Genomic DNA, 115,343 nt, shown 5'->3' with positions numbered 1-115,343 from the left:
CTGGGAAATGGGGCAGGCTTCAAATTCATCATGCCCATATCCAATAAGAATCCGTCATAGTTTTTCACGTTTGCAGACAGAGGGCTGATGGTATCGGCAGATACTTCATTCTGTGCATGGACAGTGGAGATGCCTGCAAGCAGGGCGATGACGCAGAAGAAGACTCGTTTCATGTTCTTTTTTTACTTTTGGATTTATGCCCGTTTTGCGGGCTGTGTACTGAACAAAGATACCCTTTTTCTTTTTACTGCAGAAGATTTCTTTGCATTATTTCAGTTTACTATTAGTTTATACCCTATTCCGCGCACGTTCACAATGCGGATGCGTTCGTCTTGTGACAATCTGTGACGCAGTTTAGTGATGAATACGTGCAAGCTACGTGTGTTGAAAAAGCTATCGTTGCCCCAGAGGTCAAGCAGTACATTCTGAGTATTGACCACCTGGTTGCGGTTTTCGCAAAGACGCTTCAGTATCTCGCTTTCCCGATGAGAGAGTTCTGTTTCCAATCTGTCATCATGTGGAAGTAGATCCATGCCTATGTACGAGAGGCGTTGGGTGATGGAGTTGAAGCGGTAGTTCCCAATTTCAAAGACAGTGACTGTGTTCTGTTGTTCTGTTTCGGAAAAACAGAAAGCCTTGCCTGCCAATGCCTTGATGCGGATAATCAGTTCCTGCATACCGAAAGGCTTCTTCAGATAGTCATTGGCTCCGAGTTCAAATCCTTCCACCACATCGTTAATGGCAGAACGGGCAGTGAGGAACAGTACCGGTGTGTGTTTGTCCGTCTGGCGGATGCGGCGCACCATTTCAAAGCCGTCCATGCGGGGCATCATCACGTCCGCTACCAGTACGTCGGGGCGTAAATCAAAGAATCTGCGCAAGCCTTCTTCACCGTCTCCTGCAATGTGTATCGCAAAGCCTTGACTGTTCAGTGTGTCTTTGATAATCATGGCGAGGGTTTCTTCATCCTCCACTAATAGTATGTTAATCTTTTCCATATCTGTGATTGTTGAGTTCTAAATCTTTATAGTGAACACACTTCCTTTATTTGATTCGCTTTCCACACTCACGCTTCCACCATGTTTCTCTGTCAGAGTCTTCACGTAGAACAGTCCCAGACCATAGCCTTTCATATTGTGTAGGTTGCCTGTGGGTATGCGGTAGAACTTGTCGAACACGTGCTGCAGCTTATCGGCGGTAATACCTGTTCCGTGGTCGCGGACAGAGATTTCCGTCTGCCTCCCATATTCCGGTGAGGTCACCGGGCGGCAACGAATGTCTATCACTGCTTTCCCCGGTGAATACTTAATGGCATTGTCAATCAGATTGCTGACAATGTTGCCCATGTGCATGCGATCCGCATTGACGGTGAGGTCATCGGGCTTAATATCGAGGGAGATTTCCACGGATTTGTCTGCTTTCAGCTTATGCTGCTCCACAAGTTTTTCGAGTAGTCCCCGCACTTCTATGTCTTCCCTATGTAGGCGGAACGTCTTTCGGCGCTCCATGCTCATGCTCAGTATTTGTTCTACCAGTCCGCTGAGTCGTTGCAGTTGTTCTTGGCAGATGCGCAGATACTTGTCACGCTGTATTTTTTCTTCCGCCTGATTGAAGTTCAGCAAAGCATCATTGGCGGCGTAGGCCACGGCTATGGGAGTTTTCAGTTCGTGGGTGATGTTGTTGGTAAAGTCGCTTTTCATTTCTTCCAGAGTCTTTTGTCGCAAGATGGTGCGTATCAGGAATCCGAAAGAAAAACCAAGAATGATGAGGATGACGAAGGACGTGGCAAGGATGCCGGTCATCTGTTTCAGTACCAATAGAGTGACGGGTTCCATCGTGAGGCGGTAGAGGTGATGGGAGTACAAGTCGAAAGAGTACTCATAGTTTTTGGCTTTGGAGGTAGGCATGTATCCGGGCGTACCCAGTACGGCAAGCGTATCGGTGAAGGTACAAGAAGAATCTTCTTTCGATCCCGTGTACAGATACTCCAAGCGGTGGGGTAAGGTGATGCCCGCTTCGTGCAGACGCAGAGTGAGCAGGCTGTCAAAAACTTGCGTGTCGGGATCGGTAAGAATGTCAATCCCTGAATGTAAACCGCGTTGAAAGTAGTAAGACAGTTCTGTGATATTGTTCTTATTTTCCAGAATCATGGACAGCCCGGCATTAGTGTGCAAGCTCGACTGCGGCTTGTCAGATTTGAAAGTGTCTGTCTTGCTGATGCTGTCTTGTTTTGGTTTATGAAGTTTTATGAGTATTGTGTCTTCAGACATTTGGGCACTGTCCTTGTCGGTATGCGAAAAGACAGTGCTGCTGCTTACATACGTATGCGTGCGTCTGCCGTCATCACTGAATCCGGCAGACACGTTTACTTCTCCGTGGTCTGTGCTGTTTTTCCGCAAGGTTTTTATACGGAGTATCATTTCGTTGAAGTCGCATATACGCAAGGCTTCGAGGATACTTTGTTCCATACCTCGTTTCTGCGTGTGGTAGAGGTTAGTCAGCCAGTAGGCTTGATATGTGAATATCCCGGTCAGCGAGAGGATGACGAGGATGACGATATATTTTGAAGGTAGTTTCATAACCGTTTTCTGATTGCTTATGTAAGCAAAGATAAAGAGTTATCCCATGTCTTGCTGCTTTTGGTAAGACTAAATAACACTTCCGGTAACAGTAGATAAGACTAAGTAAGTTTATAATAACATAAAGTTGCGTTGCTAATACCGTACTTTGCAGAAGTCAGCAAATATAAAAATATATATGAAACGGTTTTATCTATTATCAATCATCTGCCTTTTAAGTATTGGCATTTCCGCTCAAGAAAGCACCGACAAAGAGTGTACTCTTGGTGCAGACAGTATTATAACCTCGGATGCATGTCTGGACAGTCTTTATCAAAGCCTGCCCGAAGTAATGATAACCGGTGAGCGCCCGGTAGTAAAAGCATCGCCGGGCAAACTGGTTTATGACTTGCCGCGGCTTATCCGCGACCTGCCTGTGGACAATGCTTATGATGCCATAAAGGAACTTCCCGGAGTGACCGAAATGAATGGGACTTTGCAACTGGCAGGGCAGGGTGTTACCGTTATTCTGAATGGAAAAGTAACTACTCTCAGTGTCGGACAGTTTTACTCATTACTGCGGAGCATTCCTGCAAGCCGGATAGAAAAGGCTGAAGTAATGTATAATGCACCTGCCCGCTATCAAGTGCGCGGTGCTCTTATCAACATACAATTGAAGCAAACCGCAGACAGCACTTCTTCCTGGCAAGGCGAGCTTTATTCCCAATATAAACAGAAGTATTATGAGGCCTTTGAAGAACGTGCAAGCTTGCTTTACAATAGAAACAAATTCTCGGCAGATTTTCTTTACTCGCACAAACATGGCCGTACTTACAATACGACAGACAAAGATGCTATGCACATTTTAGCGGACGGATCGGTACATCCGATGTCAACCGATGAGGTGAGCCGGGGCCGTTCGCACGTGCATAGTTTCCGAGTGGGAACCGATTATAATATAGCTAAAGAGCATCAGTTGAGTTTTGTCTATAACGGTAGCTATACAACGTCTCACAGACGGACGAACATCAACGGTTCGCAACAATCCGCCACATTGAGCAACAGTACCGATTGGCTTCACAGCGGCCGTCTGGACTATTGCACTCCTTTCGGCCTGAAGGCAGGTGTCGAGCTGACTTATTATCGTTCTCCGTCCGACCAATTGCTGCATAGCCACCTGCTGGAGAGCGATGAACTTTACTTCTTTACGCAAGATTGCCAGCGCATCAACCGTTGGAAAATATTCTTGACGCAAGAACACAACTTGAGCAAAGGCTGGGCACTGAGTTATGGTATTGTCTATACCACCGGCATCGACAACAGTTATCAATATTACTATGATCCGGAGACAGGAAAACCGTTGAGAGATGAAAGTGCGACTTCATTGGCCAAAGGTGATAATACCACTGATAACCTTAGAAATATGGAGTCCCGCAAACGTGAAGAAACGCTGAATATCTATACAGGTTTCAATAAGAGTTTCGGTGATAAGCTTTCGCTGGATGCTTCCTTAGCTATAGAACGATATAAAACGTCTGTCTGGAATCAGTGGGACTGGTATCCTACCATCAATCTGAACTATATGCCTGCCCCCGGACATATCCTGCAACTTGCTTTGAGCAGCGACAAAGATTACCCCGGTTATTGGGCTGTGCAAGATGCTGTTTCTTATATCGGCGGTGGATATTCCGAAGTCCGCGGCAATCCTTTGTTGAAACCTGCACAGGACTATAAGGTCAAGACGAACTATATTTTAAAGAGCAAATATATCTTCAGTGCTTGGTTTAATCATACTAAAAACTACTCTACACAGACGCTTTATCAATCTTCACAACAGCTGGTGGAAATTTATAAATATCTCAACTTCGATTATCAGCAACAGGCCGGAATACAAGCATCAATACCATTCGGTATAAAGAATTGGTTGAAATCACGCCTGACGCTTATCGGAATATGGCATCACGAGAAAGACAAAGATTTTTGGGATATTCCCTTCAATCGTAAGCAGTGTTACGGTATAGCTCAAATGAGTAATACCTTCGCCGTTTCCACCAAACCGGATTTTAAACTGACTGTTACCGGATTTGTACATAGCAAAGCCATTCAAGGAATTTATGATTTGCCTACTTCCGGTAATGTAAATGTTGCCTTGCGTTATGCCCTTGCCGGAAACAAAGCTATTCTCAACTTCTATTGCAATGATATTTTTGAGACAGGGCAGATTTCTCCACGCATCCGCTTTAAGACGCAGAACGTGACGAACCATTACTCCTGTTTCCGCGAGTTTGGCGTGTCGTTTACTTATAAATTCGGAGGTTATAAAGAAAAACAACGGGAAGCTGTGGATACGTCACGATTTAAATAATTAACTGGGGCTTATTCTTTTCTTTCAAAAATCATAAATTTCAAACTTAATCATAATTTCAATGAATCGAATTTTTATCCGTTCTTTCACCCTGCGGATAGACTATGGAAAACAATGCATCAAAATACTACTTCTGATGATCCGGATGATGGATACATACTGATGAAAGGCCATAGTTAAATAACAATAAAAGGGATTACGAAGGCATCGTAATTCCTTTTATTGTTAGTATCATTGCTTATTGTTAATCAAAATCATAAATCGGACATGAATTGCAAAGAGGTAATCAGCGTGGTGTGCCTATTGTTGGTAAGTGCCTGCATGCAGGCACAAGGCACTTATGTCATCGAAGGCAAGGTGAAGAATGTGAAACAAGGTGTTTGCCTGAATCTGTTTCGGATGGAAGGTGATGTAGGGAGTAGTATTGCGATAGATACCCTCCGGGGAGATAGTTTCCGTTTTGAAATTCCCGTATCGGAAGCTGGTACGGATCGTTTGACTTTGGCGATTCGTGACGGCAACCTATACAGTATGGGATTGTATCTTTGGGCTAATTCCGATTCTTATATCCGCCTGACAGGTGAGGATATGAACATCTATACTTGGCGGGTAGAAAGTGAAGTTCCCCAACAGAAGATATGGCAACTTTTTGTGGATGATTCGCGTGACTTGTGGAATCTCAAGCAAGAGAATCGTATGGAACAGATGCGGCTTATGCGTAAATACCCCCGGAAACCGGATGATGCAGATGTATTGGCAAGGGTCGTTGCTTTGCGTGACAGTTTGGAGAAAGTGGGTGATAATTTGGATTTCCGCATAGATTCCAATGTAATAGTTCGTATGAGGCAATTACCGATAGAAGAAATATGGATGGTAAAATTGGAAAGTCTGGCTATAGCTTTGAAATATAAAAAAGGCTTTCCTTTTCGCAAGGAGGTGGAAGAACTGTATGCCAGACTTTCTGACAAGCAACGGCAGACACCTGAAGCTTTGGATATCCGGTCTTATTTAGCACCTTCGGATACGGTTTCCATTAGAGAGAAAGCTGCGGATGGAGATTTGTTTGACTTGCAAGGAAATGTACACCATTTATCTGACTTTAGGGGAAAAGCAGTTTTAATTGATTTCTGGAGCCGTGGATGTGGTCCTTGTGTATTGGCCTTGCCGGAAATGAAAGAAATCAGCAAGCTGTACGCAGATCGGTTGACGGTGGTTAGCTTGAGTATTGACGATAAAACGAATTGGGAAATAGCTTCACGCCACCATGACATCAGTTGGTGGAATCTGAATGACCTGAAAGGAAAGCATGGATTGTATGCCAAATATGATGCAGGTGCTATTCCTCGTTATGTGTTTTTGTCTCCGGAGGGAGAGGTTGTGGAGATGTGGACTGGCTATGGCAAAGGCAGTTTGAAAAAGAAGATGGAAGAGTTCTTTGACAAGAAGTGATCTGAACGTAACAGAATATGGAGCTTTTTTTATACTTTTGCAACTTCCCAAACAGAAGATTGTTATAGTATAAAAAATCACGTATGAAATCAGATATTGAAATAGCACGCAGCATAGAGCTGAAGAAGATAAAGCAGGTTGCCGAAAGTATAGGTATTCCTCGCGATGAAGTAGAGAATTACGGCCGTTACATAGCTAAGATTCCCGAACATTTGATTGATGAAGAAAAAGTAAAGCAAAGTAACCTGATTTTGGTAACGGCTATTACAGCTACGAAGGCTGGTATTGGCAAAACTACCGTTTCCATCGGACTGGCATTGGGATTGAATAAGATTGGTAAAAAAGCCATTGTCGCCTTGCGCGAACCCTCATTGGGACCCTGTTTCGGTATGAAGGGCGGAGCTGCCGGTGGCGGTTATGCTCAAGTGCTTCCGATGGAGAAAATAAATCTACATTTTACCGGAGATTTTCATGCCATCACTTCGGCACACAATATGATTTCTGCTTTGCTGGATAATTATATTTATCAGCATCAAGCAGAGGGCTTTGGATTGAAAGAGATTATTTGGCGTCGTGTGCTCGATGTAAACGACCGTTCTTTGCGTAGCATTGTTACGGGACTTGGGCCTCGTGCCAACGGTGTAACTCAAGAGTCAGGATTCGATATCACTCCTGCATCGGAGATCATGGCCATCTTGTGCCTTGCAAAAGATACGGAAGACTTACACAGACGTATTGAAAACATAATTCTTGGATTTACGTATGATGATAAACCATTCACTGTGAAAGATTTAGGTGTATCTGGCGCAATCACTGTATTACTGAAAGAAGCCATTCATCCCAATCTTGTGCAGACCGCCGAAGGGACAGCGGCTTTCGTGCATGGCGGTCCGTTCGCCAATATCGCACATGGTTGTAACTCCATTCTTGCTACCAAAATGGCAATGACTTTTGGGGATTATGTAGTAACAGAAGCCGGTTTCGGAGCTGATTTAGGAGCTGAGAAGTTCTATAACATAAAGTGCCGGAGAAGTGGTTTGCAGCCAAAATTGACAGTGATTGTCGCCACTGCGCAAGGATTGAAAATGCATGGAGGCGTCAGCCTCGACCGCATCAATGAACCTGACATGGAAGGGCTTTGTGAAGGATTTGGTAATCTGGATAAGCATATTCGGAACCTCCGTTCCTTCGGCCAGAGCATTGTGGTCGCTTTCAACCGTTTTGCCAATGATACGGATGAGGAGGTGGAAGCTATCCGTCGCCATTGCGAAGAAAATTTAAAAGTAGGATTCGCTATCAATAATGCCTTTGCCCAAGGCGGGGCTGGAGCTACAGATTTGGCAAAACTGGTGGTGGAAACCATTGAAAAGAATCCTTCCGTTCCATTGCAATATACTTATGAGGAAAATGATCCGGTGCAGCAGAAAATAGAAAAAGTGGCATGCAATCTTTACGGCGCCAGCGTGGTGACTTACAGTAGCGCTTCGCGTAAGGTGATGAAACTTATCGGACAGATGGGCATTACACATTATCCTGTCTGCATAGCCAAGACACAGTATTCTTTCTCTGCTGATCCGAAGATATATGGTGCAGTCAATAATTTCGAGTTTCATATTAAGGATATTGTCATCAATAACGGTGCTGAAATGATTGTAGCCATCGCCGGTGAAATACTCCGTATGCCTGGTTTGCCCAAATCCCCACAGGCGGAACGGATAGATATTGTGGATGGGAAGATTGAAGGACTTTCTTAAATCAGAAATTGTGAATAATTGATAATAAAGGCTGCACATGATTTGAACATCAATGTGCAGCCTTATTTTGTAAGAATCGATGTTGTCTGATTCTTATTAATATGCGAACAGAGGATAATCTTTCATGATCTCATTCACATGTGCGCGAACTTTGGCAATTACCTCTCCGTTATCCACGTTAGAAAGTACGGTTTCAATCATCTCTGCGATTTCCAGCATCAGACCTTCTTTTGCCCCACGGGTTGTGATGGCAGGAGTGCCCAAACGGATGCCGGAAGTCTGGAAAGCGGAACGGCTATCGAAAGGAACCATATTCTTATTTACAGTGATGTCGGCGGATACCAATGCTTTTTCAGCTACTTTACCGGTCAAATCAGGATATTTGCTGCGCAGGTCAACCAACATGGAATGATTGTCCGTACCACCGGAAACGATGGTAAAGCCACGATCTGTCAAAGCCTGTGCTAATGTGGCGGCATTTTTCTTTACCTGTTTGGCGTATTCTTTCCATTCCGGTTGTAGAATTTCACCGAAAGCTACTGCCTTGGCAGCAATGACATGTTCCAATGGGCCACCCTGGATACCGGGGAATACGGCAGAGTCAAGCAACTGTGACATCATTTTGATTTCACCTTTCGGAGTTTTCTTACCCCATGGATTTGGGAAATCCTTACCCATCATGATGACACCGCCACGAGGACCACGCAAGGTTTTATGAGTGGTGGAAGTCACGATATGAGCATATTTTACAGGATTATCTAATTCTCCGGCAGCAATCAGGCCGGCGGGGTGAGCCATGTCAATCATCAGGATCGCACCTACCTTGTCTGCGATTTCGCGCATACGTTTATAGTTCCATTCGCGGGAATAAGCAGAACCGCCGCCGATAATCATTTTAGGTTTTTCGCGTAAGGCGATTTCTTCCATCTGGTCATAATCTACACGGCCGGTTTCCTTGTCCAGGTTGTACTCACAAGGTGTGTAGATAATGCCTGAAGTATTGACCAGAGAACCGTGAGAGAGATGACCGCCGTGTGCAAGGTTCAGTCCCATGAATTTGTCACCGGGATTCAGAACAGCAAGGAATACGGCTGCATTGGCCTGCGCACCTGAGTGTGGTTGTACATTGGCCCATTCTGCACCAAAAATTTGTTTCAGACGGTCAATGGCAATTTGTTCGCTCTGATCCACTACTTCGCAACCGCCGTAGTAACGCTTGCCGGGATAGCCTTCAGCATACTTGTTGGTGAGGCAGGAGCCCATTGCCTGCATAACCTGGTCACTTACAAAATTCTCCGATGCAATCAGTTCAATGCCTTTGAGCTGGCGTTGATGTTCTTTTTCGATAATCTCGAAAATTAAATCGTCTCTTTTCATTGTTGCTTATTAGATAAGTTTGGTAAATCAGTATTCTCTTATTAAGCGTACAAATTTAAAAGAAATAAATGATAAATTGAGAGAAAAAGAAGAATTTATTGTCAAAAGAATATGCCCAATGAAAAACTGAGAACATTGTCACGACGGTGGAAACGGATTTCGTGGTTGGAAGCATTTTTATTCACCGTGCCATTGTCTGCAGGAACTTTGTAGCTCACTCGTTTGGAAATGTTGTGCAGTCCTATATCGTAGCGGAAGTCGAAGAAGATACGTGAGATGGTGACAGCAACACCAGCGGTAAAACTCAGGTTCAGCGGGCGCAATTCTTCTTTTATATTTTGTTGTTCAAAGTTTTCAAAAGTTACTTTACTTTTTTTGTCCCAGATGTAGCGTACTTTCGGTCCGGCAAATACAGCAAGGCTGTAGGGCCCTTCCTTGATAATATTGTACCCGTAGATCACAGGGATGTCGATACTGTGGATAGATGAGGTGATGGATGCTTCGACGGGCGTGGTTCCGGCAGATGCGTTTTCTGGTAAAGGCTGATCGAAGGTAATGTTGCAGCGATTGACGTTATAGGATATTTCCGGTTGCAGGAAGTGCCGGTTGAAGTTTATTCGTATGAAAACGGAACCGAAATTACCGATTTTGTAATTGTTCTGCACTTCGTCAATTGCCACACCGTTGATACTGAAGTTGGAAACAAGAAAGAGGGAAGAAGTAAAGCCACCTTTGATACCCAAGTTTATGGGACGGTCATGATGAGTTTTTGAATGTTCTTCATCGGATGTACCCGGCACGACGGGTGTTTGCCCCCATATCGCGGTAGAAAAAGCTGCCAGGCATAAGCAAATATAGAATCGATTCAGTCTCATGATTTTATCATTTTATTGTTTTTTTCTCCACCGACCAACCGAATTTACCGATTTTCTCACCTAATCCGTAGTATCCGCCATGCACATATACCAGCGGATTTGTTTCCGCCAGTTCCAGCTTGCCGGTTTCAGGATTCAGATGATCTGTGTTCGCTCTGACGTTTACGACATCGGCTATGAACATGTCATGCGAACCTAAGGCTACAATTTCCTTTACCCGGCACTCAATGCAAAGGGGTGACTCCTCGATGGCAGGTGCACTGACTACAGTGCTTTTGCCGGGTGTGAGATGCATTTCCTTAAATTTATTGTAATCTTTGCCCGAACGTACTCCACACCAGTCTGTGGCTCGTGCCATATCTTTTGTGGTGAGATTGATGACAAATTCCATATTCCTTTTAATGATGTCATAGGAATGGCGTTCGGGACGAACGGAAATATAGCACATGGGCGGGTTTGTGCAAATCGTTCCCGTCCATGCCACCGTCAGTATGTTGTATTCTTCGGGGACGCTTCCGCAGCTTACCAAAACGGCGGGCAACGGATAAATCATTGTTCCCGGTTTCCAGTCTTCTTTCATTTCGGCTAAATAATTTCAATATCTTCTCGTCTCTGTTCTTTTTCGCAATAGTGGCATTTGATTACACAGTTTTCTTTATCCACCACATGAAACAATGTAGGCATCGGTTCATTGTTCGTAATGCATTTGGGATTGGCACATTTTACGATGCCCCGTAATTCTTCGGGAAGGCTTACCTCACGTTTTTCCACTACCTCGTAGTCGCGGATGATATTTAATTTTACGTTGGGAGCCACTACGGCGATGCGGTTTATTTCTTCATCGCAGAAAAACTTATCAGCTATTTTAATGATACCTTTCTTTCCCAGTTTTTTGCTTTTGAGGTTGAAACCGATGGTAATATTGTTGCTCATGCGTTCCAGCCCAAGCAAGGAAACTACGGTAAATAAGTTTTCGGAGGGGATATGATCGATGACAGTGCCGTTCTCCAGGGCGGCTACCTGTAATTCTTGTTTCTTTTCGCTCATGTTTCGATTCTTTTCAAATAAATCCGTTAAACTCTTACTTCATCCAGCGTGATGCCCAGCACATCGCAAAGGATGGCTTCACGGGCATAAAGCCCGTTTTGTGCTTGCTGGAAATAATATGCTTTGGGACTGTCGTCCACGTCGTAGGCTATTTCGTTGACACGGGGCAGAGGGTGCAGGATGCGCAGGTTGGGGCGGGTATGTTCCAACATCTTGTTGCGCAGGATATATACATTCTTTACCCGTTCGTATTCCATAAGGTCGGTGAATCGTTCACGCTGCACGCGGGTCATATAGAGAATGTCGGCATCAGCAATTGTTTCTTCAGTAAAGTCTGTATGCTCTACGTATTTGATGTGTTGCTCGCGGCAGTAAATTTTATATTCCTCCGGCATTTTCAACTCATCCGGAGCAATGAAATGGAAAGTGGGGTTAAAGTGCCGCATAGCCATCAGTAACGAATGGACTGTACGGCCATATTTCAAGTCGCCCACCAGGAATATGTCCAGATTTTCCAGAGTTCCCTGTGTCTTGTAGATGGAATAAAGGTCAAGCATGGTCTGCGAAGGATGTTGGTTGGCTCCGTCTCCGGCATTGACGATGGGGATGGCAGTTACCTCACTGGCATAACGTGCAGCCCCTTCGAGATGGTGGCGCATCACGATAATGTCCGCATAATTGCTCACCATCTTGATGGTGTCTTTCAGTGTTTCGCCCTTGGATGAGCTGGTAGCTTTAGGATCACTGAAACCTATGACACGTGCGCCAAGACGGTTGGCTGCTGTCTCAAAACTGAGGCGGGTGCGGGTAGAGGGCTCGAAAAATAAAGTGGCGACAACTTTTCCGTCCAATAGACGCCGATTGGGATGAGCTTCAAACTCTTTCGCCATTTCGAGCATATAGAGGATTTTTTCCTTACTGTGCTCGGCTATGGTAACTAAACTTCTGTTTTCCATATCATTGATATTCATTTATACTTTTCGAGAGTGTAAAGTTAGAGAAAAAACTTGGTTTCCGGAAATCTGCAGGAAGAAAAAATTTTAGCCTGTAACGTTTTTCATTCTCTTGAGTTTCGCACCTCCTTTTTGTGTCTGACAAAGAAGATACTGTCTCAGAAAAGAAAAAGGAGAAGACCTCCTTTCTGAAGAAATTGCTTCTTTAAGAGCAAAATAATCTCTATATTCGCAATCGCAACATTCATTTTAGTACATAATTTTATGGATCTGAAAAAGTTTAATCAATTATTTTCTGAATACCAGGGACGCTTTATCCGCTTTGCCCAAACGTATGTGCGCGACATGGCAGTGGCTGAAGATTTTGTTACTGAAGCATTGATGTACTATTGGGAGAAGCAGGACAGTTTGCCCGGAGATGTGAATGTACCTGCATACATACTTGTCATTATAAAGCATAAGTGCTTGAACTATCTTCAGCACTTGGAGGTGCGCGAAGCTGCTTCCGAACGAATGAAAAAATATGCCGAGTGGGAATTGAAAACAAGGCTTGCTACTCTGCAGGCCTGTGATCCCGATGAATTATTCTCTGCTGAAGCTCAGGCAATTGTTGACCGTACTTTGGCTGGAATGCCGAAACAGACCCGTGAAATTTTTATTATGAGCCGCTACCAGAACAAATCCTACAAAGAGATAGCGGCCTTGACCGGAATGACTCCCAAAGGAGTTCAATTTCATATCAATAAAGTTCTTCAAGAACTTCGTGTCAATTTGAAAGATTACTTGCCTTTATTTATCTACTTGTATAATTCCGGCTTTTAAAGGTCTGACTTTGAGCTGCTTTAAAAATACATTTCATTTTTTCACTTTTTCTACTATCCATTGTTATTCCTGAACTGCTATATATTATAGAAAGCAATGCTGAACAATATGGATAAAGAAATACTATACCGCTTTTTCGAGGGAAATGCTTCCTTGGAAGAAGGAGAACAAATATGGGCCTGGGTAGAGGAATCTCCACAAAATGAAAAAGAATTCTTCAAAGAACGTAAGCTGTTTGATGCCATGATACTGCTTACCCGGAAGAAAAAGGGAATGCTTCATATCCAGTGGAACTCTGTGAAAAATGAGTTGCTTAAAATAGCGGGAGTGGTTTTACTTACATTAAGTGTAAGCTACCTGTATCAGCAATACGAGCTGTCAACAGAAACTCCGGCTATGCAAACCATTTATGTTCCGGCTGGTCAGCGGATGAATATAACTTTACCTGATGGAACAAACGTATGGCTCAATGCCCGTACCACCATTCAATATCCACTTGCTTTCAACCGGAAGTCCCGGCAGGTGAAACTCGACGGACAAGCCTATTTCGATGTAACCAAGAATCCTGAGAAACCTTTCATCGTTCGAACCCGGAAGTATGATGTGGAAGTTGTGGGAACCAAGTTCGATGTAGAAGCATATTCGGATAAGAATCAGTTTGAAACGGCCTTGATGCAAGGTAGCGTGAAGCTGGTGTCAGTAGAAAATCCGAAAGAGACTTTGATGTTGGAGCCCGATTGTAAGGCGGTTCTGGAAAACGGTGAACTGAAGGTGAAACCTCTGGATAACTATAATGTCTATCGCTGGAAGGAGGGATTACTCTGCTTCACCAATGAAACCTTTGATGTGATCGTGAGAGATTTTGAGAAGTACTTTGAAGTAAAGATTGAAGTCAGTAACAAGGAAGTGTCAAAATACTATTATACCGGCAAATTCAGGCAGGCGGACGGCATTGATTATGCCCTGCGGGTTTTGCAGAGGGATATACGGTTTACATATACGCGGGACGATGAGAACCGGATTATATATATAAAATAAGAACTGAGTAATAATTTAAAATCGAGTAGCCTATGAAGTAAATCTGTTAACCTGAAATGTTGTCGATTGTTTCCGGATTATATGAATATCCGTTCGGCAAAGCAATCAATACTATTTAATAACCTATCAATATAAAGAAATGAAAAACTGCTTTGTGCTCAAGAAAGAGCTGTTTATAGCTTTACAGAATAACCAAATCTATAAAATTATGCGAATCACCACGTTTCTACTTATGGTGTGTGCTTTTTGTTCGTATGCGAAGAATACGCATTCGCAAAATGCAAGAGTTAACCTTAATAAGAGTAATGTCAGACTGAATGAAATTCTTACTGACATAGAGAGTCAGACCGATTATTTGTTTATTTACAATAATCAAGTGAATGTTAATCAAGTGGCTTCAGTGAAAGCCAGACAAAAACCGGTTTCGGAAGTACTCGACAAGCTTCTGGGCAATACAGATATTGTCTATGTGATGGAAGGCATGCATATTGTGCTGTCCAGAAGAACTTCTACCACCGGACAGGCAGTGCAGCAACAGGCCCGCACCATTAAAGGTACTGTGCTGGATGGCAGTGGCGTTCCTGTTATCGGTGCTAATATCCTTATCAAAGGGACTGCCAGAGGTGTCATATCCGACATTGACGGTAACTTCGTTTTGGAGGCCGACGGGAATGCTGTTCTGGAAGTATCTTATATCGGCTATCTGAAAAAGGAAGTACCAGTGAACAATCGGCAGGATATACGCATAGTGTTGCAGGAGGATTCCAAGGCACTGGACGAAGTAGTGGTTATCGGTTACGGCACGCAGAAGAAGGCCGATCTGACCGGCGCTGTGGCAAACATCAGTACAGACAAGCTGAATACTCAAAGCAATGTGAATATCGGACAGGCTTTGCAGGGTAAAATAGCCGGTGTGGATATCGTGTCGCAGGGAGGTGCACCGGGACAGAGCAGCCGCATCATGGTGCGCGGTATCGGTACACTGAATAACGCAAGTCCGCTTTACATCGTAGATGGCATGTATATGAGCAGCATGGATCACCTCAATCCCAATGACATTGAAAGCATTGATGTGCTGAAGGACGCTTCTTCGGCTGCCATTTACGGATCGCGTGCGGCCAACGGCGTCATCATCGTCACTACCAAGTCGGGCTCCAATACGGAAGGCAAGCCCATTATCGACGCCTCTGTCAATATAGGCGTGCAAACTCCCTCCAAATATCTGGAAATGCTGGATGCCGATGAGTGGGCGAAACTGACCGCTGTTTCACGCCGGGCCATAGGTTCCAATCCGCTGGAAATGGCACAGAACATTACGGAGAGCAATGACTGGCAGGATATCATGATGGGGCCGGCTCTGATGCAGAATTATAATCTCACTGTTCGCGGAGGTACGAAATACTTTACCTATTATACCGGTTTGGGATATGTGAACCAGAATGGTACGATAAAAGGAACTAACTATCAGCGCTTCAACATACAGTTCAAATCGGAATACAAGAGGGGCTGGTTTACATTCGGCAATAATATAGTGTTCAGCTCCCGGCAGAACAATCCGCTTTATGGTTTTGCCCGTGGCGGTTACATCGGTATTATTCTGCAATCCATTCCTACTTTGCATAAGTTCGACCCTGAGAATGACAAAGGAGGTTATGGCAAGGTTTACGGGGATGCCACGGATATTCCCAATCCTCTGGGCATTCTGGATACCAACCTGACGGATAGAACCTGGAATACATACAATGCCTATATCAACCTGTATGCCGAAATCAAACTGCCTTTAGGTTTTAAGTATCGTTTGAATGCCACTCCCGATTTTTCATTCGAGCGTAGTACTGCTTATGAGAATGTCTTTGACTTCGGGTTGCGCAACAATGCAGTTTCTAACATGAGGGAAGATCGTTATAATCGCAATAACTATTTGATAGAGAATTTACTGTCTTTCGACCGTACTTTTGGCAAGCATAAGGTTAATGTTTTGTTGGGCTACTCATTCCAGAGATACCGCAACCGTTATATTATGGCTTCAGGAAGAGGACTTCCCGACGGCATCCATGAAGTGGGAGCTGCTACCAAAGACCGCCTGAATGATACGTGGATGAAGGAGAGTGCACTGACCTCCGTGATTTCACGTGTATTCTACTCTTATGACAACCGTTACCTGATTACAGCCACATATCGTCGTGACGGTTCGTCTAAATTTGCGAAAGGCAACCGTTACGGTCATTTCCCTTCGGTGTCTGTGGGATGGAATGTAGCTGAGGAACATTTTATGAGGAATACCCGCAGTTGGCTCGACCAATTCAAACTGAGAGGCGGTTACGGTGTATTGGGAAATCAGGAAATCGAAGATTACATGTACACCAGTGTGATAACGTCGAACATTAATTATCCCGATGGTAACGGCGGTTTGATTAGCGGTGCTTTCCCGAAAGATTTTGCCAATCCGGCTATTAAGTGGGAATCCACGGCAATGACCAATGTAGGTGTGGATCTTGCTTTCATGAACTCACGACTGATGGTGACAGCCGACTGGTATCGTAAGGATACGAAGGATATTCTGTTGACTGTGCCCATTCCGGTTTCTACAGGTGGGGCCAACGATCCGGTGCGTAATGCAGGTAAGATAAAGAATATAGGTATGGAATGGACCGTAAACTGGAATGATGCTCCGAGCCGGGATTTCTCTTACGGTGTGACCTTTACCGGCAATGCCATGAAGAATGAAGTAGTAGAGATGGGTGATGCCAATCAAGTGATTGAAGGTGGAAAGAATCGTCTGAATGTAGCTACTACCCGTACTTTGGCAGGTTATCCTATCGGTGGTTTCTGGCTGATTCCTACTGACGGACTCTTTCGGAACGATGCCGAGGTGGCAAGCTATGTAAAGGACGGTACATTGATCCAGCCCAATGCCAAGCCCGGTGACATCCGTTTCAAAGACAGTAACAATGATGGAAAGATTACCGATGCCGACCGTGTATATTGCGGCAGCCCTTTCCCCTCGGTTACTCTTGGGCTGAATTTCAACGCAGCTTATAAAGGTTTCGATATCCTGTTGGGCATGCAGGCTGTAGTGGGCAACAAAGTATATAATGCTACCCGCCTTGAACTGGAAGGTGTAAATAAAGGAACCAACTTCCTTGCCACTACCAAGGACTATTGGACACCGGAAAATCCGAATGCTTCTCATCCCCGTCTGGTATGGGATGATCCTAACCAGAACTCTCGTCCGCAAAGCGACCGTTATCTTGAAAACGGTTCATTTTTCCGTCTGCGCAATTTGCAGGTAGGTTACACTTTCCCCAACCGGTGGTTCCATGACAGGTTACAGAAGCTTCGCGTGTATATGAGTGCCGAAAACCTGTTTACTTTCACCGGATATAGCGGCTATACGCCGGACGTTAATAGCGGCGACGCCACCTCCCGTGGCTTTGACAACTTTACATATCCTACAAACAGGGTATTTATGTTAGGACTTAATCTTACATTCTAAATACAGCACCAATTATGAAGACATTTTATAAATACATCGTATTAGCCTTTTTGGCAATAGCATTGGCAGGTTGCGAGGGAATGCTTGATGTGACAAATCCCAATAAGCCTACTGATAAAACTTTTTGGAAGACAGAAGCAGACTTCAGACAGGCTCTGGCTTCTTGTTACACACCTCTTAAAAACTGGAACGGCGGTTATTATGGCACTCGCGGTTTGATGGCCCGTATCAGCAGGGCCGATGACATTGAGTTCCGCAATGACATTCAGGACATCTACTCCATGCACCGTTTTACGAACGACCCCAACAACTCGGTCGCACAAAATATATTCTACCAGTTTTACAATGCGATTTATCGTTCCAACTCCATTCTGAAAGAAATCGAAGGGAAAACTTTCTCGAAAGACTTCATTGATAATGTGCGTGGTGAGGCTTTGTTTATCCGTGGCATGTACTATTTTCAGTTGGCCAAAGAGTTCGGCGGTGTGCCGTTGCGCCTGGAAGCCTCTCAAGATCCTGCCACTTTCCAGAAGGCCAAGTCTTCTCAGGCTGAAATCTATGATCAGGCTGCCGGAGACTTCATGGAAGCTGCGGGGCTGCTGCCTGTTGAGAATGCGAAAGGCAAGCCCACCAAGGGGACAGCGAATGCTTATTTGGGTAAGCTCTATGTTTACCGGGAGAAGTGGCAGGAAGCCAAGAATGTATTGGAGCCCTTGACTAAAGCGCCTTACAAGTATCGGTTGATGGAAGATTTTACTTGGAACTTTGATGAAGCTCACGAGAATAATGCCGAAAGTATCTTTGAGATACTTTACGAGCCGGTCGGAGGTTCCGACCAATGGGATAACGGTGAGACGGCCAATTCGGCCCAATCCACTACGATTGCGGTGGAGTATGCTGCCGGTGAGGTAGGCGGTTGGTTTGAAGCCAAGCCCACCCCAAAGATTATGGATATTTTCCTGAAAGAGAAAGCCGCCAATGGAAAGCCCGATTACCGTGTCCTTACTTCGGTTGCATGGAATTATGAGGGATGTATGTATTACATGAAGCCCTTTCAGGAAGTATTTGCGAGAAATCCCGATGCCTTGAATTCCTATTGGATTCTGAAATATCAGAACTCGGCTACCCGTGACCAGGAAGTAGAGACACTGCCGTCGTACATCAACGAGCGTGCTATGCGTTTTGCTGATGTAATCCTGCTGCTGGCCGAATGTGAACTCAACCTGAATCCTGCTGATACGAAGCCTGCCATCGACTATATCAACAAGATCCGTACGCGTGGTGGCAATCTGCTGCCTTATTCCGGAGCTACCGATGCGATATCGGTAAAGGAAGAACTGATTCATCAGCGTGCCATCGAGTTCTTCAAGGAAGGTGAACGCTTCTACGACCTCCGTCGTTGGGGGTTGCTCGAAAAAGAGTTGAAAGCTCAAGATCCACTTCGTTTTGAGAACTTTGCAAAACGCTATTATTATCTGCCTATTCCGGCAAAAGAAATTCAGACTAATCTGTTGTGCAAACAGAATGAGGGCTGGTAACTGTAAAATCAATATGAAACTTTATGCTGAATTATAGAAAAAAACTTTTGTTGCTTTTGCTCGGGATTATGTGTTCCGTAAACGGGTGGGCACAGACAGAATCGGGCATTACCCATTCCGGTCTGTCCACCGGACAGCCGCGTTTTCCGGTGGGCTCTTATGAAGAACTTCCTGATCCGGCAGCCACCAATCCCGTGTTATGGCAAAATGTACAGGGCGTCAACCTTAGTTGGGGCTCTACCGACGTCCGCTATAAAAAAGAAGAACCGGCGCCATTGCCTTCTCTTTGCAAGCGTATGGAACTGACTGCTTGGCGTGGTGAGCGTGTAGCGGCCCAATGGCTTGTGTGGGGAAACCGTCCTTTGCGGGCGCTCTCTTTTTCTGTGAAAGGGCTGACTCACGCCAATAAGAAAGACCGCATTACGGAAGATTGTATTCTTACCGGTTTTGTACGTTACGTCATGACCGATGAATTGAACAAAGACGGTAAAGGGGCATGCGGTAGCCGTCCCTATGCGGCCGCTTTCGATTCTTCACTGGTTGCTGACCCCATCGACCCTGCCACAAAGGAGTTATTGGTCCCTGCACAGAACACACAAGGAGGGTGGGTGCGTGTATGGGTGTCCCGGAATGCTACACCGGGAGTATATAACGGGACAGTGGTGGTAAAAGACGGAACAACGGAATTGGGTACGCTCAACCTCACCGTCAAGGTGAAGGATCGTACCTTGCCGGCTCCTTCGGACTGGAAATTCCACCTCGATTTGTGGCAAAATCCGTTTGCCATTGCCCGCTACCATCAGGTAGAGCCATGGAGTGAGGAGCATTTCAGAATAATGCGTCCTTATATGGAATTGTATAGGGATGCAGGTGGTAAGGTAATCACCGTTTCCATCATGCATAAGCCATGGAACGGGCAGACTTACGATTATTTTGAAACCATGGTTACCTGGATGAAGAAAGCTGACGGAACATGGAGCTTCGACTATACCGTTTTCGACAGTTGGATTGAGTTTATGCTCGGGCTGGGAATAAACAAGGAGATAAACTGCTACTCGATGATTCCATGGCGACTTTCCTTCCAATATTTCGACCAGGCAAGCAATCGGCTTCGTGAAGTTCACACAAAACCAGGAGAGCCTGCTTACAATGAGATGTGGAGCACCATGTTGAAGTCATTTGCCGCCCATCTTAAGGAAAAAGGCTGGTTCGGCATTACTCACATCTCTATGGACGAACGTCCGATGGAAGTAATGCGGGAGGCACTCAAAGTTATCCGTCAGGCCGATCCCGACTTTAAGGTTTCTCTGGCAGGAGCTTTGCACGAAGAATTGTCTGATGAACTGAATGACTACTGTGTGCCCCTCCGTATGAAATACCCGGAAAGAATGATACGGAAACGGAGGTCGGAAGGCAAGGTTACCACATTTTATACCAGTTGTGAAGAACCGCGTCCCAATACTTTCACATTCAGTCCTCCCGCCGAGTGCGAATGGTTTGGTTGGTATGCCGCCAAAGCCGGGTTGGATGGTTATTTGCGTTGGGCTTATAACAGTTGGGTGATCGAACCTCTGGTGGACAGCCGCTTTTATACATGGGCGGCCGGTGACACCTACTTTGTTTATCCGGGTGCTCGTACCTCGCTCCGTTTTGAACGGTTGATCTCCGGGGTGCAGGCATTCGAAAAGGTGAGGATATTGCGTGAAGAGTTTACCCGTACAAATAACCGTTCTGCTTTAAAGAAGATCGGGAAAGCTTTGGAGGCATTCGACGAAACTGCCTTGAACCACATACCGGCTTCGGAAGTCGTCAGCCGTGCTAACCGGACGATAAATTCATTTTAACTGAAAGGATATACTGAAAGTACAAAGGCTGTCTCAAAATTTTCTTTTGAGACAGCCTTTGTACTTTCGTTACATATTCATTGCGTTGTTTCCCCAATGTTCCTAATGTGATGGGGCTTTATCCCAACGGATTTTCATTCTCGTCCCCTGATCCGCCTTCCGAACCGCCGGTTCCTGCCTCACCGTCCTTGTTCAGCAGTAATTCCAGATCATAGAAATCAATCTTCTGTCCTGCGCGCGTAGCAGTAATGTCCGGCCTTACAGTGCTCGAAGGTCGAAAATTGATTTTTACGGCCTTAATGTTTTTGGCTGTGCACTCCTTCAGTTCCGTCACTCCGGCCGTACGCGCCGACAGGCTGAATACTCCGAAGTTCTTGATGTTCACTGACTGCCCGTTGTAGAGTGTTGCGAGCATCGCCTCCACAAAGTTGGTCAGCACACTTTGTATGTCTCCTAATGTCAGCGAGCTCTTTTCCTTCATCATGTAGGCGATGTCGTCCAGCGATGCGTTATCTCCCAATGTCACCAATTGCGGGTAGAATTTTGCTGTGGCATCCGTTTTCCGTGGATCTTTTCTGGCAATCTTTTTAAATGGTACTCCCATAATTGTAAATAATTTAAATGAATAATTGAATACACTTTGCACTTCTTCTTTGAAGCGCATGCCAAAGGTAAACTCTCCTCTCAATCCACAGCACGAGTTACAAAGGTTTTGAAGGGTTATCTCCATTTGCCTCACGTTTCAATATAAATTAATAAAATTATTTACTTTTTCTGTCTGAAATATTAGTTCATGTCATTGCAAACAGCTATCTTTATGTCATAGTTAAACAATAAAAATTAGGATGATGAAAACAGAGAAATCAATGAACGAAATGAAAGACGAAGACCTTCGCCCATTCCATTTACGTACCTACTCCAAAGAAGAACTTGCCATGCTCTACAATCCCGCTACTCCCGTGACCAATGCCATCGGAACCCTTGCGAAGTGGATTCGCGGCAACAAAGCTTTGGCGGCAGAATTGGCCGCTGTAGGCTACAATCGCTACCGCCGCAGCTTCACACCCCTCGAAGTGTCTTTGTTGGTAAAGTATTTAGGAGAACCTTGATTCATTGATAGATGATAGTTGTAAAGAAAATGCCTATACAGGTAAAGTCCCGTAACATATATTGTCAGCTTGCATAACATATATTGTTACGGGGCTTTCCGTTTTCTTATCTTTTATTTCTTTCTCTTTAGCTTTTCTTTTCTACCTCGTCCAGTTGCAGATCCGTCACTTCATACTCTGTGGTGTCCTGTTCGTTTGTCCTTGTCTTGAAGCCGTATTTGTCCAGCACCTGTACCAATATGGCCTGTGACCGCCCGTTCACTTGCACTTTGCCGTATATGCTTAGTTTCGTCAACATGGCGCTTGCCGGCAGCCACTTCACGTTCAGGTCTTCGGGCAGAGGCTTACGATAAAACACAAACAGGTTCTCCTCCACGGGGTCCTTCATGCGGTGCAGCTCGTTATGTCTGTTCAGCCGTTCTATCTCCTCGCCTTCGTACCAATACCTGAAGCCGTTTTTCAGTAAAGCCATTGCCTGTGCATATACCCCCTGATAGTTCACTGGCTTGTGATAGTCTATTTCCTTTACGGTGACGGGCATGAATCTCCTGTTTCCCCCTATGTCTTGCAAGCACCGGCGGCTGTTGGTGCTTCCTATGAAAGAGCAGTGGCGGGGCAGGCTGAATGCTTCCACGTCGTATGCCTTCCTTTGAGTCACGTTGTTTTGGGCGACAATCCTTTTCAGTGCTGCCAGTTCTCCAGGCTTCACTCCCTCAAATTCCTCCATGTTGATGATGAGCCGTGTGGCAAGCAGTCTTAGGTCGTCTTTGTTCGAGGGATCTATGATTCCGCTATAGAAGTATTCTTTCCATTCGGGCGGCAGCAGGCGGCGTATCCAACTGCTTTTTCCTTTTCCCTGTCCTCCGTACAGGATGATGACTAACTGATTCATCTTTTCGTCATCCAATGCACAGTCCACGAGCCCCACCAACCATCTGCGAAACCCCTCTCTCCACAAATCTCCGTTTTCGGTTCGTACGGTGTCCGCCAGTTCTCCGATATAGTCCGTTCCGTTCCAGGGCGGCAGCTTGTCCAAGTAGTCCTTGTATGGGTCGAACTCTTTGGCATAGTTGGAGTCTATCACCGCCTTTAGGAAATTTTGGAAACAAGATATTCCTGCCATCTGCATGTCAACGAATATGGTGTTGTAGTCCTTTCCGCGCATGGGCAGGTATCCTTTCTCCACCTTTTCGGGTGAGTTATAGACAATGCACTCCAAACGGTCCAGTATGGTGTTTCGGCGTATGCTGTAATGCTCTTGCAAGAAGTCCATCACCTGATTGATAACAGGCTTTTTGTTTTCTTTTGCGGCGGTTGCTTCGGTGGTCTTGCTGGTATAGACATAAGAGTTGCGCAGGGGAGGCTCCACATCGAATCCTTCTTTTCCGAATTGTTCTTTGGCGAGCCTCACGGCCGTTTCTTCGTCCAGCCCTTTCGCATAGCACTTGTTTCCGAGGGCAAAGAGGAAGTTATCACGGCTTCCTTCCCTGAATCTCATGATGCGCTTCACAGCGGCCACTGCCTGTGAAAACATCATTGTTTCCCAAGGCTCTGCGGTGTGTCCCTTTCCGGGCGATGTGGATTCGTGCTTTTTCTTGCCGATCAGTGCGGGGATGATGTGTACTTCCAACGAGTCCATTTCTTGTTGCAGAACATCATTGAAGTAGGCTTTCGGGTCGAAAGAAACGAAATATCCTCTGGAAAGGTCCTTCCCGCTTCCGTCTATTTCTGTTCCGAGCAGTTTTTCATAATGCTCCTTAGCCGCATTGTACAGCTTCAGGTGTATTTTTTCGAGTTCGGCACAAGTTATTTCTCCTTGGGTCAATCGTTCCCGTAGTTTCCGTGCGTATATGGTGCGCAGGCAAGTGAAGAACTTGTATCCGTGCTGTTTGGGTGAGAGGAAGGACGCAAGCGTGTCCGGATCGCCGTTGATGAGTGTCCTGAGTTCTTCCAGTCTTTCTTCGGGCTGCCCATCGAGGTCCAGAGTGAGTACCGGATTGTAACGGATGATGCCGGGAGGCAGTCTGCGGTCTTTGTAGTTTGCCGTTACGGTGCGGAAGGGGAGTTGTCTCTTTACGTTGTTGGCTTCTTCTGTCTTGCCTTGCGCCACAAGGCTCGCAATCTTGATGACCGACTTGGCATATTTGCCGTTTCTGATGTCCTCCAGGTCGGCGGCGAGGGTTATCTCTCCGTTGACGGTACTGAAACCACGGTAGGTGGTTACCGGAATATTTTCCATATTTGCTGTTTTAGTCTGCCTTATTGGCGGCGCAAAGTAGGGGAGAATCTCTGGGAAAAACAAAAACGGCCTTTTGCTGGAAAAGACCGTTTTTTACGAATTTGGCATTTGCCGTCCCGATGTCTCTGTGCTATTCGGGATACATCTCATGATATAGGGCATTCAGTTCTGCTGCAATACATTCCACCCCCACAGGCTTTTTCCCTCCGTCGGCATCCATGAAGTCTATGGCCTGATGTAGTGCCTTTGCTGTCTGTCTGACGCCAATCAGTCCTTTTCCCTTTTTCTTGTTTATCAGTTGGTGTACAAGCACTCCGAGCACCGTCTTTCTATCCTTGTAATCCACTTTGGGCTTCATCTTGGGGCGTGTCAGAAATTCCAGCACCTCGTTGGCTCTCTCGCTACCTTCTTTGTAGAATAACATTACATCTTGCTCTTTGTAAAGCATCATCTCAATTTGTCTTTTTTTGTACTTTTCATACGAATTGCGTTTTGAATAATTAATATTTACTTTTAAAAAAGTTGCAAAATTAACAATTCAAGTTGAGACATCACTCTTTTTCCTTCTGTAATCTTCAATTTTTATTCCTATAGTGTGTGCTATGAATATTTTTAGAGGGGGGGGATATACCCGGTATATATTTGTATAACACACACCCTTTAGAAAAAAGTAGAGAATAACGCGCCTGCGTGTATCTAATTAGACTGTAAATATGATTTGTTGCTTATTGAGGGTGTCCATTAAACGTTCGTTTAATGGACGCAAATTTAACTTCAAGAAATGATATTACAAAATATTTTTATGAATAATGCGATACTTTTTTTGGGAAAGTATCATATCTATTTATATATCAATCTTTTAAATAACGATCTGAGTTTATGGATTTGCGTGTGTTTTTAGAAAAATTGCATGATATGAGAAAGAGGGAAGAGGGGTGTCCATTAAACGAACGTCTATTGGACGATTTTCGTTTATAACATATTGATACATAGTTGTTTTTACAATTAGAGATGAAGACTTGTAAAAAGTCTGTTGGCAAGATGGGCATAAGGCTTGCCGTATTTCACATAAAATGCTCGCAATTGATTGAATTCCAGTATAATGTACGGGGTTTAAAGCCCCGGAGGAATGCCCTTTTCTGAACACAATCGAAGATGGATAGGGAGAAAGAAACCGAAATCTGGTACGCCATGCGTGCCACATACCGGCGGGAGCCGGATGCCATGCGCCTTCTCGAAAAGGAACAGATAGGCTGTTTCGTCCCCATGCAATACAAGGTGAGCCTGCGCAGAGGCAGGAAGGTCCGTGCCCTTGTGCCCGTTGTCCACAACCTTCTTTTTGTCCATGCCCTTCCTTCCGCATTGAAGCGTGTCAAGTCTCAGGTATCCTACCTGCAATACATCACCGATACCCGTAGCGGGCGTAAGATAATCATTCCCGACCATGAGATGCAGCGCTTCATTGCCGTTGCCGGAACTTACAACGACCATCTCCTTTATTTTCGTCCCGAAGATCTGAACCTCTCCAAAGGCACTAAGGTTCGTGTCACGGGCGGCGACTTCGAGGGTCAGGAGGGGATTTTCCTGAAAGTGAAGGGTGCTCGCGACCGCCGTGTGGTTGTTCAGATACAGGGTGTCATTGCTGTTGCGATGGCCACCATCCATCCCGATTTGATAGAAGTAATCGGCTGACCTTTCATATTAAATATTCTGCTCTTTAATTTTTAATTTATAATTCATTATTCATCATGTCTCTTTCCGAAGAAGCAATCTCCCTTCAGCGTGCTGCGCACGACCTGATGTATTTGGGTACGGACGGCAGTCCTGTTTATAGCGATGAATTGTCCCGTCGCAACGGTCAGGTGTACTGCTTGGCCACGGCCTTGTATGATTCTATTTCCGGTGGCTCTACTATCGAAGAACAGGGCAACGTCTGCCTTGCTCTCTTGATGGGCTACAGCGCCTCTTTCATCGACCACGGTGAGAAACAGGATCATATTCAGGAAGTGCTGAACCGTTGTTGGGACGTCCTCGATTCCCTTCCTGCCTCGCTGCTCAAGCTCCGTCTGCTCACGGCTTGCTATGGTGAGGTTTTTGACGAGCCTTTGGCCGACGAAGCCCGTGCCATTATCACCTCTTGGGAGGGACAGCCGCTTACCGCCGAGCAGCAGGAAGCCATTGCCGAGTTCCGGAATGTGGTGGACAATCCCTATCCGTGGGAAGAAGTGGAAGAATAGAAGTAGAAATTTATTCTAACTATAATCCTTACATGGGTGAATATGACCGGTTGGAACAGGCACGCAAGATTCACCGTGAGGCAGCGGACGCTTCCGCCAGTTGGGAAGTGTGGAAAGCTTTGTTGACGCCATGCATGAGGGCGAACTCATGCAACTGGTACTTTTCGCTATCAGTTTTTAGAAATATATGCAATAAATAATAAGTGAAATGAAAGCATGTTTTATGGGGTTGGGCTATATCGGCTTGCCCACAGCAATTATTGCCGCTAAACACGGCATTCAAATAACCGGTGTTGATATCAATCCAAAAGTGGTTGAGATGACTAATCAAGGTAAATTACATATCATTGAGCCCGGTATGCAAGAATTGCTTCAAGAGGTAATTTCGGCCGGTCAATTAAAGGCTTCAACTACCCCTGAGGTTAGTGACGCCTATTTTATGGTTGTACCAACTCCTTTCAAGGGTGACCATGAACCGGATATTTCTTATGTAGAAGCTGCTACTCGTACAGTGATTCCCTTTTTGAAAGAAGGAGACTTATATGTGATTGAGTCAACTTCTCCAGTTGGCACTACTGATAAGATGACCAATCTGATATTTGAATTACGCCCGGAACTGAAAGATAAAATTTATATTGCTTATTGTCCGGAACGAGTGCTGCCGGGAAATGTTATCTACGAATTAGTTCATAATGACCGCGTGATTGGTGGTATGAATGAGGCATCCACTGATAAAGCCATTGAATTTTACAGTCAGTTTGTACAAGGTACGCTTCATCGTACTAATTGTAAAACGGCGGAAATGTGTAAATTGACGGAAAACTCTTCCCGTGACGTGCAAATAGCTTTTGCCAATGAGTTATCTTTGATTTGTGATAAGGCTGGTATAAATGTTTGGGAGTTGATAAAATTGGCAAACAAGCATCCTCGTGTCAATATTCTCCAACCGGGTTGTGGTGTGGGCGGTCATTGTATTGCGGTGGACCCTTATTTCATTACTGCAGATTTTCCTATGGAGTCTAAGATTATTTCTACTGCTCGTGAGATAAATAATTATAAGGCTTTTTGGTGTGCAGAGAAAGTACAGAATGCCATGTTGAAGTTTGAGTTGGAGCATCATCGTAAGCCCGCTATTGCTATGATGGGGTTGGCATTTAAGCCGGATATTGATGATTTGCGGGAGGCTCCTGCAAAATATATTACAACCAAAGTGATGCAAAGTTGTAATAATGCCAATATTTATGTGGTAGAGCCCAATGTACAAGAACACAATGTATTTAAATTGACTGACTATCAGGAAGCGTATGCCAATGCTGATATAGTGGTTTTCCTTGTAGCTCATACCCCTTTCAAGTCTCTCCCTTATGATGACAAGAAAATTATTCTTGATTTTTGTGGCATTTACAAACGATAATAAATCCCCGTCTGTTTTATGAAGAAAATAATGTTGGTTTTCGGGACTCGTCCCGAAGCCATAAAAATGGCTCCTCTGGTGAAAGAATTTCAAAAATATCCGGAAGAGTTCAAGACCATCGTATGCGTTACCGGTCAGCATCGTGAAATGCTTGACCAAGTATTACATATATTTGAAATCACGCCTGATTATGATTTGAATATCATGAAACAAGGGCAGGATTTATATGATGTGACGGCTCGTGTTTTGACGGGTATGCGTGATGTATTGAAAGAGGTACAGCCGGATGTCGTTTTGGTTCATGGCGATACAACCACTTCCACGGCTTCCGCTTTGGCTGCGTTTTATCAACAAATTCCGGTAGGTCATGTGGAGGCGGGGCTTCGCACGCATAATATTTATAGTCCGTGGCCCGAAGAGATGAACCGTCTGATAACGGGTCGTATCGCTACCTACCATTTTTCACCTACACCGTTGAGTCGGCAAAATCTGCTGGACGAAGGCGTGAGAGAATCTGTCATAACAGTGACCGGCAACACGGTGATTGATGCGTTGTACATGGTAGTGAATAAGATAAAAAGTGACAAGAAACTGGATAAAGAATTGGAGGATATTCTCGAACTGGCAGGTTATGATGTAAATCGTTTATCTACTGGCAAGAAGCTTGTTTTAATAACCGGTCATCGTCGAGAAAACTTTGGTGATGGTTTTATATCCATGTGCAAGGCAATTAAATATTTGACTCAAAAATATCCTGAAGTGGACTTTATTTATCCGATGCATTTGAATCCTAATGTTCGTAAACCTATCCATGAGGTTTTTGGTGAAGACTTAACTACCTTAAATAATATGTTTTTCATAGAGCCTTTAGAATATCTCTCATTTGTTTATTTGATGGAAAAATCAACGATTGTTTTGACGGATAGTGGAGGTATTCAGGAGGAAGCGCCGGGACTTGGAAAACCAGTGTTGGTGATGCGAGATACTACCGAACGCCCTGAAGCATTGGAGGCGGGAACTGTGAAACTCGTAGGTACTGATTATGATAAGATAGTTAATGAAGTATCTGCTTTATTGAATAATCAGGATTATTATGAACAGATGAGTAAAGCTGTCAATCCTTATGGAGATGGATTGGCTTGTGATAGAATAACTCGCTTTGTTATGAATTATGTATCTAAAAAAAGAATATCGTAGAGTTCTTGAAAATTTTTGTTCATTATCTGTTTTAAATATAGCAAACTATATTTTTCCAATTATCTTGATACCTTATTTAACGAGGGTATTAGGAGTCGAAAAATATGGAACATATATTTATGCTTATGCAATAATGAGTTATTTTACTCTTTTTGTGTCATATGGTTTTGAATATTCAGCAACTAAAAAAGTATCCCTTATACGAGATAATCATAAAATGTTAGAGGAAATATATTCTTCTATCATGCTATTGCGTTTCGTTTTTAATATTTTGGTTTCGTTGATAGTTACTTTTCTTGTATTATTCATTCCATTTTTTAAAGATGAAGCAGCTCTATATTCATGTGGATTATTATTAGTTTGGGGACAGACTATAATACCATTATGGTTGTATCAAGGACTTGAGAGAATGAAATTTATAACTTTAATTTCCTTTTTGTCTCGATTAATATCTGTATTGCTAATTTTTGTATTAGTCCGTAGAGCTGATGATTATAATGATGTCTTGCTCTTGCAGGGATTAGGATATGTTATAGGAGCTATTATTTCATTGTATATTGTTTCCTTTCATTTGCATATAAAATTTATATTTCCTCAAAAAAGGATGTTATATACGGAGTTAAAAGATGGTTGGTATCTTTTTCTTTCTACAATTGGTATGAATTTCTATCGTGAGTCTAATATTATTTTATTGGGCTTTTTTACAAACTATTCTGTGGTAGGTATGTATGCTCCAGCAGAGAAAGTAATTAAAGCATTTCAGTCGTTGACATCTCCTTTTGTGAACGCAATATATCCTTTTTTTTCAAGAAAAATGTGTAATAATGGAGGATTAGAATCTTATTATAAGATAGGTCGTTTATATTCTTTAGTACTATTTATTTTATCACTAATAATAGTATTCTTCTCTCCAATTTTGGTAGAAACATTTTTAAATGAAAACTATTATAAATCTATATTAGATATACAAATAATGGCTTTTGTTATATTATTTGGTGGTATGAATTTTTACTATGGTATAATAGGTTTAGTCAATATGGGATATTCTAAAAAATTTGTAGCTTGTGTTTGGAAAGCAGGATTCTTTAGTTTGCTGTTATGCTCTTTATTATCAATGGTTTTGCAAGATAGAGGTGCTGCAGTTTCTATGATTATATCAGAGATATTTTTACTTATTCTAATACGGAAAGAATTAAAAAAAATAAAGGAATAATTTCATGGTAGAAAAACTTTATATCATTATATTAAATTGGAATGGCTATAATTATACTAAAGATTGCCTCATCTCCTTGAAAAAAGAGACGGATATGGATTATACCATTGTTTTAGTTGATAATCATTCAGAACAAGATGAATATGAATTATTGAAATCTTATTGTCAAAACAACTATTCTACGTGTGTATGTTATAATGAACAGCAGGCAAGAAATGGTGGGGAGATAGATACAGAAAGAGAGCTGTTGAGTATTGGCTGTCAAGATAAAATAGTACTTATAAGAAACTCGGATAATTTAGGATTTGCGGCTGGAAATAATGTAGCATTAGAGTATGTTGAAAAACTTGGCTATAAGTATGTGCTATTATTGAATAATGATACTGAAATTGCAGAGAATGCAATTTCTAAATTGTTCTCTTTTGCGTTAGAACATTCTCAATTTGTGGCATTTGTTCCTCAGATTCGTTTATTTAATCCATCAAATCGTATATGGAATTGTGGGGGAAAAATAAGTTGGTATGGTGCTCGTTTCTATTACTATCCTAATGAACATATACAAAATGTACCTCAGACAGGTTATAAAGAAATTGATTATGCAACAGGTTGTGCTCTTCTTTTTGATATGAGTCGTACTGGGAAACTAACAGAACGTTTCTTTTTTGGAGAAGAAGATTTTGAGTTTTCTTTGAGATTAAAGAAGAAATCTTTAAAAAAAGTCTGTTTATTTTCTTCTGTGATTTATCATAAAGTAAGTTTGTCTCAAAATAGGATATCAAATAATAATATAGGAAAGGCTTGTTATCATTATGCTATAAGATTGGCTGATTTGAAAGAATATCAAAATAGATTTTTGTGGATTATTTCTGTATGTATATATATAATCTTTTCTTTTTTTACATTAAAATGTAATTATGGAGCATCATTAATGCAATGTATTGTTGTTCAAAGAGAGATATTTAAACTATTGAAAAGGAATGATTTTAGTAAATACATCTTCTTGCAAACTTTAAAATTATGTAAATGATGAAACATATATTTATGTTGTTTTTTGTTTGGTTGCATATAGATGTATTTTTTCGTTTTTGGAACCGTAAAAAAGTGACAATTATTTCTTATCATAATCCTACTGTGGAGGTGTTTTCGTCACATATAGAATTCTTAATGAAGAAATATGTTATAATCTCAATGAATGATTTTTTATCCAAAGTAAATCTTCCTGATAATTCTTTAATTATAACATTTGATGATGGGCATAAGAATAATGTAGAATTGTTGCCAATAATAAAAATATATAGCTTGATGCCAGTAATATACTTGTGTTCTCAAGTTGTAGCTACAAATCATCCCTTTTGGTGGAAATGCTTAAATGGAAATTCGGCAGAACCTTATAAAAAATGTACAAATATAGGGAGATTGCAGTTATTAAAAGAGAAAAAACTTTATTATCCTAAGATGGTATTAAGTTCACCTCATGGGTTGACTAAAGATGATATTAATACTTTGAAAAATTATGTAATTTTTGGGTCTCATACCCGTATACATCCTATATTACCCCAATGCACTCAAGAAGAACAATGGGACGAAATTGCTAATTCTAAAAAAGAATTAGAGGCATTGTGTGACTGCCCCATTGAACATTTCGCTTATCCAAATGGAGATTATAATAATTATTCAATTGAATGTGTTAAGTTGGCGGGTTATAAGACAGCTAGAACAACGGATGTAGGCTGGAATGATGGAAATACGAACCGATATAAATTGAGAGTAATAGGTATTAGTGATGATGCTGATATGCTTAAATTGAGGTTTCAACTATCAGGATTATCATTGTGGATACAATATTTATTGAAGGGATCATTTAGAGGTAGGAAATAATGGCTTTAATCTTATTTATTATTGAATCCTGTAGTATTATTTATTTTGATAGAAAATTTTACGGTACATATTATACGCCTGCAATAGCATTAAGCTTACCAATGATATTGATTTCAATATTGGCTGTTGCTTTTGCACAACAGATAGGATTCTACTCTATATATTTGCCTATCTTTTATCTATGGAGTATTGGACTTTTATTCTTTTGGTTAGGTGGTATAATGTTATCCATGATTATATGTCGTAGAGGGAATAAACGATTTCCAGCGGAGCACTATTTAAAATTATTGCTAAGGAGCAGAAAGAAGATACTGTACGTTGGAATTGCTATGGCAATATACATAGATATTTATATATATATTAATTTATTGAGGTTTAACTTCGTGTTTGATGATGATTGGGAAAATGTAATTTCTACAGGAATGTTTGCTCATATAAGTCTGTTTTTTAAATTGATTAGTATCTTTGCTTTTAGTTGCATATCTTCTAGAAATAAAAAAATATTTAATATTGGTTATGTATATATTTTCTTATCAGCTCTTCTTCTAGCAACGTTGTATACTGTAAAAAGCGGTATACTAATATTATTGTTAAGTGCGATTTTGCTACGAATATATATATATAACGTGAAATTTAAGATAAAATATTTTGCTTATTTATTGTTGCTGGCATTTATTATCTTCTTTTTATCATATAGTCTCGTTTTTGGCTATTGGGCACCTTTTGATTTTATTATTAATCATACAATTTTCTATTTTACTTCTAGCATAGCTAGCTTTTCTCAATATTTGTACCACGAAAATCCGATGGGAGTTAGTTTTCAGTTTTTATTTATGCCATTTTTTAATTTATATAATAAAATTATGGGGTTACCAATGCAGGAAGTTATTAGTGATTTGTGGACTCAAATAGGAGCTGATGCTTCCTCCAATGTTAAAACATTTTTTGGAACAGTTTTTATCTATGGTGGATATCTTGGAGGTATTTTTACTTCATTTATTTGGGGAATTGTTGCCTATTTTTCATTCATTATGTCTGTTAAAGGATATTGGATCTTTTCAGCTAATACATGTTTGATTATAACTGCTTTATTTTTTGGTTGGTTTGATTTATATTTTAATACATTTGCTTACTATGAGTACTTCTTTTATACAGTAATGTTATTTTTATGCAATTTATGTTTTGTAAGAAAAAAATAAAAAGCCAAATACTAATAATAGGTAAACGACCTCTTCCTATTGGTGGGGTAACAATACATGTAGATAGATTAGTTAAATTGCTTGATAAATTGCAATATGACTATACTTTTTATGATTTGAATAAATTTACTATATATTCTTTTATTAAGGCAATTAGTGCAAGTAATATTGTTCATTTACATACTTCTTCACCAATATTGAGAGTTTTTTTTGCTATATGTTGTTTAGCACAACGAAAGACTTCCTTGATAACGTATCATGGGGATTTGGGACGCTTTGGCTTTGTAATGAATTTTTTTGATTTTTGTTCTGTAAGGCTATGTACTTATCCTATTGTGATAAATAATCATAGTCTTAATATGGCAATCAAATATAATTTTAGGTCCACATTGTTATCAGCTTATATACCATCTATTGAGGAACCTGATTTAGAAGATAGGATAAAGTCTGAACTAATAAAATTGCGAACGAAGTTCTCTTTCGTTTGTATAACAAATGCTTATAATTATTCTTTAGATAAGTATGGGCAGGAGATTTATGGAATATCCGATTTAATAGCATTTTTTGCTAAAAGATTAAACTGGGGATTAGTAATCTCAGACCCTTCAGGCATGTATAAAAAGAAAAATCATTCATTGCCGAGAAATATTATAATATTAAATAGACCTCATTCGTTTCAAAAAGTATTTGATTATGCAGACTGTTTCATTCGCTATACTTCAACAGATGGAGACAGTTTATCTATACATGAAGCTTTAGATTTTGGATTAAGCGTAGTAGCTACTGATGTAGTGGATAGACCACGTGGAGTGTGTGCAGTAAAGCGAAGTGACATGGAAGGACTGTTCGTTGTGCTGGATAATATTTCAAATTTGAAGAATAAAAGGAAATTTGTAAAACATAATATTTCAGATTTGGCATTAATTCGATTTTATGATAAAATTATAGCAGAATTAAAATAGAGATAAAAACATTATTGGTGTACAATTGATTATGAAACAAATCATTCAAGATATGAAATCGGGCAAGACGGTACTTGAAGAAGTTCCGGTTCCCCAAGTAAAATCAGGCTATGTTTTGGTTAAAACATCCTGTTCTTTAGTATCTTTAGGAACAGAACGTATGCTTGTTGAGTTTGGAAAAGCAAATCTGATAGAAAAAGCTCGCCAGCAGCCGGATAAAGTGAAGCAGGTACTTGACAAGATAAAAACAGACGGGTTGCAGCCTACGTTGGAAGCTGTCTTTAATAAGTTGGGACAGCCATTACCTTTAGGATATTGTAATTCTGGGGTAGTGGTTGCTGTGGGAAACGGAGTGACAGAATTTAAGGTGGGTGACAGAGTTGCTTCTAACGGTCAACATGCTGAATATGTATGTGTTCCAAAGAATTTGGTAGCTAAGATACCTGAAAATGTATCGGATGAAGAAGCTGCTTTTACAGTAATTGGTTCTATAGGTTTACAAGGTATTCGTTTGTTGAAACCACAGTTGGGAGAAACTGTGGTGGTGATTGGATTAGGTTTGATAGGATTGATAGCAGCACAGTTGTTGAAGGCAAATGGTTGTAAAGTTATAGGCGTTGATTTTGATGAAGAGAAGGTAGCATTGGCACGTACTAAGGGAATAATAGGTATAAATCCGGCAAAAGGAACAGATTCTGTAAAATATGTCCTTGAAGAAACTTCCTCCTACGGAGCTGATGCAGTATTGATTACAGCTTCTGCCAAAACAGATGAAGTGATTCATCAAGCTGCTGAGATGTCAAGAAAAAGGGGGCGTATCGTGCTGGTTGGTGTGATAGGATTGGATATTCGCAGAGATGATTTTTATAAAAAGGAACTGTCGTTCCAAGTTTCTTGTTCTTATGGACCGGGACGTTATGATGAAGATTATGAAAACAAGGGGATAGATTATCCGTTGCCTTTTGTACGCTGGACAGAAAAAAGAAACTTTGACACTATTTTGCAAGCAATATCTATGGAGAATATTGATGTGAAATCATTGATTACTGAAGAAGTGGATTTGGATGATTATGAAAAGATATATGGGGATATGCGCAAGCATGGCTCTATCGCTTCTATCTTGAAATATCCTGTTGATGCAAAGCGGAATACAATAGTTGAGGTTGCATCTGCTAACTTTTCAGCAACAAAAGGTCAAATAGGGATTATTGGCGCCGGAAATTTTACATCGGCAACGATGCTGCCTGCCTTGATGAAAGCGGGGGCACATATTCGGTACATTGCGAGTGCGCAAGGACTATCCGCAAAAGTTTTGGCTCAAAAGGCCGGAGCCATGAAAGCAACTTCTGACTACAAGGAGATTTTAAAAGATGAAGCCGTTGATTTAGTAATGATTACCACCCGTCATAATCTTCATGCTTCAATGGTGCTGGATGCATTACGAGCGGAGAAACATGTGTTTGTGGAGAAGCCATTGTGCTTGAACCAAGCAGAATTGAATGAGATAACTGAAACTTATCGGGAGGCACAAAAGAAAGGAGTAACATTGACTGTGGGGTATAACCGACGTTTTTCTCCTTTTGCGGTAAAAATGAAACAACTTGCCGGAAACGGAGTAAAGAATATTGTAGCAACCATGAATGCCGGATTTATACCGCCTGAAGTATGGGTGCATGATTTGAAAGTGGGAGGAGGACGTATCATTGGCGAGGCTTGCCACTTTATTGATTTGTGTTCGTTCTTTGCAGATAGCAAAGTTATTGCCGTATGTATGAATGCAATGGGTGAAAATCCGGAAGAGAATACGGATAATGCAAGCATTTTGTTAAGATATGAGAATGGAACGAATGCTGTGATAAATTATTTTGCTAATGGTAGTAAGTCTTATTCGAAAGAAAGAGTAGAAATCTATACACAAGAAAAGATACTGGTTCTTGATAATTGGAGAGAATTGAAGGGATATGGTTGCAAAGGGTTCTCTAAAATGAAAAAAGGCATGGATAAAGGGCATACTGCTCAATTTGCGTTATTGAATGATAGAATACGGAAAGGGGGAGAGGCTTTAATCCCATTTGACTCCATTGTAAATACGACTAAAGCGTCATTTGCTTGCATTGATAGCTTGAAGCAGAACAAGTGGATTGAGGTAGAATAATTCAGCGTTCCTTATGAATAAACTTCTTCTTTATTCTCAGCTATTTCGTAACATGGGAATGAAGTACTTCTTGTTTCGTATTCAGTATGAGATATGCCGTAAAGGGGGAATATTGAAAAAATCATATCCGGTTTCTTGGGAGAATAAAGAATATTTGTCATTGGCGGATTGGAGAAAGCATGCAATGCCCTTTTTCTTCTCGAATAGAAAAAATATAGAATTGACAGATACCGATAGTACAGTTCTTTCAGAGAGAGTTAATCGCATGAAGCGCGGTGAGTATTGTTTCTTTTCAGCCACTTGGTATAATCTTGGGACGGATTATGACTGGATGACAAATCCTGATACGAATTATAAATATAATGCTAACGTACATTGGACGGAAGTAGAGGATATTGTGCCTGAAGCGGGAGATATAAAATATGTATGGGAGAAGTCCCGCTTTTCTTTTCTCTACGATATTATCCGCTATGACCAGAAGTCCGGTGAAAATCATGCTTCTTTCGTGTTTTCTCAAATAGAGGACTGGATTCTGAAAAATCCTCTTAATTGTGGACCTAACTATAAGTGCAGTCAGGAAATATCTTTGCGTGTGTTGAATTGGATATTCGCCCTTTATTATTATAAAGACTCGGTTGAATTGACGGAGGATGTTTTCAAGTTAATCATTCAGTCTGTTTATGGGCAGATGAAGCATGTACGTGCAAACATAAACTTTTCTCGGATTGCTGTACGCAATAATCATGCAATAACGGAAACATTGGCATTATATATAGTCGGTATGTTGTTCCCTCAATTTCAAGAAGCTGTAGAATGGAAGAAAAAGGGGAAGAAATGGTTTGAGGAAGAGATAAAATACCAGGTGGCAGAAGATGGTACTTATTTGCAATTCAGTATGAATTATCATCGGGTAGTGGTTCAGCTTTTGACATGGGCCATTACTCTTGCTGACAGAAATGAAGAGCTGTTTTGTAAGGAAGTATATGAACGTGCTTATCAGTCTGTGAATTTCTTGTATCAATGTCAGGATGATTCGACTGGTTGGTTGCCCAATTATGGTTCAAATGATGGAGCTTTGTTTTTTAAACTTAATGATTGCGATTATCGTGATTATCGTCCTCAACTTGATGTGTTGCACTATTTGCTTACTTCCGAACATCTGTATGGTCGAAAATATGAGGATAGGGAATGGCTCCTGTGCGGGTGGAAAGTAAATCGACAGATGTATCCACCAATAAAAAAACAGTTTGGTTGCATCTCTTTTGACAAGGGAGGGTATTATTGCATTCGTGAAAAAGATACTTTTTCTTTTATCAGATGTGGAAGATATAAGAACCGACCTGCACATGCGGATAACTTGCATTTGGATATTTGGCATCGGGGAGCGAATTTGCTGTTTGATGGAGGCAGTTATAAATACAATACAACGGAGAAGTTGCTCCGTTATTTTATGGGTACGGAATCTCATAATACAATAATGCTTGAAGGATATGACCAGATGTTGAAAGGAGCTCGATTTATTTGGTATAATTGGTCGCAAGCCGAATGGAGTTCATTGAAAGAAACAGAGGACGCTTATATATTTGAAGGAAAGGTGTCCTGCTTTACTTATCTGAATAAGACTATGAAACATTGTAGAAGGATTGTGAAATGGAAAAATATATGTAAATGGGAGATAGAAGATTGTATAAATGGTAAACCTAAAAATATGAATATGCGTCAACTATGGCATACCAATAAGGATAATCTTAGTTTGGATTCAAATGGTAAAGCTGTTGATACGAAACAATTATGCTCTAATTATTATGGACAAACGACTGAGTGCAGACAAGTCGAATTTCAGACTAAAAATAATTCAATAAAAACAATCCTTCAAGTTATATAAAATGAAAGTGCTTTATTTTCATCAACATTTTACTATTCCTACCCAAGCGGGAGGGACGCGCTCTTATGAATTGGCAAAGCACTTGATTGCTAAAGGCCATTCTGTTTGTATGGTTTGTGGTGAAACGGCAAAACTGGATTTGCCGCAAACTAAGATGAAAAATGTTCATAGAGGAATGGTAGATGGTATAGATGTGATTCAAATAGCCCTGCCGTATTCTAATAAAGATAGCATTGCAAAAAGGGCATGGACTTTCGTGAAATTTGGATGGAAAGGAATCCAAATCGCATTAAAAGAAGATTATGATTTGCTGTTTGCAACTTCTACTCCTTTGACCGCAGGCATTCCCGGTATAATAATGAAGCTTTTCAGGAAAAAGAAATTTGTATTTGAAGTTCGTGATTTATGGCCTGAATTACCTAAGGCTTTAGGTATGAAGAACCCTTTCTTGCTATGGGGAATGAGTATTTTGGAGTGGCTGAGTTATCATTGTGCGGATGCATGTGTTGGCCTCTCTCCCGGAATTTGTAAAGGAATTGAAAGAAGAAGCCAATCAGGTAAACGGATTGCAATGATTCCGAACGGATGTGATTTGGAGATATTCAAGCCATCTTCACGTGATAATCTTTCGTTGGATGGAGTCTCTGCAACAGATAAGGTGGCTGTATTTACAGGTGCGCATGGCATTGCTAATGGCTTGGATACGGTGTTGGATGCTGCTGCGGTGTTGAAAGCAAAGCAACGGACAGATATTGTATTGGCGTTTATAGGAGACGGTAAAATGAAACCGCATTTGATGGAACGAGCTCGAAAAGAGCAATTGGATAATTGTCGTTTTTACAATCCGGTTCCTAAGAAAGAGCTAAACAAAATTGTGGCTTCTGCCGACTTGGGCCTGATGGTATTATCTGATGTGCCGGCATTTTACTATGGAACTTCACCTAATAAATTTTTTGATTATATATCCTCAGGACTGGCTGTACTGAATAATTATCCGGGCTGGCTTGCCGATATGATTCAAGAAAATAAGCTGGGGATTGTTGTTCCTCCTAAAGATGCAAACGCTTTTGCTGAAGGTTTGATTTCTTTATTGGACGATGATACATACAGAGCAGAGTGCGGGCAAAGAGCAAGGGCATTTGCAGAAGCTAATTTCTCAAGAAAATCATTAGCAGATAAGTTTGTCTCATTCTTGGAGGAGATAAATTCTTTGAAGTAGGTTAGCTGTGTGTGAATTTATAGGAAAACCGAACTTGAGGTGGCTTTCCCTAAGTGACACGACAGAATTGAACCTTAACTTGAATAGCCATGTATGCACGTTGTTTTAAAAGATTAATAGACATTGTTTTTGTGTTTTGTGTGTTGGCAATCATTTGGCCGATACTGCTTTTTGTTACTTTATGGCTGCAATTTGCCAATAAAGGTGCTGGAGCATTTTTTACCCAAGAGCGACCAGGGAGGAATGGGAAAAAATTCCGAGTGATAAAGTTCAAGACAATGACGGACGAACGGGATTCGGACGGCAAGTTGTTGCCGGATGCTGAACGTCTGACCAAAGTGGGAAGCTTTGTCCGTTCTACTTCGATTGATGAACTTCCACAACTGATAAACGTGCTGAAGGGTGATATGGCATTGATAGGCCCTCGACCTTTATTGCCTCAGTATTTGCCGTTATATAGCAAAGAACAGGCGAGGAGGCATGAAGTACGTCCGGGAATAACAGGGTGGGCACAAGTGAACGGACGTAACGCCATCAGTTGGGCGAAAAAGTTTGAGTTGGATGTATGGTATGTGGATCATTGCTCGTTTCTGCTTGATTTGAAAATCGTTTTAATGACAATAAAAAAGGTTTTTGTTCGTGAAGGCATCAGTTCAGAAACTTCGGCTACCATGGAAGCCTTTACAGGAAATAATTAATATCAGAAAATGTATTTATATGGTGCAAGTGGTCATGCAAAAGTGATCATCGATATTCTTTATGCCAATCATGAGCGTGTTGAAGCGCTGTTTGATGATAATGAAAATCTGCATACGCTTTTAGGTTATCCCGTACTCCATTCAATGGAAGTGAAAGGCCCATTGATTATCAGTATCGGCAATAATAGCATCAGAAAAAGAATTTCAGAATCTCTTGATGTGGAATTTGGCAGAGCTATTCACCCTTCGGCTATAGTGTCTGAGACAGTAAGGATAGAATGTGGTTCTGTTGTGATGCAGGGTGCAATAATACAGAGTGATACTCACATAGGCAGGCATTGTATCATAAATACCGGTGCTTCCGTAGATCATGAGTGTGTGATCGGTGATTATGTTCATATTTCTCCCCATTGTACTCTTTGTGGTAATGTGCAGGTAGGGGAGGGTACATGGATTGGAGCAGGTACTACTATTATTCCAGGTGTGATAATCGGTAAATGGAGTGTAATTGGTGCTGGTTCAGTTGTCACCAAAGATATACCGAATGGTGTATTGGCTGTGGGAAATAGATGTAGGGAGATAAAGAAACTCCAATTTCCATAATTTAGGCATGACATCAAAATCATCATTTACACCATACTTGGCAAAGATTTATAAGCTTCTTTCCTTTCTTTTCATTCCCCACTACGTGAGGAAACCGCATCATTAGAACAATCACATATATTTTATGGATAAGAGAATTTATCTTTGCCTTGCTCACATGAGCGGCAAGGAAATGGGCTTCATACAGGAAGCCTTCGATACGAACTGGGTGGTTCCACTCGGTCCGAACGTGAATGCCTTCGAGCAGGATCTGGAACATTTTGTAGGCCGGAACAAGAAAGTGGTCGCATTGAGTGCCGGTACGGCAGCGGTGCACCTGGCTTTGTTGGCCTGTGGAGTGGGTCAGGGCGATGAGGTGATAGTGCAGAGTTTTACGTTTTGTGCCTCAAGCCATCCGGTAACGTACCTCGGTGCTACCCCCGTATTTGTGGATAGCGAGGAGGATACCTGGAACATGGATCCTGTGCTTCTGGAAACAGCGATTCAAGACCGTATCGGGAAGACGGGCCGGAAGCCAAAAGCGATTGTCCCTGTCTATCTTTATGGCATGCCCGGCAAGATTGACGAGATCCTGGCTGTAGCTGCCAGGTATGACATTCCTGTAATCGAGGATGCCGCCGAGGGCTTTGGCAGTAGGTTTGACGGGCAAGTGTGCGGCACGTTCGGTACATATGGTGTCCTGAGCTTCAACGGTAATAAGATGATAACCACCAGCGGCGGCGGTGCGCTGATTTGTTCCGGTGAGGATGCCAAGAAAGAGATCATGTTCTATGCCACCCAGGCGCGTGAGGCTTACCCCTATTATCAGCATGAACAGATAGGTTATAACTACCGGATGAGTAACATTTGTGCGGGTATCGGTCGTGGCCAGATGACGGTGGCTGATGAGCACATTGCCCATCACAGGCATGTCTGTGGTTTGTACAGGGATTTACTGCAGGATATAGAGGGTATCACCCTGCATGAGAATCCTTCGGAGCGTTATGACAGCAATTACTGGCTGAATACGGTTCTTTTAGATGAGAACCTGCCTGTGAAAGGTGAGGAGGATGCTTACCGCGAGACAGTTCAGGGTGCTGTAGGTGGTGCTGCAGGTGTTACCCACGAGGCACAAAGTGTGCATACCTCTTGCGAACCTAACCGTAATGTGGAAGCCATGCGCCTATGGCTGGATAAGGCGGGTATCGAGAGCCGTCCTTTATGGAAGCCTATGCACTTGCAGCCGGTTTATGCCGATAGTCCAGCCTATGTGAACGGTGTGAGTGAAGCCTTGTTTAAGCGTGGTTTGTGCCTGCCCAGCGGTCCGTGGGTGACGGATGAGGACGTACACTATATTGTGGAAAAGATAAAAGAGTGCATGGCATAGAAAATGCATAGTATCGGCATTATAGCCGTGCAGTGAATGCCTACGCTGAAACTACTTATTATTTGTAAGTGGTTTCAGCGTTTTTTTTATGGCAGATAAAATATAATTCCATACCTTTGCCACATTATTGATTCTTGATTAAAGCTGGAATATGATTAGAAAAATCGTCAAAATCCTTTGGATTTTCATTGCGCTGGTGGCGTTGGTAGGTGTTATTATATTCTTTTCGATAGCCAAAGGCTGGATAGGCTATATGCCCCCGGTAGAAGATTTGGAAAATCCGCATTATAAATTTGCCACAGAGGTGCTGTCTGAAGACGGACAGGTGCTGGGCACGTACTCTTACAGCAAGGAGAATCGTGTGTTCGTGGGATATAATGACTTGTCTGAAAATGCAATAAATGCTTTGATTGCTACGGAGGATGTGCGTTTTGCCGAACATTCGGGAATTGATGTCAAAGCGTTGTTCCGCGCAGTGGTAAAGCGTGGTGTGTTTATGCAGAAAAATGCAGGGGGAGGCAGCACCATTACACAGCAACTCTCCAAACAGCTTTATTCTCCCAGTGCGGACAATGCGGTAGAGCGTCTTTTCCAAAAGCCTATTGAATGGGTAATTGCCGTAAAGCTGGAGCGCTACTACACGAAAGAGGAAATACTTACGATGTACCTCAATAAATTTGATTTTCTGAACAATGCCGTAGGTATCAAGACTGCGGCTTTTACATACTTCGGCTGTGAACCGAGGAATTTAAAGATTGAGGAGGCTGCCACACTGATAGGAATGTGCAAAAATCCTTCACTATATAATCCTGTTCGCTATAATGAACGCTCACGCGGAAGACGCAATGTGGTGCTTGACCAGATGAGGAAAGCCGGATATATCACAGAAGAAGAGTGTGATTCGTTGCAAAAATTACCTCTGAAATTGAAGTATAACCGTGTAGATCATAATGAAGGGTTGGCAACATACTTCCGTGAATATTTGCGTGGTGTGCTGACTGCCAAGAAGCCGGATAAAAGTGATTATCGCGGCTGGCAAATGCAGAAATATTACGAAGATTCACTTGACTGGGAAAATAATCCACTGTATGGATGGTGCGAAAAAAATCACAAGAAAGACGGCAGTAAATACAATCTATATACGGATGGATTGAAAATTTATACGACAATTGATTCTCGTATGCAGAAATATGCGGAAGATGCCGTTACAGAGCATCTGAAGGAGCTACAAGGTTACTTTTTCAATGAAAAGAAAGGGGCCAGAAAGGCGCCTTATTCCAACGCGATAACTCTGGAGCAGGTGAATGGCATTTTGGATCGTGCCATGAAGCAGTCCGATCGCTATCGCTCGATGAAAAATGGTGGAGCTTCCGAGTCAGAAATCAGAAAGGCATTCAATACGCCCGAAGAAATGTCAGTGTTCAGTTGGAATGGTGAAAAGGACACGGTGATGACACCCATGGATTCCATCAGATATTATAAGTTTTATCTGCGTGCCGGATTCATGTCGATGGATCCGCGCAACGGACACGTAAAAGCTTATGTGGGGGGACCTAATCATAACTACTTTAAGTATGACATGGCAATGGTGGGACGTCGGCAAATTGGTTCTACTATGAAGCCTTATGTGTATTCGCTGGCTATGGAGAATGGCTTTTCTCCTTGCGACGAGATGCGGCATGTAGAGTTCCAGGACTTTGATGAAAACGGTACACCTTGGAATCCGCGTAACGATAATAAGAAACGATATGGAGAAATGGTAACACTGAAGTGGGCTTTGGCATATTCGGATAACTGGATTACTGCCCGTTTGATGAGTAAACTGAATCCTTATGAACTGAAACGTTTGGTGCACAACTTCGGTGTCCGTAATCGTGCGATAGTACCTTCCATTTCTCTCTGCCTGGGCCCTTGTGAGGTGTCGGTGGGTGAGATGGTCAGTGCTTATACGGCATTCCCGAATAAGGGAATTCGTACTGCCCCGCTGTTTGTTACTCGTATAGAAGATAACGAAGGTAATGTCTTGGCGACTTTTTCACCCGAAATGCAAGAGGTTATCAGTGTATCCAGTGCTTATAAGATGTTGGTGATGCTGCGTGCAGTCATTAATGAAGGTACAGGTGGACGCGTTCGTCGCTTGGGTGTTAAAGCTGATATGGGAGGTAAGACGGGGACTACCAATGAAAATGCCGACGGCTGGTTCATGGGTTTCACTCCCTCGTTGGTTTCGGGATGTTGGGTCGGTGGTGAAGACCGTGATATTCATTTTGACAGGATGGTTCATGGGCAAGGGGCTTCTATGGCGCTTCCGATCTGGGCTAAATATATGGTGAAAGTTCTTGGAGACAAATCTTTGGGTTATGATGAAAAAGAGACGTTTCAGTTGCCTGAGGGCTTTGACCCGTGCAAGGACAATCCAGAAGGTAGCGACAGCTCAACAGAGGAGTCGCCGGAAGGGCTGGATGATTTATTTAATTAATGAATTATAATTGTGCAAATCACCACCTGTTATTATTTAAGAAATGATTTATACCATCAGCATAGGCAGCAACAAGCATCGGAAAGACAATTTGGCTTTGGCGCGCAGACGATTGTCGGAGTTGTTTCCGGATATTTGTTTTTCGGTGGAAGAAGAAACGGAGCCTTTGTTTCTTCATCATTCATATCTGTTTTCCAATCAGGTGGCGCGTTTTGTTTCCGATTGTCAGGCAAAAGAGATTATTTCTCTGCTGAAAGCTATCGAACGAGAAGCCGGAAGAACTGCCGAAGAAAAAAAACAGGAAATCGTCCGCTTGGATATTGATTTACTTTCATGTGATTCTGTAATATACAAGCCGGAGGATTTGAAGCGTGATTATATAGTACGTGGTCTGAAGCAACTCTCGCCGGACAATTGTGGTTAGACAAATAAATATCTTCCCTCAGGAAACGGGGGCTAAAACAATATTTGAAATGAAGTTTTTAGGAATTATACCTGCCCGTTACGCATCAACGCGTTTTCCGGCCAAACCGTTGGCTGTGTTGGGTGGAAAGACTGTGATACAACGGGTTTATGAGCAAGTGTCTGGCATTTTGGACGACGCTTATGTCGCTACGGACGATGAACGCATTGAGGCTGCGGTAAAGGCTTTCGGCGGAAAAGTGGTGATGACTTCCATAAATCACAAAAGTGGAACTGACCGCTGCTATGAAGCCTATTTAAAAATAGGCGGTCGGTTTGATGTCGTGCTAAATATACAGGGAGATGAACCTTTTATCCGGTTTTCACAGTTACAGGCAATCATGGCTTGTTTTGATGATCCTGCCACTGATATAGCTACATTGGTGAAGCCTTTTGAAGCCGGAGCCGATTTTGATGTTCTGGAAAATATGAATTCTCCGAAAGTGGTGCTGAATAAAAACATGAATGCATTATATTTCAGCCGTTCCATTATTCCTTATCAGCGTAATGCCGAAAAAAGGGATTGGTTGAAGAATCATGTTTATTATAAACATATAGGCTTGTATGCTTATCGTGTAGAGGTGCTGCGAGAAATCACATCTCTTCCTCAGTCTTCACTTGAACTGGCGGAGTCATTGGAACAATTGCGTTGGCTGGAAAACGGCTATACAATCAAAGCCGGAATTACAGAGGTGGAAACTATAGGCATTGATACTCCGCAAGATTTGGAACGTGCGGAAATATTTCTGAAGAGTCAAAGTTCTGAATGATAATTAATCAGATACTTCTTAGAGGATGTTAAATAGAACCATTCAACCCAAAATTCTTGAACCGGAGCAATTGAGCATACAGATGCCTGAACGCATAGTGCTACCCAATGGAATACTCCTGAATATACTCAATGTAGGAGACAGTGAAGTAGTACGTATTGATTTTTTGATAGAAGGAGGAAGATGGCAGCAAACCCAGCCATTGCAGGCTTTGTTTACAAACCGTATGTTGCGCGAAGGTACTCGCCGTTATACGGCTGCTGAAATAGCGGAGAAGCTGGATTATTATGGAGCCTGGCTGGAATTGTCCAGTGCATCGGAACACGCTTATGTCACACTTTACTCACTGAACAAATATTTGCCTGAAACGTTGGAGGTGCTGGAATCTATAATAAAGGAACCGCTATTTCCGGAAAAAGAATTGGGAGTGCTTATTGATAATAATATCCAGCAGTTCACCGTTAATACTTCCAAAGTGGATTTCCTGGCACATCGCGGATTAGTAAAGGCTGTATATGGCGATCAACATCCCTGTGGGCGTCTGGTGCAGGAAGAAGACTATCGCCGTATCAATCCTTCGGTATTGCATGATTTTTATACCCGATACTACCATTCGGATGATTGTACCATTTATTTGTCGGGTAAGGTGACGGATGGATGCATTCGCATGATTGAGACTCTTTTTGGAGACATACCTTTTGGTACGGACTTTCGCAGGCCTGAAAAGAAAAAGCACTTTTCAGTCACTTCTATGGAAAAAAGGATTTTCATAGAGCGTCCCGATACTTTGCAAAGTGCGGTTCGCATGGGAATACTTTCTCTTGGAAACAATCACCCTGATTATTTGAAAGTACGCGTGCTGGTTACTCTGTTCGGAGGCTATTTCGGAAGTCGTCTGATGTCTAATATCCGTGAAGATAAAGGATATACCTATGGCATTTCTGCAGGAATCATACCTTATCCCGGAGAAGGTTTGCTGACAGTCAGTGCTGAAACCACCAATGAGTTTGTAGAACCTCTGATCAGTGAGGTTTATCATGAGATAGACCGTCTGCAGAATGAGTTGGTTTCTGACGCAGAGCTTTCTATGGTGAAGAATTATATGTTAGGGGAGATGTGTCGAAGTTATGAATCGGCATTTTCATTGGCGGATGCATGGATTTTTGCCCAAGCGTCAGGACTGGCGGACTCTTACTTTGCGGATGCTCTGAATGCCATAAAAGAAATTATGCCGGAGGATATCCGGGAACTTGCCGGGCGGCATTTATGCAAAGAGAAATTAAAAGAAGTCGTGTCCGGCAAAAAAATGTCATAAAAAGCGTAAACTACCGTGTTGTTTTAATAGATAAATTGTATCTTTGTGCATACGACGTTGAGAGCAGTGTAACATTTTGCATTGTTTTTATTTAATAATGTAAACTTTAATACCTAATGAAATATCTATATACTGCACTTGTTTTCGCTTTTATCTGTGAAAGCGGAACTGTTGCTCAGGAAAAAAAAAGCGGCTTTTTTGACAAGGTTAAAAGTACATTCTCTTCAGAGATAAACATAGGAACATATACATTTAAAGACGGTAGTGTATATACCGGTGAAATGAGAGGGCGTAAACCTTATGGAAGGGGAAAAACGGTCTTTAAAAATGGTGATGTATATGAGGGGGAGTATGTAAAAGGAAAGCGTGAAGGCTATGGTACTTATATGTTTACTGATGGTGAGAAGTATGAAGGGCAATGGTATCAGGATCAGCAGCATGGCAAAGGCATTTATTACTTCATGAATAATAATCGCTATGACGGTATGTGGTTTCAGGATTACCAACATGGTAAGGGCATAATGTACTATTATAACGGTGATAGCTACGAGGGCGATTGGGAAAATGACAAACGTGAAGGTCAAGGGACATATACTTGGAAAAACGGTTCCAAATACGTAGGCTTTTGGAAAAATGACAAGAAGAATGGTAAAGGGAAGCTGACTTGGAATGACGGAAGTAAGTATGAAGGACAATGGAAAAATGATGTTCGTGATGGCAAAGGCACTTTCGAATATGCCAACGGTGATAAGTATGTAGGAGATTGGGTGGATGATATGCAGCATGGAAAGGGGATTTACTTCTTTCATACAGGCGACCGTTATGAGGGTTCCTATGTACAGGGTGAACGCACCGGAGAAGGCATATACTATCATGCAAGCGGTAATAAATACGTTGGCCAGTTTAGAGATGGCAAACAAGAAGGACATGGTATCTTTACATGGGCAAGCGGCGCCGTATATGATGGTGAGTGGAAAGATAATCAGCGCGACGGACAAGGTGTTTATAAATGGAATGTCGGTGATTCTTATGATGGTGAATGGAAAGATAATAAGTTCAGCGGTCAGGGTACTTTAATATTGACTGACGGAACTAAATATAAAGGCGGATTTGTAAATGGTATGGAAGAAGGCAGTGGAATTCAGGAGGATAAAAATGGTAACCGCTATGAAGGATTCTTTAAACAGGGTAAGAGACACGGTCCTTTTGTAGAAACTGATAAGAATGGGAAAGTGATCCGGAAAGGGACATACAAAATGGGAAAACTTGAAGCCAACTAAAAATAAAAAATAAAATGAAAGGCTGCGCAATCCAAAAATTGCGCAGCCTTCTTTTATTCTTAAATTATATATTGTGAACTGATTGATTCATTATTCATAACTCGCTTGATTGTCTCTGCAAACATATCGGCTATGCTTAGTTGTTTAACTTTGGCACATTTCTTAGAGTAGGGGATGCTGTCGGTGAATACCATCTCCGTTAAACCGGATTCTTGAACACGGAAAGAAGCGGGATCAGACATAACACAATGGCTGGCAATAGCGCGAACAGATTTTGCTCCTGCTTCCAGCATGATGTTTGCTGCTTTGGTAATTGTTCCGGCTGTATCTACAATATCATCAACCAATACAACATTTTTGTCTTGCACGTCACCGATAATCTGCATGGTGGCAACGACATTGGCTTTTTCACGTGTCTTGTTGCATAATACCAATGGTACGCCGAGATATTTGGAGAAAGTGCTGGCACGCTTTGAACCACCAACGTCCGGAGTGGCTATTACCAGGTTTTCTAATTTTAAAGATTCAATATAGGGGAGGAACACTGCTGATGCATAAAGGTGATCCACCGGAATATCGAAGAAGCCCTGAATTTGGTCGGCATGGAGATCCATTGTAATTAAACGGTCGATGCCTGCCACGGAAAGCAAATCGGCAACCAACTTGGCGCCGATGGATACACGAGGCTTGTCTTTTCTGTCCTGACGTGCCCAGCCAAAATACGGGATAACGGCCACGATACTTTTTGCTGACGCTCTTTTGGCTGCATCAATCATTAGCAACAGTTCCATTAAATTGTCAGAATTAGGAAAGGTTGATTGAACCAGGAATACATGCGCGCCACGGATTGATTCCTCATAAGAAACCGCGAACTCACCATCGGCAAAATGGGTGATGTTCATTTTTCCCAGAGGGCAATCAAGGCTGGCGCAGATTTTTTCTGCCAGGTATCTCGAGTTTGTTCCGGAGAATACCATAAAGGGTGCTTTTTCGCTCATTTGTGTAATAGATGTTACCTATTTGTTAATTTGCATGCAAAGGTATGAATTTCCCATTACATAACACAAGACTTATTGTAGAAAAAACATTTTTAGTTCCCGGATTTATTTGTAGCTTTGCTTTGTGAAACCGTATTCTTCAATATTGTCAGCAAGTTTGTTGTGGCTTTGTACAGCAATGATTTCGTGTGTGGGCACAGCTCCCATAAAAGAAGTACGTCTCATTGATTCCTTAAATCAGGTGGCATATACATATCGTTACAAGAATCTGGATTCATCCTATCATGCTGCCTCACGTGCCTATAATGAAGCAGGTCTGTATAAGTCGGGAAAAGCGGAAGCCTGCAATAATTTGGGCTTTTGCGCTTTTATGCACATGGATTTTGAAGGGGCGGTAAAATATCATCAGGAAGTATATGATCTGACTAAAAATGAACTTGAACTCTTTGTTGCCGATATAGGATTGATGAAGATATACCAGCGTACTGCTTCAAACAAAGAGTTTTATGATTTCCGTAACAGTGCATTGCGGCGTATGAAGCGGATAGACGAAGACAATAATCTCTTTGTGGACAAACATGAGCGCTTGCGGCTAAATTATGCCCGGTCGGAGTTTTATATTGTTTCGGCCGTTTACTACTATTATTTGCAACAGCGTCCGGAAGCGGTGGCAAATATCAATAAAGTGCTCGAAAATGAAGCGCTGTCGGCAGATACCAATCAATTGCTATATTATCATTATATAAAGGGGTCTGCAGCCTTGTGTGATGGAGAGACAACAGATGAGCAGCGGTTATGTGAGTTTGATGAGCTTTATACTACCTGGCATCTGGCTTCACGGAAAGGATATCCTTATTTTGAAGGAAACGGGGTACAGGGACTTGCCAATTTAATGGTTTCATCGGATGGTTATGAATTCTTTTTGAATCGGCGTCCGCACGCATTGAAACAGTTGGGAGTTCCGGTTGATTCTCTATTACCGATGCGACTGGGACAATTGGCTTTGCAGAAATTTCGGAAATATAATGATTTGTACCAGATTGCGGGAGCTTATGTTTCTATCGGCAAGTATCTGAATGCGCATGGAAAATACGAAGAGGCTTTGGACACATTGAGAACTGCATTGGAATGTGTGAATGAGCATCATCGTCGTTATTATAATTGTAGTGACAGTATAGACTGGCTGAAAGCTTATGACAGAAAGGATACCATTTGTGCCGAAAAGGCATGGATAGAGCATAAATTGAAAACTGTGCCAGAGTGGATCTCCCGTGTTCGTGAGCAGTTGAGCGTTTCTTATGCCGGATTGGGGATGAAGGAAAAGTCGGATTACAATCGTAATATTTATCTGGACATATTGGAAGACACTCGGCAAGACAAGGAGTTGGAAAGCCGCTATCTGGCATTGGAGAAGGAGGCGACCCAATTGAATGCACTGCTTTTTTTGGTTATCACAGGTCTTATGATGGTAGTTCTGTTCTTTTGGATTTTTAATAAACGCTCTAAAGTGAAGAATAGATTGCACCTGCACCGTCTGCAAGAAATGCTGGACATCTGCCAACAGATAATGTCATCCATTCCGTCGGATGCGGAGATGGAGGAGGAGGTCGTTGATGCCATTCAGACTGCTGTCGCTCCAAAAATGGAAGAATTGTTCGGGATGAAGAATGTGCGTATCGTAAATCGGCAGTTAGTGCTTCCGCAACGGATGAGGAAGGATGAACTGGCAATGATGAAGATTGTAAATCCTTATATACAATGGGCGTTGGATAATGGAATGACTTCCATTTCTTTGGGAGATGAGCGTCGAAGGCTGGAAAAACAACGTTATGTTCATGAACGGCATATTGCCGAAAATAAACGGCAGAATCTGATCAAGAAGTCATGTATGTCCATAGTCAATGGCATTTATCCGTATATAGATCGCATTATAAATGAGGTGCATAAATTGAATGAGAAAGGTTTTATTAACGATGAAAGCATCAAGGAGGGAAAATATCAATATATCGATGAGCTGGTGACGACCATAAATGAGTATAATGATATTTTGGCTTTGTGGATTAAAATGAAACAAGGGGTCTTGAGTCTGAATATTGAAACCTTTGAATTGAACGACCTTTTTGACTTGCTACGTAAGGGTAACCGTGCTTTTGAAATGAAACAGCAGCATTTGGAAATCATTCCAACAGATGCTTGGGTGAAAGCAGATAAAGCCTTGACATTGTTTATGATTAATACCTTGGCAGAAAATGCACGAAAATATACAGGGTGGGGAGGTGTGGTAAAAGTGTATGCCCGTTCGTTTGAGGATTATGTAGAGATTTCCGTAGAAGATAACGGATACGGTCTGTCAGTGGAAGATGTGAGTCGTATTGTCGGTGAAAAAGTGTATGACTCGAAAGATATAGGCATGGATAGTGCCATAGATCAAGAAGAATTGCGTAAAAATAAGGGAAGTGGTTTCGGACTGATGAATTGCAGAGGAATCATAGAAAAGTATCGGAAAACGAGCGATTTGTTTAAAATATGTCTTTTCGATGTGGAAAGTGTATTGGGGAAGGGAAGTCGTTTTTACTTCCGTTTGCCGAAAGGAGTTCGTAATGTGCTGACTGTTTTGTGTCTGGTATTGTCTTTGGGGCTGTCATCTTGTGGTAAAACGGTAGAAAACACTACCGGTGTGATGGCTTCTGACTCTGTGGTATCGGCCGAACGAAATGAGTATGAAACTCTGTTGGATATCGCTTCAGACTTTGCCAATAATGCTTATTATAGCAATATAGAGGGAAATTATGAACAGGCTTTGCTATTTGCGGATTCTGCTATATACTATCTGAATGCACATTATGAAAAATATGCTCTTTCTCCTCATCGTTTTATGACGCTGACAGGTGACGGGCCTTCTGCCGAACTGGATTGGTGGAATGAGATGTTTAACTCTGATTTTCACGTTATTCTCGACATCCGAAATGAGGCTGCTGTCGCATTTTTGGCTTTGAAGCAATGGAATGATTATAGTTATAACAATGCTGCTTATACTACTTTGTACAAGCTGCTGGGGGAAGATCAATCGTTGGAAGAGTATTGCCGTTTATTGGAGCGCTCCACTAATAACAAGCTGGTGGGGATTCTGTTGGGTATCATTCTGCTTTTTGTGCTTTTGCTGGGGTATTATATTCTTTATATTCGGAAACGGTTAGTGAACAGGTGGAATCTGGAGCAGGTTTTGGAAATCAACAAGCAGGTGTCCGGTGCTTCTTTGCCGCCGGTTTCCGACACGGATGAAGCGTGTCAACGTGAGGAGGATATTTTGAAATATATTCCACAACAGATAGTAAATTCTGCTTTTGATGCGGTGAATGAACTGCTGAGCATAGATCGGCTGGGTATTGCTGTATATAATGAGGATATGTGTCGGTTGGAGTACGCATCCAACCCTCCTGAGGAACAATTGGAGGCAGAACCGTATAGGAAAGGATTTGTGCAATGTTGTTTTGAAAAACAGGCGTATTTGGCAGAAAACGGAAGGCAGGCTCTACCTCTTGTGGTGGAGGCGGGCAGCGCCTCGTTTTGTGTAGGCGTTTTGTATTTGGAACGCAGGGAAGGTACGGAGCAGGAGAGTGACCGTCTGCTTTTGGAATTGACAGCACGTTACGTGGCTGCCGTCATATTCAATTCAGTAGTGAGACTGGCCACTAAATATAGGGACATCGAAGCGGCACAAGATGAAGTGCGGCGTGCTTCCAGAGGGGACAGCCTGCTACATGTGCAAAATATGGTTCTTGACAATTGTCTTTCCACCATAAAGCATGAGACTGCCTATTATCCGAACAAAATAAAACAATTGATTGGTAAATTGCGTTCGGGGCAGTTTGCGGCAGTTGAAGAACAGGAAACTGTGGCGGCTATCGGTGAATTGATAGAGTATTACAAAGGCATATTTACAATACTCAGTTCCTGTGCATCCCGCCAGTTGGAAGAAGTGACTTTCAGGCGTACCATTGTTCCGGTATCGGAACTGATGAATGCTGCAGAAAAGTATTTCCGTAAAAGGAATAAGGATAACAGGCAGAGGGTTTTGCTCCGGACTGAAGGATTGGATGAATCGGTCATCGGTGATTTGAACCAGTTGAATTTCCTATTGGAGAATTTGATAGACGAAGCGCTTTCTGTTTCTGCCGAAGGAGAGATATCACTTAGTGCTGCAGTAGATGGGGCATATATACGCTTTTTATTCACAGACACGCGGAGGGAAAAGACACGTGAAGAATTAAATCAACTGTTCTATCCCAATCTTGCGCGTATGATAACCAGTGAAAAGGGAGAGCTGCATGGAACAGAATATCTGGTTTGCAAGCAAATCATTCGCGAACATGATGAATTTGCCGGTTGCCGGGGTTGTCGCATAAATGCAGAGCCTGACGAGAATGGGGGATATACCGTATATTTTACTATTCCGAGAAAAAGAAAGTAGTGAGGTGATTCATTTCTTATTTTTTTAGTTCGTTATTTATAATAGTATAATATGGAAAGAAAGAAATTTAAAGTAATCATTGTCGAAGATGTCAAACTTGAATTGAAAGGTACGGAAGAAATTTTTCGCCATGAAATACCGGCTGCTGAAGTTATCGGTACAGCCATGACAGAACAGGAGTTCTGGCCGCTGATAGAGACCGAGGTTCCCGATCTTGTATTGCTTGATTTGGGCTTAGGAGGCTCTACTACAGTCGGAGTGGACATTTGTCATAATATATGCAAGCGCTATCCCGGTGTACACGTACTAATATTTACCGGTGAGATATTGAACGAGAAATTGTGGGTGGATATACTTGATGCCGGTGCTGACGGAATTATTCTGAAGACAGGCGAATTACTGACTAAAACAGATGTACAAGCGGTGATGGATGGAAAAAAACTTGTATTCAATTATCCTATTCTCGAAAAAATTGTGGAGCGTTTCCGGAAATCTGTATTGAATGACGCCAAACGCCAAGAAGCCATAATCTGCTATGATATAGATGAATATGATGAGCGTTTTCTGCGTCACCTTGCTTTGGGATATACCAAGGATATGATTGCTAATCTCAAGGGGATGCCTTTTGGAGTAAAGTCATTGGAAAAGCGCCAGAATGATTTGGTGGGACGTCTCTTTTCCGTGGGTGAACGGGTAGGGGTGAATGCCACGCGTTTGGTGGTACGTGCTCTGGAACTGCGTATTCTGGATATTGACCGTTTGGAAGCTGATGAGGAATAACTATTGGAATCCTATGAAGAATAAATGGTTTATGCCTCACCCGGCTACAATGTTCTGCCTGTTCACTTTGGCAGTAATCTTTTTGTCATGGATATTCGATGTTTATGGTCTGAGTGTGTTGCGGCCTGAAACGGGAGAAGAAATACGTGTCCAAAGTTTGCTGAGTCCTGAAGGTATTCGTTGGCTGCTAAGACATGCAATAACGAATTTCACAGGTTTTGCTCCATTGGGGATGGTCATTGTAGCGATGTTCGGTATCGGCATAGCACAACATTCGGGCTTTATCGATGCTTGCATCCGTTGTAGAGTACGTGAAAACAGGCATCCGCAGCGTATTATACTATGGGTAATCACTTTGGGGCTACTATCCAATATAGTGGGAGATGCGGGGTACATCATTTTGCTGCCTATCGCTGCAACATTGTTTCATTCGGTCGGATTGCACCCCGTCGGCGGAATAATAACAGCCTACGTTTCTGTATCATGCGGATATAGTGCCAACATTCTTCTGAGCACTTTAGATCCGATGATTGCAGCGACGACACAGGAAGCTGCCGATATGGCAAATATTGCTCCAGGCCAGACAGGACCTTTGTGCAACTATTATTTCTTTTGTGTATCTACTTTTTTATTGGGTTATATCATTTACCATATCACTCGTAGAAGTTTGTTGCCATTATTGGGTGAATATGAAGGAGATGTCCGTTTTATCGGTTATAAGCAGTTATCCCGTAAAGAACGAAGGTCTATGATGAACGCACTTCTGATTGGTTTGTTGTATATGGTGATAATATTGTGGGCTACTTTTTCTTCTTGGGGAATATTGAAAGGGGTTAATGGCGGATTGATTCGTTCTCCGTTTATGGTCGGGATTCTTTTCTTACTTTCTTTTGGCATCGGATTGATGGGAATGGTGTATGGTTTTGCATCCGGGCGCTATAGGACTGATGGAGATGTAATAGAAGGGTTGACTCAACCAATGAAATTGTTGAGTGTTTATTTTGTCATAGCCTTTTTTGCTTCACAGATGTTTGCTTGTTTTGAATACTCCCATTTGGATAAGTGCATAGCAATTATCGGGGCAGATTTGCTTTCTTCTGTCCGCTTGGATAGCTTGTGGATATTGATTCTATTTATATTATTTACAGCTCTTGTAAATCTTATTATGGTTTCTGCAACCTCCAAATGGGCTTTTATGTCTTTTATCTTTGTTCCTGTATTAGCTGGTATGGGCATTTCTCCGGAAATGACACAGTGTGCTTTCCGTATTGGTGACAGTGCAACGAATGCCATCACTCCTTTTATGTTTTATATGCCTCTTGTGCTGACTTATATGCAACAGTATGATAAAAAATCCACCTACGGGTCTTTGCTTAAATATACTTGGAGATATTCTGTATCAATTCTTTTGTCATGGACTCTCTTATTGTTTTTTTGGTATATTAGTGATTTTCCATTAGGATTATAATGATAAGCGGTAATTCATTTTACTCCTCCTCATTGCTTTCAGGCCATTTTTACTGATAACAAATTATTACTTTTATTATATTAACGTCATTTTTTATTTAGAAGTAATCTACTTTTTTAGATACAAAAATTTGGAGATTTCATAAAAATACGTACCTTTGCACCGCAATTAAGGATGGTTCCGTAGCTCAGCTGGATAGAGCAACGCCCTTCTAAGGCGTGGGTCTTGCGTTCGAATCGCAACGGAATCACAACGAAAAGGCAAGTAGTCGATAAAAAGACTGCTTGCCTTTCGTTGTTTAGCTGTATATCAATAATTTACTACCTTACCTTTTTCAGAAGAATTTGTGCAAAAAGTAGGTAACATAGCAGAAACACAGCTTTCTGTGACCTTATTTTTCCAATGGGTAGAAATAATTTAGAAAACAAAAATGAGTACGGTAAGAGTCATTCAAAACAAGCAGAGATTGACCAAAGAAGGCAATGCTCCGCTATATATAACCTTTTATATCGGCAAGGAAAAGTTGATGCTCCCCTGCAAAGTATCTGTACCCGTTACTAAGTTTGATGAGAAAAGCGGGCTTCTCAAAGGGAACAGCAAAGAGGCAAAGGATATAAACCTCATTGTGAACAATCAAAAGGCACGTGTCAACGACATATTAGTAAAGTTCCGGTTGAGGAACCAGGCTCTGACGAAAGATATTTTCATGAGAGAGTATAACAATCCGAGCGATTACAAAACCTTCCATGATTTCGTGAAGGAGTATATGAAGAGCTACAGCCGACGCATAGAAATGGGGACATTCAAGCATCATTTGAGTTGCATGAAAAAGTTCAAGGCGTATAATGAATTGTTACAGTTCCGGGAGCTTACTCCGGATTACTTGTCCGACTACCTGATTTATATGAAAAAAGAGCTCGGAAACACGGAGATAACCGCACAACGCAATATGTCCACAATCAAGATATACGTCACCGCAGCCTACAGAAAGGGTTATATAGAAGAAAATCCCTTTCAGGAGTTTCATATCAAAAGGATAAAGAGCGATGTAGATTATTTGACGGAAGAAGAATTGATGCAATTTGTGCATTTATACTATCAGAGAACATTACCGGAAAAGCTTCAGCTAACTTTGGCTTTCTTTCTTTTCATGTGTTTCACGAGCATGCATATTACGGATGCACGTATGCTCTGTATCGAGCAAGTGAACAATAACGTATTAACCTATTATCGTGTCAAGAACCGGAATTGCAAACCGGAACCCATTAAAATACCAATGCCGATACCAGCCTTAAAACTTCTGGAAGAGTGGGCTGAAGATAGAGAAGAAGGACGTCTCTTTAGGAATGTACAATGCGATCAAGTTGTCAACCGACAACTGAAAGCTATCGCCAAAGAGCTGGGAATTAACAAAAAAATATCGGCCAAAACGGGAAGACATACGTTTGCGACAATTTATCTCCGAAAAACGAAAGATTTGTCCAGCCTGCAAAAATTGCTTGGACACAGTAATATCCGGGAAACGATGATTTATGCGCACGTTATGGATGAGAGTAAGCGAGAAGGTATGCAATGTTTCAATAGCTTCACCCTATAATAGAGACTAAAAATCGTGCAATCGTGCGGATAATTCATAATGTGTTAGCTATCAAAGAAACGCGGTTGCACCGATTTGTACAAGTTCGTACAAAAGAAGGTGCAGCCGCACGAATTTATGATTTCTCGTACATCACCCAGTAAGGCTGTCCTGCCAGATATTCCACATGATACCGCGCATCTGTCAGTTGCCTGGCCAGCTCCATCGGAGCGACATTGACGATGTTCGACAGTTCATATACCAGTTCAGTAGTAGTCTTATAACATTTCTGAGAAGTAGCGCCAATAGGTGAATAGTTATGACCTATAAATTCGGCTATGGCTTTTTGCCGTTCGGCTTGCTGCTTCTTCAATTCGTCCTGCTTGTTCGGATCTTCCTCGCCCTGATAAGAACGGAATCCTATGGGCTTTCTCATTGTTCACCTCCTTCCTCTTCTGGAATCAAACTTTTTATCATGGATGACACTATGCGCAAATCACTTATTACGGATATAACCTCATCAGCACTAACTTCATTGTCAACCTTTAAATCCAGGATTAATCCGGTAGCCCTATCTATGGAATTGCAAAAAGCACAAGCACCGCCATTCTGCAAGATCGAGATAGTTTGGCTGATGGGGGGCGTTAATACGATATTGGTGATTTCAGTATTCATTCCTCACCTCCTTTCCGGCATTTCTTTGCTTTGTAAATGCACAATGCAGTAACCGCAAACAAAGGCGGGAATACCAAGCTGGCGCACGTCCAGCCGATGGCACGGAAATACCATCTGTCTGCTTCGGTCTTGATATCGCAGTCGGAAGTCAGAGCGCGATAATACTTGCGCTGGAGGTTGTTCACTTGCCCGGTGAGGGCATTGACGGTCTCGAATACATTGACCTCTGTGGGTTGTGGTGCATACAATGCACTTTGTTCTTGTTTTGTCATAATGAAACGCTATTTAAATAAAACAATATATTGAATAATGCAATAATCCTATGAAAGACGGGAAGGAAACTTTCTCCAAAAATCAGAAAACTTATCAAAAAAGAAAGTTCCGCTTTCCCGTTGCGTTTCACCTTGACAAGGCAGTGGGTGCATTAACACTCCACACGGGGGTCGGAACTATATGATACCATTAGACATAAAAAATGCCAACGGCGAAAGTTGGCGAACAGTCTCGCCTTGTCAAAATGAAACGCACCACAAAGATGAGGGTTTATTTTGAAATGGCAAAAGAAAAGCGGAGATTTTTTGTTTCTCCGCTTCAACTTTTATCATCCTTTCAAATATTTATCTATTGTCTCAAAATCAAGGGGCACATCGACCAGATTTAGCATTTTTTGCACTTATTCGAAAATAGCTTAATAGCATTTTGTAAGCAACAAAGTTATGTAAACTATACCACTATGATATTATTCAGAACCAAAAACAAAGTCAGCGATAGCCTGTGATTCAGAAATATCTAAATTATCTATCATTTTTTTTTCCAATGGCATATCTACTATATAAAATGTTGCATTATCTAATGAGTATTTAATTGAACCTTCATATTTTAACATGTTGCGATAATCGGAACCATCATGCTTTAATTTTGCGGCATCCTTTAAATCTGTTTTAAAATAATCGAATAATGCCATTTTTATGTCATAATCAGATATTTTTGCTGGAATTAAAAGTTCTCCTTCAAAAAACATTTCATACAAAGAGTCATTGTGATAGCTACAATCTATCACAAATTTGAATGTGTTATCTTTATACATGTGTGTTAAATACCAATTCTCCGTATCGTATTTGATTAATTCATTTTCAACTGCAACAAATAGTTTATTAGTCACCATTTCCTTTGAATCTCCAAAACGTATATCTAAGAAGATTTTTTTATTTGATGTGCTTTCTAAACAAGCCAAACTGTCATTATAGTGTTGATAAGTTAGGAACTCATCTATATTCATAAAAGAGTTTTTATCTGAAATCTTTTCTCCTTTTTTATTTGTATTACATGAGGTGATACAAATAAATATTAAAAGTAGGTGTAAAATTTTATTTCCCATAATATTAATATTTTGATAAATGAACATTATACATTAACAATGCAATAATTAAAAATAAAACTCGTTTCATATTCAATTATTTATAGTATTTTTGCCAAAAATAAAGTTGTCATGAAATATACTGATAAAGATATACAGAAGGCTATAGAGCTTTCACAATATGCAGCCGATAAATGCTCTGAATTAGAGGACTACTCTATAGAGATGGAAGAACAGTTGTCTCGTTTGCAACGGAAATGCAGTTTAATCAGAACATTGCAGATAACCACTCCCATAAGTTTGCTAATCGGCCTTTTGTTAGGACTCCTAATATAAAACCCACCGCTCCCCAAACAGCGTTGGCAATATTGATATAGTTTCCCCACAATGTCGTTTTCTTTATCCTACTATCCAGTTCGTTTTCTTTTTCCTTCATTTCCAAATATTTGGCAAATCCCATTTTTGCAGCTTTCTTACCTTCGCGGGTCAAACAAATAGATTCAGTTTTTCCTCGTGCAGTAGAAATTAATCCTTCTGAATCTATTTCCGTTATAGCTTGCGTTATACGTTCCATATTATAACCTTTTTTTCGAAAGTTGTCTTTAATATCCTTAGGATGAATAATGGTTTGTTCTGATATATATGTTAAAATGAAATCTTCCAATGAATTCATATCTAAAAAATCAATTCCTTATGCCGCGCGCCCACCGGAACCACCCGGAACCCGATTGAGTACGGGTTGCACGGCATAAGGAATTGAAACGTTTGGTTTATATTGGGCATTGCAAAGGTCGGAATAAGTTACCAAATGACAAAAAGAAAGGTGGAACTTTTTTAGAGTTCCACCCCAAAATTATAAGTCTTTGAAAAGTGCTAAATCAATACAGAGACTATTCTTAATTCGTAAAAAGGGCGGAGTACCGGAATCCGCTCTTAGTGTGTTAATGATTCACTTGATGCTTAATATAGTGTCCGATAACTTGTTCTTTATATCCGTAAGTGTCAATTTAAGTATTTCCAATTCATCCTCAGAAAAGGCACATGTTTTCCCATTCACTTGATTGCCATTGATACGTTGGGCTAACCAGCTACGATCTTTCTGAAAATACTGTTTCGATATGTAAGATAAAGACAACACATCATATAAATCTCCCAACTGGTTACGAACATCCACATCCATACGTTTTTTGCGTTCTCGTGCTTGTCTCATCTCCTGGAGTAAGAACTGTCCGGCCTCCTTACGTTGTTCTGCCGGAATATCTGCATTCAACTGACGCCAAATGTTATCAAATTCCTCACTTCCTTCCTTGGTTCGAAGCAGATGAAACTTGCCTACCAATTCTTTGATTCTTCCTTCAATCTGTTTGTCCATATATCTGTTTTTTTAAGAAGATGCTGATAAGGTTGATAAATGGGAACCTCTAAAGAGGCTCCCAAATTTTCATTCTTCTCTGAGTTCGTCAGCTATCATCAAGATAGTACTGAATAACTCGTCGTAGAATTCCGATTCTGAAAAAATAATTCCATCTTCGAGAATTTCTTTTTCGTATCGGATGAGGAATCTTAAGTAATCATATCTTTATGATTTTAAAAATTATCAAATAAACTTTGGAATTTCAATGGATTTTCTAATCTATTTTTTATTATTATTCATTAGTTACTTTTTACTTGTAATTTTTATTTTGAACCATAATGTTTTGTCATTTGGATTTTTAGGATGTAATTTATGATCAGTACTACATAAATATTGTCCAGTACTTACATGTTTCAGCATATAAGTATCTTTTTGATTTACCACACTTTCTATATCCCATAATTGATCACTTGCGCCATCATTAAAAAAAGGTAATGTTGCTTGTCCAATGGCCAAAGCCATATCTCTACCATCATTTACTTTTATTCCTATTCGATAATACTCCCCATAGGGATAAAAAGTCCAGCGTACACGCCATGCTCCTGAAGTGTTTATTTCCCAAGGATTACGATTATCTATCGGTAGCCTATTTAAATAAGCTGGATGGGAAGAATGTGCTTCCCAACTATAATCAATATCATAAGCTACAAGTAAATAGTTCTTGCTATCTGTCGCTAAATTATAATATATGACTCCTTCCTCATAATCGAATGTTGGTGTAGAAAGCATATTTACCTTTTGTTTTTCACAATATCTTATGATTGCATCTTCTATCTCTTTTTTCTTTGTTGTGTTCCCAATAAAATCACTAAGGAGGCAGATCTCTGTAGTATTATTGCCAATACCTATAATTTGCTCTGCTGATTGAGTAACACTATTCATCCAATCAGTATAATTAAAAGAAATGTTTCCTAACTGCCCTGTAAATGGATCAAAAGAGATCTTTTGATCTATTGCAGACGTTCCACCATAAGTCTTTATCGATATTTTTACATCCTTAAAGTTATTAAACCGTTTCTGCGCTTCGGTAGTCCCTGTCCCAGCAGACAATTGATTTATGAACAAATCTGCCTCATTTTTAAAGGCTTTTTGATTTGATATTGATGTCATTTTAGCATTAAAAATAGTACTACTCACACCCCCCAATAAGATATCAGTTAGTACATGTGTACCATATTTGGCTACCATTTGATCACCCGTATAAGTTGCTAAATTATCCAAAAATTCATCTGTTAAGAAATATTTCAAATATGATGGAGAAACTTCTGACATAGTCAATTTACGTGTTGCTTTTTGTATATTGGCTCTATAGAAACAATATGCGTTACTGAATCTGGAAGAATCGCTATAGTAACTTTTTAGATCTGCTGTGAATAATTTTAAGCCAAATGCATTGATATTAGATTTCACATTATACCTATTATGCTGACCTTGACTATATTCATTTAAATCAGCTCCCCATTCAGCTTCAACTTCACCACCTCCATGAAGCAATGCAATATTAATATTGCCTGGTGACATTATTTTCTCCACTCTGGTAATAGGATCTCTTCCCTGTCCCGATAAAAAGCGATCAATATCAATTATTCTTGCTTTTCCATAGCGAGATCCCTTAAAAACACTAAATGTACAATCGTAACCATACCCTAATAAGTCGTATTTTCCATCTCCTGCCGATCTGGTAGAAATAAGACCAAGATTAGAGTTAATTATTTCATCATTGCAACTACTAAATAAAAATAACGATAAAAAAACGCATGATAAAAAATAAATTGTTTTCATAATGATAATTTTAAAGTTAATAAAATTAATTACAGTATCTAATAATAGCATCTTCAATCTCTTTCTTTTTTGAGACATCCATAATGAAGTCACTTAATAATAAGATTTTTTTTATACTACCTATATCTACAATTTGTTCGTTATTAAGGTTTATGTTTTGAAGCCATTTCTGAAATCCAACTATTTGATTATCTTTAATTTCTATATCTGATTGATTGCCTCCTGTCATGTGAATATTGCAAATAATGCTATCACAATTGGGGAAGTATCTATTTCCATTAGCCGAATAGGAAGAGTTATAAAAATGGTTATAATATAAATTCATACTTTTCACCATTTCTTTTTCGTCGCCCTTAGAAGATAATTTGGCGATTGCTGATACTGAAATCCAACCACCTAACGTTATATCCGTGAGTACATGGGTTCCGTAAATTCTCACAATATCATCAGCAGACTTGCTATATAGATCTTTAATAAAACTATCAGAAAGGAAATAGCATAGATATTCAGGATATACTTCAGGGAGGGTGAGAATGCAGGTAGGCCTAAAATATTCATATGTAAAAAAAATATTTCCTGTGCTTTTATTATTAAAACTATTGGTGACAGTTCTAAAAAGTTTTAGTTGTATATTTCCAATAGATGTTTTTACTCCGCTAATTTCCATAAGATCCTTGACATGTTTATCAAGTGTTGCACTGATAAGAGAATGAGAGTAGCCACTTTGATGTAATATTGCTTTATTTATTTCCAATAGAGGAAAGCTCATAGAGAGATGTTTTATATAATCATATCCTTCTCCATTCAATAGCCGCTTCACATCAATTATCCTATTTCTTATGTAGTCATTTCCTTTTATAAGGCTGAATTTGCAGTCATAGCCACATCCAAGCAGGGAGGATGATGAATCCATTTTTTTTGTTAATGTGGTATCAATTCTAAAATACATGTCTGGGTAGTGATTATATTCAGGAGGAATAACCGGGGGATAATCCTTATTATGACTACATCCGAATATAAGGAAACAAGTTATGAATATATGATAAAATCTGTGTTTCATAATTAGGTAATTATGATAAAAAAATCAATTCTTTATGCCGTGCGCCAACCGGAACCACCCAGAATCCAATTTCCTACGGGTTGCACGACATAAGGAATTGAAATATTTGGCAATACAAAAATCAACATAATTTGCTAAATAACAAAAGAAAAGCAGAAGTTTTGAGAAAAAAATCTCGCTTTCTCCATAAATAAAGAAAGCGAGATTGAAATTGCACCCGAAGGCTGGCGGGTGACTTTTTGTTCAAATCGGGGGATATGTGTCCCGCAGCCTTAAATATTGTCAGCAGCACGGCGCAAGCGGTCTGCCAAATCACACAAAGCTCCACGCATTTGTTCTTTTTCCTTTTCTGAGAATTCTCCTTTGCCACCGTTTCCGTCTATGCCATCCAGTTTATGGTAAAGCCATGAACTGGACTTTCCAAAATAGTTGCGGGCTATTTCCCGCCATGACACTATCATCAGGACATCTTGAAGCTTTTGCTTCATTGTCATCTCAGCCTGAGGCGTTACAATCATTGTTTCCATATCTTCTATATTTTTATGGGTAATTGTGCCCACCCCCGAAAGGGTAGGCTTTCTTTTTAATCTCTTGGTAAATCCACCAGTTTGTCAAATAGTTCTTGACAATACCAAAGCAACTGCGGATAGCCATTGGGGAAAGAATTCTGATAATTTCTTATACACCGTATCAATTCCTCTTCCTCTTTGGTCAGCTTCAGTCTTTGTTGTGAAGCTCTCAATCTCTTTTTTCTCATATCACTTATTTTTTGAACATGACAAAGATACTACGAAAAAACGTATTAGACAAACTTTACTACGAAAATTTGTAGTTAAATATTCTGTAAAATTATTCTAATGGAAGAATACTCTTTCAGCATACCAAGGAAAGTCTATTTATTCTATCCGATAGAATGTGCCTTCTAAAATCGGATCCATCCCGTCCATTGTTACTTTTGCCTTGATTTTCCTGCATATGTATTTTTTGTTCCTGATAATATATATGTGCGTGGCTTTGGGAATATAGGATTTATGAAAGTCAATATGATACTCAAGATTCGAACGCATGGTGTCACCAATACCCAACCTGCTTCCTATACAGTCAACTGACGAGAGCCTTAATGACAATGATTTGGTCAATCCCGTAATCAAATGGCTGTCTTTTTGGGCACAATCCGTGTACATGTAATTCATCAGGTATTCATAGACTCCCCATTTACCTTTATTGGTATGTACCTGTTTATAGCCGTCATTATATGCAAGATTGATGTGCTTTATGACATTTTTCTCATTCCTGGTATCTTCTTGCAAGCAAGTCTGGAGGTTAATTTCCTTATCTTCATTTTCTCTTTTTTCCTCAGTGATATAAGGTAAATTCATCAATATCTTGTAATTCTCTGTCGTGTAAGTGGCCTCCGGTGACCATTCCGAGACATGATACAGATATTTCTTCATCTTCACCGGACAAATGGACAGTCTCAATTCACTTTGAGAATCCTCCGTTTTATCCTTGCCATTCCACAGGTTTACCTCTTTGAGTTCATACCTGCCATATTTCCCATATCCCGGATACGGGTCATATCCATCCCCGTTATCCCATGCTATATAATTGCGTCCATCGTCCGTTTTGTACAATTCATTATATTTTTTGGCATCCCCCAGTCCCTGAAAGGTGTATTCCAGATCCTCTTTAGAAGCGAAGAACTTTTTATCTGCCGCCTTGACAAGTTCCTCATCGAGCATGTCTAAATTGTCCGCATTTTCCATATCATACTTAACAATTGCCGCTTTAATATCATTTTCCTCTGCTTCTTCATTAACATCCACATCGTATTTACGGACAATGTCATCTATGTATTCAGACTGTCCATTTTTATAATAGTCTGACAGACTTACAAATCTGATTTCCTTTTTACTCTCATCAATTACGGCATAGGCCACAAAGAATATCTCAAGCTGCTTGATCAATTCCGTGTAAGTCCAATGAGGCAGATAATGCTTGAGATTAACCTGTTTTTGGGATGTTTTATTATCCATGACATAGGCACGGCATACATATAATCCCTGATATACCGCATTGTCATTGAAAATATCTTCATTCAGCACATAACCAATATTTCTAAAAACCTCACTCATCAAAAAGCGGAAATAAGGCATGGGAGAACATTCGTCATATTTGATCCGAATGCTGTTCCTGGATGAATCACCTCTGTCTGAACGGTTGTAATATACCTGATTTTTCAAATTGTTATCCTTATCAAGATAAGGTAAATAAACGAAATGCGTTTGGCTTTCGTCCCCAAGGTATTTGTCCCTGTCCGCTTCGGGTATTTCCGTATATGTTTTTGATTTGACCGGTACATCAACCGTACATATCATATCTTCAGCATCTATGTACTTGTTGCTATATACCATGTTCAGATGTGCATTGCCCGATGCCATCTGAACCTTTACCGACCTTTCGGTTACAGAAATGACGACTGCGCTGCCTCGCATGACTACACGTCCATTTATTCTGATCTCCATCTTATAAAATGTACGGGTCTTTTTAACATCCACCATATTTATATGCCCGAAAATCCCAAAGTTAGCCGGTAATGGCAGTTCTATATCATAGGAATAATCCGATACCCCCTTAAAATAAGGATTCTCGAAAACAAGATCTATGTCAAAGCCTTCCATTAATCGTGCGGCTTTGTCATTTATATAAATTTCTGTCATCTGGAAACATTTTTTATTAATTTATCATACTCTTTCTGGGCCCGGTTGATGCCTCCCTTTCCTGTAATATATGTTTCTGCCAGAAGCGGATCATCCAAACGGACCTTGAGTTTACGTAAAACGTGTATGCATTCAATAAGCACTGCCATCATCGCAGGATCATTGGTGGTAGTTGTGGCATTGACATTGCCCGTTTTGACAGGAACATTATGCATAACCTTTCCGGATCCTGCCACGGCTGCTATATCATCCGCCGTCAGATTACCTACGTTGCCAGAACGCTGAGCCACATCAATTACATCAAAAATAGGGCGCAAATTAGGATTTCCCACAGCAAAACGGTTTGCCACGAATTCATTGCTATGCACAATACCTTGCGGCTGGTCCCAATTGCCGGGACCGGTATAACCACCCGCATAGAAGTTACCTATGGCAGACTTAATTCCTGCAAATGCCGCTTTGATAGCAAGTATCTTTCCTATGCTTGCAAATATCCCCAGTGGGTTGAGAATAAACTCAGCGATTGTCACACTGCCGACCGCTGCTATCATCTCTTTCTCAATAAAGTCCAAGAACATGTTAAGAGTATTGCGCAGTGCATCACGCATACCCTCCTGGTCACCGGTCAACAGTTCACCCATAGCCGTACCAAGCTCTATTGATATATCCTCCAGCATTAGTTTTAGAGCCTCAAGTTTCTCTTTAAGTGCTTTTTGTAATCCATCAACATACTTGCACATCGAAGAATATTCAGGATCTTTCTCATCCATCTTTGCCAATTCTGCCTCTGCTGCGGATAGGGAAGTCATCATCTCCCGGAAAAAACTTTTCTGATCAAGTGGATTACCCTTTTTGGCCTTGTAAGCATTCAAGAGTGTATCGGATAATTTCTGATCATATTTATCTTTGATTTCTTTTTTATCTACCCTCAGCAGTTTCTCTCTTTTCTTGGCGTATTTATTTTGAATCTCCAATAGTCTTTGTTGATATTCCACCTCATTGATCAGTTTTTGTTCTAAACCGAACTTGAGAGTCTCAATCTCTTCGGTTTCTTTTTCTTTCAAAGCCTGAACCTCTTTATCATAAGCCTTTTTTGCAAATTCATCCGTATCAGCAAATATTTCACGCAATTTCTGTGAAAGTTTTAACCGTATATCCAATATCCTATTCTCAATCTGTTGACGTTTGGATTCTTCAATCCCTATCACTGCCAATTTTTCATTGAGGCACTTGATCTCGGCATCAAGCATTTTCTTATCATATTCCGATTGAGTCATCCGTTCATCATTCAAATATTCCTTCTTTATGGAAGCAATCCTTTCTCCGTGTCTGATTTCGATATTTTCCAACTCTTTATTCACGCGTTTTTTCTTCTCAGACTCTTTTTCAATATCCCCATTTCCGTTTGTGTCATTTTTCTTAGGAGCTATTCCTGTCACAACCACTTCCGGCAATTTATTTGTTTGTCCCACTCCCGGAACGAATACAGCCAGTTCTTCTTTCACCTTATTAATGCGTGCAACCTCTTTAATAACTGTATCTGCATATGCTGTGATTCCCTTGCGAAGATTATCTTCAAAGTCCTTGTTACCACCGTATAACTGACGAATTTTCTGTGCCAAAGCTATTGAAATCTGTTGAGCAGTCTGCCCTTTATTAATTGCCAGATTTACCGCCTTTTCAATTTTCTGCGTAATATCGTTGGTCAAATTAGAAGGAAACAAATTGGAGAGCGTGCTTCGAACCTTGTTCATTTTGTCTATTTTCTTGTCCAGCATATCACGACTGATCTCTTCTGTTTTTTCATCCAAAACTTTTTGTGCAATATTGGCTTGCATGGCAATATTAATTTCTTGATAAGCTTGTTTAATATCTTCGAGTGTAGAATACTCGTTCAGTAGGTTTGTCAGATATTTGCCATATTTCATATTGATTTCGTCAATCAGTTCCCTACGGCGTTTTGTCCCATCTCCGGCACGCTGTGCTGCATCAATCAACTTGTTTAGTTCTGAACGTTCGGTAACAAGCTGCTTTTGATAATCACTTACGGCTTTCTCTGCTTCAGTCGTCTGCATAGCAACTTTGTATATAGCAACTGCCACAGCAGCTATGGCAGCAGCTATAGCAACATAAAAATTGGTAGATACAGTAGCGTTGAATGCAAGCATGGCCACACGAGCAGCTTTCAGATTGCCTGTTAATACAGCCTTGGCAGCAGCGAATAAATAAGCGACCGCTGTAGCTGTTTTCTGCAAGGCTATAGATTTTGACATATTCCCGGAAAAGAGAACTAATATTTTATTAGCACCCGTTAGATTGCCGGCAACATTTGCTGTAGCCGCAGCATATGCAATTTTAAGTGTTGTCGCTATGGTTGTCACTTTATTGAGAGCTGTTTGATACAAAGCCCACATTTTGAGACAGCCTATATAGGCAACTACAGGAATAAGGAGAGCTATAATTGATGCCCCCCATTTCTGTAGCCATTCTATCAATCCTGGTAGAATTTTGATGAGTTTTGTCATCATATTGGTGCTGACAGCCAAGGCCGGGTTCAGTTTTTCCCCTAACTCAATGGCGGCCTGTTTCATCTTATTGCGGGCTTGTTCCAGTTTTGCCTGGGCCGTATTACTGTTAATGGCAGATTGCTCATATGCAACATTGGTATCAGTAACGGCTTTCGTGTAATCCTTTACCATTTCTGTGTTTTGCAAGATTACAGAAGCCGTGTTATATCCTTCTTCACCGAACATCTTCTTGATCGCACCGGCATCCATCTTTTTATTTTTCAGATTTTCCAATGCTTTATCCAATCCGACTATTTTAGGATTTGTTTCATCTGCTCCTGTTTGCAATACCAGAAAGAATTTCTTCAGTCCTGTACCCGCTACTTCATCTTTGATACCCCGATAGGCGAGTGTTTCAATCAAGCCGACAGTTTGTTCTATGGGAACATTAGCTGAAGCGGCAGCCGTACCCGCATTCCGTATAGCCTTTGCCTGACTGGCAATATTGGCAGATCCTGCCTGGGATCCGGCAGCCAATACATTGGCAAACTTTCCGGCCTGATCAGCCGCAGCCCCATACTGGTTGAGTGATAAGGTGAGGGAATCCACAGCCTCATTCAGTGTTATGTCCTTAGCTGCCGCCTGTAACCGCATAGCTTCCTCAGTGACCTGCTTCAATGCCTCTTTATCTCCAAGCAGTTCAGGTTTTGCTGAACCGACCAACATGAATGCATCAAGGATTTCAGCGGCAGACTGGCGGACACGCAATCCCTCCTTTGTCATTGTAGTGGAAAGAGTCTTCGCCTGTTCCGTTAACCAGGAGATATTCTCGTCATCAAGTCCTGTTAAGGCTTTTAATCCGGCTTGTGATTCTTCAAGCTTGTTGCGTTCGTTACGGATAGAGCGCAACGCCAGACTAACGCCTGTAAGCAATCCTACAACCGAAAGAATTATACCGCCAAAGCGATTGAACCAATCAACCATTTTTCCAACACTTAATGTGGCCTTTTGGGTTTCGGAGGTTATGCCTTTAATTTCTTGCCGGTGTTGTTTCAGAATACCCTGAAGATGCTTTATCTTCGCCATAGTACGATTGTATTCTTCTGAACCAATAGTCATAGTCTTTAGCTGCTGCGTTAACTGTCGGCATTCTTTTTCTATGTGATTGATATCATTGACGACTTCTTTACCGTCAATATACAGATAAATACCTCTTTTCTCCGATTTACTTTTTGCCATATTTCTGGATTTTTAATTTATCGAACGTGTCAAGTATCTTTTTGAAGGCCTTGTCCCCATAATACTCCCCTGAGATATCAGCCAGTTCGGTAATGTGTCTGTTAATTACTCCGTCTATGAAATCAACAGGTTTACGAAGCACTGTGAAAGTACCCAATTCAGCCCTGTACTTTTGTTTTTTAAGTTCTGCATCAGAATAGCCTTTTTTTACCAGTGCAGCCTTCATATCTTCATTTCGCCACTTTCTTTTTTTCTTGTTATAAAGATTATAACCTCTGGTTACCACACCATTGATACGAGTATATCCACGGCCTACACCATAGTGTACAAATACTCCGTATTGTTTGAATTTGAATGCAATACGGTCTATTTCATTTTCAGTACCTCCTTCAGCATATCTCATTTTTTTTTCCAGACTTCGGTTTAGCTCACTTGTTCCGTTAGTCTTAAGATGAAGGATATCTACTGATGTATTTATGATGGAATCCATCCAGGTACTCACATTCTTTTTAAACTCTGATGCGCGAACCAGTTTATCCTGATTTGTATTTTTCTCCATAAAAAAGCCTTTAGTTTCGAGAACAAAACTAAAGGCTGAAAGAATGTAAGAAAAGGACAAGAATTCAACGAACTGAAAACTTGAAATCATTGATCCTGTTGAGCCATCCCTTACGGAATATCAACTGTGACGGGTCACGCTCACATAAATTTTCTATAAAAGAGATACGTTCTGCCTTGATTCTTTCAAACAGTTGTCTTTGATTTGCCAAGTTAATACTGGCTATCGTTTGGGAACCAACGATACCATCCGTTTTGATCTGCAGAAGTTGTTGTACACCTGTAATACCAGGGCGTCCGGATGCCCATACCCAATCTACACAAATATTAGCTACAGACTGATTGTGTATGAAGTCAGCCCTATAACGGTCCCAATAGAATTTTTTGAAAATATAAAATACATCTTCAGGGGTAATTAACCTCAGATCATTTTCATCAATACCACCATCACCGTCCTTATCATAGCCACAAGATTTCCAAGTGGCAAGAGTGATCCCCATATTGGTCTTACCACCTTTATCATTTTTGTGATCACTCCATCCGCCTTCCCATTTACGAATTATTTTAAATAAAATTTCCGCTTTTGCCATACTTTCAATCAGATATTAAGTGTTATATTTTAGATGAATTAATAATCCATCTAAATCTCACGTGTTAAAAGTCATGCGCCCGCCTTGCTGTGAAAGCAGGGCGGGTTTTATTTCATTCCATGACAAGCAAAGTCTCTATCTTTTTCTTTATCTCAGCCATGTTTCCAGGCATACTGACACTCATGTTGAAATATCCATCGCCTATACTCGCACTGCCGACTACATTGTCATTGTCAACAATGTTGTAGCTGATACTTGTCACTTCTTCCGTCTGCTTGCCACCACCTCCATAATTGCGGGTGACCGTTTCGTTCACTTTTACTAATTCCATAATATTCTTATTTTTTTAAGTTATTAATAATATCATCCAAGACAGGAAACAGAACCTCATGCACAACTGCACCGAAGGCTTGTTCGACATAAACTCTCAAGGCGGAAGCACTTTTTGAATCCAGCTCCAGGCTCCCGGTTTTGTACAGCCTCCGGGCCATTTCTAACTCACCAAGGTCTTTTGTCTCATTATAGATATAGTTGGCAAGACCTTGATAGTCCATGTCAACCTTTTCCATACTACCGTCAATCTTCTTGACCGTCACTGTTCTAAAATCAATTTTCTTCATTATTACATTATTTATCAGTTATTATTTTAAGAATCCGTCCACCAGGAGCACATGGCCTGCCAATATGCACCGTCATAGACAAGTCTTGCAATGTTGAAGCCGGGAATATAAATCTCTGTGCGGTAATCCTGGTTACAACGGATCGACTTGCCATTACCTCTGATGCCCACACCCCCACCGCTGTCTTTCTTTATATAAATCACCTTTCCGGGTGTGGGCGAGGCAGGCAGGGTAATATTTATATGCGAGCTATTGGTACACGTAATCCAGGTATCATCATTGCTACACGTATAAAAGCTGCTTGTCCGTACTGCCTTTACGCTCAAGCCGCCGATACGGGTAGAGCCGATGAAATCAATAAGCTCACCGGTACGGGCGGTAAATATGCAGTTACCGTAGCTTTCGATGGCTTTGCCACCCGTCTGGGCAATAGTCATCAGACACTTTCCGGCAGTATCTTGCGTATAGATATATATACCCGTGACACCATCGGCACGGACAGACATCAATTTTGCCGTCTCGTCGTTTATCCTTAAAAAACGTGTGCCACTGGGCTCTACGAGAATTTTGGCTCCGGCAGCCTGTGTTATTTTCAGGGCATTACCTTCAATAGCCCATCCGCCAATCTTTGCACCGGTAGTTACGGTCAGATTCCCTGTAGTAATGGAAAGTGCGGCAATTTTCTCCGCAGTGACAACAGCAGACTGGACGGAACTGACGTTTATCTTATCGGCCGTTATGCTGCCCGCCTTGAGTTTGTCAGCCGTTATGCTGCCGGCCATTATCCTGTCACCGGTTATACTGCCTACCATTATCTTATCGGCCGTTATGGAACCTGCCCTGATCAGGGTAGTCTTAATATAGTCGCCGTCGATGATGGTAGTCTTTAGCTGGTCGGTATATCCCTTCGCGCCATTGAGAGCGTTGTTTGCTTTATTGCTCGCATCGGAAGCAGCGGCAGAGATGGCGGCACTCTTGGCACTGTTAGCCTTCGTTGTGGCATCGGAAGAAGCCGCACTGATGGCCTCACTCTTGGCCGCAGCCACCTGAGCAGGAGTAGCCTTCCCGTTGATGACAGCTTGTGCAGAGGTGTCAAACGACGAGAAAGTCACCATGCCGGCAAGAGATATTTTCTTGCCAAGCATGGATATGCCACCGGTGTCTATTGTAAACTGAGATTTGATTTCATCAACAGTTGGACGTTGACTTAGATCGGGAACAGGAGCATCGACAGCGGTCAGTATATCAAGCTTCTGGGAATACTGCCCGCTGCTCCATGTATATGCCGAAGTATGCAGGCTGATATTAGTGTCCGTAGCGCCTTCGGCCATCACGTGATACATGGAGCCGCCACGAACATAGATGTATTCCAAGCTTCCATATGTCAACTGGCCGATACTGCCCGCAGGCAATACACTGCAATGGGCATAGGTGTAGTCAAGTATTATCCTCTGAACACCGATGGTTCCCCATCCCGAAGCGTTCGTCCTCCACCGGCATAATACACTGAAACCACCCGGATGCGTGCTCCATGAGGGCTTACCACGGTTGACGTCCAATACACGGTCAACCGTAATGGTGTACATGGGTATGCCGACACTTAGATTTATCGTCACTGGATAATATTTGCTCTGATCCAATCCCCTGGCGTCAATCCAGACTTCCGTACGCTTGGCGGCACTGGCCGCAATTGCCTCTGTCTGGCTTTTCACAGTAAGTTTTATGGCATCGGGAGTTATTTTTGCTTCCGCTGACTGAAGGCGGCTGTGAATACCGTTGACTGTGGACTGGTCAGCCTTCAACCGGATGGAGTTTTCTGTCTGTGTTATGCGGCTCTCACAGGAGGAAACACGTGTACCCAGCGAGTTGAAATCACTCTTTGACACCTTGAGATCGATCTTCCCATTAATGACACTTATCTCCGAATTGGTATATGATTTAGCGACCTCCAACGCGGCATTCGCTTTATTGGCCGCGCTCTGATCCGCGTAGAGTTTTGTTTCATTGACGGCTGCCTTGATTTTGCCGGGAACTGCAGAAAGTTCCGTTCTGATGACTGCAACAGACCGGGCAGACGCATCGGCAGAATCCCTGGCAGCATCACTCTGCCTTTTAATTTCCTCCAAAGCACCATCCACCGTCTTACCCGACAGAAGACGGAAAACTCCCTTCAGATAAACATTCCTGCCGTAAAGACCTGAACCGGACAACGGGCCGAAGTCATCATCCGTAATACCGGTAAGGTTGCCCGTACGGGTAACAAGCTTACCGGAAAGGCTATATGAGTTGATGCCGGCATAATCGTCACGATAGGGAGCGTCAACACCCACCGCGCAATCTATCTGCGCTTTCTGCCGTGCGGTATTGCTCCTGTTGCCTAATACCGCTACATCGTCGCCTGCTTCCGGAATTGCACTTCCTGCCTCACAGTCTGTTTTTGATAAATTAAAATAGCCCGCCCCGGCAGAGGTCACAAGCCGCCAGTAACGCTTCATCTTCGTGCCCGTAAACACTTGGCATAGCACTTGGTCATTGGCTACGAAATCATCGGTACTGTCATGCTCACAACGCCAATAGCTGCCGCCATCGGTAACCTTGGTAATCTTGCCGCCGGCAGCCGAACGGATAGCCATGCCACCCTGATGGACCACCTTCTGAACCATGAGCTCGAATACCGTAAATACCTTGCGCACGGTGAGCATATCCAACTCGCCATGCCATAGCCCTGCATCATCCTTCCAAACTTTAAAGCCCTCGCCCAGAAAGCCCGATACGAACTTATTCGAAGATATGTATTCATGGATGATCTGGTGCATGATGTCGGCGGTTTGCTCCACAGTCAGGTCATGCGTCCTGGAAAGAGCCTGTACGACGGAATTCAGGGAATGAACAGTGCCTTTTGCCAAAACGTCCGTACCGGTGGAGATATTACCCTCCGAGTCCAATGAGCCGACAGACGCAGCCCCGGAAACGCTCAGGGCTTTCACCTCAGCCATGACCAAAGCCTTCAATATCTGGAGCGTGGCGATGCCATCCGAAGTGATGGAGCCCTTGTCACCAACAGAGATACCGTCCAATGCCTTCAGCAATCCCTCTACAGTAAGGTTACCGCCTATTTCCAAAGAGTGATCGGTGCGGTCATTCTTGTCTTTACGAAGGAAAACTGTCTCCAGTTCTTTCCGAGACAACTGAGATATCAGGTTTAGAATACCTATCAATGTCCGTCCTACACGTTCCCCGCTATTCTCCCCTTCCAAAGTGGCATATCGTATTTTCCGGGCTAATTCTTTAAGTATGTCAATTGTATCTGCCATGTTACAAGAATTTTTTGTGACAGTTAAATGCTTTGTAAGGAATAGATAACCGGATGGAAGCCGCCACTCCATAAAGCTGGTTGTCATTATTCACTATATAGTCAGCTTCCACATCTTCAAGGGAGAAAGTCAACCATTGTCTCATTTTCTTCTTATCTTCAAGTATCCGGTTCAGAACTTCGTCAAGAAGACGTTCGCATTTGTCAAGGGCATGTTCTATCTGCACATAATCTGAGGTATCGGATACATGTTCAAGAATGAGCAGCAAATAATCCCGTTCCTTCTGGTATGTTCCCGGACCGCCGCTATAACCGAAACCAGACCCGCGGTCAATAATGACTGCAGGATAATGGAGTATACTGTCTATTGAAGTATGTTTCTCCCGTTCCGATGAAAGGAAATGTATCTCATTATTTTCATTATGGCGTATATCGACATGCCTTTCCGCCAGTTTTTCTATGTATTCTGGAAATGTCATTTCTTCTGTTTTTGAGCATCACGAATTCTTTTATTCAGCAGGCGGAATGCCGTTGTTACGGGCATTGCCTGATATTTTTCCATTACGGCCACATCATCACCGACAAATGCGTCGAAGATCTCAAGCCAGTTGACCGAAGAGGAAACGGTTTTATTTTTCTTCCCTTTCGGTGATTCTGCTTCACCGTTCAACGGGAACAGGAAAGGGAATGCTTTGGAGAGCCATCTTTTTACAAAAACATAATTCAGGAATATAGCATACTTTACGTGCTTGTCAATCTTAGCCACTTCTTGCACGCGTTTTTGCAGAATCAACGGCCTCCATTTACTAAATAAGCTGTTTTTCCCATTTGACGGTAGGACAATGTATTCATTGTTTTTCATATACAACATTGACACAAAAGTGTCCAATGAAACATCCCTGCCGTTACTTGCATAACGGTTGAAAGCTGTGTCCACATGCATGAAATGTTCGAGACACATTCCTTTCAGGCGTTCTCCCGGCGCTTTCAATCCTTTCACTTGAGGCAGGATAAAATGATCCATCCGTGTGCGACAGTCACTGATAAACCCTATCAGTTCACTCAGGTGATATATATAATAATCATCAAATCTTGCATTGGAAGGTAAAGAATAAAATTCCCTAATAAATTCAAAGTCATTGATTTCCTGCAAATAAAACCGTGACACAAGCAAGAACTGACAAGGTGAGAGTTCCGCCCATGTCTGTGGAACCAGGCGTATGATTTCGTGTCTGATGCAGAAGTTTCTATATGATATACGGAGGTGTTTCATGTCCAAAAAGTATGTTTATGGTCATTATCCCGATCAAATATCCGTCTGGGATCACCGACATAGAATTCGGAGAAACACTCATTGACAATCCGAAGCAAAGCTGTCATGTACATATCGGCATCCGCTTTCAGGTTCTGTATCTGTACGGCTATGCGTTCCGCCTCGACCGGTTCTCTGCGTTCATTGCCTTTTTCACCCGGTTGTACAGTGGTAAAATATAATCCCCGATCAGTGATACTGCCGGTTTCCATCAGTAAACGTCTGACCGCCATTGCCACAATGTAACGGGCGCATGAAATGCGCAACCTTTCCACATTTCTGCAAAGTTCCACATCATTAGGAGTATCAGCCAAAAAGGTAATCATCCGTCTGTATAGCCCTTCACCGATAGCCGGTTGCAACAGCATCTCCTCCACAAACTTCAAATGCGGTTGCAAGCGGAGGAAAATGATACGGCTGCCATTAATGAAGCAAACATCATTAACATCGGCCGTATTGCGGACAATGGAAGATTTCCGATCCAGATAAGCCTTTGAATGAGCAAAATACGGATATTCCCCAATATGTACGTACAAGAATTCCAGCAGTTCATCCAAAGCATTGAAACCTTTATTCCGGAAGGACATGCGAAGGTTATCCTCCTGGTATTTATATACTTGTTGAAAATCATCCTCCTTAGATTTCTGACGCTGAAATCCCGCATCTGTAATCCGGACACTGATTTCATCGAAATCATTCCAGAATGCCAGATTCGCATTTGCTCTTTGGCAAAGTTCAAGCAGCCGTGCATCCAGCTTCTCCCGTCCGTCGGCTTTCTCATGGTCTTTTTCCAATGTACCGGGAACCGGGAGGGCTTTATATATTTCTACCACTTTTTCCGCCATTGTTTCGCCCAATAGAGGGAATAAGAATTGCCGGAAGGCATTCCTAAGCGGTGCTTCCATCATCTCGAACGAGATGGCGGTATTAACTTTCATCAGTGCCTTTAGTTCAGCACCCTTATTCCATTTTTCTGCACTGAATATCATTAGCTTATTTTTTTTTGTGTACCACTACCGCTATCAAGAGTCACCAAGATCGTATTACGAAATCGCAGTTCACATTCCGGCATGCCGTTCATTTTGATGTAAAGTTCAACAGGATCCAGGATGTTTTGCCTGTCAATCCATGCGTTGGCAATATTAACCAGAAAGGCCTCACGAATATTGGAACCTCCTTGGTTTCCCGCATAAGTACCGCCTGGCATACCGGCTCCCAAAACATTCGGATTGACCATCAAGGCAAACAGTATTTCAGAGTTAGCTGCTGCCGATACCGGAAGGTTGTCGCTACCTTGGTATTTGTTCTCAAGCGGTTTGATTTTCCACTCCTCCTCAATTCTACCGTTCATTTCATTAACCGCATAATGTGAGAAAATTGGTTTCTCCGCATTCTCCGGTCCGCACAGATTCATTTCCATTGAATCCATATACTTTTGAATGGCTGCTTCGCGATCTTTCGGGGAAAAATCCTTGGACGGATATTTCTTCTCCCAAAAGCTATATGGTATCTGCACATGCCACTTCCAAGTGATCTGATTCTTGTAGGCTTTTTTCAAAAAGGAAGGTATGAGATGTGCTATCTCCACCCATCCGCAAACGTAGGCCGGCCACCAGACCGGCATGCCATACAGGTCATCATTGCTCCAACTATCCCGTACCGGCATGATAAAGCCATTCTTCATCGTACCGGCGAACTTCAGTGTCTCGGCATGCATCTGCGGATCATATTCAGACAGTACATCCAGTACCGTGTATTGCCCTCTATCGGGACGTTGCGGCCAATAACCGGAGACAATGCACTTGCATGCCCCATACTCATCTATTTCGGAATACCGGCGATAAAGAGCATTGACCGGATTGATCCCCGCAAAGGATTTTCCGGTTGCGGAAGGAACGAACTGAACGGCCCCATTGCCGAACTTCAGATAATCGCGCAATGTTTTCTCCATGTAGCGCCTCACAATGCGTGACGCAACGAAGGAGTGTACCCGACTATCCGCTACAGGTTTCAGAATTTCGTTGCCATCATCATCATAGCCATTCACTGTACAAGGATAAATTCCTTGGCCAAGTGTCAAATTACGGAGAAATTTCAGGCCGGTATTGAGCACGCTGGTATTCCCGATTTCCTCGGCCGCTTTTTGCGGGAAGTCATTACTTTCACCCCAAGGTCGTACTTTTACCCCACCGATATCAATATAAGTGACATTCGACAAGCTATTCGGCGCCAGAATCCTGGAACGTTCTTTCATTTCATTCTGTGGCATTCCCGTCGTTTCACCAAAGATATAGGTGGAATGCATTAGCAACGGTATGCCTTTCGGATTAAAGAGTATGTTCATTAGAACGTGATTTTCATTTTGTTATATTCCATAATCAGGTCGATATCGACGGGGTAGGGATGTCCTTCGGGATTTCCGTTACAGTCACATGGCTGCACACCACGAAGTTGGTACTCTTTCATGTTCATACGTCCAGCACCACAAGCATAAGCTTGGGGAATGAAGTAGAGCTTTCCTTCCTTGCTGACGAATTTTATTGAAAAGAGACGTCGATGCCCGTGCTCATCCGTTCGGATATCCATATCGGCCAAAGCTAAATTTCTGCGTATTGTTTCCATTGTATATTAATTAATCATGTCATTCGAACGTTCTGTCAAATGTGTAATCGAAAATTCCACCTCCAAATGAATACCTGTTAAACACCTGGTGTTTCCTGTTTGCAGGAGAGAATGTGAAATTTACGTTCACCCTTTGATTGCCCATCCTGGTGTGAGTAAAATCAATATCCTTTATATAAATCTCCATTGGGAGCGAAGGAGTATCATACCAGCACTGTACCGGCGAGGTCAGCATGTCTATCACCGCCTTGTATTTATTTTCGTCAAGATATCCGGTATTGACGGTGCGCAGATCATTGAAAAACGGACGATACCTCCTTCTGCGCTTCATCATATCCGCCATATCCCCTTCCAGCTCTGGGCTATGCTGTACCAGCCCTGAAAAAGCGACCGATTCCGGAAGGCCAAATACGTTGTAATACAGGAACTGATGCATTTCACGGTGATCTTGTCTGTCAATAACATACCTTACAAGATCGGCCAATGCCCCATTGGTAATACGCGCATCATAGGATATGATCTTTTCGTAATGAATATCTGACAAACTGCTTATTTTGACCAGACTCATATTGTATGCTACCATGCGGTTGGATTCAGGAAGTGACAGCCGGACAGTTTTCTTGATACTGACACCGGATTCCAGATAAATAATATCCAAGAATACTCTTGTCTTTTCAGAGACAAAGAATGAAAGGTAATCAATGCTGTTTTGCCTTATGTATTTGATTTTATATCGGGAATAGAATATGAAATCTGTCAATGGTTCAAAAGAAACACGATATCTTGAGTAGAACACATATAAAGTATAATCGACGCTCGATTGATTGTCTGAAAAGTTCAGACGTACCATTATGGGAGGCAAGGAGATCCTTTCGTCATTCCCACCGAGTTCCGGATGGATGAAATATTCATTGATTATGTCACTTGGATCGCAAATAGTGACGGCATTACCAGTATCAGGATAATATATTTCCGAAAGTGCCTCCTGCCCGTTAACCGTCATCCTAACATTCAGTTTTTCCCGAATCTCCGTAATACGGATATCTTCCATATCGGATGAAAAACAATACGCATTATTGATAAGGTTGACTACCATTTCCATAAATCTTTAGAGATTCCTACCACCAGGGATTTATTATAGAAATCATACCCCGTCCTGAACACCCATGATTTGTGCCGGTAGCCTGCGGTCAGTAAATACCATGAATGGCTGATATCCATGCCCAATACCAGTGCATTGTCATGAATGACAGGTTGCCTGTAATCCAGGATAACCCTACGTTCAAGTAATGAATTGCGGGATATTACGTCAGCCAGTTCCACATGCAGATAAGGGCGCTCAATGACTGTATCAAGATAATGTCTTTCAGAGAAATAATCGGTCAATATAGCGGCCGTATCTATTTCTGAAGGAACCTCCCGGATAATCACTTCCGGCTGTGGAATATCAGCATATATCGTATCATGTATGCGGATGGTTTCGGGCATACGTACAATACTTCGGGAACGTGAGCCGTACCAATAACCGCACCATGCGGAGGTTAATGCTATAACAGCACAACACAACAAATATTTAGCGTCCTGTTTCATCGACTTTCCTTTTTAATCTGTCAGTAATTGCCATCCATAAAGCTTTGACCTTCTTAATCAAGGCATCTTTCGGTTTTCCGTCAATAACCGCCAGGTTTTCCAATATGCTTGTGACATGTTCCACACAGAACCATGTCATGACAAATACCTTGACTATGGAAAAGAAGAGAGTGGAAAGCATCATAACAATATTCTCCTCCTTATCAGACCTGCTTTCCAAATAGAATGAATGGATGATGTAAATGATGATCAGCCAGATGCATAATTTAATAATACAACGGGAAAAGCGGAACGATTCAAATCCTATACCTTGCGCCCTGCTTGCCCGGATTCCCGTCCACATTTCCGATACAATCGCCACGAGCATGGCCGTTGCCAGAAAAGGGGTGATTCCTATCCATTCACTGATTACTGCCGTTACGGCACTAAGGGATATTGCCGGAAATTGCAGGTTGTATTTAAAACTGGGAGCTAAGGAAAGAAAAAATTCTTTCAGGGAATCGTACCCATAAGTGCCGATAAATCTTGTAATAATACGTATCATATATATTTTTTGCCACAAAGATAAAATCTCCCCATCCGCTGTCATAGGACAAAAAATCCCCTCCGTGGTTGAAGGAACGGAAAACAAAAAATACCTCTTTACACCCTCTGCCGTTTGTGAGTGTGCGAGCAAACGGCAGAGGGTGCTCCCCCAGCACCCGTCTGCCTATAAAAGCCCCTCATCGCCAAAGCTATAATAAGTATCGCCAGCTATTATAATATGATCTATCAACCTAATATCAAACAGCTCACCCGCCTTTTTCACTCTCTCCGTTATATGCTTATCGTCCCTGCTGGGCTGTTTATTACCACTCGGATGGTTATGTACGACAATGAACTGCGTTGCGGATGCTTCCACCAATATACGCATTATCAGCCTTACATCTGCCGCCGTCTGACTTATTCCACCGACTGATACCCGTACTTTCTTAATCAGTCGTGAAGCATTGTTTAAAGCCAGTACCCAAAGTTCCTCGTTCGGCAAATCCCACAGAAACGGCTGCATCAGCGCATGAATATCCAAACTACAACGGATGATACCCTGCCCGTTATATTTGCTTTGCTGACGCTTGTATAATTCAATGGCGGCAGTAGCCACTTTTTTACGCCCAGGCGTCAAAGAAGAAAGTAGATTATTCAGGTCATATTCCCCATTACGCTGTTCCGTCTCGGTAACAATTTTCTTATTGTTGGTTATTTCGTAAATGAGTTCGTTATCGCTCATGTAGCGGCAAGCACTATCAAACAAAGTTTCCATACATTCATTTTTTATCAGAGACAGCCCGCCCGAAAGCGGGCTATCTCATACTTATTACTCACTGATTAAAAGCTGCTCCAACTCTTCGATTTTCGACTGGATTTTCTTTTTCATAAACTTGGTAAATTCCTCCAATAAAAAGCGGTTGGAAATAGTAAAGATGTCGCTATTGTTGCCGTAGCTCGAAGCTTCCACAAACCGCAATTTATAAAGGGGCGTTTCAAAGGAATTTTCTTCTTTTAATTTTCCTGTCGCTTCATCCAACTTATCCATAGCGTTGATGAATGCAGTACGTTGGCGGGAAATCTCTTTTTTCCTTTCGAGTTCGGCCAAACATTTCTCCAATTCTTTCGTTTTACGGTTTATTTCCTCTTGCAATTTGGCCGCTTCATCCTTTTTTGCACTTTTCTTACCTTTGGCCGGTGTATCGGTCGGCTTTTCCTCTTTCACGGGTTGTTCTTTTGGAGCCTCTTTTTCCGCCTTACCCGCTTCTTTCATTGTCTCTACTGCTTTAACTACTTCTTCACCGATTGTTTTTACTTCTTTTTCCATGTCTTTAAAATTTAAAAAATTAATAATTAATGATTTATATAATAGAGATTAATCTATTCATTGGATTTGTGCACTTGGCTTTCCGCAAAAAGATAGCACAACGGAAAAAAATCCTCTTTCGCTTCTTCTTCCTTACCCTGCATTTTCTGTTCCTCAATACGTTGCTTTTCCGATTTCGACACAATGGGCTTCCCCCATATCAACAGCGCCTTTTCACCTTTGCGGACACTATAACCTGTCTCTTTCCACTCCTTAAAAGTCTTTAGGTTGGTATATCCTTTACAAGCGTAGTAAAACCGTAACAGACCGTTTACTGTGTCGTCCTCGTTTCCCATGTATTCGCCCAATTCCCTACGGGCGACCAAAGACTGCGATAATGTTTTTAGCTGCTGTCTTTTCAGAAGACGCGCCTCATGTTCTTTTTTCCCGTCTCTTTCCTTTTTCATAATTCTATGAGTTAAAATTTACGTATTAAAATATTATGCCTCAATGATTACATAGTCCTCTACCGTCTGAAAATAGGGGTCAGCCGTTGAAAGCAGTTCCCACTTTTTGCCGTTTGCATCCCGAAAAAGAATACTTAGTTCCCTGATGCCGTCAAACTTCTTGAGTACCCTGTACCCTTTGAAATACTTGTTCAAAACCTCGATAGCCTGTTTGTAAGTGAATGTTTTCATAATGCTGCAAATTTTATGTTGAACCTTGAGCTTCCGGGTGTGAGCCTTATCTAATTGGCTGTTTCCCTGATTGGAGCTTTTTTTTTCTGCGTCGCCTGTCGCTACGCGGTATGTTTCGCCTTTTTTACGCTGCATCAAAAGGTGTTGTAAGGAGCAAGAGCAAGTTTTTCAGAAAACCGAAGGCCTGAATACGACCCAACGGGTGGAGATTTTTTATGAAACGCCAGCCTGAACTTGAGCCGGTGACGTCAACATTTACCTTTGCAGCACAAAAAAGCGAAACTGCGTGGCAATAGGGGACAGAAATAAAGGGCGACAATCAGAAAAGGAAACGGCCGGAAATACATAGTTGAAAACTATACCTATCTACCCGGTTCTTCCTTGAAGTGGATAAAAACCGGGGGGACCTGCATGGATGCGGACAAATGCAAGGAAGCATTGCTTCCTACCGCTGACACGTACAAAATCCGCACCGGAGAAGCAGACTGAAAATCTTTTTCTCCGGTGCGGATTTTGTACGTGTTAGGATGTTGGTTAATAAATGTTATAAAAAATGCAACCTATTGAACGATAAGGAATAATTCCTGCTTTCCATTAAAATGGAAGCGGAAACGAACGTTTCTCCCTACCGCGCCCTATCCAAAAACGCAAAAAGAAACGCAAAAAATAAGGAAATATGACAAAAAGAATCTTCCACGGACGGTCTTGCACATAGTATTTTAATCTAAAGTGCTGCGATTATCATTGCAGGTATTACGAGTCCTGCCATAAGCTTTGCGATTGTGCTTGCGGCTGTGTATGAGGACAATCAGATACGTGCATCCACAAAGTCATAGGCCTGTCTGAGCAAGTGTCCATACTTCGTCCATATACGTTTATCGACCGCATCACCGAAGTGTGTTGCCTCTTCCGGAAGGATGGATTGATTGCGTTCGCTACGCTTGTCCTTGGCAAAACGTCCTTCACGATCCTCAATGACACGTGTGTTGTTCATGGAGACAAGTGTGTATTTGCATTTCGAGCCGTTGAAACGCTTTTTCGGGAATCGTCCGTCTTTCTCTGCCAGGATGGAAGCCCAGAGTAAATACTTATCATGTTGCGGCGGTTCCATGCCCGCATGAGTGTGTTGCTCCACTGTCCATCCGTGTTTTTCCAAGCGCTCAATGGCAAGCTGGTTGTATGATTTCTTATTATTGGCACGGCGTGCATCACCATAGCGGTCACGGTAATAGTGTATATACTTGTTGATGTGGCTCCGATAATAGTGGCAGAACTTATCCATCAAGGCGTTGACCATAATGTCGTCCTCCTCGTCACGCTTGACAAAAAACTCATTGATATTGTTGTCCACCGGCTCACGGGTCAGCAATTTGGTGACGAAATCGTAGTTGCGTTCTTGTGCCACTTCGAGGAAAGAGGCGGCGGATCCCCAGTCGGGCGTCAGCTCTATCGGCTGGTTTGGATTGCAGTCCAGATCACGACGGCTGTCATCATTGTTACCCAGCCGTTTCCAATCGAAATTGGTATCTTCGGCAAAATCCCGTATATAGTCGTCATTGGTCGCATTGTAATACACATGACGTTCATCGAGCTGGTAGTAGCAGCTATCAATCTTATCCACCATGTAGTTCAGTATCTCTATCATGAAGGACAACTTATCCATTACTTTATACTGGTTCAGGATATAGTTCATGCCTACATTGGCGATATTGTCGAAAATAGAGCCGAGGATGAAAAGCGTGCCGTCACGCGAAACGAATGGTGTGATACTCTGACGCAGGCGGACGGTTTCATTCCAGATCTCCTTGAACAATCCCGCATCATCGGCAATACGTGCGTCAATGAGCTGCATCTGTAACCGCACAATCTTGTTCCAGACATCGAACAACCGGATGCCACGTTCTTCCTCATAATACTTGGCGGGGGTCAGCAGCCATTTCTGCTCCGGAGTGTAAGGCATGGAGGAAAGGAAGGTATTGCCGTGGTGCTTCAGTACTGGATGCTTTGACTTGCGTCCGAATATGTGCTCGTTACCGCGATTAGTGGGTGCAGCCTCCTGGTCGAACTTCTCCTTGTCGAGCGTCAAGGCCTCGTCAGTGATGTTGTAGTCGGCATTAGGACCACGGCTATTGCCTCCCTGAGTGAGAATATAAAGCATATGTCCGTTACTGAAGCTGATTCCATACTCAAATGACATGATATGTTCATAAGGCCTATACCACCCCTCAACGGGGCGGCGGCAAACCACGTAGTCACCGGTCTTACTGACCGGATCCCATTGTTTATATCCCAGCATTTCCAACATCTTGAATGCTGATGGGAGAGTTTTGGTCAGTGCCTGGCCGATGGTAGCCTGGGTGAGTGTGGTAATACCGCGCGGCATCAGGCGGATGTTGTCATCTATCACAGCACCAGTGATAAAAGATTTACCCGTTGCACGCGAATAAATGACATATCCGTTCTTGTACGGCATTACAAGAAATGCAGCTTGTGCCGGATTTACCTGTATGACTTCTTCCCAGGCGTTCTCATCCATAGGTCAATAACGGGGAAAAACAATATAGTTCACACCATCAGAGGAAGTCATGCGAGGCATCGGCTGTCCGGTATCTGCCAATAGTTGCGGTACTTCGTCCGGTTTGAACCTTGTAGCTACTGTACAGATAATCTGTGTTTTGCTGACTGATACCATATCAATATGCTTATGGTCAACCAGATAGGCGATAAGTCTTTTGTTTGTCAGTTTCTTCATAAATCCATTATGTGATTAGGAATTCATTATTTCTTCTGCCTGTATATCATCAATGGGGGTGTACATGGCATCTACCAAGATTTTCTGTTCCTCTTGAGAAAGGTTCCGGATTGCATTTAAAGGGATATCCACTGTCTGCCCCACACTACTAATTTGGATATAGAACACGTTCTTTTCCATGCGACGCGGATCTTCAATGGAAGGTGGTTTCTCACCAATCATCCGATGCAACACTTTTTTTGCATTGTTCCATTCTTTGAGATTACCTCGCAGCTTACAGTCCCGGATGAGCTGTACCTGGTCTTTAATCATCCAGGCAAACCAGAAGTCCCAGTCAAATTGGTGCTGTGTCTTGAACAGTTCTTTCGCCAGGGCGATATCCTTACGCACTTGTGTACGTGAGATACGGTATTTCGCCAGCATGATGTTGACTATATGACTCTCGTTCGGATAGTCGTCAAGGAGGCGGGCTATCTGTAACACTCGGTTGCACTGCACACGCAGATGTTCCGGCAACGGGCTATTTTCAGGATCAATGATATGCTGCTGGATAAGCCCGTAAGCTTGTTCCTCCAATGCGGCTTTGCTTTTTGACGTTGTCAGATGATCACTCATATTCAAGGTACTGCTGTTGGGCTTTAAAGAATTTAATCAGTTCCTGTTGTGCCGGATTACTGCCGTTGACCGCAGACTTGATGATAGCCTCACGTACTTCAACCAGTTGCTTGAGATGTCCCTGATAAAAGGCTTTACGGATTTCAGTGCCCGGTGTACGGAGTTCCGCAAGAAAATCAGTTTCGTCAGCACCGATATTGATGGCAATCAATCCGGGAGGAATCAGCCGATATGCCATTTTCTCTATCTCGTCACGTTGCTGCCGCGTTAAATTCATCATTCAGCATTTTAAAGTCAAAGTCAAAAATATCCCTGCCGGTATGGATGATCCCCCGTTCCAATTTCGGATTATGGGTAGCGTTCTGGCTGCCTACAACTGTTATTTTCCAGTTCTCATTATACAGCAACGCCACTTTGGCATGTAGTGCCAAGCAGCGGTAACTGTCTGGAAATGCAGTTACCAAATAATCAAACGGTTTGGGTGAGATGCTGCGCACCCGGTTATCTATCAGGAACCGAACCGACAGTAGCTTACCCGCTTCCACCTTACGGCGAAGCGCCGAGATGCTCTCCATGGAGATAGAATAGGTTGTAAGGAACAGATGTGCAGGACCGGTCTGTCTCAAAATATAGAGAATCAATTGTATCAGATTGAATGCCCCGGAAGAATAGAAATGTTTGTCCTTGCCGGGAGTCAGTATTCCCATGGCGTCCGGATGCAGCAGCTTCTCCGCAACCAGGTCATGGGCGGAGCCTGCCGCATCCGTTTGGCAGAGGCGGAATGCAGTGGCTGCATTCTTCTTCATATCCTCCACCGGCATCTCAATCATATCACTACAGCAAACTAACATATTCTATTTATTGCAATTCAGCCAGGCGGTAATCTATTTTCTCTACGAGCGCCTCCTGATTAGCCACCTTCCTCTCAAATCTCACACGCTTAGGGCAGGGCGGAAGCGGATTTTCTTTGCCATCTTTAGGCCTGCTTTCTGAAGAATACAACAGCATATTCTTGGCTTTGGAAATCTTACTCTTGGCATTTGATTTTGCCTTCTTCAATTCTTCCACGGACATGGAATCGATATCGGTTTCTTCATCCTCTCTCTCCTGTTTCTCATCAGGAATGCCCGCATTTTTATAAAGTTCGTCCAACTGCTGATCGGATGGCAGGCTTTTGTTCTCATCATACTCTCTCTTGATAGCAGCCAGTAAAGTCATGCGTTTGGAAAGTATACCGACATGCTGAACAATATCTTTTCGATTGGCACACACGGCTTCCGTATTAGTTTCACCCAACTCTGAAAGTAACCGATGCTGTCGGGAACGTTCGTTATAACATTCACGAAAATCATAGATGATTTTTGAAATTACAGGCGGATAAGCGGGCTGTTCATCTGCCTCACGACTTAATTCCTGCTCCGCAGTTGCTACAATGCCATTTGCTGTAGCTTCAGAAACAGTTTCCGCACGTCCGTCATTTCCGGGAATTGCATCATCTGCCAAATCCACGTTTTCAAAGCGAGGATCCTCAGGATGATACCATACCCTTATCATTTGCCGGATTTCATATTCCAGTTTTTCACGGGTATGTGGCCTTTCACCCAACCTGGACAATTTAGAGGACACTATGCTTTTGTAACCGGATTTCGCAAGGATGGCCACCCCCGCATTGTATTCTCTCTTGGCAGAGTTCAGCCAGTCAATACCTTCTCTGCGTGCTTCGATATAAGCCATTGTTATTTCAGCCATAATACTTGATATTAATGTAGTGCAAAGATGTTGCGAATTTTATTGCCGTGATAGGACAAAGTAAAATGTCCGTATCCATGACGGGCATTGGAAACGGACATAGAACGGGTACATGCATGAATCGGGCTTTTAACCTCCGACTCCTGGGGCGGATTTTACAGTGAGAATATTTTCCACATCACCTTCATATACACACTTGCGAGGGGTAGTGAACGTATAGTGAAGTGTATTCTGATTACGGGCGGTCGAACTTGCCCCGGTGGTGGCTCCGTCACCTGATGCACGCAAAGCGCCACGACGTTTGTCTCCCATCAGATAGTTAGTACCGTTATTGTCGGTTACAACGAAGAACATCTTGCGCCCTTTGGTGGCATTCTCAAAACCAAATATCTTCTTACGCATTTTAGCAGAAATGATATTCAGGTCCATCAGGTACGATTCTCCACCGGTTTCTCCCTGGTCCGTAATCTTGAACTCGGCCAGTTCATCGGTGAACTCCATTTTATAGGCACGACAACCTTCCTTCATGACAAGGTCACCGGTCAATGTTCCAGCGGCTTCAAGGGACAGGGGGCTATCCTTTTTTTTCGGATAGTCCGGCCATGCAGCCACATCGGAATGGTAGCCATAAATGACTGAAGGAATGATGCCGCCCATGTTGTCTTGGTTCTCACAATCCATTGCTTCATTGATGTCATCAAGGGCGATACACAGTTTGGGATTTACTTCTGCCATACTTCTATTTTTTAATCTTTAACAACATAAGTACCTGTCACTTTTTCCACTTTGCCGGATGCCGGTGTCTTGGTCTGTTCTTCCGGAGTGGTATAGCCATTAGCGTCTTTGAATTGGATGGTATATTCCTTACCTCCTTCAACTGCGACATGCGTTCCGGAATCCCTCCATATTGCTTCTCCCTTTATACGCCATTTCCCACCATTGTTCACGGCTGCATCAGGAGAGAGAGTCACCTGAATATAGCCGAACGGATTTGAACCGGCTGGATCCAACGGTCTGTCATTGACACAGAATTCCGATTTGTGGACAGACACAACCTGAAAACCGATAAGATATTTACCGGCAGCCGTAAATTTGTACGGGTTGCCGGAAGAAAACGGGGTTATTGATTTGAAGTCGCTTTCCTTGTCAAATCCGTAGCATACATTCTCCTTGGTGGTCAGCATGACAAACTGGCTGCCATCAGGCAAGTTCGGAAGGCGTACCAATTCGCACCGATTGTTTGAGCCAAGCAAATGCTGTGTATCGGATGTGTCCTCTTTCATGCCGATGACAATAGTGCCTTCGTCCTTGCGCCAATCGTCATACAAGTCTCCCATTTCATCGGAGATGAACATCTTGATGTTTTTCTTACGCTTGAAGGTTCTCGGCATATGTCTCCACATTTTCAACAAGATTTCACCGACATTGGCACGTGTGATTTCTCCCGTCGCATATACATTGCCTTCCACGCTCGATATATCCCCGACGGCTTCTGCCTCAGAAATAATGGTTCCCAGCCCGTCAAATGCATCTTCAATGTCCTTGTCTTCCGACTTTGCACTGTACTTTGCCGTGAAAATGGCAAACAGGAGGTCATTGGATGCAAGTTCATGCCCGTGATTGATAAGCCATAATTCAAATGGATGTTCTTTACGCAAAGCTCCTGGAACATTCGCGATATAGGTCCGCCTGTAGCGTTCGGGCTCGTCAGCCATTTCCATGACAACCGGACGTACGATCAGGCGACGGGGAACAACTTTTCCCTGACTTTTTCCGGCTTCGAATGTGCCGATGTATTTTCCTGAAACAGTACCGCCCTCTACTTTGCCCAATTCGATGGAATCTGTAATGCCTGGAATCGGAGTGAAATGTTTCAATACTTCAGAAGCGTCGAGCTTATCGACTGCCTTGAGAATGTCCTTGTGTTTTCTTACCGCAGTCAGAACAGCAGTAATGTCAATAGGTGATTTGAAGTCCATAGATAAAATAGTTTAGATGTTATTCATTTTCATAACGGTTTATCGGATCTGTCGCAATATCGGCAAACTTGTTATCTTCATCGTTTTCCTGATGGCTGATTGTCGAAGTTCCTGGAATTTTGCTTACGATATTACGGATAACCTGTACCTTAGCTTTATTTCCGGCAGCATCTTTGATGCTGTCACTGAGGCTGTCAAGCTCATTGACAACCTCTGCTAAATCATCTTCAGCCTTTTTTTGGGCATTATAGGCCTTTTTGATACCATCATTGATAACCTTCAGGTTCTCTTCGGTAAGCGAGACTTTACCGTCTTTTTCTTCAACTCCTTCACAGTTGAGCAGTTGGTTGATGAATTGAAATTCTTTACGCATGGTTATTGAATTAGTAAGTGAAACATCCTTGTTGGATAAAAATGATTTGAAACTCTCAAGAATTTGTGTAACCAATCCTGATGATTTAGCTCCGTTATCTTCGGTCAGTACAGGAACAGGCAGGCCGACAGCATTAAAACAGCCTATTATTTCATCGGTTATTTGTATACGTTTGTTGATTCCCGGAATAACCTTATCCACAAATCCCCAGTCTTTTGCCTCGGAAGAAGGCATCCAGCGGCTTTCGGACATCAGCCCGATAACATCCTTAACTGTTTTCTTACAACGGTCAGCATATTTCTTGGCAATCATCAGATCAATGGCCTCTGCATTTTTCCTGGCATTCTCCAATTCTCTGATTTTTTCCTCTAATTGATCCACATTAAGTGAACCATATATATCAACGCCGATGGAACTTTTATGTGCCAACCACATGGCATCCTCATGTATTTCTATGGATCTGGCGCCGAAGGCCATCCAGGTAGCTGCAGAAGCATTGAAGCCTATGAATTCTACGGTAACATCGCCATGCTCGGCCAGCAGGTTGCTGATGGCAACGGCTTCAGCAACATCCCCTCCATAACTGGTGACTTTCAGGCGCACGGGATTTCCCTGTGCCTTGTCCAAGAAATATTTAATGTAGTTCTTACCATAACAATAGCGGTCAATAGTACCGAATAGAGTAATAATTGTTTCGTTCATATGGATTGTTTTTCCGCAAAGAAAAACGCAAAAAAAACGGTGTCCAAGGACATCGGACACCGAAAAGTTTCGGATAAGCATCTGTTTTTTAGCTTATTGTTTATTGGTGAATGAAAAAATAGGATTATAATTCATCAATATCAACGATATAAACAGTAGGTTCATCCTGCGTGCATGAGAATGTAAAAGAAATACCGTTTCGCTCTGAAGTAGATTTTCCACTTGTCTTACGTGTGGAAAAAAGCATAAATGCATCTTCCTGGCCGCACCAATGTACTTCACCGTTGCCATCCACCGCCAGTACATACCATAAACCGCGTTCCAAGGTTTCAACCAGCTTACAGTTTGTCCCGGAAAGCCGGGGTATTACACCTTCTACAGATACATTCCAGCAATCACCCGCATCATTAATTTCTTTATCCTCATTATACATATAAGTATCATTGGCATATACCGGTATGGAAACAAGATCTTTCCGGTTACGGAGTTCCAAATAGTTCAAACCAGTGGTACAATCCTTACGGATCTGTAAAAACGAAGTTGGAGGAACGGCAATCACCTGCAACAGTCCACCAATATTTTCAAAATCATAGTTTATTACTTTCATAGGCTTTTTTCCCCTGTTGGGAAATTGTCCCAAATTCCGACAACTTCCCCAAGATTATACGGTTAATAAATTCTAAAATTGTAGTATTCTCCACTGTTTTCCTGTATCCATGCCGGTTATACTCCCTACGGATAGTATCATAGGGCCAGCTATCTTCATCAAAACCAAACTTGTTCTGGAAATTGCGGATGGCCGTTGATAGAGGGATACCCATGCTGACATTAGTATCGAGATAGAGGAAAAGAATTTGTTTGATCCGTCGCTCCACCTTGTTACCGAACGCCACTACCTCAGTATTTGACATGGACCATCCATATCGGTAGAAATCATCACGGCGTATCTCCACTGCTATGTTGCCCGTATAACGGTAGAGATTCCGGTATCTGCTTTCGTAACGGCCGCGTTTTGACAGCCTGGAAAGAAAATCATTCTGAAGCTCCTTATCGGAAGACAGATTTACTATTTCAGTCCAAGTATCATCCGGAGCATTAAAGTTATGTAGTAAGAACTGCCTGACATACGGTTTACAGGGTAGCCAACAGACAAATCGATCTTTCTTTATCATTAAAGTATTGATTTTTACGCAAATATACTAAAAACAGAAAACATAACCAAGCCCTTGCACAAATATAGTATAAAAATCGTGCGTCAGTACTTTCGTACATATGTACACTCTCAATATATTTATTATCAATGTGTTACATCTGTACAAAAAACGTACAAAACCGCACTGATTTTTCTGTTTGCGTACTTTTCGGTATTTTTTGCGGAAAAGTACAATTTGTACGCAATTCGTGCGTAATTCGTGCAGATTTTGTACGCATTTAATTGTCTGTATATAAAATTTATACGTGATAAAAAATGTATTTTCGTACGAATGCACGATTTTTTTTCTATTTTTAAGGAAGTCTGTTTTTAAAAAGAATAATAAAAAAAAGAATAATATACCCCTTTCCGGGAATGGCTGCGTTTGCCTCCCATGCACGTTTGTCCAAACTGTTATTGCAACGGGATGGGGGAGAGGGGGAAGGGGTAATAGCATTCCAGCGGTACTCACGTACCACTGGAGGTGGGCAACCTTAATATGTACTATTCAAAAATACCTCCGCATTATGTTCTCTCAGAAGCACCGAGATGAAAATACTTCTAACTATAAAAGATCTTCCGGATAGAATACCCTGCAGATGAACTCGTATTCACGGGGAATGGAACGAACTCCTACAGCTATGCACAAACCTCGTGCAGCCATTTCATAGAGGCGCTGGTTGGTAAGTACGGCTCCACGGAAGTTGTAGTTGCTACAGAAAACGAAGTAAGCTGTTGCCAAGTCCGTACTGTGGATATCGCCCGATATAATCTTGGCTGCATCCGAAGGTATGAGGGCAAAACCGAGCCGTACGGCCAGGCGGCTCAACAGTTTATTACGCTCCGCCGGATCCGGAGAAACGACCACTAATATTTTGTTCTCTTTTTTTAGCATGATTACTTGCGTAATTTGTTGAAAATATGTATCTTTACATCATAATAAATTGGTGTATTCTACCTCCTATTCCACTTCGGAGAAAAGCGGTTTCCAGAGGGTTTAAAGCCGGTTGTCCGTCTCACGTATTCCAGGTCATCAGACAATTCCAACTGTCCTGCATACTTGTCGTAGGGCTGCTCTGCAATAAGAAGTTTCACTATATTCCGGAACAATTCCAGGTCTTTTTCCTGGCAACGGTCAGAGATACGGAACCGGCAATCTTCCGGTAAGTCAATACACATCAGATACACCGCATTGTAGAATGCCATAAAACGTCCGGGTGACATCTCATAGAGGGGCATAAGTCTGGCCATAATATCGGAATGTGTCTCGCCCATCAGAATACAAGCTTATTATCCGGATTAGCTGTCGGTAAATCAAGCGGGTCACTCTGGGTAGTCTGTTCTCCGGCAGTCTTTCCTATGGTAAAGTATTCCACTCCTCCAGATTTGTCATCTATAACCGGTTTCCCATCTTTGTCCAAGAAGAGGGGCAAACCGCTTTTTCCGTCATACTTGTGCGGATTGAATATCCATCCTTTCCATTCGCAGTATTTTTTTATCTTGTCCTTGAAGGCAGTGGAACTGATATATTTACTTTGTTGCGGATCATAGTTGCGGAAATTGTCATAAATTTCCTTGCGCGGGGTACGATGACAGTGCTCTTCACTACTAAAATATTCATCCGCCCAGGATATGATGGTTTCGCCAATCTCCTGCCTGAGTTTACGTTGTTGCAGGCGTTCGCCTGGTGCTTGCACAACTCCAAATTTCAGATACAGTTGTATGCAGTTGGCCAACATATTCCAAGTCAGATTCCATTGGGTAAAATCCCATTCAGAAAAGAACAATACTCCGAAATCATCCATGGGTTTATGCTGGTCGTTATAAAAATCAGAGAAGGCTATCAGCCATTGCCGATCAGTATAACTGGAACCAGTGCCACGAATAGCATGGTTTGTAGGGATATATACTTTGGGCGACTTGGCAAAAGGATAAGTAATGCGTGCGCCACCCTTTTTGTTTACAGTCCAGTCCCCAGTAAGGTTGGGAAACAGAAACTCGAAGTTGAAATTCAACATGACATCATCAATGAACACCAGGCGTGTCTGCTCATTAATGTCATTCCAGATAAAACTGTCATTGAAAATATCTGTCCGTTTTCCGGATATATAAACAGTATCGACGACTTGACGCAGCAGTTCACCGACAAGCGACTTACCACTACGACCGTTACTGTCACCAACTTCCGACTGCTTGCCGTCCATGCCGATTACGGCACGTGTCACATTCGCGTCCTTGCATTCCATCAACATGTATCCGATGGCGCACATCTTGCTGAGCAAATGAAGGTTATTCTCATATAGTTCACCTTTTTCAATATCTTCCGTTTTTTTTCTCCAGGTGAAATTACTGGTATTGATCAGGAATTGGAGGTAGTGGCATTTCTTGCCTTCCGGAGAAAGCTCATACTCATACTTGCCGTCATTCTCCCTGAAGACGATAAGAGGGTGACCGATATACTTGGCATCGGTATCCTTCCGCTGCTCATCCCAGATCTGATGAGTGATACTTTCATATCCGACCTCTTTTACTTCGTGTTGGGTAATGTGCCAGCATCGGTCACGGAAATAGAAGTACTGTTCATCACGGGATGGGGAAATGAAATTCGGTTGAATGAAAGCGAGCCTTGACATCTGGAACGGACCGACATACTGCGAACCTCCCTTGAGTAGCTGGTTGTTGACGAAACGGCTGCAATTCTGTTCGGCAAAGGCAAACATGAAATCACGTGCATCCTCCACGTCAATTGTCCGGACTACTGGCGGGTCCAGATGGATATACGTCCACATCTTGGTGTCGAGCAGGCGATAGCGGCCGATTCCACGGTTTTGAAAAAAGGTTTTTGCGGCTACATAATCGTATTCAAATACCGGTATCCTATTACCGTTTGTCTCTTTATAATCCTCATTCCAAAACTTTTCGTCTTCATCATAGGGTAGGGCAGATACCAGTTTCCCATTTTCATCAAATTTCCAGGCATATCGGCCAAAGATGAATTCCGGAAGCTCTTGCAGAACTTCGCGATGTTGTTCGGCAAATTTTTCGTGGCTGTGCAAGTTCCATAATTCTCGCAGCTTCTGGTCATTCCATGTGGTGATTTTAAATACTTCCACATATTTGCCCATTCCGGATTTCTCGTTACATGCAAACTCCAGATCTTCGGCAAGTTCTTCTTCATGGCCGACCAACTTATTGGCTAACAAGTCGTCCAATCCTTTGTCACCCTCATTGTTTTTATTGATGTGACCAATGAATATGTCCACCATAATGCCACGGTTCTTCAGCATCCGCATATATTCCTTAAAATTGCGAGCAGCAGAGAAAAAACTCCGGGGACGTGAATCAACGGGAGAATTAAACTTTATATTACTGGAAAGATCATTCCAGTCGGAATCAAAAATGAAAGCTACTTCCTTGACTCCGCAGACAGTGATTATCTTGACAAGGTCTTCCGGCAATGCCCCTTTCTGTCCCAGGTTCTGAATTCCGCTGACAGCTATGGAAGGAATACCGTGTTTACATGCTTTTTCTGCTTTCTTTTCTCCTTCCTGGATGTAGAGTCTTGACAATTGTTCTTTCTTTTTGTATATCTGTCTCATGCGTTCTGGAATGTATATAGGCGTACCACTACCAGCAGGAGACTTATACTTGAATGGCTTTCCTTTTTCGTCCCGGTGTTCGTCCGGAAACTGCCAGCGAACACGATAATACACTTTAGATTCCTGTTTACCACGTCCCGGTATCTTACGCATGTAAGTGACCGGCATACCGTCCAAGTCGTAATATTCAATAATGACATCGTCCCCATCAACGATATTGCCATATTCGTCAACGGTTCCCGGACGGAAAGTCTTCGCCTCAAAAATACTCTGTGTATCTCCCTTCTTGAAAATATGTGCCGTTACATCCTGATAAGTCAGCCCGCTACCAGCGAGCATGCGGGCACAGAATGTATCGACATTCTCTCCCTTAGCCTCCTTGCTTCGTTTTTTCATTTTGGCAGCTTTGGGAGTTTTTTTCTCCGGCTTGGGGTCAAGCAATACATTGAATTTGCGTGCTAAGTAATCGCATGCCTCCAGGAATTGCATATCTTCTGCCCGTTGCAGATAGTCCAATGGTTCTGTACCTTTTATATCCGGACAACTGAAACATTTGAAAATCTGTTTGGCTGGAGAGATATGCAGTTTTTCCTGTCCATGGCATTTAGGACATTCACATTTGTATTCAGACCCACGTTTTCTCAATTCGTGGAAGTCACCGATAACATCAAGGAGCCTACCTTTGGAAGCTTCCTTGATTCGTTTTATATCATTTTGGGTAAAGTACATAAGTTTTTTGTATATTGCCGCTACGAATAACACTGTTTTTGATTTCAAGAGGTAGGACTTAAATCTTACCAAGAAACAATATATACGTATCGAGTTCGTTTTGAAAGTTATTTTCTGTGAATTTTCTTGGTCTTATCCTTTTTACGTCTTTTGGAAATAAGTTTTGGATTAATTATCTGTATATATCCATTGTATAATCATTCGGATCGTCTATAGATTTTTCTCTACGCAGGTATAGCCTTTTTTTTGCCACATATGAACGGGAAATAGCTTTCAAGTAGTACTCCAGCATGGGAATCATTCTCTTTTTATTCACAATATCATCCAACGCCAATTCGGAAACAGCGTACCAAACCATATCCAAGGAATACTCATCAGACAGAAGGAATCTTTTCTTGACATAATTGGTTACTAATCCTTTCATATTTTGGATTTTGGAGACTATCGGTGCAAAGTCACCAGACTTATAACATGACAACACTAATTCTATGAACTCGATAGACTTTTTGTATTCCTGCAACACATCCACACGAGGGGTAGAACTACGAAGAATATCAATAATATCTCTATTAAGTCTTTCTCTGGAAATCAGTTCCGGTTCTCCGGCTTCATTCATTCGGATAACAGCTTTCGAGGGTATATCACGTATATTTATCCCATGTATGGAGGAATATAGGACACGCGCTGGTGTTGACCTAACACGTAGCCCTACCTCCGTACTCATAGTAACGGCATTTCTTTTCGTAGAAATATATTGTATCTTTCCTCTACAAGTACTTATAACAGCCCCGTTGTTTCTGTTTATCTTATATCGGGGAAAGCCCGGTATGGCTAACCATTCATCATTTTTATTCATGTTTTTATTAGTTTTGAACCAACAAAAACATGAATGGAAGCTCCAAGAGCATCTCCATTGTTTGTCTGGCGGAATTGGATTAATGATGTCATAATATAATTATCTGTTAAAAATTACTACTCCTGCTATTTCTTCTATCTTATCTTTTGCCAGTTCTGGGATTCGAGCCAATCCGCTACGCCAATTATTAAAAGTATAAATAGGTACTTTGCATTCTTCAGCTAATTTTTTAGCCATTTCGGGAGCTTCACATACTGGCAGAGTACGTAAATAGGTGCGCAATGCCAAGCCATCAGTTGTTTTTTTCTTCTTTTTTTCGTCCATAATATATTTAATATTGATTATTTATTCATAGATTTATAATGCAAATATAAATCTAAGGAAATTAATTTCCAAATACTTTAATAATTAATTTCCTGTTATTTTAATTATAATTATGAAACACTTTGGAAATCAATTAGATGAGCTATTTAAAAAAAAAGAATCCGTCAAAAGGATTTTGCTGGTAAAATGGGAGTAAGTGCTGTTACCATAACTAAATGGAAATCTCAAGAGAGTATTGATGCCTCTAAATTGGAAGCAATATCCAAGGTATTGAATATACCCATCTCTTATTGGTTTGACGATGATTGTCAGTTTAATCAGTCAATAGTACACGGTGATGGGAGTGCCGCTTCAATATACGGTAATGCTACTGCTGGAATGATTGCCGATAAAGATAAGGAAATAGAGCACCTTAAATTATTATTAAAGGAAAAAGAGAGAACTATTCAAATTCTAATGCAAAAATAGAGTTTAGACAACAAAAGATATATAACTGACTATCGGCCAATAGGAAAAATAGTGGCAACGGAATCACAACGAAAAATGCTAATAAGCTAATTATAAGCTTATTAGCATTTTATTTTTATGGTAATTTACGATGGTACTCCGTCCGTCATTGTTCCGGGCAATCTGTATAAGTTGATATTTTCCTTAAATACGAGAAGACAGTGTAAAAATCACTATTTTTAGGTATTGACAGGTTGATATAAAACATTGAACTTTGCGACAGTCTAAATAGATCTATCATCATTATACATATAGAAAAAATGAAAGTACATCCACCCACATCTCTTAATTGCAATATGTGTGATTCAGTAAGGCCCGGCTTTGACAGTCGGGCCTTTTTTGTGAACAAATTCGGAAAAGATTCTTTAATAAACAATCGCATCCTAAAGATCTTTTTCATTTGCATATTTTTATTATCTGGCATATTCCAATATACGGCATTAATGGCCCAAACCGGAAGAATTGCAGGAATCGTCATTGACGCAGTTAATGAAGAACCTCTTACCGGAGCTACTGTTTATATTGATGAAATCAATAAAGGAGAAGCGGCTGATAAAAATGGAGAATTTTCCTTCTCAAAGCTTAAAGATGGTTCCTACACAGCCACAATCTCATATATTGGCTATCACACACAGAAGGAAAAGATTACGTTACATAGAGGAGTGACCCGGAAGATTGTAATTCGGTTAAAAGAAGAAGATAAATCTCTGAAAGAAGTAGTTATAACTGCTAAAAGTGCAGCTCGCCAACTAAGAGAACAAGCATTACCTGTATCCGTCATCAAAATGGAACAAATTCAAGGTACCGTAAATACTGTACAAGACGTATTGGCAAAGACTGCTGGAGTTACTGTACGATCCACCGGAGGAGTAGGGAGTGCCTCTCGCATCTCTGTGAGGGGCTTAGAAGGAAAACGAATAGGATTGTTTATCGATGGAAATCCAATGAATGATAATTCTGACTTCATTGACATCAATGACATTCCGGTGGAAATGATTGATCGTATTGAAATTTACAAGGGAGTTGTACCTGCAAAATTCGGAGGCTCAGCAGTAGGAGGGGCCGTCAATCTCGTAATCCGTGAATATCCTCCCAAATATTTAGATGCCAATTACACCTTCGGAAGTTATAATACCCACAAACTTTCATTTGTCGGCAAGCGAAATATTGCACCCCAAGGATATGAATTCGGAGCTGGTGGTTTTTATACCTATTCAGATAATAACTACACAATGGAATCTCCTTTCCAAGATGGATTAATGATAAAACGAGATCATGACCAATTCCAAAAACTAACACTTGGAGGTAGTTTCAAAGCACGAAAATGGTGGTTCGATTTGGTTGAGTTTGAGCCTGTCTTTCTACGGACTTATAAAGAAATACAAGGAATAGAATATAATATTCAGCATGCACACAGCCATTCCGACGCTTTCATCTTCGCCAACAAAATAGAACGGGAAAATTTTCTGACCGAAGGATTAGATTTTGACTGGCAATTGGCTTATGTTTATACAGACTATCAATTTACCGATACAGCATCGTACAGAACACATTGGGATGGTTCTCGATATCAGCCTGTATCCCAATATGGAGGTGAAATTGGAAAATGGGCTTCACTTTCAAAAAATCGCAAACATACACTCTCTCATAAACTTAACTTAAACTATCTGATAGACAAGCATCATTCTATTAATTTCAACTCATTATTCAATTATGCTCATGGTGACCCTAAAGATGATTTAAAAGACAAAGTGATAGGCTACCACACCAATTTCAAAAGTAATATGACAAGCTGGGTAGCAGGAATTAATTATGACTACCGTACAGCAAACGACAGATTCCTAAATTCAATTAACCTAAAATATTACTATTACACCATGAAGACGAAGTTGGCAAGTGTTTTGACCAGTCATATTGAAAGCATTGACACTCAAAAAAATAACTTCGGAATAAGTAATTCTCTACGCTATCGCATTACCCCCGACCTGATGGCAAAGGCTTCAATAGGTTACGATGTACGGCTACCTGCAGAAAACGAGCTTTTGGGTGACGGATATGTAATAGCCCCAGCAGGTAACCTTGAGCCCGAACGAAATACAAGCATCAATTTCGGCGTATTGTTCGATAAAACGGGAAAATCACCGAGTAACTTACAGATAGAAGTCAGTGGGTATTACATGTATCTACAAAATATGATCCGTTTTACTGGAGGCTTTCTGCAATCCCAATACCAGAATTTTGGCGAAATGCGTACATTGGGAATAGAGGTGGAGGTGAAAGCAGACATTACATCCTGGCTTTATGGATTTGCCAACGCAACATATCAGGACATGCGCGATACCAGGAGATATGAGCAAAATACTTCAGTTATCAATCCTACCAAAGGCAGCAGAATACCAAATATTCCTTACTTAATGGCAAATGCCGGACTTGAATTCCATAAAGAAAACCTGTTTGGAGGAAAAAGAATGACCACACGTTTTTTCGCCGATGGTGCATTTGTAGAAGAATATTTGTATGATTTCGAACAAAGTAAGCATCAGCAACGCCGCATTCCACGTTCATTCTCATTCAATGCCGGATTTGAGCAAAGCTTCTGCGGTGGACGTTATTTCATAATGGGGCGACTTAATAACTTCACCAACGCCCGATTGATAAGCGAATTTAACCGCCCTCTTCCCGGACGCAACTTCAGCATTAGACTAAGATACGTTTTTAAATAACATAGTAAATAAACCTCAAAGCAAAAAAAATGAAAAAAACAATTTCAATTTTTACAGCAATGGCCTTGTCAACATTAGCCTTTACGGCATGTGAAAAAAACAATCCGGATAATCCCTCAGTAGCCGGGGGTAATGGAAATCTTTTATTAACTACTATCATGCCCAATGCAGATGGCATGACAGGAGCTGCCTATATGCAATTGGTTAATGAAAAAGAAGGTACAATTTCAGTTGATAACAATAATGCTATTCCTATTCCCTATGGCGGTTCTTATCCCTTGGTGATTGATGAAGAGATTTTTGTCTTTCCAAGCTATGCAGGTGATACTAAAAACGAACTTGTAAAATATTCACGAGTTAACGGTACATTACAGAAAAATGGAACAATGGCATTACCGCCTAACAACAGCGCAAACAGTATAGTGAAAGTATCTTCTCAAAAAGCCTATTTATCTTTAGCCGGCTTGGGAATAATCTACGTGTTTAACCCTGAAACCATGCAAAAAACAGGTGAAATTGATTTAACTTCACTGGGCATAAAAGACAAAAATCCGGATCCGGCAATTATGATAAAGCGAGATGGTTTACTGTTTGTAGGACTAAGCCAAATGGTAGCAGGTTGGACCAGTCCAACTGAATATACACAAAGTGACGTAGCCGTTATTGATACTCAAACCGATAAATTAGTAAAGATGATCTCCGAGAAAAGTAGCGGATTCTCTCAACCGACACGTCCTATCGATCCCAATTCTATTTTCATTGATGAAAAAGGAGATATATACATCTCTTGTTTAGGAAATTTTGGCATGGTAGTAGGGCATAAGGCAGGTATTCTAAGAATAAGGAAGGGTGAAACTGATTTTGACCCAACCTATCATTGGACAATTACCGATGCAGCAATTATCGGTGAAGCAAAAACCGGAGGATTTATATCTTCTATTTGCTATATTGGTAATGGTAAAGCTTATGGCTACATTAATATGCCCGGCTATTACAAACCAGGAGAACAAGGACATACCGCCATTGCTGATAGGGCTGTAGAATTTGACATTTACAAAAAAACGCTAAAAGCGATAGACGGATTGGAATTATCAAATGGCTATGGCATACTTGTCTCGAACTACAAGGACGGACTATCCATTGCCAATGCTTCGGTAAACCACAAAGGTATTTATTATTTAGATCCTTCATCCGGAAAAATTTCTCCATCACCGATTATCCAAACAGTAGGAAATCCCATGTCATTGCATTATTTCAAGAAATAGAGTTCTATAAACTAATTCCCAAAAACAGGGAATGGCAAGCAGGAAACAGAAAGCTAACAAATAAGCTTTCTGTTTTTAATTACTTATAAAAATCATCATTTATAGGTATTGCATACAATTGTACAATCTGCTATCTTTGCGGCTCAATGGATAATACAAGAAAAAAGCAGAAATACAGAGTCGTAGTGGCATGCTTATTGTTGCTAACTATAATGCCTTTCTTCTTTGTGAAAGCCTTTCATGTTCACAAAGAAGATTCCTGTATATCTCATGATGAGCAACAGCATTCTCATCATGATTCTGCTGATAAATGTGCTATCTGCCTGTTCACTTTATCTTCATTCACCGAAGCCGAGAGTTATGAGTACAATTGTACCCTGACAGGAAAACCTGTTGAATATCTTATCCAAAAGGAAAAGGACATTACTGTTACTTTTTTCCTATTTTCGCTCCGCGCTCCTCCTGTCCAACTATTATAATCCTTTTCATGGATTGCATGCATTATAAGATGACATGCAAAAAGGGGGTGTTGTGCCCTTTGACTATCTCAAACAATTTATAATTTGATTACAAATTTCATAGAGTATGACATTTTATGCATATTTCCAATATGTGTGTCTATTCATTGTCTGGCTATGTGTAATATTTCCTGCAAATATGCATGCACAGAAATACCGACAGCAATCAGATACATATAGGACACTGCTGATTATAGACAAAGAAACCGGACGTCCGATTGAAGGAGCTTACATTTTTTTTGAGAATCAAACCCTTGTCAGTTCATCCGAAGGAACAATCATTATCCCTCAGAAGACAGATTCCAAGGACACAGTTCTTGTACGAAGTTTGGGGTACAAATCTCAATATATATCTTTGAATGGGGCATTCAAAAAGGTGAATATCTATACTGTACGTCTTTCTCCAGAGATAAGAATTTTGGAAGAGGTCATTATTACCGGTGAGCGCTCCGGAGTAACTCGGAATACAGTAAGCAGCAATCTTTCATCCTTCGCAATCAATCGTGCATTGGGGACTTCTCTAACCTCTCTGCTTGAGCAGGTCAGCGGTGTAAGTTCCATTAGTACGGGGACAACAGTAGCCAAACCAGTCATCCAGGGAATGTATGGTAATCGGATATTAATCATTAACAATGGTTCTCGTCAGACAGGTCAGCAATGGGGAGCTGATCATGCTCCTGAAGTGGATATGAACGGAAACGGTTCCATTAGGGTGATAAAAGGTTCTGACGCAGTACGATATGGTTCAGAAGCTTTGGGAGGAATCATTGTTATGGAACAAGCTCCCTTATCTTTCCGAAAGAAAGCCTTAAAAGGAAAGACTTCCGTTCTTTATGGAAGTAATGGTCACCGTTATGTGCTGACCGGACAGTTAGAAGGCACTTTCTCTTTTCTCCGTGACCTTGCCTGGCGAATACAGGGGACATATTCAAATTCAGGAGACCGTTCCACCGCAAACTATCTTCTAAACAATACCGGAACCAGAGAACATCATACCTCCGCTTTACTTGGTTATGACCATGGATGTTTAAGAATAGAAGGATTTTACAGCCATTTTTACAATCAGACGGGAGTAATGTTCAGTGCCCAAATGGGAAGTGAGGATCTGCTGGCGGAACGTATTCGATTGGGACGTCCCCTGCATACAGATCCTTTCACACGAAGTATCACCTACCCATATCAAAAAGTTACCCATCAGACAGCCATTGGTAAAATGAAATTCAGTATGCGGAATGCAGGAAATCTTCATTGGCAAAGTTCTTGGCAGAAAGACGACCGCCAGGAAAATCGCATCCGGCGTCTGGGTTCCGACATTCCATCTGTTTCCCTACACTTAAACTCATTACAAAACTCTCTCTGCTGGAAATTGAATTATAATTCATGGCAAACAGAGGTTGGGGGACAAATTATGTTCATTGACAATCACAGTCAGGCAGGAACAGGTATTGTTCCTGTTATTCCCAACTACACGGAGACACAGATGGGAATATATGGCATCGGGAAGTATAATTACAATAAGGGAGGAATTGAAGCAGGTATTCGTTTTGACGGACAAGAAACCCGTGCCAGTGGTTATGACTGGACGGGAAGTCTCTATGGAGGAACAAGAAAGTTCAATAACGTATCATACAGTTTGGGAGGTCATCACCATTTTTCTGACCAATGGAAGCTCACCACCAATTTCGGGCTGGCTTGGAGAGCTCCTCATGTGTATGAATTATACAGCAACGGAAATGAACTTGGATCCGGAATGTTTGTCAAAGGAGATTCTACCATGCACTCCGAAAGGAGCTATAAATGGATATCTTCCATCAGTTACAGCAACAAGGCATTCAGTGTTAGTATGGACGGTTACCTGCAATGGATAAGCGGCTATATCTATGATGAGCCGAAGAAAGAAACCATCACTGTTATTTCGGGAGCATACCCCGTATTCCAATACAAACAGACCCCAGCTTTCTTTCGCGGAATGGATTTTGACTTTCACTTCACGCCCACAAGTTCATGGGATTATCATCTGATTGCCTCTTTTATACGGGCAAATGAACAGACGACAGGAAATTATCTTCCTTATATCCCCTCTTCCCGTTTCAGCCATGAGCTTTCATGGCTTCACGAAACCCAATCGCACTCCAAAGTACGTTTGAGTATCAGACATCGATTCGTGGCAAAACAGACCCGGTTTGATCCAAATACGGATCTTATTCCATATACTCCTCCGGCATATCATCTCTTAGGATTCGATGCCAGCTTTGAGTGTCCTGTAAAATACGGATACAAACTACAATTCATGATATCAGCAGACAATATTTTGAATAAAGAATATAAAGAATACACTAACCGTTCACGCTACTATGCGCATGACATGGGATGTGATGTACGTTGTGGAGTGAACTGCTTTTTTTGATTTATAACAAATTATTATTAACCAAATAAATAAAAAAAATGAGAACAAGCTTATGTAAAATCGCATTAATGTTCCTGATGGGAACATCTCTTGCTTTGTTATTTAATTCATGCAGCAAAGATCCTGTAATTCCTGAAAACGAGACAAAAAACAAATTGCATGAAGATCCTTCCAAAATGACTGTCCGTCTTGTGGAATGCCACTTGCATGCAGATTGGAATGAAATACAGAAAGTCGGTGGTCCTCACCAGAATCCGGAATCTCCGGCCAAACACATGAAACGTATTCAGGAAATAACTTACGAATTGAAAGCCGGCCAAGGCTGGACACTTGCCGAAGGTAGCCAAAACAAGTTCTATGTACAGAAAAACGGAGAATATAAAAATGGAAAGAACTTTACTCCAGCTCCCATTTATCTGATGTTTATCTATTACTACAACGCTAAAGGAGAGTTAATGAATAACCAGTTTATAGAAAATGGCCAAGACAATATTCATCAACATTTCTTCACGCCAGAAAATGTAAAACCCACATTTGATGGACAGCCAGAAGCTGATGACAATGACCCACAAAAATTAGTGGACTATCTTTATGTGGACACTACCCCCTGGGACAAGACCAAACATGGAAAAGAAGCCGAAATAACAGGAGGAACCAACCCGATAGGTTTGAAAGGAGTCATCCGTTTTCTGAAAGACCGCAAAGAATTTGACTTGAAAATTCGTCTTTATCATGGCTACAAATCCAAGATCAACCCGGAAACAAGTACTTTTGATCCGTTCTACAAGCCTTCCGGAATATTGATTCAGCGTGGTACATGGGATATTAACCTAAGCATTCCGGTAGTGGTATTCTGGAGTCGGGAGGAGTATGTTGATGTGGAAGAGGACACCGATGTCAACCAAATTGAAGAAGATAGTCTTGATGAAAAAAGTAACCATACTGTGCATTCTATTATGAAAACTTTCAACCTTACATGGAAAGAAGCACTTGAAGAATTCATAACTTATACCTTTAAGGCAGGAGATATTGAAGAAGGAGCAATCTGGCTTTAAGGCTCTCCTGCTATAATTAAATAGCCCTCTATAGAGAATCATAAATAACCTCACATTAATTATCAAACATTTAGAATTATGAAATTGATAAAATTTAATTTTTTATTAACAATAGCAACTATAATAATAGTAATATCTGGATGTATCGGATCACAGAAGAAAACAACGCAACAGGAGCAAGACAGCACTGCTGTGGCTATGGATATAGCTAATATTAAGAATAAAGATTATTATGGAACCTATGAAGGCACATTACCTTGTGCTGATTGCGGTGGTATCAAAACGACACTGAAAATCAATAGTGATACAACTTACGATCTGCGGAGTGAATATCTGGGGAAAAAAAATGGTATCTTTGAAGAAAGTGGTATTTATAACATAGTAGGTGAGAATATCATAGAATTAGTAACTCCTTCATCAGGAGACAAAACATATTACAAAGTTCTTGATGGTGCAGTTGCGTTGTCTGACAGTATAGGAACGATCAACAGTGGAGAACTTTCAGAGCAATATATATTGAAAAGACAGTAATATTTTTTGCAATAAAAGTTAAAATAGAGCTGTCTCATCCTTTACTCTGTGAAAGGGAAAGCTCTATAGTCTAATAATACTATAAAATGAGGAGGAAAGTAATTATCCTCCTCATTTCATAAAGCTTCAACTTTAAGAATATAACTTTCTTTTAAAGTACACAAAAACAAAAAAGTATCTTTGTATACTTTAGAGACAGACGATGCAGAAAAGCTGTCTAACTTTTGCAGTGCGAAATAGAAACAATCATATTGCATGGAAAGAATGAAGTGACCCACGGAAAAATGGTGGCTTTCAGTGCTATCTGCATTTATGTCAGCCATCATCCTGTCCCAATAAAAAATCCCGCTTCCCAATATCTCATCGTGAAGCGGGATTCTATAACAAACGACTGTCATAGTCTAATAACTATTTTTTATGAGTTTGCAAATTTCTTGAATTTATAATGATTCTACAATAGCTAAAAGTAGGTATAATCTGAAGGATTGGACATATTTATTTATCCCGATTATCGGAACATTTTTCTGCATTTTTTGTTGTGTGAGATGTAGAAGTCTTGCTTATCCTTTGATAAGTGTCTTGGCTCCGGTCAGTAATGGTCGGGGCTTTCTTAGTAAATAGAAACTTTCCTACTTTTTCATATGTGATGACAAAAGCATAGTGACCCACACAGAAATAACAAAAGGAGCCGTTAAAGTCACTATTCCTATTTGCATACCAACTATTTGCAAGACCACAGATAGCATTACGGAAAATCCGGCTTGTATTCCTCCTTTTAATGTTTTGTCCCCTAAAGCTATGGCACAAAGTACTCCGTTATATCCCAAAAGTCCGGAGTTCCATATTTCAAGGTCAGTATGTGGATGTAATACCATGAATAAGGGAAGAATTGCTCCAAGTATAGTATATACGGCATTCAAGCGTGAATTTATCAAAATCCCTAAAAAGAAGAATAATCCGGAAAGTACATTTCCTTGAAACATAACTTGGCCAATGCTTAAACCTAATGAATGGATAAACTTTATTGCAGATTCAGAACTGTTTGCAGATGGAGGCAACAATAAAGCAGGAAGCAGGTAATGAAATACAATAAGGAGCAACCATATGACAAGAACAAACGGTGCTGTCAGTCCCGGTAGTTTGCTTTGATGACGAAATAATCCGGCAATCCATACGGACAACACAGATCCTGAAACGAGTAATAGCATAGATATAATATTGATCTCCCAAAAGACACCGATTGCAATTCCTACTAATGCTCCATTAAAACCGTATAAGCCGTTACTGATTTCTTCTTTATCATAGCCAAACAATGAAGCAGCCATTGTGCTAAACAATGTGCCAATTACTGATAGTATTGCAAGTTGCCATGAATTGCAGGCAATGCCTATTAGCATCAATCCACCTGAGGCAGCATTGTTCTGGAACATGACTTGGCCTATCCCGCGTCCTAATATTAAAATATTTTTATACATAACATATTGTTTTTACGAGGCAAATATAATAAATGCCAGTCTAAATACAAAAAAGTGGGTATATAGTAACCTGTTATCGTTGATATTTCCAGAAAACGCCTTAGTCTGATTGATAACGGTTGGGAGCCTTTTGTATAAAAGCGATTTCTATTTGCTATATAATTCTGTATCTATAATACTCAGCATAATAAGACTTAACTGATAATAAACAAGAGATAGCCTGTTAACTATCTCTTATTTATTATCAGTTAGGTCCTAAAAATATCCCAGTTTATTGTAAACTGGGATAACAAATTAATATGATAGAATTATCCTTCAACAGATTCTCCTTTTTCATTCAAAAGTACTGTCACCTCATCTGTTGACTGGTCCTCCTTAGTAATAGTTAGTACAACCTTATAGATCTTAACCGTTTCTCTCTCTGACACAAAAGCCTCCTTTATAACAGCCCCTTCATAATTTTTACCCAAAGATTCTAAAATAACTTGAGGTATATCTTTTGTTTCTATTTTCGTAAACTCATCCTGAGAAGATTGTGCAGTTTCTACACTTGTTTTGTTACAACCTTCTTGTGCAAACACTACTGAACTACCTAATCCCATAATCATTGCCAATGCTACCAATGTCTTTTTCATAATCATAATTTTTTGATGGATATTTAATTTAATGTTTCTCGTACTAATTATAAGGCAAAATGAATACCAGAATATAAAGGAATGGATAAGATAATGTAAAACAATACATTACATATTAATCAGAAATGAATATTCTGTGGAAATATGTAGAATTTAGTACCACATGTGGGGAATAATTACACAAAAACAATAAATAAGAATATACCTACTTTTAGTGATTGCGGTATCTTGTAAATTGCAATATCTTTGTAATCGCATAAATCTGATTAATTAGTTATAAATTAGGTAACGACTGTTATTTATCCCACTTCCCAATGAGATATTGTGAAGTGGGAATTTATTTATTGATTAGTAAGTTACCTCAAAATTGAACAATGAAATAGCATAAATCCGCTTCTTTCATTACTATGTATCAAAAAAATAACTTATTACACTCATTAAACTGATGTGTCTTTTCTTCCTTACTGGAAGTAAGTCATATTTTTTTTGATTAAATGGGTTACAGGTAAACACTTTGGGACTTTTGTTTGTTTTTGTCATACATATAATATTTAAGGTAAAAAGAAAAACATTTTAAGATGAAAAAAACATTGTTATTAGTATTTGTATGTGCCGCATTGGTGGCTTGTGGAAAAGATTATCCTATTGATTCGGTTACTCTGACGCCTAAAACCGCACCGGATCAGCCGAAAGAATCCGAACAGCCTGACCCGGTACTGATTGTGACAAAAGATGATATAATAACTTATTTCGGCTTTGGATACGAAGATGTAAATATAAATATTGCACGTACCAAAACATTAATTGGAGTTCAGAAAATAGATGAAAAGAATATCGAAGTAACTAAGGTCGAAGTAAATAATAAAGATGAAAAATCCGGTTCGTTTGTGCTGCATTTGGAGGGTAAAGTAAATGGTAAAGCTTTCGAAACAACACTAACGTTCGATGGTTTCACCAAGCGTCCGGAAGATTACCGCATGGGAAAGCGTGTGCAAGGTGAGTGGAAAACAGAAGCAAACAAATATACTAAATTCGATCTGGACTATCTGCTGCGCGAAAAAAAGACTGATAAGTTTACTGCCCAATACCTTAGTGAAGTAATAGATTTCTATTCTTCTGATTTAGACGGAAAGCCATTCTATTATACGGAAGAGGATATTAAGAAATCTGTAATATCGGATATGAAATACAATTCTCACAATGGAGGAGAAATTTCTTTTAACCTGATTTACAATGGGATAAAAAGTGAATCCCTCATTCGACTTGATATGAATAAAGACACTTACTATGCAGAAAAAGTAACAGTAAATACCGATTTTTTCAAAAAGATGTACGTAAGAGGAGTAGCGGAAAATTACAGTATATTCGGTGGAAATGCAGTGGAATATAATGAAGATTTATATGCCGTTCAATGCGTATTGGCAAGTGATGCCAGTGAATCGGCAGGTAAACTCAGTTTCAAATTTAAATTAATGCCTGCACATGGAGATGGTGAAGCCCTTGCTTATTTTTCTAAAGCCGTTGACGGCTTCAAACCTCTGAAAGAGCTGAAGGACGAATTGCTTCCTCAATTCACTACGGAGGTACAGGAGGTAATGAAAAAATATGTCAATATCAGTACACCTGATGGTGATGTGAAAGAAAAAATTAAAGCTCCCATTGCGAATTGGATAAAAAAAATATCGTTTAGTATTAAAAGAGACAACCAGTATTATGATATTACATGGGATGAAAATTTCACTGTTCTCAGAGGATGGGATGTTAAGGTAATGGATGTATATCTGGAACATCCGAAGTTTGAACTGCTTTCCGCACATTTGAAAGATGATGGGCGAAAAATGCTATATCTTGGCATTAAGTTAGTATATGCCAATGAAATATTATTAAACGATGATGATATCGTTCTTACATTACCGATACACATATCTAAATAAAGAAGTAAAGGGAAGAACGAAGGGCTTTTCAGTTCTTCCCTTTATAATTTTTAGGAAAAAACAAGCAATTTGTTTTTTTTAATTGTCTTTGTATCATATGTTACGATTTTAATCCTCTTATCATGCTATTTTTGCAAAAAAAAAAGATGAAACAGTTACACGCTCATGAAGTCCTTCATATGATGGAAGGAAATAGTTATTCCGAATCATCATTAAGAGATGCCATTATTCAGAAATTTGGAAAAGACCAACGATTTTATACGTGTTCCGCAGAAAATATGAATGTATACGAACTTATAGAATTTCTAAAAAAAAGAGGTAAATTTATGCCTGCAAACAATGGGTTCACTGTGGATATAACAAAAGTATGCAATCATTAATTGAATAAAAAGATTCTAACTTTAGGCTTTCAATATTTAGCTTATACTATAAAGAAACAGGTTATTGAAATATCTTTATTTTCTTATTATATTTCCAACAATTCTTACTATTTTATGAAAATGGAATAGGGAATTTTTTAAGAATGCTTGTCTTTAATAACGAAGTCCGGCGTTATTTATTTAGAGTTTAGGCTTTTTAGTCATTGTATGTTGGATTTTACAGAATGTTCTGAGATGTAGTGTTTCATTTCAATTGTAGATGTATTATAACAAGAACATACTGTTCCTCGGTCTTCAATAGACCGAGGTTTTTTGTAAAAAAGTAGTACGTTAAGTGACACATGAAATAATAGAAACTTTTTTAGTTTACGTAAAATAACACTTGTTACTACTCTTCTAAAAAGCTCAAAAAAAGTAAAAATACTTTGCTTCTTAACCTTAGGCTATTATCTTTGAAATATCAAATTAAAAAAACATTAAAGCACATGAAAAAATTAATCTTATCTTTTGCACTGTTTTGTGCAGCTACTAATTTTTTTGCACAGAATGCAGATCCGGTACAATTAGTGAATGATGGAAAAGCAGCTCTTGAGGCTAAAAATTATCAAGACGCTTTTACTAAATTTAGTACCTATTTAACGCAGACTAATAATCAGGACTCTGTAATTGCGTATAATTGCGGCGTTTGTGCTGATAAAATTAAAAAACCAACAGAGGCATTAAAGTATTTTGATATTGCAGTGCAGAAAAAGTATAATCTGGCTAACGCATATATTGGTAAGGCCGGTGCTCTGAAAGACCTGAAGAAAAATGATGAATATGTTGCCACTTTGAAAGAAGGGTTGGAAGCAAATCCGGGTAATAAGACATTAATCAAATTATATGCTACTTATTATGTTAATCAAGGCATTATGGCACAAAAGGCTAAAAAAAATGAAGTAGCAGAAGACGCTTTTAAACAAGCAATTGCTATTCAGCCTGACAATATCAATGCACTTAGCAGTTTAGGATCATTATATTATAGCCAAGGTGCTGCTACTTTGAAGACTAATGCAGAGAAAGCAAAAGTTGAATTTAAAGAAGCTAAAGATTATTTAGACAAATTAATTCCACTACTTTCTGTTGATAAACCTGCCCAGAAGAAAATGATGGACAATGCTAAAACTATGCTGAATTTTATAGATTCTCAATTGAAATGAGAGTAAAAAACATTAAATAGAAATAGAGGCAGATATATTCAATTATATCTGCCTCTATTTCTATTTAATGAATTATTTATTTTTTTTCTTTAATACTATAGCAGTACGTGCAGGAATATAAAGTTTTAACCATTCTTTCTTTTCCTTTTCGTATAAAGGATCGTGAAGAGTGAAATGCTTTACAGCATCATCTGTCAATCCATTGCCACCGAAAGCTGGATTATCCGTATTCAATATTGTTTCATAGCTTCCAGCAGGCACTAAAAAACCATAATCAGTAAAAGATTGTTTGGGATTGAAATTATATACAAATATCAAGTCTTTACGCATATATGCTAATATCTGATCACCATCATTATGCCAAATCTCTTGTACGGGGGTATCCTGAAATTTTTTTATGCTTTTTATTACTTCTAACATAGCTGTATCAAAATCTCCCATGTAATGATATGATAAATTCTTATTATCTATCAGATCCCATTGACGACGGGCATACTTACATGACCATCCATTTCCCTCACGAGGAAAGTCTATCCATTCAGGGTGGCCGAACTCATTACCCATAAAATTGAGATAGCCACCATTAATGGTTGTTGCGGTCAGCAAGCGTATCATCTTATGAAGAGCAATTCCTCGGTTCACAGTGTAGTTTTCATCGCCTTTTTGCATATGCCAATACATATCTGCATCAATTAGGCGAAAAATAATGGTTTTATCCCCAACTAAAGCTTGGTCATGGCTTTCTGTATATGAAATTGTTTTTTCATCTTTTCGACGGTTGGTGACTTCCCAAAACATGCTGGAAGGTTTCCAGTCCTCATCTATTTTTTCTTTGATAGTTTTAATCCAGTAATCTGGAATATTCATAGCCATACGGTAATCAAAGCCATAACCGCCATCCTCATATTTCACGGCCAATCCCGGCATGCCAGATACTTCTTCAGCGACAGTAATAGCTTTCGGATTCACTTCATGGATTAAGCGATTGGCAAGAGTCAGATAACAGATTGCATTATCATCTTGGTGTCCATTGAAATAATCTCCATAATTACAAAAAGCTTCGCTCAATCCATGGCTATAATATAACATGGAAGTTACCCCATCAAAACGAAATCCATCAAAATGATATTCTTCCAACCAGAATTTACAATTTGACAACAAGAAATGAATAACTTCATTTTTGCCATAATCAAAGCAAAGTGAATCCCATGCCGGATGCTCACGACGTCCGCCAGAATAGAAATATTGATTCGGATCTCCAGCAAAATTTCCTAAACCTTCTACTTCATTTTTTACAGCATGTGAATGTACAATATCCATAATAACGGCTATTCCCATGCTATGAGCCGCGTCAATCAGTTCTTTCAATTCTTCGGGTGTGCCAAAACGGGAAGAAGCGGCAAAGAAACTGGATACATGATAACCGAAACTTCCATAATAAGGATGTTCCTGAATAGCCATTATCTGTATACAGTTATATCCATCCTTAGCAATGCGTGGAAGAACCTTTTCCTGAAATTCCTTGTAGTTACCTACCTTTTCTTCCTGTTGTGCCATGCCGATATGGCATTCATATATCAACAGAGGATCAGTGCTTGGCTTGAATGTTTGCCTTTTCATTTTATACGGTTGCTCTGGCGTCCAAACCTGTGCACTGAATATTTTGGTATGCTCGTCTTGAACGACTCGGGTAGCCCATGCGGGGATACGTTCACCGCATCCACCTTCCCAATGTACTGCCAGTTTGTACAGATCTCCGTGCTTCATGGCGCTGGTAGGAAGTTTAATTTCCCAATTACCGTTTGCTTTACGTTGCAAACTGTATTTCTTTTCTTCTTTCCAGTCATTAAAGGTTCCTATCAGAAAG

The 115,343-nt window shown here is 41.2% G+C and carries 103 protein-coding genes and 1 tRNA gene (2 of these 104 cut by a window edge); 44 read left to right on the top strand and 60 right to left on the bottom strand.

Annotated features, from left to right (window positions below; translation table 11 throughout):
* The 3 genes from BACHE_RS12270 to BACHE_RS12260 all read right to left on the bottom strand — a co-directional run.
* A protein-coding gene (locus tag BACHE_RS12270; protein ID WP_013548036.1) for a hypothetical protein crosses the window boundary here: on the bottom strand, window positions 1–173 show its 5' portion. Its footprint begins 373 nt before the window's first position; the window shows 173 of its 546 coding nt (coding positions 1–173); it begins with the start codon at window positions 171–173; the stop codon falls past the left edge of the window.
* A 99-nt stretch (window positions 174–272) separates the two neighbouring features.
* On the bottom strand, window positions 273–998 hold the full coding sequence (locus tag BACHE_RS12265) for a response regulator transcription factor (protein WP_013548035.1): 726 nt from the start codon (window positions 996–998) through the stop codon (window positions 273–275).
* An 18-nt stretch (window positions 999–1,016) separates the two neighbouring features.
* A complete protein-coding gene (locus BACHE_RS12260; protein WP_013548034.1) occupies window positions 1,017–2,579 on the bottom strand; it encodes a sensor histidine kinase in 1,563 nt (520 codons plus the stop codon).
* 178 nt (window positions 2,580–2,757) lie between these two features.
* On the opposite strand from BACHE_RS12260, the gene BACHE_RS12255 reads away from it, so the two are divergent.
* From BACHE_RS12255 to BACHE_RS12245, 3 genes are all read left to right on the top strand, one after another.
* Complete coding sequence (locus BACHE_RS12255; protein WP_013548033.1) at window positions 2,758–4,923, top strand: outer membrane beta-barrel family protein; 2,166 nt, start codon at window positions 2,758–2,760, stop codon at window positions 4,921–4,923.
* Window positions 4,924–5,190: 267 nt separating this feature from the next.
* Entirely contained in the window at window positions 5,191–6,372 is a 1,182-nt protein-coding gene (locus BACHE_RS12250) for a TlpA family protein disulfide reductase (RefSeq protein ID WP_013548031.1), read from the top strand.
* Between the two features lie 83 nt (window positions 6,373–6,455).
* Window positions 6,456–8,126: a formate--tetrahydrofolate ligase gene (locus BACHE_RS12245; RefSeq protein WP_013548030.1), complete on the top strand. Its 1,671-nt coding sequence runs from the start codon at window positions 6,456–6,458 to the stop codon at window positions 8,124–8,126.
* A gap of 96 nt (window positions 8,127–8,222) precedes the next feature.
* On the opposite strand, the gene glyA is transcribed toward BACHE_RS12245, so the two are convergent.
* From glyA to pyrB, 5 genes are all read right to left on the bottom strand, one after another.
* Entirely contained in the window at window positions 8,223–9,503 is a 1,281-nt protein-coding gene (glyA, locus tag BACHE_RS12240; protein ID WP_013548029.1) for a serine hydroxymethyltransferase, read from the bottom strand.
* 101 nt (window positions 9,504–9,604) lie between these two features.
* Window positions 9,605–10,378 carry a porin family protein gene (locus tag BACHE_RS12235; protein WP_013548028.1) on the bottom strand — a complete coding sequence of 258 codons (774 nt, stop codon included), beginning with the start codon at window positions 10,376–10,378 and terminating at the stop codon, window positions 9,605–9,607.
* Window positions 10,379–10,385: 7 nt separating this feature from the next.
* Window positions 10,386–10,958: a flavin reductase family protein gene (locus BACHE_RS12230; RefSeq protein ID WP_013548027.1), complete on the bottom strand. Its 573-nt coding sequence runs from the start codon at window positions 10,956–10,958 to the stop codon at window positions 10,386–10,388.
* Window positions 10,959–10,963: 5 nt separating this feature from the next.
* On the bottom strand, window positions 10,964–11,425 hold the full coding sequence (pyrI, locus tag BACHE_RS12225; protein ID WP_013548026.1) for an aspartate carbamoyltransferase regulatory subunit: 462 nt from the start codon (window positions 11,423–11,425) through the stop codon (window positions 10,964–10,966).
* A 26-nt stretch (window positions 11,426–11,451) separates the two neighbouring features.
* Window positions 11,452–12,381 (bottom strand): aspartate carbamoyltransferase, encoded by a 930-nt coding sequence (gene pyrB, locus BACHE_RS12220; RefSeq protein ID WP_013548025.1) that lies wholly within the window; start codon window positions 12,379–12,381, stop codon window positions 11,452–11,454.
* Between the two features lie 261 nt (window positions 12,382–12,642).
* On the opposite strand from pyrB, the gene BACHE_RS12215 reads away from it, so the two are divergent.
* The 5 genes from BACHE_RS12215 to BACHE_RS12195 all read left to right on the top strand — a co-directional run bounded on the left by BACHE_RS12215 (window position 12,643) and on the right by BACHE_RS12195 (window position 21,116).
* Window positions 12,643–13,200 carry an RNA polymerase sigma-70 factor gene (locus BACHE_RS12215; RefSeq protein WP_013548024.1) on the top strand — a complete coding sequence of 186 codons (558 nt, stop codon included), beginning with the start codon at window positions 12,643–12,645 and terminating at the stop codon, window positions 13,198–13,200.
* A 108-nt stretch (window positions 13,201–13,308) separates the two neighbouring features.
* A complete protein-coding gene (locus tag BACHE_RS12210; RefSeq protein ID WP_041579822.1) occupies window positions 13,309–14,238 on the top strand; it encodes a FecR family protein in 930 nt (309 codons plus the stop codon).
* A gap of 139 nt (window positions 14,239–14,377) precedes the next feature.
* On the top strand, window positions 14,378–17,734 hold the full coding sequence (locus BACHE_RS12205) for a TonB-dependent receptor (RefSeq protein WP_013548022.1): 3,357 nt from the start codon (window positions 14,378–14,380) through the stop codon (window positions 17,732–17,734).
* Between the two features lie 14 nt (window positions 17,735–17,748).
* A complete protein-coding gene (locus tag BACHE_RS12200) occupies window positions 17,749–19,272 on the top strand; it encodes a RagB/SusD family nutrient uptake outer membrane protein (protein ID WP_013548021.1) in 1,524 nt (507 codons plus the stop codon).
* A 23-nt stretch (window positions 19,273–19,295) separates the two neighbouring features.
* Window positions 19,296–21,116, top strand: coding sequence for a DUF4091 domain-containing protein (locus BACHE_RS12195; protein ID WP_013548020.1), 1,821 nt, complete (start codon window positions 19,296–19,298; stop codon window positions 21,114–21,116).
* A gap of 118 nt (window positions 21,117–21,234) precedes the next feature.
* Here the strand turns inward: BACHE_RS12195 and BACHE_RS12190 are convergent, their stop codons facing one another.
* Complete coding sequence (locus tag BACHE_RS12190; RefSeq protein WP_013548019.1) at window positions 21,235–21,720, bottom strand: HU family DNA-binding protein; 486 nt, start codon at window positions 21,718–21,720, stop codon at window positions 21,235–21,237.
* A 262-nt stretch (window positions 21,721–21,982) separates the two neighbouring features.
* Here BACHE_RS12190 and BACHE_RS12185 point away from each other — a divergent pair, with 262 nt between their 5' ends.
* On the top strand, window positions 21,983–22,225 hold the full coding sequence (locus tag BACHE_RS12185; RefSeq protein ID WP_041579817.1) for a DUF4248 domain-containing protein: 243 nt from the start codon (window positions 21,983–21,985) through the stop codon (window positions 22,223–22,225).
* A gap of 127 nt (window positions 22,226–22,352) precedes the next feature.
* On the opposite strand, the gene BACHE_RS12180 is transcribed toward BACHE_RS12185, so the two are convergent.
* Together BACHE_RS12180 and BACHE_RS12175 are read right to left on the bottom strand one after the other, a co-directional pair.
* Entirely contained in the window at window positions 22,353–24,464 is a 2,112-nt protein-coding gene (locus tag BACHE_RS12180) for a BT4734/BF3469 family protein (protein ID WP_013548017.1), read from the bottom strand.
* Between the two features lie 130 nt (window positions 24,465–24,594).
* A complete protein-coding gene (locus tag BACHE_RS12175) occupies window positions 24,595–24,915 on the bottom strand; it encodes a hypothetical protein (RefSeq protein ID WP_013548016.1) in 321 nt (106 codons plus the stop codon).
* A gap of 704 nt (window positions 24,916–25,619) precedes the next feature.
* Between BACHE_RS12175 and BACHE_RS12170 the strand changes: the two genes are divergently transcribed.
* The 20 genes from BACHE_RS12170 (at window position 25,620) to BACHE_RS12075 (ending at window position 48,796) form a co-directional block, all read left to right on the top strand.
* Entirely contained in the window at window positions 25,620–26,156 is a 537-nt protein-coding gene (locus BACHE_RS12170; protein WP_013547673.1) for a UpxY family transcription antiterminator, read from the top strand.
* Window positions 26,157–26,212: 56 nt separating this feature from the next.
* A complete protein-coding gene (locus BACHE_RS12165) occupies window positions 26,213–26,701 on the top strand; it encodes a UpxZ family transcription anti-terminator antagonist (protein WP_013548014.1) in 489 nt (162 codons plus the stop codon).
* 208 nt (window positions 26,702–26,909) lie between these two features.
* Window positions 26,910–28,115: a UDP-N-acetyl-D-mannosamine dehydrogenase gene (gene wecC / locus BACHE_RS12160; protein ID WP_013548013.1), complete on the top strand. Its 1,206-nt coding sequence runs from the start codon at window positions 26,910–26,912 to the stop codon at window positions 28,113–28,115.
* Window positions 28,116–28,133: 18 nt separating this feature from the next.
* A complete protein-coding gene (gene wecB, locus BACHE_RS12155) occupies window positions 28,134–29,312 on the top strand; it encodes a non-hydrolyzing UDP-N-acetylglucosamine 2-epimerase (protein WP_013548012.1) in 1,179 nt (392 codons plus the stop codon).
* Window positions 29,287–30,525, top strand: coding sequence for an oligosaccharide flippase family protein (locus BACHE_RS12150; protein ID WP_013548011.1), 1,239 nt, complete (start codon window positions 29,287–29,289; stop codon window positions 30,523–30,525). The genes wecB and BACHE_RS12150 overlap by 26 nt, the downstream gene beginning before the upstream one ends.
* Before the next feature lie 4 nt (window positions 30,526–30,529).
* Window positions 30,530–31,552, top strand: a complete 1,023-nt coding sequence (locus BACHE_RS12145; RefSeq protein ID WP_013548010.1) for a glycosyltransferase — start codon at window positions 30,530–30,532, stop codon at window positions 31,550–31,552.
* Window positions 31,549–32,403, top strand: coding sequence for a polysaccharide deacetylase family protein (locus BACHE_RS12140; RefSeq protein WP_245530876.1), 855 nt, complete (start codon window positions 31,549–31,551; stop codon window positions 32,401–32,403). The genes BACHE_RS12145 and BACHE_RS12140 overlap by 4 nt, the downstream gene beginning before the upstream one ends.
* On the top strand, window positions 32,403–33,602 hold the full coding sequence (locus BACHE_RS12135; RefSeq protein WP_013548008.1) for a DUF6337 family protein: 1,200 nt from the start codon (window positions 32,403–32,405) through the stop codon (window positions 33,600–33,602). Before BACHE_RS12140 ends, BACHE_RS12135 begins: the two co-directional genes overlap by 1 nt.
* A complete protein-coding gene (locus tag BACHE_RS12130) occupies window positions 33,581–34,564 on the top strand; it encodes a glycosyltransferase family protein (RefSeq protein ID WP_245530875.1) in 984 nt (327 codons plus the stop codon). Before BACHE_RS12135 ends, BACHE_RS12130 begins: the two co-directional genes overlap by 22 nt.
* Window positions 34,565–34,595: 31 nt before the next feature.
* The gene (locus BACHE_RS12125) at window positions 34,596–36,719 is read left to right on the top strand and encodes a bi-domain-containing oxidoreductase (RefSeq protein ID WP_013548006.1); all 2,124 of its coding nucleotides are present in this window, start codon (window positions 34,596–34,598) and stop codon (window positions 36,717–36,719) included.
* A gap of 13 nt (window positions 36,720–36,732) precedes the next feature.
* A complete protein-coding gene (locus BACHE_RS12120) occupies window positions 36,733–38,604 on the top strand; it encodes an alginate lyase family protein (RefSeq protein ID WP_013548005.1) in 1,872 nt (623 codons plus the stop codon).
* A gap of 1 nt (window position 38,605) precedes the next feature.
* On the top strand, window positions 38,606–39,823 hold the full coding sequence (locus BACHE_RS12115; protein ID WP_013548004.1) for a glycosyltransferase family 4 protein: 1,218 nt from the start codon (window positions 38,606–38,608) through the stop codon (window positions 39,821–39,823).
* 89 nt (window positions 39,824–39,912) lie between these two features.
* Window positions 39,913–40,521, top strand: a complete 609-nt coding sequence (locus tag BACHE_RS12110; RefSeq protein WP_013548003.1) for a sugar transferase — start codon at window positions 39,913–39,915, stop codon at window positions 40,519–40,521.
* A 9-nt stretch (window positions 40,522–40,530) separates the two neighbouring features.
* A complete protein-coding gene (locus BACHE_RS12105) occupies window positions 40,531–41,124 on the top strand; it encodes an acetyltransferase (RefSeq protein ID WP_013548002.1) in 594 nt (197 codons plus the stop codon).
* Between the two features lie 124 nt (window positions 41,125–41,248).
* Window positions 41,249–42,490 (top strand): DegT/DnrJ/EryC1/StrS family aminotransferase, encoded by a 1,242-nt coding sequence (locus BACHE_RS12100; RefSeq protein WP_013548001.1) that lies wholly within the window; start codon window positions 41,249–41,251, stop codon window positions 42,488–42,490.
* A gap of 151 nt (window positions 42,491–42,641) precedes the next feature.
* A complete protein-coding gene (locus BACHE_RS12095; protein WP_013548000.1) occupies window positions 42,642–44,969 on the top strand; it encodes a transglycosylase domain-containing protein in 2,328 nt (775 codons plus the stop codon).
* A gap of 43 nt (window positions 44,970–45,012) precedes the next feature.
* Window positions 45,013–45,393, top strand: a complete 381-nt coding sequence (locus BACHE_RS12090) for a 2-amino-4-hydroxy-6-hydroxymethyldihydropteridine diphosphokinase (RefSeq protein ID WP_013547999.1) — start codon at window positions 45,013–45,015, stop codon at window positions 45,391–45,393.
* Between the two features lie 49 nt (window positions 45,394–45,442).
* Entirely contained in the window at window positions 45,443–46,201 is a 759-nt protein-coding gene (gene kdsB, locus BACHE_RS12085) for a 3-deoxy-manno-octulosonate cytidylyltransferase (protein ID WP_013547998.1), read from the top strand.
* Between the two features lie 25 nt (window positions 46,202–46,226).
* Entirely contained in the window at window positions 46,227–47,516 is a 1,290-nt protein-coding gene (locus BACHE_RS12080) for a M16 family metallopeptidase (protein ID WP_013547997.1), read from the top strand.
* A gap of 116 nt (window positions 47,517–47,632) precedes the next feature.
* A complete protein-coding gene (locus tag BACHE_RS12075; RefSeq protein ID WP_013547996.1) occupies window positions 47,633–48,796 on the top strand; it encodes an MORN repeat-containing protein in 1,164 nt (387 codons plus the stop codon).
* Between the two features lie 59 nt (window positions 48,797–48,855).
* Here BACHE_RS12075 and BACHE_RS12070 read toward each other — a convergent pair whose 3' ends face one another.
* Window positions 48,856–49,794: a ribose-phosphate pyrophosphokinase gene (locus BACHE_RS12070; protein WP_013547995.1), complete on the bottom strand. Its 939-nt coding sequence runs from the start codon at window positions 49,792–49,794 to the stop codon at window positions 48,856–48,858.
* A gap of 178 nt (window positions 49,795–49,972) precedes the next feature.
* Here BACHE_RS12070 and BACHE_RS12065 point away from each other — a divergent pair, with 178 nt between their 5' ends.
* The 5 genes from BACHE_RS12065 (at window position 49,973) to BACHE_RS12045 (ending at window position 58,110) form a co-directional block, all read left to right on the top strand.
* Window positions 49,973–54,265: a DUF5113 domain-containing protein gene (locus BACHE_RS12065; protein WP_013547994.1), complete on the top strand. Its 4,293-nt coding sequence runs from the start codon at window positions 49,973–49,975 to the stop codon at window positions 54,263–54,265.
* Between the two features lie 51 nt (window positions 54,266–54,316).
* Window positions 54,317–55,045 (top strand): DUF5932 domain-containing protein, encoded by a 729-nt coding sequence (locus tag BACHE_RS12060; RefSeq protein ID WP_013547993.1) that lies wholly within the window; start codon window positions 54,317–54,319, stop codon window positions 55,043–55,045.
* Between the two features lie 13 nt (window positions 55,046–55,058).
* The gene (locus tag BACHE_RS12055; RefSeq protein WP_148229847.1) at window positions 55,059–56,513 is read left to right on the top strand and encodes an AbgT family transporter; all 1,455 of its coding nucleotides are present in this window, start codon (window positions 55,059–55,061) and stop codon (window positions 56,511–56,513) included.
* A 176-nt stretch (window positions 56,514–56,689) separates the two neighbouring features.
* Window positions 56,690–56,763 (top strand) — tRNA-Arg (locus BACHE_RS12050).
* A gap of 180 nt (window positions 56,764–56,943) precedes the next feature.
* Window positions 56,944–58,110, top strand: a complete 1,167-nt coding sequence (locus BACHE_RS12045) for a site-specific integrase (RefSeq protein ID WP_013547991.1) — start codon at window positions 56,944–56,946, stop codon at window positions 58,108–58,110.
* 115 nt (window positions 58,111–58,225) lie between these two features.
* On the opposite strand, the gene BACHE_RS12040 is transcribed toward BACHE_RS12045, so the two are convergent.
* The 45 genes from BACHE_RS12040 to BACHE_RS11820 all read right to left on the bottom strand — a co-directional run bounded on the left by BACHE_RS12040 (window position 58,226) and on the right by BACHE_RS11820 (window position 98,847).
* Window positions 58,226–58,525: a hypothetical protein gene (locus BACHE_RS12040; protein ID WP_013547990.1), complete on the bottom strand. Its 300-nt coding sequence runs from the start codon at window positions 58,523–58,525 to the stop codon at window positions 58,226–58,228.
* Window positions 58,522–58,764, bottom strand: coding sequence for a hypothetical protein (locus BACHE_RS12035; RefSeq protein WP_013547989.1), 243 nt, complete (start codon window positions 58,762–58,764; stop codon window positions 58,522–58,524). The genes BACHE_RS12040 and BACHE_RS12035 overlap by 4 nt, the downstream gene beginning before the upstream one ends.
* The gene (locus tag BACHE_RS12030) at window positions 58,761–59,036 is read right to left on the bottom strand and encodes a hypothetical protein (protein WP_013547988.1); all 276 of its coding nucleotides are present in this window, start codon (window positions 59,034–59,036) and stop codon (window positions 58,761–58,763) included. Before BACHE_RS12030 ends, BACHE_RS12035 begins: the two co-directional genes overlap by 4 nt.
* A 467-nt stretch (window positions 59,037–59,503) precedes the next feature.
* Window positions 59,504–60,142, bottom strand: coding sequence for a hypothetical protein (locus tag BACHE_RS12020; RefSeq protein ID WP_041579389.1), 639 nt, complete (start codon window positions 60,140–60,142; stop codon window positions 59,504–59,506).
* A gap of 247 nt (window positions 60,143–60,389) precedes the next feature.
* The gene (locus tag BACHE_RS12015; RefSeq protein ID WP_041579387.1) at window positions 60,390–60,794 is read right to left on the bottom strand and encodes a hypothetical protein; all 405 of its coding nucleotides are present in this window, start codon (window positions 60,792–60,794) and stop codon (window positions 60,390–60,392) included.
* A gap of 276 nt (window positions 60,795–61,070) precedes the next feature.
* Window positions 61,071–61,493, bottom strand: coding sequence for a DUF5053 domain-containing protein (locus BACHE_RS12010; protein WP_013547983.1), 423 nt, complete (start codon window positions 61,491–61,493; stop codon window positions 61,071–61,073).
* 285 nt (window positions 61,494–61,778) lie between these two features.
* Window positions 61,779–63,317, bottom strand: a complete 1,539-nt coding sequence (locus BACHE_RS12005) for an MAC/perforin domain-containing protein (RefSeq protein WP_187289271.1) — start codon at window positions 63,315–63,317, stop codon at window positions 61,779–61,781.
* 25 nt (window positions 63,318–63,342) lie between these two features.
* Complete coding sequence (locus tag BACHE_RS12000; RefSeq protein WP_148229845.1) at window positions 63,343–64,377, bottom strand: MACPF domain-containing protein; 1,035 nt, start codon at window positions 64,375–64,377, stop codon at window positions 63,343–63,345.
* Between the two features lie 272 nt (window positions 64,378–64,649).
* Entirely contained in the window at window positions 64,650–64,904 is a 255-nt protein-coding gene (locus tag BACHE_RS11995) for a DUF5053 domain-containing protein (RefSeq protein ID WP_013547980.1), read from the bottom strand.
* Between the two features lie 56 nt (window positions 64,905–64,960).
* On the bottom strand, window positions 64,961–65,134 hold the full coding sequence (locus BACHE_RS17600) for a hypothetical protein (protein WP_013547979.1): 174 nt from the start codon (window positions 65,132–65,134) through the stop codon (window positions 64,961–64,963).
* Between the two features lie 139 nt (window positions 65,135–65,273).
* Window positions 65,274–67,097: a hypothetical protein gene (locus BACHE_RS11990; protein ID WP_013547978.1), complete on the bottom strand. Its 1,824-nt coding sequence runs from the start codon at window positions 67,095–67,097 to the stop codon at window positions 65,274–65,276.
* Complete coding sequence (locus tag BACHE_RS11985) at window positions 67,094–70,843, bottom strand: phage tail tape measure protein (protein ID WP_013547977.1); 3,750 nt, start codon at window positions 70,841–70,843, stop codon at window positions 67,094–67,096. Before BACHE_RS11985 ends, BACHE_RS11990 begins: the two co-directional genes overlap by 4 nt.
* The gene (locus BACHE_RS11980) at window positions 70,830–71,402 is read right to left on the bottom strand and encodes a hypothetical protein (protein ID WP_013547976.1); all 573 of its coding nucleotides are present in this window, start codon (window positions 71,400–71,402) and stop codon (window positions 70,830–70,832) included. Before BACHE_RS11980 ends, BACHE_RS11985 begins: the two co-directional genes overlap by 14 nt.
* A gap of 64 nt (window positions 71,403–71,466) precedes the next feature.
* Window positions 71,467–71,991, bottom strand: a complete 525-nt coding sequence (locus BACHE_RS11975) for a glycoside hydrolase family 108 protein (RefSeq protein WP_013547975.1) — start codon at window positions 71,989–71,991, stop codon at window positions 71,467–71,469.
* Window positions 71,992–72,103: 112 nt separating this feature from the next.
* A complete protein-coding gene (locus tag BACHE_RS11970) occupies window positions 72,104–72,322 on the bottom strand; it encodes a hypothetical protein (RefSeq protein WP_013547974.1) in 219 nt (72 codons plus the stop codon).
* 7 nt (window positions 72,323–72,329) lie between these two features.
* Complete coding sequence (locus tag BACHE_RS11965) at window positions 72,330–72,611, bottom strand: hypothetical protein (protein WP_013547973.1); 282 nt, start codon at window positions 72,609–72,611, stop codon at window positions 72,330–72,332.
* Window positions 72,612–72,637: 26 nt separating this feature from the next.
* The gene (locus BACHE_RS11960) at window positions 72,638–75,925 is read right to left on the bottom strand and encodes a hypothetical protein (RefSeq protein ID WP_013547972.1); all 3,288 of its coding nucleotides are present in this window, start codon (window positions 75,923–75,925) and stop codon (window positions 72,638–72,640) included.
* Window position 75,926: 1 nt separating this feature from the next.
* Window positions 75,927–76,403, bottom strand: a complete 477-nt coding sequence (locus BACHE_RS11955; RefSeq protein WP_013547971.1) for a hypothetical protein — start codon at window positions 76,401–76,403, stop codon at window positions 75,927–75,929.
* On the bottom strand, window positions 76,400–77,197 hold the full coding sequence (locus BACHE_RS11950) for a hypothetical protein (RefSeq protein WP_013547970.1): 798 nt from the start codon (window positions 77,195–77,197) through the stop codon (window positions 76,400–76,402). The genes BACHE_RS11955 and BACHE_RS11950 overlap by 4 nt, the downstream gene beginning before the upstream one ends.
* Window positions 77,194–78,225: a DUF6712 family protein gene (locus tag BACHE_RS11945; protein WP_013547969.1), complete on the bottom strand. Its 1,032-nt coding sequence runs from the start codon at window positions 78,223–78,225 to the stop codon at window positions 77,194–77,196. Before BACHE_RS11945 ends, BACHE_RS11950 begins: the two co-directional genes overlap by 4 nt.
* The gene (locus BACHE_RS11940; RefSeq protein ID WP_013547968.1) at window positions 78,225–79,580 is read right to left on the bottom strand and encodes a hypothetical protein; all 1,356 of its coding nucleotides are present in this window, start codon (window positions 79,578–79,580) and stop codon (window positions 78,225–78,227) included. Before BACHE_RS11940 ends, BACHE_RS11945 begins: the two co-directional genes overlap by 1 nt.
* Complete coding sequence (locus tag BACHE_RS11935) at window positions 79,580–79,858, bottom strand: hypothetical protein (protein ID WP_013547967.1); 279 nt, start codon at window positions 79,856–79,858, stop codon at window positions 79,580–79,582. Before BACHE_RS11935 ends, BACHE_RS11940 begins: the two co-directional genes overlap by 1 nt.
* Before the next feature lie 19 nt (window positions 79,859–79,877).
* The gene (locus BACHE_RS11930; protein WP_041579383.1) at window positions 79,878–80,960 is read right to left on the bottom strand and encodes a hypothetical protein; all 1,083 of its coding nucleotides are present in this window, start codon (window positions 80,958–80,960) and stop codon (window positions 79,878–79,880) included.
* On the bottom strand, window positions 80,948–81,448 hold the full coding sequence (locus BACHE_RS11925; protein WP_013547965.1) for a hypothetical protein: 501 nt from the start codon (window positions 81,446–81,448) through the stop codon (window positions 80,948–80,950). The genes BACHE_RS11930 and BACHE_RS11925 overlap by 13 nt, the downstream gene beginning before the upstream one ends.
* Window positions 81,432–81,992 carry a phage holin family protein gene (locus BACHE_RS11920; protein ID WP_013547964.1) on the bottom strand — a complete coding sequence of 187 codons (561 nt, stop codon included), beginning with the start codon at window positions 81,990–81,992 and terminating at the stop codon, window positions 81,432–81,434. Before BACHE_RS11920 ends, BACHE_RS11925 begins: the two co-directional genes overlap by 17 nt.
* Before the next feature lie 165 nt (window positions 81,993–82,157).
* Window positions 82,158–82,748, bottom strand: a complete 591-nt coding sequence (locus tag BACHE_RS11915) for a JAB domain-containing protein (protein ID WP_013547963.1) — start codon at window positions 82,746–82,748, stop codon at window positions 82,158–82,160.
* A gap of 54 nt (window positions 82,749–82,802) precedes the next feature.
* The gene (locus BACHE_RS11910; protein WP_013547962.1) at window positions 82,803–83,300 is read right to left on the bottom strand and encodes a hypothetical protein; all 498 of its coding nucleotides are present in this window, start codon (window positions 83,298–83,300) and stop codon (window positions 82,803–82,805) included.
* 53 nt (window positions 83,301–83,353) lie between these two features.
* The gene (locus BACHE_RS11905) at window positions 83,354–83,746 is read right to left on the bottom strand and encodes an ArdC-like ssDNA-binding domain-containing protein (RefSeq protein WP_013547961.1); all 393 of its coding nucleotides are present in this window, start codon (window positions 83,744–83,746) and stop codon (window positions 83,354–83,356) included.
* Window positions 83,747–83,779: 33 nt separating this feature from the next.
* Window positions 83,780–83,977 carry a hypothetical protein gene (locus BACHE_RS17365; protein ID WP_013547960.1) on the bottom strand — a complete coding sequence of 66 codons (198 nt, stop codon included), beginning with the start codon at window positions 83,975–83,977 and terminating at the stop codon, window positions 83,780–83,782.
* A gap of 808 nt (window positions 83,978–84,785) precedes the next feature.
* Window positions 84,786–86,513: a hypothetical protein gene (locus BACHE_RS11895; RefSeq protein WP_013547959.1), complete on the bottom strand. Its 1,728-nt coding sequence runs from the start codon at window positions 86,511–86,513 to the stop codon at window positions 84,786–84,788.
* 3 nt (window positions 86,514–86,516) lie between these two features.
* Window positions 86,517–86,729, bottom strand: coding sequence for a hypothetical protein (locus tag BACHE_RS11890; RefSeq protein ID WP_013547958.1), 213 nt, complete (start codon window positions 86,727–86,729; stop codon window positions 86,517–86,519).
* Between the two features lie 15 nt (window positions 86,730–86,744).
* Window positions 86,745–87,344 carry a hypothetical protein gene (locus BACHE_RS11885; protein ID WP_013547957.1) on the bottom strand — a complete coding sequence of 200 codons (600 nt, stop codon included), beginning with the start codon at window positions 87,342–87,344 and terminating at the stop codon, window positions 86,745–86,747.
* The gene (locus BACHE_RS11880) at window positions 87,337–87,624 is read right to left on the bottom strand and encodes a hypothetical protein (protein WP_041579376.1); all 288 of its coding nucleotides are present in this window, start codon (window positions 87,622–87,624) and stop codon (window positions 87,337–87,339) included. The genes BACHE_RS11885 and BACHE_RS11880 overlap by 8 nt, the downstream gene beginning before the upstream one ends.
* The gene (locus tag BACHE_RS11875) at window positions 87,596–88,195 is read right to left on the bottom strand and encodes a hypothetical protein (RefSeq protein WP_013547956.1); all 600 of its coding nucleotides are present in this window, start codon (window positions 88,193–88,195) and stop codon (window positions 87,596–87,598) included. Before BACHE_RS11875 ends, BACHE_RS11880 begins: the two co-directional genes overlap by 29 nt.
* A gap of 7 nt (window positions 88,196–88,202) precedes the next feature.
* Window positions 88,203–89,093 (bottom strand): hypothetical protein, encoded by an 891-nt coding sequence (locus BACHE_RS11870; RefSeq protein ID WP_013547955.1) that lies wholly within the window; start codon window positions 89,091–89,093, stop codon window positions 88,203–88,205.
* Window positions 89,094–89,222: 129 nt separating this feature from the next.
* Window positions 89,223–89,828: a hypothetical protein gene (locus tag BACHE_RS11865; RefSeq protein ID WP_013547954.1), complete on the bottom strand. Its 606-nt coding sequence runs from the start codon at window positions 89,826–89,828 to the stop codon at window positions 89,223–89,225.
* An 11-nt stretch (window positions 89,829–89,839) separates the two neighbouring features.
* Entirely contained in the window at window positions 89,840–91,072 is a 1,233-nt protein-coding gene (locus BACHE_RS11860) for a hypothetical protein (protein ID WP_013547953.1), read from the bottom strand.
* Between the two features lie 19 nt (window positions 91,073–91,091).
* Window positions 91,092–92,147, bottom strand: a complete 1,056-nt coding sequence (locus BACHE_RS11855) for a Clp protease ClpP (protein WP_148229844.1) — start codon at window positions 92,145–92,147, stop codon at window positions 91,092–91,094.
* Window positions 92,148–92,271: 124 nt separating this feature from the next.
* Window positions 92,272–92,754 (bottom strand): hypothetical protein, encoded by a 483-nt coding sequence (locus tag BACHE_RS11850; RefSeq protein WP_013547951.1) that lies wholly within the window; start codon window positions 92,752–92,754, stop codon window positions 92,272–92,274.
* Window positions 92,735–93,319 carry a hypothetical protein gene (locus BACHE_RS11845; RefSeq protein ID WP_013547950.1) on the bottom strand — a complete coding sequence of 195 codons (585 nt, stop codon included), beginning with the start codon at window positions 93,317–93,319 and terminating at the stop codon, window positions 92,735–92,737. The genes BACHE_RS11850 and BACHE_RS11845 overlap by 20 nt, the downstream gene beginning before the upstream one ends.
* A gap of 585 nt (window positions 93,320–93,904) precedes the next feature.
* Window positions 93,905–94,234 (bottom strand): hypothetical protein, encoded by a 330-nt coding sequence (locus BACHE_RS11840; protein ID WP_013547948.1) that lies wholly within the window; start codon window positions 94,232–94,234, stop codon window positions 93,905–93,907.
* 59 nt (window positions 94,235–94,293) lie between these two features.
* The gene (locus BACHE_RS11835) at window positions 94,294–94,614 is read right to left on the bottom strand and encodes a hypothetical protein (RefSeq protein WP_013547947.1); all 321 of its coding nucleotides are present in this window, start codon (window positions 94,612–94,614) and stop codon (window positions 94,294–94,296) included.
* Window positions 94,614–97,667, bottom strand: a complete 3,054-nt coding sequence (locus tag BACHE_RS11830; protein WP_041579375.1) for a CHC2 zinc finger domain-containing protein — start codon at window positions 97,665–97,667, stop codon at window positions 94,614–94,616. Before BACHE_RS11830 ends, BACHE_RS11835 begins: the two co-directional genes overlap by 1 nt.
* Before the next feature lie 172 nt (window positions 97,668–97,839).
* Window positions 97,840–98,283 carry a hypothetical protein gene (locus BACHE_RS17360; protein WP_148229843.1) on the bottom strand — a complete coding sequence of 148 codons (444 nt, stop codon included), beginning with the start codon at window positions 98,281–98,283 and terminating at the stop codon, window positions 97,840–97,842.
* 339 nt (window positions 98,284–98,622) lie between these two features.
* Window positions 98,623–98,847, bottom strand: coding sequence for a hypothetical protein (locus BACHE_RS11820; protein WP_013547944.1), 225 nt, complete (start codon window positions 98,845–98,847; stop codon window positions 98,623–98,625).
* A 186-nt stretch (window positions 98,848–99,033) separates the two neighbouring features.
* Here BACHE_RS11820 and BACHE_RS11815 point away from each other — a divergent pair, with 186 nt between their 5' ends.
* The 7 genes from BACHE_RS11815 to BACHE_RS11790 all read left to right on the top strand — a co-directional run bounded on the left by BACHE_RS11815 (window position 99,034) and on the right by BACHE_RS11790 (window position 107,853).
* Window positions 99,034–99,315 carry an XRE family transcriptional regulator gene (locus BACHE_RS11815; protein WP_245530874.1) on the top strand — a complete coding sequence of 94 codons (282 nt, stop codon included), beginning with the start codon at window positions 99,034–99,036 and terminating at the stop codon, window positions 99,313–99,315.
* A gap of 482 nt (window positions 99,316–99,797) precedes the next feature.
* The gene (locus BACHE_RS11810; protein ID WP_148229901.1) at window positions 99,798–102,077 is read left to right on the top strand and encodes a TonB-dependent receptor; all 2,280 of its coding nucleotides are present in this window, start codon (window positions 99,798–99,800) and stop codon (window positions 102,075–102,077) included.
* Window positions 102,078–102,106: 29 nt separating this feature from the next.
* Window positions 102,107–103,342, top strand: a complete 1,236-nt coding sequence (locus BACHE_RS11805; protein WP_013547942.1) for a ligand-binding sensor domain-containing protein — start codon at window positions 102,107–102,109, stop codon at window positions 103,340–103,342.
* A 146-nt stretch (window positions 103,343–103,488) separates the two neighbouring features.
* The gene (locus tag BACHE_RS17995; RefSeq protein WP_013547941.1) at window positions 103,489–103,821 is read left to right on the top strand and encodes a hypothetical protein; all 333 of its coding nucleotides are present in this window, start codon (window positions 103,489–103,491) and stop codon (window positions 103,819–103,821) included.
* A 106-nt stretch (window positions 103,822–103,927) separates the two neighbouring features.
* Window positions 103,928–106,267: a TonB-dependent receptor gene (locus tag BACHE_RS11800; protein WP_013547940.1), complete on the top strand. Its 2,340-nt coding sequence runs from the start codon at window positions 103,928–103,930 to the stop codon at window positions 106,265–106,267.
* Window positions 106,268–106,305: 38 nt separating this feature from the next.
* Window positions 106,306–107,322, top strand: coding sequence for a hypothetical protein (locus tag BACHE_RS11795; RefSeq protein ID WP_013547939.1), 1,017 nt, complete (start codon window positions 106,306–106,308; stop codon window positions 107,320–107,322).
* Between the two features lie 78 nt (window positions 107,323–107,400).
* Window positions 107,401–107,853 (top strand): copper resistance protein NlpE, encoded by a 453-nt coding sequence (locus BACHE_RS11790; protein WP_013547938.1) that lies wholly within the window; start codon window positions 107,401–107,403, stop codon window positions 107,851–107,853.
* Window positions 107,854–108,482: 629 nt separating this feature from the next.
* On the opposite strand, the gene BACHE_RS11780 is transcribed toward BACHE_RS11790, so the two are convergent.
* Window positions 108,483–109,328, bottom strand: coding sequence for an urea transporter (locus BACHE_RS11780; RefSeq protein ID WP_013547936.1), 846 nt, complete (start codon window positions 109,326–109,328; stop codon window positions 108,483–108,485).
* 308 nt (window positions 109,329–109,636) lie between these two features.
* Window positions 109,637–109,963 carry a hypothetical protein gene (locus tag BACHE_RS11775; RefSeq protein ID WP_013547935.1) on the bottom strand — a complete coding sequence of 109 codons (327 nt, stop codon included), beginning with the start codon at window positions 109,961–109,963 and terminating at the stop codon, window positions 109,637–109,639.
* 578 nt (window positions 109,964–110,541) lie between these two features.
* Between BACHE_RS11775 and BACHE_RS11770 the strand changes: the two genes are divergently transcribed.
* From BACHE_RS11770 to BACHE_RS11760, 3 genes are all read left to right on the top strand, one after another.
* Window positions 110,542–111,897, top strand: a complete 1,356-nt coding sequence (locus tag BACHE_RS11770) for a hypothetical protein (RefSeq protein ID WP_013547934.1) — start codon at window positions 110,542–110,544, stop codon at window positions 111,895–111,897.
* Window positions 111,898–112,043: 146 nt separating this feature from the next.
* A complete protein-coding gene (locus tag BACHE_RS11765) occupies window positions 112,044–112,277 on the top strand; it encodes a YecH family metal-binding protein (RefSeq protein ID WP_013547933.1) in 234 nt (77 codons plus the stop codon).
* Window positions 112,278–112,762: 485 nt separating this feature from the next.
* A complete protein-coding gene (locus tag BACHE_RS11760; protein WP_013547932.1) occupies window positions 112,763–113,476 on the top strand; it encodes a tetratricopeptide repeat protein in 714 nt (237 codons plus the stop codon).
* Window positions 113,477–113,548: 72 nt separating this feature from the next.
* On the opposite strand, the gene BACHE_RS11755 is transcribed toward BACHE_RS11760, so the two are convergent.
* A protein-coding gene (locus tag BACHE_RS11755; protein WP_013547931.1) for an alpha amylase C-terminal domain-containing protein crosses the window boundary here: on the bottom strand, window positions 113,549–115,343 show its 3' portion. 218 nt of this gene lie beyond the right edge of the window; only the last 1,795 of its 2,013 coding nucleotides appear in the window; its start codon lies beyond the right edge, outside the window — the gene reads right to left on this strand; the stop codon is at window positions 113,549–113,551.

This window comes from Bacteroides helcogenes P 36-108 (genome assembly GCF_000186225.1).
In the GTDB taxonomy this organism is placed as follows: Bacteria; Bacteroidota; Bacteroidia; order Bacteroidales; family Bacteroidaceae; genus Bacteroides; species Bacteroides helcogenes.
The sequence above is the reverse complement of the archived record's forward strand: the minus strand, read 5'-3'. Positions and strand labels throughout refer to the sequence as shown.

Excerpts from the sequence above, each read along its gene's own strand:
- BACHE_RS12195 (WP_013548020.1), top strand. The coding sequence starts at position 19,296 with ATGCTGAATTATAGAAAAAAACTTTTGTTGCTTTTGCTCGGGATTATG.
- BACHE_RS12200 (WP_013548021.1), top strand. The coding sequence starts at position 17,749 with ATGAAGACATTTTATAAATACATCGTATTAGCCTTTTTGGCAATAGCA.
- BACHE_RS11810 (WP_148229901.1), top strand. The coding sequence starts at position 99,798 with ATGGCCCAAACCGGAAGAATTGCAGGAATCGTCATTGACGCAGTTAAT.
- BACHE_RS12090 (WP_013547999.1), top strand. The coding sequence starts at position 45,013 with ATGATTTATACCATCAGCATAGGCAGCAACAAGCATCGGAAAGACAAT.
- BACHE_RS12030 (WP_013547988.1), bottom strand. The coding sequence starts at position 59,036 with ATGACAAAACAAGAACAAAGTGCATTGTATGCACCACAACCCACAGAG.
- BACHE_RS12035 (WP_013547989.1), bottom strand. The coding sequence starts at position 58,764 with ATGAATACTGAAATCACCAATATCGTATTAACGCCCCCCATCAGCCAA.
- BACHE_RS12130 (WP_245530875.1), top strand. The coding sequence starts at position 33,581 with ATGTTTTGTAAGAAAAAAATAAAAAGCCAAATACTAATAATAGGTAAA.
- glyA (WP_013548029.1), bottom strand. The coding sequence starts at position 9,503 with ATGAAAAGAGACGATTTAATTTTCGAGATTATCGAAAAAGAACATCAA.
- BACHE_RS12175 (WP_013548016.1), bottom strand. The coding sequence starts at position 24,915 with ATGATGCTTTACAAAGAGCAAGATGTAATGTTATTCTACAAAGAAGGT.
- BACHE_RS11990 (WP_013547978.1), bottom strand. The coding sequence starts at position 67,097 with ATGACAGAAATTTATATAAATGACAAAGCCGCACGATTAATGGAAGGC.
- BACHE_RS12230 (WP_013548027.1), bottom strand. The coding sequence starts at position 10,958 with ATGAAAGAAGACTGGAAACCGGGAACAATGATTTATCCGTTGCCCGCC.
- BACHE_RS12140 (WP_245530876.1), top strand. The coding sequence starts at position 31,549 with ATGATGAAACATATATTTATGTTGTTTTTTGTTTGGTTGCATATAGAT.
- BACHE_RS12265 (WP_013548035.1), bottom strand. The coding sequence starts at position 998 with ATGGAAAAGATTAACATACTATTAGTGGAGGATGAAGAAACCCTCGCC.
- BACHE_RS12215 (WP_013548024.1), top strand. The coding sequence starts at position 12,643 with ATGGATCTGAAAAAGTTTAATCAATTATTTTCTGAATACCAGGGACGC.
- BACHE_RS12260 (WP_013548034.1), bottom strand. The coding sequence starts at position 2,579 with ATGAAACTACCTTCAAAATATATCGTCATCCTCGTCATCCTCTCGCTG.
- BACHE_RS11875 (WP_013547956.1), bottom strand. The coding sequence starts at position 88,195 with ATGTTAGTTTGCTGTAGTGATATGATTGAGATGCCGGTGGAGGATATG.
- BACHE_RS11870 (WP_013547955.1), bottom strand. The coding sequence starts at position 89,093 with ATGGCTGAAATAACAATGGCTTATATCGAAGCACGCAGAGAAGGTATT.
- BACHE_RS12055 (WP_148229847.1), top strand. The coding sequence starts at position 55,059 with ATGAAGAATAAATGGTTTATGCCTCACCCGGCTACAATGTTCTGCCTG.
- BACHE_RS12060 (WP_013547993.1), top strand. The coding sequence starts at position 54,317 with ATGGAAAGAAAGAAATTTAAAGTAATCATTGTCGAAGATGTCAAACTT.
- BACHE_RS12210 (WP_041579822.1), top strand. The coding sequence starts at position 13,309 with ATGGATAAAGAAATACTATACCGCTTTTTCGAGGGAAATGCTTCCTTG.
- BACHE_RS11960 (WP_013547972.1), bottom strand. The coding sequence starts at position 75,925 with ATGGCAGATACAATTGACATACTTAAAGAATTAGCCCGGAAAATACGA.
- BACHE_RS12070 (WP_013547995.1), bottom strand. The coding sequence starts at position 49,794 with ATGAGCGAAAAAGCACCCTTTATGGTATTCTCCGGAACAAACTCGAGA.
- BACHE_RS12120 (WP_013548005.1), top strand. The coding sequence starts at position 36,733 with ATGAATAAACTTCTTCTTTATTCTCAGCTATTTCGTAACATGGGAATG.
- BACHE_RS12095 (WP_013548000.1), top strand. The coding sequence starts at position 42,642 with ATGATTAGAAAAATCGTCAAAATCCTTTGGATTTTCATTGCGCTGGTG.
- BACHE_RS12125 (WP_013548006.1), top strand. The coding sequence starts at position 34,596 with ATGAAACAAATCATTCAAGATATGAAATCGGGCAAGACGGTACTTGAA.
- BACHE_RS12245 (WP_013548030.1), top strand. The coding sequence starts at position 6,456 with ATGAAATCAGATATTGAAATAGCACGCAGCATAGAGCTGAAGAAGATA.
- wecB (WP_013548012.1), top strand. The coding sequence starts at position 28,134 with ATGAAGAAAATAATGTTGGTTTTCGGGACTCGTCCCGAAGCCATAAAA.
- BACHE_RS11950 (WP_013547970.1), bottom strand. The coding sequence starts at position 77,197 with ATGAAACACCTCCGTATATCATATAGAAACTTCTGCATCAGACACGAA.
- BACHE_RS12040 (WP_013547990.1), bottom strand. The coding sequence starts at position 58,525 with ATGAGAAAGCCCATAGGATTCCGTTCTTATCAGGGCGAGGAAGATCCG.
- BACHE_RS12135 (WP_013548008.1), top strand. The coding sequence starts at position 32,403 with ATGGCTTTAATCTTATTTATTATTGAATCCTGTAGTATTATTTATTTT.
- BACHE_RS12075 (WP_013547996.1), top strand. The coding sequence starts at position 47,633 with ATGAAATATCTATATACTGCACTTGTTTTCGCTTTTATCTGTGAAAGC.
- BACHE_RS11790 (WP_013547938.1), top strand. The coding sequence starts at position 107,401 with ATGAAATTGATAAAATTTAATTTTTTATTAACAATAGCAACTATAATA.
- BACHE_RS11820 (WP_013547944.1), bottom strand. The coding sequence starts at position 98,847 with ATGGACGAAAAAAAGAAGAAAAAAACAACTGATGGCTTGGCATTGCGC.
- BACHE_RS17360 (WP_148229843.1), bottom strand. The coding sequence starts at position 98,283 with ATGAATGAAGCCGGAGAACCGGAACTGATTTCCAGAGAAAGACTTAAT.
- BACHE_RS12190 (WP_013548019.1), bottom strand. The coding sequence starts at position 21,720 with ATGGGAGTACCATTTAAAAAGATTGCCAGAAAAGATCCACGGAAAACG.
- BACHE_RS17995 (WP_013547941.1), top strand. The coding sequence starts at position 103,489 with ATGGATAATACAAGAAAAAAGCAGAAATACAGAGTCGTAGTGGCATGC.
- BACHE_RS11800 (WP_013547940.1), top strand. The coding sequence starts at position 103,928 with ATGACATTTTATGCATATTTCCAATATGTGTGTCTATTCATTGTCTGG.
- BACHE_RS11865 (WP_013547954.1), bottom strand. The coding sequence starts at position 89,828 with ATGGCAGAAGTAAATCCCAAACTGTGTATCGCCCTTGATGACATCAAT.
- BACHE_RS12005 (WP_187289271.1), bottom strand. The coding sequence starts at position 63,317 with ATGAAAACAATTTATTTTTTATCATGCGTTTTTTTATCGTTATTTTTA.
- BACHE_RS11775 (WP_013547935.1), bottom strand. The coding sequence starts at position 109,963 with ATGAAAAAGACATTGGTAGCATTGGCAATGATTATGGGATTAGGTAGT.
- BACHE_RS12105 (WP_013548002.1), top strand. The coding sequence starts at position 40,531 with ATGTATTTATATGGTGCAAGTGGTCATGCAAAAGTGATCATCGATATT.
- pyrB (WP_013548025.1), bottom strand. The coding sequence starts at position 12,381 with ATGGAAAACAGAAGTTTAGTTACCATAGCCGAGCACAGTAAGGAAAAA.
- BACHE_RS11770 (WP_013547934.1), top strand. The coding sequence starts at position 110,542 with ATGAAAAAAACATTGTTATTAGTATTTGTATGTGCCGCATTGGTGGCT.
- BACHE_RS11765 (WP_013547933.1), top strand. The coding sequence starts at position 112,044 with ATGAAACAGTTACACGCTCATGAAGTCCTTCATATGATGGAAGGAAAT.
- BACHE_RS12185 (WP_041579817.1), top strand. The coding sequence starts at position 21,983 with ATGAACGAAATGAAAGACGAAGACCTTCGCCCATTCCATTTACGTACC.
- BACHE_RS11845 (WP_013547950.1), bottom strand. The coding sequence starts at position 93,319 with ATGATAAAGAAAGATCGATTTGTCTGTTGGCTACCCTGTAAACCGTAT.
- BACHE_RS11995 (WP_013547980.1), bottom strand. The coding sequence starts at position 64,904 with ATGGAAACAATGATTGTAACGCCTCAGGCTGAGATGACAATGAAGCAA.
- BACHE_RS11975 (WP_013547975.1), bottom strand. The coding sequence starts at position 71,991 with ATGGCAAAAGCGGAAATTTTATTTAAAATAATTCGTAAATGGGAAGGC.
- BACHE_RS11905 (WP_013547961.1), bottom strand. The coding sequence starts at position 83,746 with ATGAAAAAGGAAAGAGACGGGAAAAAAGAACATGAGGCGCGTCTTCTG.
- BACHE_RS12100 (WP_013548001.1), top strand. The coding sequence starts at position 41,249 with ATGGATAAGAGAATTTATCTTTGCCTTGCTCACATGAGCGGCAAGGAA.
- BACHE_RS11985 (WP_013547977.1), bottom strand. The coding sequence starts at position 70,843 with ATGGCAAAAAGTAAATCGGAGAAAAGAGGTATTTATCTGTATATTGAC.
- BACHE_RS11835 (WP_013547947.1), bottom strand. The coding sequence starts at position 94,614 with ATGGGCGAGACACATTCCGATATTATGGCCAGACTTATGCCCCTCTAT.
- BACHE_RS11815 (WP_245530874.1), top strand. The coding sequence starts at position 99,034 with ATGGGAGTAAGTGCTGTTACCATAACTAAATGGAAATCTCAAGAGAGT.
- BACHE_RS12080 (WP_013547997.1), top strand. The coding sequence starts at position 46,227 with ATGTTAAATAGAACCATTCAACCCAAAATTCTTGAACCGGAGCAATTG.
- BACHE_RS12000 (WP_148229845.1), bottom strand. The coding sequence starts at position 64,377 with ATGAAACACAGATTTTATCATATATTCATAACTTGTTTCCTTATATTC.
- BACHE_RS12170 (WP_013547673.1), top strand. The coding sequence starts at position 25,620 with ATGGATAGGGAGAAAGAAACCGAAATCTGGTACGCCATGCGTGCCACA.
- BACHE_RS11850 (WP_013547951.1), bottom strand. The coding sequence starts at position 92,754 with ATGAAAGTAATAAACTATGATTTTGAAAATATTGGTGGACTGTTGCAG.
- BACHE_RS11920 (WP_013547964.1), bottom strand. The coding sequence starts at position 81,992 with ATGATACGTATTATTACAAGATTTATCGGCACTTATGGGTACGATTCC.
- BACHE_RS11965 (WP_013547973.1), bottom strand. The coding sequence starts at position 72,611 with ATGAAGAAAATTGATTTTAGAACAGTGACGGTCAAGAAGATTGACGGT.
- BACHE_RS11890 (WP_013547958.1), bottom strand. The coding sequence starts at position 86,729 with ATGAAGAAACTGACAAACAAAAGACTTATCGCCTATCTGGTTGACCAT.
- BACHE_RS12150 (WP_013548011.1), top strand. The coding sequence starts at position 29,287 with ATGTATCTAAAAAAAGAATATCGTAGAGTTCTTGAAAATTTTTGTTCA.
- BACHE_RS12180 (WP_013548017.1), bottom strand. The coding sequence starts at position 24,464 with ATGGAAAATATTCCGGTAACCACCTACCGTGGTTTCAGTACCGTCAAC.
- BACHE_RS12145 (WP_013548010.1), top strand. The coding sequence starts at position 30,530 with ATGGTAGAAAAACTTTATATCATTATATTAAATTGGAATGGCTATAAT.
- wecC (WP_013548013.1), top strand. The coding sequence starts at position 26,910 with ATGAAAGCATGTTTTATGGGGTTGGGCTATATCGGCTTGCCCACAGCA.
- BACHE_RS11895 (WP_013547959.1), bottom strand. The coding sequence starts at position 86,513 with ATGGATGAGAACGCCTGGGAAGAAGTCATACAGGTAAATCCGGCACAA.
- BACHE_RS11760 (WP_013547932.1), top strand. The coding sequence starts at position 112,763 with ATGAAAAAATTAATCTTATCTTTTGCACTGTTTTGTGCAGCTACTAAT.
- BACHE_RS11930 (WP_041579383.1), bottom strand. The coding sequence starts at position 80,960 with ATGGAAATGGTAGTCAACCTTATCAATAATGCGTATTGTTTTTCATCC.
- BACHE_RS11860 (WP_013547953.1), bottom strand. The coding sequence starts at position 91,072 with ATGGACTTCAAATCACCTATTGACATTACTGCTGTTCTGACTGCGGTA.
- BACHE_RS12205 (WP_013548022.1), top strand. The coding sequence starts at position 14,378 with ATGAAAAACTGCTTTGTGCTCAAGAAAGAGCTGTTTATAGCTTTACAG.
- BACHE_RS12020 (WP_041579389.1), bottom strand. The coding sequence starts at position 60,142 with ATGGGAAATAAAATTTTACACCTACTTTTAATATTTATTTGTATCACC.
- BACHE_RS12110 (WP_013548003.1), top strand. The coding sequence starts at position 39,913 with ATGTATGCACGTTGTTTTAAAAGATTAATAGACATTGTTTTTGTGTTT.
- BACHE_RS17600 (WP_013547979.1), bottom strand. The coding sequence starts at position 65,134 with ATGAGAAAAAAGAGATTGAGAGCTTCACAACAAAGACTGAAGCTGACC.
- BACHE_RS12165 (WP_013548014.1), top strand. The coding sequence starts at position 26,213 with ATGTCTCTTTCCGAAGAAGCAATCTCCCTTCAGCGTGCTGCGCACGAC.
- BACHE_RS12045 (WP_013547991.1), top strand. The coding sequence starts at position 56,944 with ATGAGTACGGTAAGAGTCATTCAAAACAAGCAGAGATTGACCAAAGAA.
- BACHE_RS11935 (WP_013547967.1), bottom strand. The coding sequence starts at position 79,858 with ATGGAAACAATACGCAGAAATTTAGCTTTGGCCGATATGGATATCCGA.
- BACHE_RS11805 (WP_013547942.1), top strand. The coding sequence starts at position 102,107 with ATGAAAAAAACAATTTCAATTTTTACAGCAATGGCCTTGTCAACATTA.
- BACHE_RS11840 (WP_013547948.1), bottom strand. The coding sequence starts at position 94,234 with ATGCTAAAAAAAGAGAACAAAATATTAGTGGTCGTTTCTCCGGATCCG.
- BACHE_RS11795 (WP_013547939.1), top strand. The coding sequence starts at position 106,306 with ATGAGAACAAGCTTATGTAAAATCGCATTAATGTTCCTGATGGGAACA.
- BACHE_RS17365 (WP_013547960.1), bottom strand. The coding sequence starts at position 83,977 with ATGAAAACATTCACTTACAAACAGGCTATCGAGGTTTTGAACAAGTAT.
- pyrI (WP_013548026.1), bottom strand. The coding sequence starts at position 11,425 with ATGAGCGAAAAGAAACAAGAATTACAGGTAGCCGCCCTGGAGAACGGC.
- BACHE_RS11915 (WP_013547963.1), bottom strand. The coding sequence starts at position 82,748 with ATGGAAACTTTGTTTGATAGTGCTTGCCGCTACATGAGCGATAACGAA.
- BACHE_RS12065 (WP_013547994.1), top strand. The coding sequence starts at position 49,973 with ATGATTTCGTGTGTGGGCACAGCTCCCATAAAAGAAGTACGTCTCATT.
- BACHE_RS11885 (WP_013547957.1), bottom strand. The coding sequence starts at position 87,344 with ATGAGTGATCATCTGACAACGTCAAAAAGCAAAGCCGCATTGGAGGAA.
- BACHE_RS12235 (WP_013548028.1), bottom strand. The coding sequence starts at position 10,378 with ATGAGACTGAATCGATTCTATATTTGCTTATGCCTGGCAGCTTTTTCT.
- BACHE_RS12010 (WP_013547983.1), bottom strand. The coding sequence starts at position 61,493 with ATGGACAAACAGATTGAAGGAAGAATCAAAGAATTGGTAGGCAAGTTT.
- BACHE_RS12255 (WP_013548033.1), top strand. The coding sequence starts at position 2,758 with ATGAAACGGTTTTATCTATTATCAATCATCTGCCTTTTAAGTATTGGC.
- BACHE_RS11970 (WP_013547974.1), bottom strand. The coding sequence starts at position 72,322 with ATGGAATTAGTAAAAGTGAACGAAACGGTCACCCGCAATTATGGAGGT.
- BACHE_RS11910 (WP_013547962.1), bottom strand. The coding sequence starts at position 83,300 with ATGGAAAAAGAAGTAAAAACAATCGGTGAAGAAGTAGTTAAAGCAGTA.
- BACHE_RS11955 (WP_013547971.1), bottom strand. The coding sequence starts at position 76,403 with ATGACATTTCCAGAATACATAGAAAAACTGGCGGAAAGGCATGTCGAT.
- BACHE_RS11925 (WP_013547965.1), bottom strand. The coding sequence starts at position 81,448 with ATGAAACAGGACGCTAAATATTTGTTGTGTTGTGCTGTTATAGCATTA.
- BACHE_RS11830 (WP_041579375.1), bottom strand. The coding sequence starts at position 97,667 with ATGTACTTTACCCAAAATGATATAAAACGAATCAAGGAAGCTTCCAAA.
- BACHE_RS11940 (WP_013547968.1), bottom strand. The coding sequence starts at position 79,580 with ATGAACATACTCTTTAATCCGAAAGGCATACCGTTGCTAATGCATTCC.
- BACHE_RS11780 (WP_013547936.1), bottom strand. The coding sequence starts at position 109,328 with ATGTATAAAAATATTTTAATATTAGGACGCGGGATAGGCCAAGTCATG.
- BACHE_RS11880 (WP_041579376.1), bottom strand. The coding sequence starts at position 87,624 with ATGATGAATTTAACGCGGCAGCAACGTGACGAGATAGAGAAAATGGCA.
- kdsB (WP_013547998.1), top strand. The coding sequence starts at position 45,443 with ATGAAGTTTTTAGGAATTATACCTGCCCGTTACGCATCAACGCGTTTT.
- BACHE_RS11855 (WP_148229844.1), bottom strand. The coding sequence starts at position 92,147 with ATGAACGAAACAATTATTACTCTATTCGGTACTATTGACCGCTATTGT.
- BACHE_RS11945 (WP_013547969.1), bottom strand. The coding sequence starts at position 78,225 with ATGATATTCAGTGCAGAAAAATGGAATAAGGGTGCTGAACTAAAGGCA.
- BACHE_RS12015 (WP_041579387.1), bottom strand. The coding sequence starts at position 60,794 with ATGAATTCATTGGAAGATTTCATTTTAACATATATATCAGAACAAACC.
- BACHE_RS11980 (WP_013547976.1), bottom strand. The coding sequence starts at position 71,402 with ATGGAGAAAAATACAAATCAGGATAAACTGGTTCGCGCATCAGAGTTT.
- BACHE_RS12115 (WP_013548004.1), top strand. The coding sequence starts at position 38,606 with ATGAAAGTGCTTTATTTTCATCAACATTTTACTATTCCTACCCAAGCG.
- BACHE_RS12250 (WP_013548031.1), top strand. The coding sequence starts at position 5,191 with ATGAATTGCAAAGAGGTAATCAGCGTGGTGTGCCTATTGTTGGTAAGT.